Genomic DNA, 114,112 nt, shown 5'->3' on the forward strand with positions numbered 1-114,112 from the left:
TTTGGTGGAAAGTGAAAATCGCGGTATCCGCCGGCGGCGCCGGCGGATACCGCGTCGGGTGAAATACCTACGAGCATCTTTTCGACCCCGGCAGCGCAAAACCATCACCTTCAGGTGGGAAAATGCTCCACCCAGGGTTAGAGGTGGATTTAGCGGGGGTTTGAGGACTACCTCGACGAGGTAGCGGGTCAGTCCGACAGGGTGCAGATCAGTTCCCAGAGTGTGCGAGCGGTCTGCCGCAGATCGTCAAGGTCGGCGGACCAATCCATTTGCGGGAATCCGAGCCCCGCTCTCGCTGGCCGTCCAGGCCCGCAGGAAGTCGCCATCCCCGGCGACCTCCGGGGAAGCGCCGAGGTAGGAGCCGGGCATCCCACATCAACGACCCGGCCACGACTGTGGAGTAGCACTCGAGTCCTTCGGTCTCATCGCCGGACACTTGGTAGAAGCCGCACCGCGTGCTCGGTCAGCGCTTCCCGTTGCTCCTCGAACGCCCCGGTTCGTGGGGTGCCGGGGCGTTCGAGGAGCAACGTACGACGCCCGGTCCGACATCCGCCGCGGGACGTGAGACGGTCGGTGGGTCGGGGTGTACCGTCGCCCTGGGTCGCGCACGGTTCCCCCGACCGTACGGGCCCCGTGCCCCGGCGCTTCACCCCCGACGCCGGGGCACCGGCCTTTCGGGGATGCGGCGATCGCAGTCAGGATGTCGACGGCCAGGGACGGTGGTACGCGGCCGTGGCCAGCACCCTGGCGGGTCCGCGTAGTTCGGCTGCCCGGGCCGCTGCGCAGGCCCGATCCCGGTTGCCGTGGACATATCCGAAGACGTGTCGCGGGGCGGTGGGGGAGAAGCCTCCAGCTATCCTGAGAGGGTCCTGGCGAAGAGTCAGGAAAGTGAGGCCGGGAGCCCGCACGTTTTGCGTGGTCGCCCGGCCTTTGCGCTTCTCTTCGGCACCCGGTGCACGATGACCAGCGAGTCGATCGCGCACCGCAGCTGCCCGCCCGCGGTATAGGCGTACGCGATCAGATCCGCGGCCCGCAGCAACTCGTGTGCGTGCGGACGGTCCACCATCGCCCGGACCGTCTCGAGCGCCCCGACCGGGGCGAGGTCGCCGGTGAGCGCCGCGAGATCCTGTGGGGTTGAACCCCGTCCAGCGGACACAGGGGCAAGCGGCTTCTGCCGCCTGGGTGAACTGCTCCTCGAACTCGACCGGGCTGATCATCCCGATCGCGGAGTGACGCCGTGCCAGGCAGATCAACGCGGCGCCCAAGCTTCTTACCCTCGGCATGTTTGCGGTCGTAGTAGGCACGGCTGGTCGGGTCGTGCAACGCCGCGACCGCAGACAGGGACAGCGCCCGTTTGAGTTTGCGGTTACCCGATCGCGCGGGGTGCTCGCCACGGATCGACGAGCCGGACCGATGGGTCACCGGTGCAATGCCGGCGTAGGTGGCCAGGTATGCCGAGGACGCGAACGCGGAGCCGTCGCCGACCTCGAGCAGGATGCGAGCTGCTGTCCTGACGCCGATGCCGGGCATCGACATCTCCGGCCTGGGAAAGAGGGTGATCGTCGAGCATCCTCTCCACGTCTTCAGCAATGCTCTTACGTTGTTGCAAGACCTCTTTCAACGAATAATCGGCCAGTTTCGGCAGGATGATCTCGGCGGCGTTGCTACCCGGCACCGTCACCCTCTGGACATCGAGGGCGGTGAGGATCTCCTCGGCGAGACGGGCGCCCATCCGCGGGGCGTGCTTGGTCGCGAGTGTGCTGAGCCGGCGCTTGCCAGCCTTACAGAGGTGAGTCACCCGTCGGAGACCGAGCGGGGATTTCGTTTTCTCCTCATCGATGAGTGATTAGCGGTCGAAACAGTCCGTGACATCGAAGTGTGAAGCGCGGACGATGGAAGTGGAACCAACCGGTCCCGACTATTCGACAGGGTCCGGCTTGGCTGCAGCGGGGAATACGAGTCCACACCCGGACTCGAATGACGACGGCAATATTCGGTGTTGAGGAACGAAATAGAATGACTACCGGCGGCCGGCAAGACTTCGCATGGGTGGATCAACACAATGCACCGCTCGGCGAGGTGTTCCTGCCGAACCCGACCTGGAGGGCGCACTGGAGGGATCGGTCACCCCACTCACCCACCATCGGGGTCCTCCGTGAAGACACCGGACGGTATCAAGTCACGGTGGGCGGGCACAATCCCTTCCGTGCCCGCCAAGCGCAGGTCGTCGCGTATGGCACCGACAACGCACGGTGCAAGTTCTACCAGAGACCGGAGCCGGAAGCGATCGAACGGCTGCCGGACGGGCGCCTCGGCTGGGTTTCGCGGATGTTCGTCTCCTGCGTCAACGCGGCAGGCGCGGCCGTCAACTCGAAGTTCGTGCTCTCGTTCAGTGGCGAGGCATTGGAGGGGACTCCGCCGCTGGCGGGCCCCGCCGCGTTCTTCGAGACCACAGCAGAGGGTACGGCGATCGCGAGAAACTACAAGGAGACATCGGACGGCCGGTTCACCGCGGGAAACGGTTGGATGTCCTTCAACTCCGCTTCCAGCGCATTGCCGACGATTCGGCATCAAAGTACCGGAATCTACCGGGTGAGTATTCCGCGGCTCGGAACCCCGACCCCGGGTCTCGCGCAGGTCACCGCACTCGGACCGGGGATAACGCATTGCCAGGCCGGCCCGCCGATCGCTTCCCCGACGGATCCGACATCACTGCTGGTGGATGTCTCCGGCTGGGCCGGGGTCACTCTCGCGAACACCGATTTCGTCCTCAACTACGACCACGCCGTGACCCGGATCAGTCCCACCCATCAGGGCGCTCGCGCCCACGCCAACAGATCCAGTACCACCTCCTACACGCCCGCGCGTTCCTACAACAGCGGCGCCATCATCGAGAACCCCGGCACGAACACGGCCTACCGCAGGGGCGTCGGGCTCTACCGGATCCATCACAGCGAGATACGGTCGACACCGAATTCGGTGTGGATCGGAGCTGCCCCCTCCTTCGGGCCGGGCTATTACTGCAAGGTCGAGTCCTGGAATCCCTCCAGCAGCGCAACAGGTCGACGCCCGGGAACGGATGTGTACGTCCGGTGTTACAACGCCGACGGCGAGCTCGCGGACTCTCCGTACTACGAAACGTTTCAAGGTATCGGGATCGGGCCGACATGATCTCGTTGGCGGGCGGCGGTCGTTCACGAGGGCAGAGCATCGGTTCGTTCGAGCGGTACTGGCGGTGATCCGGTGCAGGCCTGCGTTAACACGTGAGCATTCACGGGTGCGGGACGGTCAGTAGGTCTGCCTGCGCGTACCGAACCGGGTGGTGGCGCGGTTGAACGCCAGCCAGTTGGCCTGTGACGTCGTGAGGGCACCGCTTCTGCCGATCCGCTCGAGCGCCGCACGCGAGTCCGTGTCCGTTTCCGGCCCCCAGATCCCGTCCATGCCGGTGTCGTATCCCCACACGTACCGGCAGCACGACTGGACATGCCACACCTGATTTCTGCGGCCGGTGCTGAAGCGGGAGTTCCCGCTGCCCGAACGCCCGTTGTCGACGTGGATGTGGTTCTCGTGCGCCTGGTCGTGGTGGTAGGTCAGGACGTCGGAAAAGTGATAGTGCAGGCTGGCGCTGGTGGCCCAGTACTTCCTGCGCATTTCCCAGCGCTGTCCCGGGGTGAGGCCGCCCCACTGGTCGGTGCGACCGTTGAACCGCTCCGCGAGCGTGCCGTCCTTGATGACGAAGATGCGGCTGATATCGACGGCCCGCCCCGATCCGTGGTAGCCCGGCTTGTTCACATATGCGCCGTAGCCCCACAGTTGTCGCGGCGACGACCAGCTCGTGGGGGTGTTGGCGTCCCAGAACTCCAGCCAGGTCTCGAGTCGGCTGTAGAAGCCGGGATCGTACTCCCAGCTGCGTGGCGCCTTCTCGCGCTCGGAGTGGGTCACGGCGCCGCCGATTTCGCTGTGTCGGTCCAATGGCATCGTATTGTCTCCCTATTGGCGGGAACACCGACAGCACGGCAGCTGTGGCGACGTCGCCCTCAGAGACTGATTCTCGGTGGAGGGACACGTGGGCACCACCACCCCAAGGGCTGGACCGACGACACCCTGCAATGCGTGCGCGGCAACCGCCAGGAAGGTTGTGATGGCGCTCATTGAAAATGGATCTGGCGCACTTTCCGTGAAGCCTCTGCCACGCTTCACTATTCGAGGTGGACGACGCGCTTCCGCAACAGGTCGAGGTTGGCTCGCCCGTACATCTGCCGCTTGAGCATTTTGATTCTGTTCACGTGCCCTTCGACCGGCCCGGAGTTGTGTTCGAGGGTCAACCCGGCGGTGACGGCATCGAGGTCACGGCGCAGGCCGGCGGCGAAGGACCGCAGAGCCGGTGATCCGGTGGCGTCGACGCTGGTCATCCAGCTGATGAGTTCGAGTCCGCGCCGCTCGACCATGATCTCGGCGAAGCCGCGAACGTGCTCGCGCAGGGCGGTCAGTGCGGGACTGCGTTCGAGGATGTCGGTAAGGTGGCGGCTGTCTGCGTCGGTGAGCCGGTCGGGTCGAGAGGTCAACCACCCGGTGACCTGCCGGGCGGATGGCGCCGGCGGTGGCGCCGGCCGCGTCCGGTGCGCAGCGCGCAGTGGTGCCAGGAACCGGCGGACGGTCTTGGCGCTGCCTCGGTAGCCGCGTTCGGTGATCTCCGCGGTCAGGCGGGCGGCATCGGTGCACCCCGCGGCGAAGCGGTCACGCAGGTAGGTTTCGTGTTCGCTGAGCAAGGTGGGTCCTGCTATCCGGGTGGTGGTCAGCAGTTCGTCGACGTCATGGGCGCGGGCGAAGCGGCGAACGGTCTTGCGGTCGAGGCTCAGTTTCCTGCTGATCGCCGAGATCGTCATCCCGTTCGAGACGAGTTGTTGCACGGCGGCATGCCGTTCCCTGGTGCGGGTGATCAACCGGCCGTCCGGCCACTCGGCATTTGTAGTGCTGGTACCACAGTCGATCTCGTTGGCAGTGGTGTCGGTGACGACCTCGCCGGGGTCGACGGGTTCGGTCGGTGGGCGAAGATCAGCGCGGTGCCGAACCACGGTGTCCTCGACCGCGCCGACGAGGTTGTGCCACAGGTGCCACCGGTCGGCGACCTGCACCGCATCCGGCGCGCCGACGCGAATGGCTTCGGCGTAGGCCCCCGCCCGGTCACGACACACCACCTCGGCACCGGGATGCTCCCGCAGCCATGCGGCGACGGTCTCGCTGGTGCGGTCCGGAAGCAGGTCGATCGGCCGGCTCGTGGTCAGATCCACGATCACGGTGCCGTAGACGTGTCCGCGGCGGACGGCGAAGTCATCGATGCCGAGTACGGGCGTGGCGCCGATCGGCCGGTCGGGGATCGCGCGCACCGTTCGCAGCAGGGTGTCGCGGCCGACCGTGATCCCGAGCCTGGCTGCCAGGCGGGCGCCGGCGCGACCGGCCATCGCCAGACCGATCGCCTCGAGCACTGCGTCGAGCACCGTAGTGCGGCGGGCGCACCGCTTCGTCAAACCGGCTATCTGTTCGGCGAATGTAATTGCCTTGCAGTCGGTGTTGAGACAGAAGAATCGGCGCACAGTCAGTACGAGTACGACCGGGCGGGCACCGATTGTCGTGTCGGCCAGTCTGCGTCGGTATCGGGAATGGACCCGGCTCGACGGCGTGTGGCATTTCGGGCACCGTGCTTCGCTGCGGTGAGGGTGGGCGTGGATCCGGATCGTGGACTCGACGAGGCGGACAGCGTCGACAACGACGTCGGTCAGATGCGGCAGCAAGGCCGCCAGGAGCGCAAGGTCACACCATGATGATCTTGGTCTATGCCGAGTCGTCCCTGATCAGGGGCACGTCAGGACCTTCACGGAAAGTGCGCCAGATCCACTTTCGATGAGCCTCATCAGTTGGACGAGCTCGTCGCATGGACCGGTTGAAACCACCTTGCCGTTGACAATGGAATGCGGGAATCTACATGTCGAGACGCAGCCAGGAGTGGCCGGACACGCCCCCTGCAGGCATGTCAACCGCCGTGTGGCGTCTGCCAGATCTCGGGCTGCTCGCTCTCCGACCGCGATATGCAGGCCCCTCCATTCCGGCGGCCATACCCCCTCACTCCTGCTCATCTCGCCAGCTGCGATCAGCGTGGTGTCCACGAAGCGATGGAATGAATCGATATGTGGACGTCACAACTTTCGGATGAGGCCGGTGTAACCGGCGATTGCGAGTGTCGCGAAGAGCCAAGCCAACGCTTGAAGAATCCAGCTGAACACCGTAAACGTCTGACCACATCCCGATTCTGTGTCCAACCGACAGCGATCACCTGCTGGTGTCTTGATCAGAGGAAGCCCGATCTGCAGTCCCAGTCCGATCTGCTCGCTGAGTGAACACGGTTCGCCCTCCAGTCCGGTGAGCCGAGTCAACTGGGCGACGTAGCGTTCCGTCGGAGGTGCGGTGGGGATGTGCACGCGACCCGCGCCGAGGGTCAATCCTATCGACATGACAACGACTGCCAGCAGAAGGAGGAAGGCCCTGTGACTGCGATACCCGTATCCCGTTGATGTTTCGAGGATCCGGGACCAGAGGAGACGCAACCGAAGTGTCGCACCTCTGTCTCGGAGCTCGCGTCGCCCCCGGACGGAGGTATGCAGCTGATTCCGAAGCTTCGGTCGCAGTATTCTGTTGCGATAATCCACTCGTTGGGAGATGAGTATCCGGATTGCGTCCTGGTCATGTCCAATTTCCTTGTGCGCCATCCCCAGCTGCTGCCACGGCTGCGCCGAATAACTCGGCGTCCGGTTCGCCAGCGCGTCGACCCACCCGTCGACGTTCATGTCGTTCGAGGGTATTCCCTCGTAGGTCAGTCCATCCAGAATCAACCACTTGGATCCCGGCCAGCCGTACCCGGCATTGAGCCGAAGTGTGCCGACCTCGGCGTATCTGAGGTTCAGCTCCGATACGCACGCACCTACATCGAAGGCACGGCAATCGAGTTTGCCACGGATATGTGCGCCCACAAACCGTACGACTGGGTACCGAAATCCGGGACCGGGACGGAGGTCATCGAGGATCACATCAGCGTGAACAGTGAGGCTGTCCGCGGCGAGGGTTGTGCCACGGGCATCGGTCAGTCGCGCCCCGGTGAAGTCGAGTTGACCGCCGATCCTCGCCCCACCCAACGCGACGACAGGACGCTGCTCACTGTTCGAGCTGGCACGAAGACCATTGGCGAAGGTCGCCTGGCCATCGACCCGAATACCCTCTGCAGCCAGCGCTTCCATCGATCCGGCGGTAAGACTGGCGCGGTCGAAGATCACGTGCGCACGGAACTGCGCACCGCCCAGTTGAATCGCGCACAGACCGGCGGACGAACGGACGCCTGTGAATTCAGCCGTACCGGCTACGGAGACGTGTGAGGCATACAGTCCGATACCGTGCTTGGCGTCAAGACACGCGCTCTCGAAGGACAATTTGCCGCCGATCTTGGCCCCGACAAGCCTGACGGCGCATTTCTGTACTCCGCGGGTCCGGGCCTGCAGCCCGGCCGCGAACGATGCGTTTCCACCGATATCTATACGATCGGCGTTCAGCGCGTTTCCCCAAGATCCCGTCAGGTGCGCGCCGGCGAAGGATAGATCGCCTCCAACCTTCGCGCCCGTCAGACTAACGGCATCAGCGAACCCGGTTGCCGTCGCCGTGAAGGATTCCACGAAGTACGCGCCGGCTGCGACAGTGATGCCGTCGGCACCCAGCGCTGTGCCGCGGCGGCTCTCCGCGTGCGTGCCTGTAACCGACAATTGCCCTTCGAACCTTGAACCGTCAAGCTGGACCGCGTCGTTCTCGTCGCGGGCGACAAACCGGCAATCCTCGAAGTGTGCGTCGCCTCCGACGAGGAGGGATTCCGCTACAAGGGCACGGCCACCGCGGCTGGTAAGCCGCGCGCCGACGAAGTTCAGCCGGCCGTGAAATCGGGCCTCGCTGAGCCGAACGGCATCCCCGGCTCCCTTGTGTGATTCCTGGGATTCCGCGGTCAGCGAAATGAATGACGCAAGCCGCTTCACCGAGATTCGCGCGGCACTCAGCGCGGTACCCGTCGTGTTCGTCAGCCGCACATTCCTGACGAGCAGCCCGCCGTCGATCGACGATCCGGACATCCTGATCTTGTCCTCGGCGCTGCCGGCCACGGCGATGAACCCGTCGAGCACCAGATCGCCGGTGACCGTCATGCCCTCCGCGACAATCACGGTCTTGTCGGTCAGGGACTCGCAGTCGGTGATCTCCAAGCTTATGAGCCTCGCGTTGTCGACGAATACGGAGTGCCGAAACACGCAGTCGACGAACCGGAGCGGGATGGATGTCGAGAGGTTGGACAAATCCAGGGCGCCGTGTATCTCGGCGCCCATCAATACCAGGCCGCGGGGGTCCGGTCGCGAAGCAGATTTCGCGCACGTCAGCAGAGCAGTTCGAATTGCTCCGGCCGGGATGGCACCGCGGACACCGTCTGGACCTTGGGCGTTCGTCGCTGCACCATCCAGGATATTTTTGATCAGTGTGTGGTCGGGGCCCTTCTTCAAGGCTGACACGTAACCGAAGCTACTCCGCTGACAGTATGGGTAACTCCGGAACGATTGGGTCCACCCGGCTGGGACGATCGCAACTCGGCCAGTCGACGGTCGATGGTCACCGCCGACATCAACACCAACAATTCTGCCGGTGACGTCGTCGATGCTCAGCTCGCCGAACCGACGCAGCGTCGGCACCAGGTCCGGCAGCATCGCTGCGAGACGTTTACCCGCCGGCGCACCGAACACCGCCCAGCAGAACCGCAGCGCCGCAATCACCTCGGAGCCGTACTTCAGGGATCTCGGGGTGCGTCGCCTGACCGCGGTGGGCCGCAACGCCTGCGTCAACGCCTTACGGGCGTGATTGCGGTGCCAGCCGGTCGTGGCACACAACTCGTCGAGGATGATGCCCTTGTCGGCCTTGTCGGCCCAGGCGTACCGCGTCGCGATCGTCTTGGTCACGGCCTTGCGCCCACTCATCGACAGCCCCATCGTCCGGGCCTACCGCCCGGCCCAGGCCGGACACGGCAGGCACACCGTACGCGCGCATTCTCATTTGAGGCAACGACTACCTCTACGCGCGCATTTTGGATGAGTCAACGCGGAGGGTTGCGTTGTTCCGCTCTCGACATTCAGACTGAAAAAGGGGCGACCACCGAGGAGGCCTCATCATGTTCGTGCGTGACGACCCTGCCAACCGCAAGGCCCAACGGTCGAGCAGCGCGATCGCTTCAGCGACTGCGAGTAGCGCCGAGCGGCAGCGCATGCCGCGGGTTTCGCGGCCCAGGGTGGCGGCCCTGCATGGTTCTTCATCCACCAGTGCGGCAGGTGAAATCGCCGTGTTCATCGCGCCCAAGGGATCGCAACTACTGGACAGAATTTTTGACGTCTGCGCCCGACCAGAGCCGGTGACTGCCGCGGACCTGCAATCCGAAGTCCTGGCTGGCAATGGTGTGTCCAAGCACAATAACCCTGGCACGTCCGCGCCGACGTCGTTGCAGCTTCGATACCGCTCCCACGTCCTCTGCGAGAGTTCCGGGCCGGCCGAGGGGGCAAGGCTGGACGTCCGGCGGCTTGCGCATTCCGGCGCCGAGATCGACCCCAATCTGTTCGCTCTCGTCGAATGCCCCGCGGACGCGGACACGCCCGGCTACGACGCCGTGGTGGTCGTGTGGCCGGCGCGGTTGACCGATCTCGAGACCGCCTTGGTGCGTAGTGATCCCGATTTTGCCGACCTGCCACCCCTTGAGGACGCGACCACCTGGGTTCTGGTTGGTGTGGCGACCTTCGTGCTGTCGCAGGTCCCCAGTGGTGCGCTGGACCGGGAGGTCGAGGCGATCAACAACTTCGCCTCGACGGAGAAGTTCGATCGGATGATCGACCACCACGCTGCCGTGAGCGATTTCGTGGACGCCCGACGCCGAATTTTAACCGGAGCGACTACCTAATCGGCGCAGAAGGGGGCGCCTGATGAGCACCGGCGGGTGGATGGTCTTCGCGGCGGTACTGGTGGTGTTTTCCACGTGGTTCGCGGTCATTGTCCTCGCCACGCTGCGGGTGTTGACGACCCATCCGCGCATGGGTCGTCTACGGGCATTCGACCAGCCGATGTTCCTTCGTTTCGTGCCGATTTGGACATTCTTCGCGCCGAAACCCGGGGTCCAAGATCTGCATCTCGTGTGGCGCGACGCCGGAGCCGGCGGCGCCGGCCCCTGGCGTGAGATCACCGATATGAAACCTGAGAGAGGGATCGCTAGTTTCCTCTGGAATCCCGACAAGCGCTTCGCCAAAACAATCTACGACTTGACCAATGATCTGATCGCCGAATCCAACTCGCGAGGTGCGAATTCGGAAACCCTGACGTTAACCATTCCATACCTGCTGCTGGGCTCTATAGCGAGCCGAGCAGCGAAAGAATACGCCCTGGTCGAGTTCCTTCAATTTGCGATCGTAGCGGACTCCGGCGCCTCGCCCACCGTGCAGCCTGTCTTCGCATCACGGATACACGCGGTGTGACCAGATGGGGGCGGAATGGGCGGTGAGAATCACGGTCGCGATAGCGTGCACCGGGCTGACCATCGAACTCCTCGAACTGCTGGCCCGCCCCAGATTCCTCAGTGATGCAGGACCTGTCCCCTGGAACATCATCCGACTGCAACACCGCTGGACCGCTACCGGACTGTCGAGCCGGATCCTCGACGGCATCTTCCGGGAATCGGCACGAGGCCTGCTGATTCCCGGCGCCTCGCTGACCGCGGCCCTGGCCGTGACCGCCTTGGCGCCATCAGGTTTCCCTCTCGTGCAGGCAGGTACAGCGGCAGTGGCGCTGACGTTGGTCATCCTGGCGCTACGCACCGTCTATGGATTGGACGGCGCCTACCACATGTGGCTCGTCATCTTCGTGACAGTTGCCCTGACCGCCGCCGTGCCCGGCCCCATCGACGCGCGTCTCGCGGCGTGCCTCATCGGCGGGCAAGCAGCATTAGCATATTTCATCGCCGGCGCCAGCAAGTGCGTCTCGGCCGAATGGCGGAAAGGAACCGCACTTCCCGGCATTCTGAGTACCCGATCCTACGGCCACCGCTCCGCATATCGATTGATCCGCGATCGGCGCGCCGCGAGCACAATCCTGTGCTGGTCGGTCATCCTTTTCGAGATGGGATTTCCCGTCGCTGTCTTCATCGGCGGGAACGTGCTCATTGCTTTCCTCGTGCTGGTCGGCTCTTTCCATTTGTCCACGGCCCTCATCATGGGCCTCAACGGTTTTCTCTTCGCTTTTCTCGCAACGTTTCCGTGCGTATGGATTCTGTCGACCTCGCTGAAGGCAGGGCTGGGTTGATGACACGCGCGCTGAGGGGCGGGCTACCGGCCTGACTCACCGGAACACAAAGGGGTCGCTCGTGAGAGATGGACGAGAGCGCGAGCAGTGGCGGCAGCTCGCCGAGGCTGCGGACCGATACACCCGCATGCACGGCGGCCGGTACCGATGGTCCTCCAGCTACCGAGCCCAGCGCGCTGTAGAACGCGAACGTAGAGCCCAAGGCAAGTTCGTTCCGAAGTGGCGGACCCGCATTGTGTTGGGGGTACTCGCGCTCCGCCTTGTCGATGTACTGCGAGCAAGATATGCGCTGGCGTGGGTTGGGGTCGGACTGGCGATCCTCAGGGTGGGCATAGTGGCGTTCATTACTCCCTACTCGTACCGCTACTTGCTTCGCGCCGTCTACGTCTCCGACCACGCTGGCGGCCAACTGTGCCTGGTACCGCTACCGGGATGTGTACAGCTGACCGGCTGGTCCTACTGGCCACGCGGGACCGGTGAACGCGCGCAGGCGGCGCAGATGTCGGCCTACGAGCTGGCATATCAGGTTCTGGTGTGGGCCGAGCAGTACCAGATCGTGTTACTCGCCGCCGCCTCTGACGAGTCCCTCGCCGAGTTTTACACCCTGGGCGGATTCATTCATCCGCAAATGCCATGCTGCCGACAATTTCGCAGCGATCGCGTGTTTCAACACCTCACCGGCGGGGGCCCCGCCGGCAAACTTCGACTGCCGGGCACTCCCCTACCTGATCGCGACGCCGTCCGGCACTACCTCGAGGAACACGGCCGACTCGCGCCGAGCGAGTAAGCACTCAATGGTCAGTGAGGTCTTGGAAGTCGATGCGATGAGATGTCGACCCACCGGGGGTGTCCCTATGGTCCCCGTCAAGCCGCTGAGGGGAGCGGTGCTTGGTAGAGTTCCTTGTTTTTCAGTATGGCGTAGAGGACGTCGCAGCGGCGCCGGGCCAGGCAGATCAGGGCCGCGGTGTGCTTCTTCTGCTCGCCCCCGTTTCTTGTCGTAGTAGGCGCGACTGGCGGGGTAGTGGAGGGCGGAGAACGCGGACTCCGAACAGGGCGCGTTTGAGCTTTTTGTTCCCGGAGCGGGCGGGGTGCTCCCCACGGATCGATGAGCCCGATTTACGAGTGACCGGTGCGATGCCGGCGTGGGCGGCCAGGTGACCGGTGCGATGCCGGCGTGGGCGGCCCAGGTGAGCGGCAGAGGCGAAGGCGGAGCCGTCGCCGACCTCGATCAAGATCCGGGCTGCTGCCGAAGAAACCGATGCCGGGCATCGAAGTCAGGACCCGGGAAAGAGGGTGGTCATCGAGGGTCCTCTCCACGTCCTCGGCGACTGCTTTCCGTTGCTGAGAGGTCTCCTTCAGGTTATCGGCGAGTTTGGGGCCGATGGTCTCGGCGGCCTGGGTGCCGGGGACCACCACGGTCTGCTCGTCGAGGGCGGTGAGGATCTCGCCGACGAGCCGGATGCCCATGCGGGGCGCGTGCTTGACCGCGATCGCGGTGAGTGTGCGCTTGCCCGCCTTGTTCGATTCCGGTCGGTCCTCCGCAGCGGGAGAGGATCCGGGAACCGCCGGGTGTGTCACCCGGGGGCCGAGGACCCGCTCGAGGGCAGGGTGGACGGAGGTGAGTAGACCGCGGATCCGGTTGCTGACCCGGGTGGCCTCGCCGGCGAGATCGTCGTCGAATCCGACGAGGACCACGGGGTTCGCGAGCGCCTCGTCGACGGCAGAAGACCCGGCGCAGGGTGTGCGGCATGGTACGGGGGTATCGGCAACGATGAACGCGTCGCGGGCGTCTGTTTTTTGCTTGTCCGGGGTACAGGTCGGCGATGCGGCGCATCGCCAGTCCGGGCAGGTAGCCGACGTCGTGGCCGTATACGTGGGCCACGGTGACCGGCAGGGCGCCGATGGTGTTCGGTTGGTCGACGAAGATCTCCACGGTTGGCATTGCACCTTCTTCCTCCGGTTTCCGGCCCACGGCATTGTCACCGATCACCGCGACGGGTCCCGCCCCGCATTCGCCGGTGCTCTACGGCCGTGCGGCGTGGGCCGTACTGTCGGTGTGCCTCACGCACGGCCCCCACCGGGTGGATGTCTGCTCGGCGCGCCTGCCGGAGAATCCGTGCCGCCTCGGTTACGGTCGCGGCAGCTCACGAGCTAAGGGGCGCGATCGCCCCCGGTCATCGAGGGGGCGCCCGGCATGGAGACCGACGAACAGCTGCACCAGTGGGCGTGGCAGCTGCGCCACGACGGCCACGACTGGAGCGAGGTCGCCACCGAACTCGGCTGCACCGAAGCCCTCGCCCGCGCCATGGCCGACCGGCACCGCCGCGACACCGAGACCAAGGCCCAGGCCGCCCAGTTCTCCCTGTTCGACCTGTAACCCGACCGGATCGACGCCCCCGGCACCCCGCCCGCGCCGATCTGAGAACGGCACGACTACCGCCACCGGCCGCGGCGCAGCGCACGTTCACCCGCCGCGGGCGCGACGGCTATTTCCTCGAAAGGTGGATCTCCAGCCCGGATCGCCGCGATGCCGCCAGCCGCTGCTCGGTCGGTTCGTAGGACGCAGCTCCGGCATGTTCTTCCGAGGTCGGAGCCGGACCGATGCCGCCTCCCGGCACCGATTCGGGCGTTGTAGCGCTATAACGCGGGAGTGCGGATGCCTCCCGGCCTCGCGCGCCACCACCGGATACCGGGATCCCCAGCCCCGCTGCGCATTTCCTCAGATGGTGCCAGGCCGTGCGGTCCGGCCTCGGTCGGCTGCGGCCGCCCCGCCCCGGGTGAACGAGACCTGCCGCCGGGCCGTCACCGATCGGCACACCCCAGCGGCACCGGCACAGCGCGGGGGAGAGGGTCGTGCCGGCTGCGCCGCCGGCACGACCACTGCCCCGCCCCACACCAGAGGGAATGCGGGCCGGCCTGGCGGGTGCGCACGAGCAGCTGCGACCGCGATCTCGCTGCGCGAACCGGCGGTGTCCACGGACGGAGTGCCTCGGGGGGCTCCGTGGTGCGCCTGCGGCGCACGCCGAATCGAGCTCCGCTGCGCTCCGCCCAGCACAAGAGCCTGATTTGCCCTTCTGGCCTCCGATGATGACCGGCGGTCCGCTGCGCGCAACCCCTGGGCGCTGCGCGGCCTGACGGCCCGGAAAATTCTCTCCTCCGCTGCGCTCCGGCGAGATTTTTCCGTCCCAGAAGTTGCACTCCGCGGCCCTCATGCCGGTCGTCATTTCCTTGCCAGCAGGGCAAAAGAACGGGCGGACCCGCGCCGGTTCTCACCTCGAGCAGGAAGGTCGCAATGACTGCGCCGCAGACCCCGAGCTTTCCGAGCTTGACCACCCGCACCACCGTCCTGATTGCCGGGCAGGATCAACAGGTGCGGCTGGATGTGACCAGCGCGCTGACCGCGAGCGCGGCGGTGTTCGCCACGATCGGCGCGGTGCGGATGGTCTTCACCGATCTTGCCGTGGTCCGGGGTCTGGTGGCGGTGCTGCGTCGCCCGGTCGCCGACGGGGTGACGACGGTGCTGCCCGAGCAGTTCCTGCTGCGCCCGGAGCGCTTCGCCGCCGGGGAGCATGTGGTGACGGTGCACTGGTCTCAGGTACCGCAGTCCAAGATCACCCCCGGCGGGGCGTTCGACCCGCAGCGTCGCCGTCACATCCACTGGGTCGACGTCGAGGCCGGACCGCTGGTCTTCCGGTTCTTCGACCGGGCCGGTCACCGCGCCTTCACCGCCGAACTCGCCCGCACCCTCCAGGTGGCCCGATCGGTGCTGCTCCCGGCCGACGACAAGGCACTCGCCCTCGAAGGTGGCTGCTGACCGTATGTGAGTTGTCCACAGCGGGCCCGGTTCTCCACAGGACCGGGCCCGCTGCCCCTGCCCGCCCCGGCCGTGGCAGAGGTGGCCGGACACACTGGCGTCCACCGAAGACAGAACCGACCCGAAGGAGGACCCGCTCGTGCACACCTGGACCGTCACCTGCGATCCGGCCGTCGCGCAGGAATCCGGCACCGCCGCCACCGAAGTCGACGCCGTGCTCGCCGGCGCCGCCGCGTTGCGCCACATCACGGCCGCCACCCACCGGACCGGCCACCCGTCGCCGTACCTGTGTCTGCACATCGACACCCGCTTCCGGATCGGCCTCACCGCCGCCCCCGACAGCCCCGCCGGGGTCCTCGAGTGGATCGACGACTACGAACACCAGGCCACCATCGCGGCCGCCGTCGACGACTGCGTGCCCGACCTGGGCGGCCTCGACCCGGCGTGCTGACCCACCCCGCGCGCCGAGGGGCGGCGACCACCGCCGCGGTCCCGCGAGAGGGGAAACGGATGGCGTCACCCGCCGGCGTATCGGGTCGTTCGACCCGATCATTCGTATGCATTATGTTACGTACGAAACGTTACGATTGAGATAGCATCATGCGGACGGCTCAGGAGACGAGCGGAGGGCGGGCGATGACCGACGGCGGTAGGGGAGGGCGGCGCCGCGAGTACGCCTCGGACGCGGACCGGGTCCGGGCCTGGCGGCAACGACAGAAGGAGGCGGCCCGCGCCGAGCGGCTCGAGGCGGCCACCCCCACCGATCCGGCCCAGGCCGTGACCACCCTCGCCCAGGCGGTCCCGCTGCTGCGGCAGGAAACCCAGGCCGCCCTCGCACGCCTGAGCGAGGTGGCCGCGTCGATCACCGCGGCCACCGCGCTGCTGGCCGACCCGGCGGCGCTCGACGCGCACCTGCGCCGGGTCCAGGCCGACGCCGACAAGGTCCGCGCCGACGCCGGCGCCGAGATCGCCCGGCTGCGTGAGCAACTCGACGCCGCCCTGGACGAGCGCGCCGACGCCGACGCGGCCGCGGCCGCCGCGCTCGCGCAGGCCGACGACGCCACCGCACAACTCGCCGCGGCCCGCCGCGAACACCAGGAGGAGCTCGACCGCCTGCGCGCCGAACACGCCGCGGCCCTGGACGCGTGGACGACCCGGTTCGAGGACTCGGAGGCGGCGCACCGTCGGCGAACCGCCGACCTCGAGGCCCTCGTCGAACAGCAACGCGACCAGCTCGCCCGGCTCCGCGCCACCGCCGACCAGGCCGCCGCCACCGTCGGCCGACTCGACGCGGACCTGGCCGCCGCCCGCGCCGACACCGCCGCCGAGCGGGACCGCACCGAGGCCGTGCGCGCCGACCTCGCGGCCGCCCGCGCCGAGACCGCCGCGGCCCGCGCCCAGATCGACGCCGCCCGCGAACGCGCCGACGAGCTACACACCGAACTGCGCGAGGTGCGCGCCGCGTCCGCAGCATCGGAATCGACCGAGGCGAGCTGACCCCTTCGGAATGGGGCCTCGCCCCGGCAGCTGCGCTGTGGGAGGGGGCGAATCGGTGCAGGCCGGTGCCGACGCGGGCGGCCCGACCGGTGCCGACGCGGGCGGCCCGACCGGGCCGCAGGGATTACCTGGCTGCCGGCCGCACGGTCGGCGAGGGAGGGGGACATAGCGGGAGGGCAGAACCCCTCAGGGCAGCATATAGATTCTGCACGATACGGAGATAAAAAATTACCCGAATCTACGGCCTCACCACCGGTCACCCCAGAACGCCCAGCGAATTCCGATCGATGCCCCGATAGCCGAACGACTCGCCGGATAGGTGAAGTTGTTCCCAGCGGATACTGGATGTCGAGGCGGATGTTTGTCTCATTTGTTTTGGGACGGCGCTTTCGGATCCGGTCGGTGTGACGCCTCGACGAGCGCCTCCAGGGCGATCATCGGACCGGCGGTCAGCACTCAGGGGAGTAGGTCGAAGTACTGCGGGCGGGCCTTCATCGCGTGGATGAGAAGTTCGTTCCCGTTGTCGAAGCGCAGAACGACCAATTCCAGGAGGCGACCTTTCGGGTCGAAACCGAGCCGGAACTCTCGCCCGGGGTTGTTGTCATCAAGGTCGGCTGCATAGACGTAGTGCTGGGCCGCGTAGAGGCTGTCGGTTTCGTCGATTCCGTGCTTGAGGGCGGATTTGTGCGTTTTCACGCGACCCGGGTCCAGGCACGGATGGCTTCCCGAATCGCTTCTGACCTGGATACATGTTCTCGTTCTGCACGAGCGTTCAACGCCGTCAGCAAGGCTTCGTCCATGCGGACCGGGATCACGGTTGCAGGGCCCTCTCCGATCGTGGGACGACCGCGCTTACGCAGGGCAGCGACGTCGTAGCCGGCCTCCGCTTCGTCCGCCCATCCCTCGATCATCTCGTCGGTGACGGGGATTCCGTTGATCGTCTCGTCAGCCATACGAATTAGTGTAATACGAAAATGGGGTGCTGGTCAGGACCCGATGCGGGAAGCGGGCACCGACCGCTTTCGCCATCACGTTCGAGGACCGCTCCTCCTGGGCGAGTACTGCGCCAGGGCCGGATCCTCCGGAAGACCGACACCCGACCGGCTCGGGCGGCCATCGGCTCCCCAGCCTCGCAGGAGCGTCGCGTGCAGGCATCCTGACGTCGACTGGTCAGCGGGTTGACGATCAAGGACAACAGCCCCCGGTCCATTGCGGACCGGGGTGCCGCGGGGGAACTTCTGCAGCCAATCGGCTTTCGCAGTCCGGCCCGGAGAGGTCGCATGGCACGGACCGCGTTGCAATATGCGGGACGCGCCGGGGATCGGGAGCGCACACTCGACAGCAGGTGCGTCAAGGGATGTCCGATTTCGGAGGGGGCCCGATGTCCACCTGGTGGTCCGAATGCCGGAACGAGTTAGCAGTTTGGTCGCTCGATACCGCGCGGAGGAAGGCCCAGCAGGCCGGGGTGGCAGTCGAGGCAATCGACCGGTTCGTGTCACGGCCGCAGAAGCCGCAGACAAGGACCGAACTGCAGGAGGCGCTCGAACGGGTGTGGCAGGACCCGACGGCGTGGCCGCGCCGCGCCGAACTGCAGGCCTACTACCTCTACATGCGCTGCCTGAAGTCGTGGGAGATCAGCCTCGATCACCGCTCGATCGAGGCGTTGATCGAAGTCGTGCAGAAAGCGTGGCGCCCCGGCCACCAGCTGAGCCGGCTATCGGTTGATGTTCTGGTACGGCACACCGCGACGGTGACGGTATGCATGGCGGTCGAAAAAAGCCTGTTGTGCTCGTGCCCGTCCGACCTCGCCGAGCAGGCCCGTAAAGTCGTGTCCCAGTCTCGGGTGCAGCTGGTTCGACTCCGACAGCTTGCTTGTCCCACCCCCTTCAGCCATCCGACCCGCTTCGGTGCGCTGGTCACCTACGTGCTGCAGGTTGACATCTGCTATTTCGACTGCCTGGCAGCGATGGCGGATTCCGTCATCCGCGCGCAGAGCAAGGGCCCGACAGCAGCGGCGGAACTGACCCGAACCATCGCACGCCTTTCGCATGCCGAGCACTCCCGTCTTCTCAGAGACAGCGTGTACGCCTCCCAGCTACGGGCCCACCGCCGGCTGCTCACGATCCTTCGTGACCGGCTGACGAATCCGCGCTCACCCATCCTCCAGATTCGAGAAGCACGCGTGACCTACGTCTATCCTTTCACCCTCGACGGGTTCGAACTCCCCAAGACGGATCCGAACGGCACCGCAGCCACCGAGGGAAACAACGCCGGACATCACGCGCTCGAACTGTGGGGCGAAGATAACGGCACCAGGCCAAATCTCGCCGGCGAAACGCCTCGCAGTGCGGTGGAGATGGGCCTCGAGCTCACGGACATCTGGTCCCCACCCGCACTCGATTCCGATTCCAGCCACGGCACCGTGGTGAAGATGCCGGGGCTGTCGGTGACGACCACTGCCCCGGATCCGGAGCGGCCCGGGCACTTCATCGAGTTGCCCGAACTCGACGTCGAAATCTGGCTGGGCAGATTCGGCAACCATCACGTGCGGGTGCAGACCCCGGTCATGACGCTCTCGCTCCACGAACTGAACCAAGCGCTGCGCCGCGGCTCGACCTGGATGGGCCCGGAAGCGATCCGCGGCGGCAGTGCCCGAAAATGGTCCCGAGTAGCCGACTACGTGGATGACGTAGTTGAGAGCCTCGCTGTCCGTCTCAACGATGTGAGCGGAGCCAACGGCGAGCCGCCGACGAGATCACAGGTTCGTGCGCACATCGATGTCGATGCCGACTACCACGCGGTCGTCGAGATCCGGGCGGCCTCGGTACGGGTGTGCGGCGGCGAGCGGCCCGCGACCATCGACGACCTCCGGAACCTGGCCGGGTCCTTGCTGTTCCAGCCGATCGAGCGGGTACCGATCACCCTCGAGGAGTGGATCTGCACCCGTACCCCGCAGGAGGTGCCGAACCTGCTCGGCGAGAGCCGCTTCGACTGCGACTTCGCCGGCAGGTCCGCGAACACGACGGTGTTGTTCCTGCCGGCAGCACCGAACTGGGGCTACCTCAGCTTTATGGAGATGGCCGAGTACATCGCCACGCTGCCCGCGCTGCTGCGGATGTGGCGCCGACAGCTCGACCTGATGCACAGACACGCACTGGTCCAGCTCGCGAAGTGGCGAGAGCCTGAGCGTCGCCGGCACGAATCTGAAATCGACGAGACCCGGCTGAATCTGAGCGAGTTCATCGCGCACGTCCGTGCGCAGCGCACCCCGCTCAGCTCGGTCGACCTGGTCCGTTCCGATGCGCACCGGATGTTCCTCGACAATCTCATGCACACCGCGGACATTCCCCGGCTGATGGCCGAGCTCGACCGGAAGATTGAGCAGACCGATCACCTGTACGCATACATGGTGGAGTACGAGCGAACCCTCGAGGACGAACGCAGGCGCCGCTACGAGAACGCCATCCAGTCGGTGCTCGCTTTCGTCGCCTTGCTCTCACTGGCCGGTCTCTTCTCGTACGTCCACAGTCTGATAATCGGCGGCGATTCCAACATCGAGATCATGTCCGGAGAGCAGTTCGAGTTGGCGGTGTTCTTCGTGGTCTTCCTCCCGCTCAGCGTCGTCCTGGTCATCTTCTACCGGCGAAGGAGATAGGTCTTGGACATCCGGGTGCGCGACGAACACGAAGTCGACGACGCCCAGCTCGCCGCGCTGTACGACGACGTGCTCACCCTGTCGTTTCCCCGCTCCGAACTGGTCGACCGCGCGGAGTTCCTCGACGCCGTCGCCGGTCCCGACGGCGACACGTGTGCGGTCGTCGCCCTCGATGCGGCCGGGGAGGTGGTCGGCGGCATCGTCGGTGAGTGGTTCGCCCAGTGCCGGGTGCTGCTCGTCTCCTATGTCGCGGTGGCCCCGGGGCTGCGCGGCGGCGGGGTCGGCCGCCGCCTGATCAGCGAATCGCTGATCCGGTGGGGGAGCCGATTCTCGCCGCTGCTGATCGTCGGTGAGGTCGAAGATCCCCGCGTCCATCCCGCCACGGAGTACGGCGATCCGGTTGCTCGACTGCGGCTCTACGAGGCGCTCGGTGCCCTGATCCTGCCGGTGCCGTACTTCCAACCCGCACTCCACGAAGACGCCGACCGCGTCCGCGACCTGCTCCTGATGGTGTTCGCGGCCAGCCCGGCGTACCGGCTGGACGGCCACGTCGACACCTCCGTCGTTCGCGGCTTCCTCGAACAGAACCTTCTCGCGTGCGAGGGGCACATCGATCCCGGCGACGAGGAGATCCGTGCACTGTGGGCCGCCGTGGACCGGACCGACCGGATACCGATGCTCGCTCCTCAGCGGTATCTGACGTGACCCTCGGTCCGCTCCGGGCGCCGGCGACGCGCTTGAGGTCGCTCCTGCACTGTATCGCCGACACTTCCGACACGTCCCGTGCGAGATCCGTGCCGCAGTCGACGGCCCGGTGCAGGTAGGGAGTGGTGACCGCAGCCGTCGGCGACCGATACCGGTGACGGGCCCGGCGCCGCATCCGCGCAGGAGGCGCACTTCGACCGACCGGTACGCCTGCCCATGCGGTGCCGGCCGGTGGATCCTCGCAGGGCGTGTCCTGTGCATCCGCCCGACCCCCGGCGTGACGGCAGGTGCGGTGAGGCGGCCGACCAGGTGAGGGGTGCAGTTCGAACCCTGCTGCCCGCCTCGGCGCAACCGGCAGTGGTGAGACCGCCGACAGGTGAGCAACGCGATCGGACGGAATGGGTGTCGACGACGCTCGTCACCCAACAGGTGCGTCACTGGAGAAGCGGACACTAACCACGCTAGGAGAGTGACCACTTGGGAGGACTGGGGTGGTGATCAGAGGGCCCTCTACCGAGTGCGTGCTCACGAGGCCCGGATCGCTGCGCGGTCACCCTGGCAGCGGGTGCAGGGGTCAGGGGTGAACGGCCGCCGTTTTCGGTCCGCAAGTCACGGCCGAGCGATACTCTCGAGGCGGCTAACCCGATAGGAGAACCGTGAGTACCGGATTCGCGCTCCATATCGGCCTCGACAACGTCGACCCGCAGGCATACGCGGGTTGGGACGGCGCGCTCGACGGCGCGGAGAACGATGCGACTGCGATGGCCGCTCTCACCGGTGCCGTCGGTTTCAAACGCTGTGTCCTGCTCTCGAGTCGGGCCACGTCGACCGCGGTTTTTGCGGCACTGCGCAGCGCGGCGACACAGTTGGTGGCCGGTGACATCTGCGTCGTCACGTACGCCGGGCACGGGGGCCAGATGCCCACGTCGGATTCCGAAGAAGCCGATCGTTTGGATGAGACGTGGCTGTTGTTCGATCGGGAAGTGCTCGACGATGAGATCCACCAAGCGCTGACCGCGTTCGCAGCGGGTGTGCGTGTGGTCGTCGTTTCCGACAGCTGCCACAGCGGCACCGTGATCCGGGAGTTCTATCGTCAGGTCCTCGAGAATTCTGCGAAGGCTCGCGCGTCCTATTCGGATGTGGCCGCACGACATCGCGCACCTGCGGCACGATCGTCGGCACGAACCTTCGCCGTGCGGGCGGTACCGGCGCAGGAGCAAGCACGCGCGGTTGCCGCGCAGCGCGATCGGTATCTCCGGATTCGTCAACGCACGCCGCGGCCCGCCGACGGAGACGTGTCGGCGGCCGTGCTGCTGATGGCGGCGTGCCAGGACAATCAGGCGGCCATGGAGACCGACGGGCACGGGACGTTCACGGCGGCGCTGCTGGACGTCTGGAACGACGGCGGCTTCACCGGCGACTATCGAAAGTTCCACGAGAGGATCCGGGCATCGATGCCACCGACGCAGACCCCGAATCTTCTGACCCTCGGGCGTGACCTTGCCGGGTTCCTCGCGCAGGTCCCACTCACCATCGCGTCGCCGGCCGGTCCGCTCGGCACCTCGTCCTCACCCCAGGCATCGCCGCTCGCCGCGCCTGACCGGGTGCGGACGTTCCGGGTCGAGGTGGCGATCGAGGGCGACGCGGCGGCGGCACCGGAGGCGCTGCGCACGTTCATCGCTCAGGCGCTGCGACCCGCCGACGGGTGACCGGTCTGCAGGTGTTGTACGCGCTCGGCGAGGGGTTCGTAGAGCGCACGTCCGAGGGCGGTGAGCGCGGGATTACCGCGCAGTGGTGCATCGAGTTCGCGGACCTTCCGCAGGACGGTGCCGATATTGCGGTCGACGTATCCGTCGTCGGCAACAGCGGCCTCTCGCATCGCATCGAACAGGACCACGACGTTGGCCATCGCGTGGTAGGCGACCAGGATTCGATGCACCGGCCGCATGGCCCGCGCGGCGGGCGACCAATAGTGCGCGGTGTCGGAGCCGTCGTCGAAGGCGCCGTAGCGGCTCAACAAGTGGAAGTACTGGTGCGCGCACTCGTGGACGAGTGTTTCGACAATGTCGAACAGGCTGGCGGGATGGGATATCGCGACGACGCCGGGTAGAGCGACGGTGCTCCCACTCGCAATCCGTGTGGTGTCTTCCTTCTCCGCGATCACCAGGGCGCGCAGCACCGTTTCGATCCACGGTCGGTACCCGAGCCGTTCGGCGAGGTCGAGGGCGTGTCGAAAGTCCTCGGCTGCCTGCGGCGTCACCACGGCGAGGGGCGTGACCGCATCGAACTGCGGTGCGGTCGCCGCATCGAGTAGCCAGATGCGGCTGTCCCATCCCACCGACGTGAGCCGGGGTCGTCGGTCGGCCGCCGTCCATCCTCCGTCCTGGAATCGGAATTGGACGCCGTCGGCGACGATCGCTGTGGGACTTGCCTCGATGCGCTCGACGGTGCCGAGGGGCATCCCGGCGACCCGCAGGTGGGTGTGCGGAAGCCGTGCGTGCCAGTGCCCGTCGTAGCCGAGTTCGTTGAGGCGCAGGGCAATTGCGACAGCGGCGGCGACGGGATCGGACTCTCCGGCGATCGCGAGTTCGGCCTGCCCGAAAGCTTCGTGCCAGGTGGTCCGAAACGAGGGGGGCTGCCGGCTCCATGCGTCGATCACTTCGACGACGCCGCTGGTGGCGGCGGTGATCTCGGCGTGGCAGTGCTCGAGCAATGCGGCCGCGACCGCCGCGCCGTAGGTGCCCGCGACCACGTCCAGGATCGCAGGGTCCATGTCGGCAGTCGGCAAGCTGAACGGCCGGGCCCACGCCACCTCGCTCATCCGGACATCTCGATCGGCTGGCTGTCCGCCCAGACGACGGACGGCAGGTCGTCGTGCAGTGCCCGGTGCATGCGTTCGGCGAGGGCGAACAGGGCGGTGCAGTACAAGGACGGGTTGTCGAAGGACGCCCCGTCGAACCGATGCGGCAGATAGCCCCCGCCGCAGGCGTCGAACCAGGGGCAGCTGGTGCAGGTTGCGCTGGGCTGTTGGATGGCGTCGATCCGGTACGCCTCGGCGTGGTCGTCGAAGGAGTTCTCGAACACCGTCAAAGTGTCCTGGGAGAAGACGCCGCCACACATGCGCATGACATCGTGGGCACCGATGGAGCCGTCCGACTCGACGACGCAGAGCCCGCGCAGGTCGCCGCCGAGACCGTCGAGAACGGGCCGTTCACCCATCAGCCCGAGCAGCATCAACTCGAACAACCGAACACGGGGCGGCGCCGAGAGCGTGTACCAGTGGTCGAACGCCTCGAGCAGGAAGCGTGTGTACGGTTCGACACCGGTCCAGCCGTCGGGCAGGTTCGCCTGGTTGCCGTCCGGGAGCAGGAAGTCGAATGCGGTAAAGCCCTGTTCGACGAACCAATCCACCAGTTCCGCGCCGTTCTGGGTGGGGTCCACGACGCACAGGCAGCCGCCGAAGACCTGGTCGAACAGGTGACCGTGGGCACGTAGGGCTGCGACGTTGTCCAGCACCCGCTGGGTCGAGCCGTCCCCGCTGCGGGTCACGCGCTGCCGGTCGGCGATCTCCGGTGGCCCATCGAGACTCAGGCCGAACGAAATCCGGTTCCGTGCAAAGAACTCCAGCCAGTCCACGTCCAGTAGCGTGCCATTGGTCTGCAGGGTGAAATGGATGTTGACCGGCGCGGCTCCGGTACGGACCACGTCGACGAGGCGTTGCATGCGGGCGCGCCCCAACAGCAGCGGTTCGCCGCCGTGCAGTTCGACCGTGAACGACGTGTCGCCGTGGCGGGCGCAGTGCTCCTTGATGCGCTGCGCCAGCGTGTGCGCGACCCGTGGCGAGAGATAGGTCGGTCGCGTGCGCCAGGAGTCGTCGCCCCGGTTGTAGACGTAGCAGTAGCTGCAATTCAGATTGCAGCGCTGGGCAACTTTCAGCACGACCTGGGAGATGTGTTCGGGCAGCCGCGGACGAGTGCTCACTCGATGCACCATCCTTGTCTCGGTGATCTTGACCGGAGTGCCGACGCACACCAGGTGCCGCCGGATCGGTGTCTCGCTTGCCGTGCGCATCTCCACCTGCATCGGCCGCGCGTCATCTGCCGACGCCGGCAGCACGGCACCCCATATGCTCCCGTGCCTAAGCCCGCCAAGCGGCGCTCGTGCAGATGCACGCGGCGGTGGGACGCGACGGTACTCATTCGAAGAACGGCGCGGACTCTTCCTCAGCAACGATCGTATTGCGCAGGTGGTTGCTGGTGTGTTTGTCGTACGGGCCGATGGGATCGGCGCGGGGGCCGCTCCGGAGGCGTTTGGCCAGTGTGCGGAGGACTTGGTTGCCGATAGCCTCGAGTTGTTCGTTCGAGAGCTTCGAGAGATCAGGTACGTCTGCCATGCCCGCTCCTCGGCCGAGTGTAAACCTGTAACACTCACGATAGGTCATCGCGCCAATACGGACGGCCGGTTTCGGTGGGCCGGGTCGAGCAAATGGACCGCCGTTTTCTCGGCCGGATCCTGGCCATTCCCTATGGAGTACTGCAGTCGCGACTTCGAACATGGACGGCACCCGACCGTGATGCCGGAGCCCGTCCGAACTATTCGCTGGCGAAGGCCTTTGTTTGCACGGCAGCATCGAGCCAGTGTGAGCGGTGGGGGAGAAGTATCGTCCGTGAACTCCGGTCGAACGTGATGGGTAATCATAATCACTCCCACTCATATTGTGCAGCAGTAATTTCAAACGATGAGCGCACGAGGGAGATGTCCCGCTCCGTCGGCGCAGTCCGCGAACACCGTCGGGATCGATATGATCCTCCTACCAATCTCCAACCTTAAGGTGATCGACGATCCGGCGAACCCCGACAGGTCTGACGTCGTGTTCTGGCTGGCCGGAACACGGGTTACCGCCCGCTGCAGCTACCTCTGGCGTAACCCCCACGGACCGCTGCCACCGCTGGGTAGTCCGTCGCTCTGCGGCGGTGCTGCCGGCGCGGGTGGCGGAGTTCCTCGCGGCCGTGGACCGCCCCCTGGCTTCCGTGCCTTCCGTGCCTTCCCGCTGGGAAGCGAGCATGCCGTAGACACGGTTGGCGCTCGTGCGTCACCTTGCTCAGCTCAGTCCCGTGAGCCGGGACGCGGACTCCCGCTCCGGGATTACTCGAAGCCCGATCGCTCCCGTTCGAAGGCCTCTGCCCAGTCCGCAATGCTTCTCTTCGTGGACCCCTCCGCCCAGTGAGGGCTGCCGTCCCTCGCGGACTGCTCGACCCACTCGGACGCGGTGTTTTCACTCATTCCGGCTCTCCCCTGCTCGGCGTCGGCCCATTGTCCCGGGCCGGGCCCCCGCGCCTCCTCCTTTCGGCTCCAGCGGTATCACACCGTGTCGTGAACAAACGGCCATGCGGCCACCGTTCGCAGGCGGGGTACAGCCAGGCGCACCCGCTCTCGGCGACTGTCCTGGGACAACCCCCACGGGACTTGACCTCTGCCGGGCCCTGTCAGTCGGCGGAGTCGTACACTCCGAGTGGCTCCCAGACAGCGCAGCGGTCAAACCGAAGGCGGTGTTGCCGATGGGTGGTGCGGAACTCGAGCCGGGGGACGTGTTCGCCGGCTACACCATCGAACGGGTGTTGGGTGTCGGCGGGATGGGCGCGGTCTACCTCGCTCGCGATCCTCACCTGCCCCGCTACACCGCCCTCAAGTTGCTGGACCGGAGCCTGACCACCGACGACAGTTTCCGCGCCCGCTTCGAGCTCGAGGCCGACCACGCGGCACGCCTCGAACACCCGAACATCGTGTCCGTATTCGACCGAGGCCAGGAAGCCGGTCAACACTGGATTGCGATGCAATACATCGCCGGAACCGATGCCGCGGTGGCCCTGCGTGACGGTCCGATGGACCCACCGCGCGCCGTACACATCATCGCCGAAACCGCCAAAGCCCTGGACTATGCGCACGAGAAGGGCGTGCTGCACCGCGACGTCAAACCGGCGAACATTCTGTTGGGCCCGTCGGGCGCCAGGCAACCCGAGCGGGTGCTGCTCACCGACTTCGGTATCGCCAAGGCGCTCGATGCGACACAGCACCTGACCAAGACCGGGTCGCTGGTGGCCACCCTGCAGTATTCGGCGCCCGAGGTTTTCCAGGGCATCCCACTCGACCCCCGCGCGGACGTGTATTCGCTGGGGTGCACCGTATTTTGCCTGCTCACCGGTCGCCCACCGTTCACCGGAAGCACCCAGGAAGTCATGCGCGGCCATCTCGATGCACCCGTACCGCGGATCACCGCTGTGCGTGGTGATCTTCCGCAGAGCATCGACGAGATCGTCTCCGCGGCTCTGGCCAAGCGCCGCGAAGATCGGCTGCCGAGCTGCCACGCACTGTCCGCAGGCGTTCAGCTCTCCCTGTCGACCATGCCGTCTACTCAGACGGCCCAGCAAGTTCTCAGACAGAGGCAGAGGCAGAGACAGACACAGACGCAGACGGCGGCGGACGTGCACCGCGCACCCGATACCCTGACGAGTCGGCACCGGACCTCCCACCGGCGTCGGCAACCGCTTCCCCCTCCGCCACCGCAACCGCCGCCGGCGGTCGGTGTTCCCCCACAGCGCAAACGGGCGCGGGTGCTGCTGCCGCTGGCCCTACTCGCACTGCTGGTCGTCGGTGCCGCAGCGGTATTCGTCGCCTGGCCGAACCGGTCGTCACCGCAAACCACCCTGCCGTTCGACGGCCTCGACTATCCGGTCGGCGTGGCGGTCAACGCCGCCGGAGATCTCTTCGTCGCCGACAGCAACAACAACCGGGTACTGCGACTGGCCGCAGGCTCCGACACCCAGGAGGTCCTCCCGTTCACCGATCTCGACCACCCCTCGGGAGTCGCGACCAATGCCGCCGGCGACGTCTTCGTCACCGACACCCGCAACAACCGGGTACTCGAACTCACCGCGGGAACCACGACCCAGACGGTGCTCCCGTTCCCCGATCTTGGTGGGCCCGCCGGCGTGGCGGTCAGCGACGCGGGTCATCTTTTCGTCGCCGACAACAACAACAACCGAATCGTGGCTCTGCCGGCGGACGCTGCGAACCCGCAGGTGCTGCCGTTCGCCGACCTGCACGGGCCGGTCGGGGTGGCGGTCAACGCTGCCGGAGATCTCTTCGTCACCGATACCGACAACAACCGTGTGGTCTTCCTGTCCGCCGGCGCCACCGAGCAGACCGTGCTGCCGTTCACGGGCCTGGCATCCCCCACCGGTGTGGCGGCCGATTCCACCGGGGTGTTCGTCGCCGATTACCTGAACGGCCGGATCGTCGAGCTTCGGGCCGGTGCCGATACCCCGACCGTCGTCCCGTTCGTCGGCCTTCACCGCCCGATCTGGGTCGCGGTCACTGCCACCGACGATCTCGTCGTCACCGACGGCAACACAGTGCTGCAACTACCGGACCACGGTGGATCCGGCCGATGACGCTCAGCCTCCGCCCACAACCTGGAACGAGCCGGACCAGTTGCCCCAGTCCTGGGACGTGACCCCGTTGGCCGTCGACCCTTGGTAGGAACTGAGACCGGGAGAGATCACGATGACCACCACGCCGCCTGTCTGCTGGGAAATCACTCCCGCATGCACACCGGCCGTGCACACGCTGGAGTCGTCGGTATAGGTGCCACTGCCCCACACGGAGCCGAAGGTTCCTCCGGCCGGACAGTCGAACGACACTTGACCTCCGTCCTGACCGCGGAAAGCTTCTGCGGTCATACTCCAGTCGGCGGGCGGCAGCGCCTGGGTCGTCGGCGGCTGTGTGGGCGGGGGTGGCGCCACCGTCGTCCGCGGCGGTGGTGGCAGTGGCGCGACCGTGGTCCGCGGTGGCGGCGGCGCGACCGTGGTCCGCGGTGGCGGCGGCGCAAGCGTCGTCCGCGGTGGTGGTGGCGTGGTCCGTGTCGGCGTCGTCGTCGGTTGCCGCGGTGTCCCGCTGCCGACGTTGATCACCACCGGTGCCCCGGTGACCACGTTGATGACCGTCAGCTGGATGACCGGCGCCGCCGCGGGCTGCACGACGATGATCTTGTCCGGTTCGAAGCCCGGCCACCGCTGCCCGCTGTACTTCGGGGCTGCTGCGGTGGGCTGCGGCGGCAACAACGGGTTCCCGCACTGGCACCGCACCCGCGGCACACCGCGGTCGTCGACGAGCACTGCGGTCCCGGCCTGCAGTACGGACTGCACCGGGGTCGGGCGGCCATTCTCGTACCCGTGGTTCGTCACCCGGGTATCGGAACCGAGAATCACCGGCGTGAGCGACTCGACATAGGCGCGGACGTCGGTGATACCCAACACCTCCTCGAACGCGGCCCGCTGCCCCGGATTCTGCTCGAGAAAGCCGATCAGTCTCGGCTTGTCACAGACCGACAACTCGAGGGAGCCACCGTAGATTCCGGTTCGGTCGCCCGGCACGGCAATCAATCCGGGCCGGCCCGGATCCGGCGCACTGGCAGCCACCGTCGGCATCGACTCCGGCAGCGTGGTCGGCGCATCGGGAGGCACCACCGGCGGCGTCCAGGGAAACGGTCCCTCGGATGCCGCCGCCTCGAGCAACACCTCACCCTCATCCGCGTCGCCCCTCACGAACAACAGATAGCCGCCGACGAGCACACCGATCAACACGGTGGCGAGCAACCCGAACCACAGAGGCCAACGGCCACCACCCCGCGAAAGCGGAGGTGGAGGACCCGGCGGACCCGGAGGCCGCCCACCGGCGGGCGGCCATTGCTGGGCATGCGGTTGCCACTGTTGCCCCCGAGATTGCCACTCGGGCTCGTGGGATTGCCAGTGCGGACTGCCTGACGAACCCGGATCATCGCTCATGGTGCACCGCCGTCGACCATGCTGCCGGATTTTCGCTCACGATACCGGAAATCGGCTCCAGGAGATTTGCCGTCGCTGGGCCTAGCTAGCAAGACACGCCTACCTGCCCACACGCACCAGGACCGGTCGGTCCTGCGTCGCCTCCGGCGCCGAGAGTGGAGCTGTAGGGTCTCTCGGCCGCTGGCATTTTGATTAGCTGAGACCTGGGCGCTTGTCGAGTGTCTCGCGGTGAGGCCACCGTGTTCTGTCTCAATTTCCTGGCACTTCTTCAGTCTGGCGCTACCGTTTCATGGGCCGAGCCGGTGCTGGGAACGGCGATGCCGGGCCGCACCCTTCGGCAGCGGCCCGACACGACGTAGCCCGTCGAAATTGTTCCGAGACCGCGGGAGGTCGTGGTGTACGACCATCTATCACCGAATCCGGCCAGACTCCGGTGACTGCGTGGTGTCAGCCGCCGCCACTGCGGTCACCACCTGGCGCGTTCAGAACGGGTCGGCTGCGGCGGAGCCCGACCCGTGTGCGGCGGCATTGGAATTGGCGCGCCTGACCATCAACCTCGGCCCGTGACCCCGGTTCTCTATGGCGGTGGGATACAACGGATGGTTCAGTTGGGGGTACCGATCAGTTGGTGGTGCGCGAGTTCGCGGTAGAGCTCACTGGTACCGAGCAGTTCGTTGTGGGTACCCACCGCCCGGACCTTCCCCTGGTCGAGGACGATGATCTGGTCGGCGTTCTTCACCGTCGCGAGCCGGTGCGCGACGATGACGACGGTCTGGTCGGGGGCGATGGCTTCGAGTGCGGTCTGGAAGATCTCCTCGTTGCGGCTGTCGAGACTGGAAGTCGGCTCGTCCAAGAGCAGCAGCGGTGGTCGGGCGAGCAGTGCGCGTGCGATCGCCAACCGTTGCCGTTCACCCCCGGACAGGCGGATGCCGTGCTCGCCGATCTGCGTGTTCAACCCTTCGGCCTCGGTGGCGACCCGGTCGCGCAGGTTGACTGTGGCCAGGGCTGTCCAGCACTGCTCGTCCGTCACCGCCGGTGCGGCGAGGGTGAGGTTGTCGCGGACGGTGCCCGAGACCGCGGGGGCGTTCTGTTCCACATACCCGAGATGCGAGCGCAGCACGGACCGCGGGAGGTCGGTGATGTCTGCCCCGGCAACGTCGATGCGTCCGTGATCGACCTCGTAGAACCGCTCGACCAGGGCGAGAATGGTGGATTTGCCGGCACCGGACAGCCCGACGATCGCGGTCCGGGAGCCGCGGACGACGGCGAAGCTGACCGAGTCGAGGACCAGCTGGTCCGGACGGTACCCGAACCGAACACCATCGAACCGCAGCATCGGTGCTTCCGACGGTGCCGGGAGTTGCCGGTGCCGGATGGTGTCGGTGGCGTCCTCGGCGGAGATCTGCTGAATGTCGGTAATGCGCTGCAGGGCGCCGAGGGCGGCGGCGACGGACTGCACCGCGGTGAAGGCGGTATTCACCGGGCCCATGAACAACAACATGAACAGGATGAACGTGACCAGTTCGGCGACAGTCAGATGACCGGTGGCCACACGGTAACCACCGACGCCGAGGACGACGAGCAATGATGCGTGCCCGGTGATCTGCCGGAGTGGTTGGATCGCTGAGCCGGATCGAGCTGCGCGGACGCCTGCATCGAACGCGGATCGGACCCGGTCGCCGAGCCGGGCCTGGGCGCGGTCGGTGGCACCCGTGGCGCGGACGACGCTGATCGCCGAGAGGGTTTGGTTCAGGTCGCCGGTCAGGTCCCCGAGCCGGGACTGGGTCTCGAACGTCAACGCTCTCAGCCGCCGGGTGACCTGAAGTGACGCGGCGACCACGATCGCCACGACGAGGACGGTGACCACGGCCAGGACCGGGTCGAGCAGCATCATCGCGATCAGGGATCCGACCAGGACGAGGATCCCGCCGAGGGGTTCGACCAGGCCATCGGTGAGTGCGGCGCGCAGCAGAGTGGTGTCCGAGGCAACCCGGGAGACCAAGTCGCCGACATGGCGGCTGCGGTACTCGCTCATCGGCAACCGCAGCAGGTGGCTGATCAGCTCGGTGCGGGCAGTGAGCACCACGCTTTCCGCGGTCCGTTGCAGCAGGTAGTACTCGACGGTGCCGAGGACAGCGCCGACGGCGAGCAGTCCGACCAGTGCCCACACCAGACCATCGAGAGGGGCGCCGTCACCCACCGCGGTGATGATCCGGCCCACCAGCACCGGTTGCACCAGACTCAGTCCGCCGGCGGCCATGGACAACACCACCGCCGCTCCGAGCAACCGGCGATGCTCACGCACATACGGCCACAACACACGCACCCCGCCCCGCCCATCGGCTCCGCGTCTTCCGCGCTGCAGATCCATACGTCCCCCCAATCCCGGAAACCGGTCTCGCCATCATATTTCGGCGCGGGCGGGGAAACGCCGCAAAGGAAAAGGCCACCCCCAGGCTGTCCTCGCCCCGGCCGGACGCAGAGCGAACGTGTTGGGGGGCGATGCTGCGCGGTCACCCGGTTTGCCGACCACCGTCATCGGCCGTTGCCGCCGCGTGACGTCGGCGCCCGGCGGGACCGAGGCCGTTCCGGGCGTGGCATATATCGTGGCGATCGGCCGATACTGGAGATCATGAAGGGCGGACAACGCGGGCTGCTGCCGTTCGCGGCGGCCGCCTGTTTCCTCCTGGCTGCAGGCTGTCAGTCCACCGACGAACCGGGCGGCAGCCCCGACACCGCCTCGATCCCCTGGGACCGGGTCCCGTCGGCCCAGTCCGGCGCCGGTGCCCTGTCTCCGCAGGTCCCACGCTCACCTCTGGCGCCTACTGCCGACTCCACCATCCCCGTGCCCACCGTCCCGACCACCACCCCGGGGCCGTCCGAGGTTCCTACCAGTGCGAACGGACCGACGACGGTGACGCCGACACTCGCCGGGGTGACGGCCAGCGGTGTGCACATCGAACGGCACGACGGCTTCGACCGCATCGTCTACGTCTTCGGCGGCACTTACGCACCGCTGTGGCGGGCCGAGTACGTGGCCGAGGCAACCGAACGGGGCAAACAAACCTCGCGGCGCATCAACGGACGATCGATTCTGCAAGTTTCCTTCCTGGACACGGTCTCCTCGGCTGAGAGCGGGATCGCCGCGTACAGCGGACCGAATCCGTTGGCCGAGCCCACCGCCCACAGCGTGGTCGAGGTGTACCTGACACCGAGCTACGAGCGAGCCACCCAATCCTTCGTCGGGCTGCGCACCGAGTACCCGCGGTTCCGCGTCACGCCCCTTCCGGACCCGGCAAGAATCGCCGTCGACATTTTCGACTAGCGGGCCAGATGTCGTCGGATCACATGCATTCGGCGCGGTTGGCCACCTCGACGAACTGCGACCAGTACGGCACCCGCTGCCTGAACGTCCACTCCTGCCGTGGCATCGCCCCAACCTTCAGCTCGTTTCGCAGGTACTCGACAAGATCCGGGCCGTAGTAGATGACATCGGTCTGATACACCGAGAAGACCGGACACCCCGGTGGTGCCGGCGCCGCCGGTAGATATCGATGTCCGTAGATCGGCACCAGCGCCGGCCACTGGGCGAGATTCGTGCGAGCCGTCCGCTCGACCTCGACCGCATCTGTCGGACGTGGGCCCCACGACGCCGGCCAGAAGAGTACGGACTGATGGAGCACGTCCCACACGAAGCCGTCGACCGGCCAGTCCAGCATGCGCTTGAGCTCGGCGTCGTCGCCATCACGCCAATTCGGCCACCTTTTTCCGACGGGCATCGCCGTTGTCAGCAGATCCAGATGATCAGGGGCGAAACCCACCCCGAAACGAGCATGAACAGAATCGATCTCGGAATCGGTGAGCCCCGCCGTCAGTGTCACGCCCGCCGCTTGGAGCACCGATACTGCGACATCGCCGACCGCGCCCATGAGGTCAGTGTGTCACCGAGCCACAGCAGGGGCGAGCACGATTTCGCTGGCCTTGGGCGGTGCCGGGAGGACGCCCGCTGTCGTCGGTGACCGATCTCGCTGCGGGACAGCGGGACAGTCATGTCCGCCATACCGATACGAATTCGTACCAGGGCCCGCCGAGATGGGTCGCGGTGAAATCGTCGAAACCGGGAGGGACACCATGGGGGGAATACGCCCACCCGCTGCTCACGGTCAGTCCCAATCCGCCGTCCTCGATGAAGTAGACGACGCCGTCGTCGCCCGACATGGCGGTGCGGATGTCGAACCGGCCGATCTCGAGGTAGCTGTGGAGCGGCTCGGGATCGGCCAACAACTCGCGCGCCACCTGCTCGAACTCTGCACGTGTGTCGTCGAACGACGGTCGCGGCGCCAGCATCACCGCGGCGGCGGTGGCGAGTACGACCGCCGGTGCCGGCACGATCCACCACGACCACCGCCGGTCCGCGCCGATGACATACAAGGTCCGCACCGCCCACACCACCCCTACGACGGCGAGGATCAGCAATGCCGCGGCGCCGAACAACAACGGGTCGGCCCACCTCGAGCTTCCGTAGCGCGAGGGCCACCAGTCGTAGTAGATGCATACCAGGATCAGGACTGGAGCAACAGTAAAGGCCAGGTGGATCGGTCCGGGAGGCTTGTTCTCCTTGTCGTGGCTGATCAGCGCCCGAACGAGCCGTCCCCCGGTCCTGCCCATCCATTCACGTTAGTCGCGGTGCGACCGGGGCGCGCGCCTGCACGACCTCCTCATGTGGCGACGACGCGGCAGTCTCGCCGGGGGGTGGTTTGCTCAGCAGGGTGACTTACTCGGTCGGGCGCGCACGGCCGGCCTCGGCCGGCGGGCGAATGGGGATGCTGTACTTTTTCGCGATCCGGCCCATTTGCGGCACATCGCGCCCCACGTCACGTCCCAATTCCCGCAGTGTTCGCCGTTGGTTGACGTACTGCTTGCGGAACCATTCCGGGTCGACCGGAGGCCGACCGGTCTGCGTGGTGATGCCGTGGTGTCGTGCCAGCTGTCCCGCCACCTCCCTGCTGACTCCGATCAGCGCCCCGATCTCGGCGAGGGTGCGACGTTGAACGCAGTAGAGGTCGACGAACTGCGAACGGCTCGACGCTTCCTCGGCCGTTCTGCGGGCCGCGTATCGTCCGGTCCGCTGTGCGGCGGTGGGTGATGGGGGAGCAGGGTGTTTTTCGAGGAGGTGGCGGATCACATCGAGGGTGGTGTCGAGTTGCCGCCCGATTTCCGACAGTGCGGTGTGGTCGCGGCGGGTCAAGTCGTGGAGGGTGGCGAGGTCGACGGTGGTGGGATCGGGTCCGGGTGGATGGAGCCCGTCGAGCAGATGCGGTGGTGGGTGCCAGGAGACCGGTTCTGCGCCCAGTCCGTGGTTCTCGAGGAACCGTCGGGCCGCCTCGTCTAGACGCGGGGCCAAGGTGGGGGTGAGTGCGCGCGGAAACTCGGACAGTTTCGCACGGACGTCGTGGCCTGCAGCGAGGAACGGGGACCGGGACGCGGGGAGCCCGCTGAGTCGTTCGAACAGCACGCAGCGGGCGAAGTCCGCCTTCTGGCCGGCACCGGGCGGTGTTCCGGTTCGGCGGCAGATCTCGTCCCACAGTTCGTCGGGCAGCAGTGTGCGGTAGTCCAGGCGGCGGCGCCGGTCGTAGTCGATCGGGGGCGGCTCGGCGCTGAGGTGGTCCGCCAGCCGGGTGAGGGCGGTGAGGGTGTCGTCCCACCGAGGGGAGTTCCGCAGGCAGGCCAGCGTGCGGGTGATCCCGGCGGCGCGGACCGCCGAGGCCAGGCGGTCGGCGGCCTGGCCGACCGTGAGGGCGGTGCCCACCAGCAGCAGTGCCGCCGACAGGGCCGGTCGGACCTGCGCCGGGCTGCACGGTGGCACGGTGAACCGCAGCGACCATTCCGGCCAGAGCAGGGTGGGTATGCGGCGGGCGGCCTCATCTATGGCGGTGTCGCCTCCTGCGGGGTAGCTCGGGACGGCGGCCGCGGTGCGGTATCGCAGCTGATCGACGGCGCGGGCGAACAGCGGCCGCAGCGCGGCGAGCTGGGTGGCAGCCAGCCTCGTGCTGGTGGCGCTGCCCCAGTCGCACACGGTGCCGGCATCGACCTGCCGGCCCAGACGCCGCCCGCCGTGCACCAGCCACCGCAACGCCTCGCCGGCGTCGGTGATGTCGGGCCGATCCAGTACGGCCGCGGCCGTGGTCACCGCGACCGCCGTTGCGATTGCCCCACCGGCCGCGGCCAGCTCCGAGCCCCGGGTCGACGTCGGTGCTGGCGAAGCGGACGACAATCGGCTCCGGGTGAAGGCGTGGGCCAGGTCGGTGGGAACCCGGTCGGCGATCTCTCCGGCGGTGCCGTAGGCGAGGACGCGAGAGCCGAGGGCGTACAGATCGGCCAGCACCGCGCGGGCGGGGTGGGGGTCGTCGGCGTACACCCCGAACGTGCCCTGCCCGGCGATAAGGACATCGAGCACCAGGTGTTGGGCGCGCAGCGCCGGATGATCCGGGCGCAGTCGCAGTACCGGCGCCGACGCCAGGTCTGCTCCGCACCGGGCGAGCCCACTTCGGTGAGCGGTGTCCACATTCGGGTGTGCGCAGCGGCCCGGACTCGGCACGGCCGTACCACGGGGCCGACGATCCCGTTGAAGGTGTCCGCAGTGCGGGCAAGCGTCCACCAGTACGCAGCTGTGTTCGATGCAGGCGAACACGCACCCCAGCCGCCACAGCAGTTGCCACCGCCCGCCGGACTCGGCCAAGCAGTCCGGGCAGTATCGGGATCGGCGCCCGCGGCCCCAGGGAAATCCCACGGTGGCGCGCCCCTTGCGGCCCTCGAGCGACAGCGCGACACCGTCGTAGCGGGCCAACGTCATCGCCTCGACCGCCACGGCGGGCAGTTCCGCCGCCGCGGCGATGGCGTCCACGTCCCGTGGCGGCAGATGCACCGGCCACAGATTCGGGCGTCGAACCCGCCCGGCAGCGTTGTCGGGGTGCAGGGCGGCCTCCAGGTCACCGAACGCCGTGCCGGTGCGGTGTGCGATCGCCTCGAGCCAGGAGTCGATCGCCTCACCGGGCAGCGGGGACACCCGGATCGGCAAGGACCGCACCCCGCTCATCGTCGGCGGGTCGGCCGGGTGGTGATCCGGCGCGCCTCGAGGGCGGACGCGAGTTCTCGCCGTGCGGTCTCGGCGTCCTCGTCGTTGCTGACGGTGTCGAGCACCTCGACATCGAGGCGCTCGCGGCCGGTGACGACCGCCCGGTGGCAGCCGCGGTTGATCAACACCATCAGCGACCCGATGTGGCCGGTGCTGCGGGCGAACAGATAGTCCGACAGGTCGTCGGCGAGCATGCCGGGGTATTTGTCGGTCAGCACCAGTCCCTGCTCGATCGCCAACAGCATCGTCCGCCACTCGTGGCGGCCGGCGTCGGTGTCGACGACGAACGGCCGCATCCCCACCAGCGTGGTGCGGCGCGCCATCTGCGCCTCGGCGAACAAGCCGCGTTCGGCCAGTTTCACCCCGACGAACACCATGGTGACCGGGAACTCGTTGGAGATGTACTTGAAGTGGTTGCTGATCTCCACGCCGCTGGCGGCGTGCATGCGCAGGAAATGCAGATCATCGATCACCAACAGTCTTGTCTCGCAGGAGGTCACACAGTCCAGGGTGCGGCGGGACAGGTCGGCGCTGGTGCCGCGGGTGATCCCGGGGTGGGCGTAGAACTCAAGCATCGCCCGGTTGAACTCTTTGAGTCCGGTGTTGCCGGTCAACCCGACCCGGCACACCGGCCACCGTTGGTGGCCGTCGCGGGTGTCGGGGCCCTTGATCCGGAGCTCGCGGCGGTGAAACTGCTTGGCGAACGCCAGCACCGATGTCGTCTTGCCCAGACCGGGGTAGGCGTCGATCGCGACTGCGCCCTTGGCCTTGTCGCCGAACTGGAGGTTACTGTCGACCACGGTCGACAGCTGCTCGTGCAGGGCGGTCAGTTGCGGGGTCCGGATCGGCCCCAGATTCGCGTGCCACAGCTGCCGGAAATGGTTGTAGACCTCGCCGTCGTCCGCGCTCAGCGCCCGCAGCTGCCGGCGGGTCAACACCTGCGGCGGGACCAGGGTGGGAGCCTCGGCGAAACTGCGCCACCCCTCCTTGCGGGAGAGCGCCACGTTGCCCAGCGGCGCGTAGTCCTGCAGGCGCTGCCGGATCAGTGCGATGGTCACAGGTACTCCAGCGCATCGGCGTAGAAGTCGCCGTCGCCGGGCAGGTCTGCCTCGTCCTCGGCGTCGTCGTCCCCGATGTCGATGCCGTCCTGTGCGGCGTCGACCGCCGCCGCCGTGCCCGGACGCGTCACCGAGGTCGGCCCGGTCGCATCGTGCGGCCTGGGCGGGGGCTCGAGGTCGAGCGCCGCGTCCTCGCGCGCCAGGCGCAACGCCATCCGCCGCTCGGTCATGCTCGACCCGAGGCCGAGATTCCAGCGCTCAAGCAGGTCGGCGACCGCGATCCGGTCGTCGGGGTAGGTGTACTTCGCTCGCGCCAACCGGCGGGCGAACACCAACGCGTCCTCGCTCAGCGGCATCTGCATCGACCGGGCGTGCTCCCACTCGAGCGGGTACCACCTCCGCGAGGTCGGATCCCGCAGGTAGATCCGGGTGATGTCGTCCGGGTCGACGTGCAGCGGCCACCACCGGCCCTTGCTCTTGCCCCGGTCCGGGTACGGGCTACCGCCGTCGCGGCATCCCGGCGGCAGCTCGCCGTGGTAGCGGCGGCCGTGCACCTCGAACCCGTAGTGCTGGAGGGTGCGCCACTCCACCTCGAGGAACTCGTACCCGAGATCCGGATCGCGGGGAACCTCGATGTAGCCGGCACGGGCGATGCCGTGCTCGAACATCACCGCCGGCGACATCTTCACCGACGGCAGATGCGGATCGAGCAGGCCTTCGTGCGGCCGGTGGTGGTACACCACCGCCACCCACTCACGGATGATCGCCTCCAACTCGTCGAGGTAGAAGAACGCCTCCGACTCCGGCGCCACCCCACGCGAGTGCACGTCCGGTCCCTTGTACCCGGGCAGCGCCTGCAACAGGTCCTCCCGGAGGGTGCGGAAGAACCGCTCCACCGGCCCCTTGTCGCGGCCGGTCCGCAACCGGGCCGGCTGGATCGAGATCCCCATCCGCTGACACACACTGGTCAGATGCTCGGAGACGTAGATCTTGCCGTGGTCGATCACGATGGTCTCCGGCGCCAGCGCCGGACTCGCCGCCCCGGCCATCGGCCCGTCGACTGCTTCGACGTCGACCAGCAGTGACCGCGGGATGCCGTGTTCGGGCCACACTGCGTGCGCGGGCCAGTCCTTGCCCGCCGGACGCGGCCGGAACGCCTGATACAACGTGGCCGCGGCGTCCACCGCCTTCGTCGACACCGGCGTGAGCCGGATACCGACGACGCAGCGGGTGTACCAGTCCATCCCGACCGTCAGCTCGGCCTGCACCCACCGCAGAGTCACCGGATCCAGCGCGAACACATCTAACCGGGTGGTGTCCATCAACAGGTACTCACCCGGCCGGGTCGGGCGCAGCTTCCCGTACGGCCCGTCCGGGCGGGCTGCGATGTCCCGGTTGCGCTTGGTGCTCAACCGGAACGTCGGATGCCGCCGTTCCAACTCCTCAAGCACCCGAAACGCCGTCGCCCGCGACGGCAGCCGCACCACGCCCGCCCCGAACCGGGCCACCACCCGGGCGTTCGCGCGCTCGATCACCATCGTCCGCGACGGCCGCGACTGATCGGTGTGCTCGACCATCACCTCCAGGGCCGTCTCCACCCATCTGTCATCGGTCCTCGATGAACCTGTGCCGGAAGCAACCTCGCGGTGCACCGCCAAACCGGCCTCGCCGAACTTCTGGAACTTGCCGACCCACCGCTCGATCGTGCGAACACCGACCCCCAACTCGGCCGCTTTCGCTGCATACCGGTCCGACAACGCAACATCCACTGCATAGTGCGGGCGCGGCTCGCCGGCGCCAGCCATCAGCGGACTCCCGGACCGATACCCGGTGAGCACCTCACGCACATGGGCCGCTCGCACCGCAAGCTGCTCCCGCTCGGCCGCAGTCAGCTGGGTCAGCACCACGCTGGCGACTTCCTGATCGTCGTCGCTCGACGGGCCGGGGCCGCCCGGGATCACCCGAACACGCTCACACGCCATGAGCTCCTTCAAGGCGACACGTCGATACCGCCCGCCCGCCGTCTCCTTGACGACGACTTCGTTGCCCGCCGCGGTCGACACCATCTCCACCACCTCGACGGTCTCGCCGTCGTAGATGAACCGAGTCCCGACACCGACCCGCACACCCGCGCCGCTCACGAACCTATTCCCAGCACGCTGCGCGAACTCAGGGGTTTGCTCAAGTCGATCATGAAATGTTGCCGCCACAACAAGTGCAGGACAGCTGAGCGGACGACAGCTTCCGGCTGGTCGGGCAGGCATCGGACGGCCTCACCGAGCGTCGTACCGTGCAGGTCGAGTGATCGTAGGTCTGCCAGCACTCCCTCGTCGAACAGCCAGTCACGGCGATAGCCGGCCAGGAATCGGATACTGCTCAACTCAGGCTCCGCCGGTTCGCTGGCAATCTGGTAACGCCATCCACGTGACTCCACCACCAGTCGAGTCCACGCGAAGGTGAATGCAACCTCCGGCTTCGTCAGCAGCCGAGCGGGTTTCACGTCAACAACAATCGGACCATCATCGCGCAGCAGCAGGTAGTCCGGCACGTGCCGTCGTCTCGCGCCCGCGACGTCGGCTTCGAGCAGGAACGGCTGAGCGAGGATGCGGTGCACCGAGCGATCGAAGTCGGCCAACAGCAGTCGAGCCAACTCCAGACGCGACTCATAGATCACCAGCGCACGCTCTGTGCTGGACCAGTACGCGCCGGAATAGTGCCTCTGACCGTGATACCAACGGAACCGTCGCCACGGTATGGCGGCGTCGATCAACTCCGCCGGGGCGATCTCGTCCCAAACAGCCGTTGCCTCAACCCCATCGGCCCTACGACGGACGCGCGTCACGACAGATGTCGGACGTGGATCAAGATCAACGGCCATCAGACAACCTCGATACCGAAGCGGGCCGCACCACCACGGCCCCTCATTATCGATGATCAACCCTGCCGACCCGGCAACCGGGCATTCGGATGGGCGTGTCTCACAACGGTGGCGGATCCGCCACCGGCCCGCCACTCGCCGTGAGATTCCGCCACGGATTTCGAGACCCTACACGAGCTCCGCTGCGCTCCGCCCTGTCGAAGAGCTTTCTTTTTCCCTTCCGGCCATCCGATTGTGACCGGCGGTCCGCTGCGCGCAACCCCTGGGCGCTGCGCGGCCTGACGGCCCGGAAAATTCTCTCCTCCGCTGCGCTGCGGCGAGATTTTCCGTCCCAGAAGTTGCACTCCGCGGCCCTCATGCCGGTCGTCATCTCCTTGCCAGAAGGGCAAAAGAACGGGCGGACCCGCGCCGGTTCTCACCTCGAGCAGGAAGGTCGCCATGACCGCGCCGCAGACCCCGAGCTTTCCGTCCTTGACCACCCGCACCACCGTCCTGATCGCCGGGCAGGATCAACAGGTGCGGCTGGATGTGACCAGCGCGCTGACCGCGTCCGCGGCGGTGTTCGCCACGATCGGCGCGGTGCGGATGGTCTTCACCGACCCGGCGGTGGTCCGTGGCCTGGTGGCGGTGCTGCGTCGCCCGGCCGCCGACGGGGTGACGACGGTGCTGCCCGAGCAGTTCCTGCTGCGCCCGGACCGCTTCGCCACCGACGAGCATGTGGTGACGGTGAACTGGTCGACGGTGCCGCCGTCGAAGATCACCCCTGGTGGGGCGTTCGACCCGCAGCGTCGCCGTCACATCCATTGGGTCGACGTCGAGGCCGGGCCGCTGGTCTTCCGGTTCTTCGACCGGGCCGGTCACCGCGCCTTCGTCGCCGAACTCGCCCGCACGGTGCAGGTGGCCCGGTCGATGCTGCTGCCCGCCGACGACAAGGCCCTCGCCCTCGACGGTGGCCGCTGACCGTATGTGGGTTGTCCACAGCGGGCCCGGTTCTCCACAGGACCGGGCCCGCTGCCCGTCTCCGGCCCGGTCGTGGCCGGAGCGGCCGGGCACAGTGGCGTCCACCGAAAGGCAGCATCGACCCGAAGAAGGGACCCGCTCGTGCACACCTGGACCGTCACCTGTGATCCGGCCGTCGCGCAGGAATCCGGCACCGCCGCCACCGAAGTCGACGCCGTGATCGCCGGCGCCGCCGCGTTGCGCCGCATCACGGCCGCCACCCACCGGACCAGGCGCCCGTCGCCGTACGTGTGTCTGCGCATCGACACTCGCTTCCGGATCGGCCTGAGCGCCGGCCCCGACAGCCCGGACGGGGTGCTCGAGTGGATCGACGACTACGAACACCAGGCCACCATCGCGGCCGCGGTCGACGACTGCGTGCCCGGCCTGGGCGGCCTCGACCCGGCGTGCTGACCCACCCCGCGCGCCACCGAGGGGGCGACCATCGCCGCGGCCTCCGGCGAGGGAACGGGCGGTGTCACCCACCCCCGTACCGAAATTTGTTCGACCCATCGTTTCGTACGTAGCACATTACGTACGAAACGATACGTACGGTATAGCATCGATCGGGACTCAGGAGGCGAGCGGGAGGGCGGGGCGATGGCGGAGGGCACCAGGGGAGGGCGGCGCCGGGAGTACGCCTCGGACGCGGAGCGGGTCCGGGCCTGGCGGCAACGGCAGAAGGAGGCGGCCCGCGCCGAGCGGATCGAGGCGGCCACCCCGACCGATCCGGTCGCGGCCGTGTCCACCCTGGCCGAGGCGGTTCCGTTGCTGCGGCAGGAAGCCCAGGCCGCGCTCGCCCGGCTGAGCGAGGTGGCCGCGTCGATCACCGCGGCCACCGCGCTGTTGGCCGACCCGGCGGCGCTCGAGGCGCACCTGCGCCGGGTGCAGGCCGACGCCGACAAGGTCCGCGCCGACGCCGGCGCCGAGATCGCCGGTCTGCGTGAGCAACTCGACGCCGCCCTGGACGAGCGCGTCGACGCCGATGCGGCCGCGGCGGCCGCCGTCGCGCAGGCCGACGACGCCACCGCACAACTCGCCGCGGCCCGTCGCGAGCACCAGAGTGAACTCGACCGCCTGCGCGCCGACCACGCCGCGGCCCTGGACGCGTGGACGACCCGGTTCGAGGACTCGGAGGCGGCGCACCGTCGGCGAACCGCCGACCTCGAGGCCCTCGCCGAACAGCAACGCGACCAGCTCGCCCGGCTCCGCGCCACCGCCGACCAGGCCGCCGCCACCGCGGGCCGACTCGACGCCGACCTGGCCGCCGCCCGCGCCGAGGTCGCCGCCGAACGGGACCGCACCGAGGCCGTGCGCGCCGACCTCGCGGCCGCCCGCGCCGAGACCGCCGCGGCCCGCGCCCAGGTCGACGCCGCCCGCGACCGCGCCGACGAACTGCGCACCGAACTGCGCGAGCTCCGCGCCGCCGCCACGACCTCGAACCCCACCGGGCCGCGCTGAACCCGGGTGTGCTCCCCGTCCCGGCGCGGGTGCCAGGTGCTCGGGTCGAAACACTTGGGGGAGAACGGCTCCTGACGCCGAGCGTCTGCCCCCGGATTCCGATGTTTGACTCGCGCAATCGGTGCCGCCGGCCCGCGCCGGTCGGCTAGGGTTCCGAGCGTGCTGTTGCTCCGGCGGGAGTGGAAACTCATGTGGCGACGCGCGAGCGGATTCCTCGTGGCGGTTCTCGGTGTAGTGCTGCTCGGCACGGCGATTGCGCTGCCGGCGTCTGCGCAGCCCGCCTACCCCGTACCCGACCCCGACCCGTTCTATCTCGCCCCGGCCGACCTGGGCGCTCTCCGCCCGGGCGATATCGTGCGCACCCGCCGCATCGACACCTGGATGTACGCCGATACCGACGGGTGGCAGCTGGCCTTCCGGTCGACGAACTCGACGGGGAACCGCGATCCTCGCGGTCACGACCGTGTTGCTGCCGCGCGGGGTGGCCCACCCACCGCTCGTGTCGTACCAGGCGATCGTCACTTCCCTCGGAACCAAGTGCGCGCCCTCGCGCTCGCTGTTCAACCTGGAGCTGCAGGAGTCGCCGGGACTGTATCTCGCGCTCGAACGCGGCTGGGCCGTCTCGGTGCCGGACCACCTCGGGCCGACCGGCGCCTACGGTGCGGCCAGGCTCGGCGGGATGATCACCCTCGATGGTGTGCGTGCGGTGCAGCGCGTCGCCGAGCTGGGGCTGGCGGACAGCCCGGTGGCGCTGGCCGGGTACTCCGGGGGTGGGATGGCCAGCGCGTGGGCGGCCGCGCTGGCGCCGAGTTATGCGCCCGAACTCGACCTCGCCGCGGTGGTGGCCGGCGGTGTTCCCGCCGACCTCGAGCAGATGGCCGGGGGGCTGGGTTTCGATCCGCACCCCGGGTTCGGGCTCGCGTTCGCCGCGGCGATCGGTCTCGAACGTGAGTACCCGCACCGGTTCCCGGTCTCCTCGCAGCTGAACGAGACCGGCCTGTGGTTGCGGGACTGGGTGGCGAACGAGTGCCGCCGTTTTCTGCTGTTCCACGGGGCGTTCCGCAGTGCCGGACAGCTCGCTGCGAGCACCACCCTGTGGACGAGTGCGACCGCGCGTCAGGTGTTGCGGGAGAACAGTCTGCGCTACTTCCGGGACACCCCGACCGCGCCGCTGTATCTGTGGCACGGCACGCTCGACGGGCTGACGCCGTACGACTCGGTGGCGGAGGTGGCGCACCGGTACTGCGCTGCCGGTGCCCGTCTGACGTTCGTCCCGTACGAGATCTCCGAGCACATGACCACCGCCGTCGTCGGGTTCCCCGAGGCGTACGAGTACGTGGCGGCGCGGTTGCGGGGCGAGCCGGCCCCCATCCGCTGCTGACCCACCCGTTCCCGCGACGGCGCCGGCGTGCTGCGGCATCGAACAGCCGCGCCGGCCGGGACCGAGCGGTATCGGCAGGGGGTCGTGGACCGAGGGGCCGGGCACGCGGGAGGCCAGCCGTCCACGCAATCGCGAGCACGCGCGGGAGTCTCTCGCATCTCCGGAACACGGGCCCGCTCCCACCACAGGGGCGCCGCGGCGGGTCACCGGGGGTGATACCGAAACGGAGGTGATCGTGGGGGACGGGGTCGGAGAAAAGGCTCCGGGGTAGCCCGTCGGGGTCGACAGGTTCGCCGACCTCGGTCGCCCCCGCCGCGGCGGCTCGCCGCACTCGGTCGAAGCGGTCGATCGCCCCCGCCTAGAGCGTGAGGCACCGGGCGCTCGGGCTCCTCGGGCCGGTGTCGAGGCCCCGAATCCGGGCCACCGGTCGATGCAGGGGCTCAGCCCGGGCCGGGCTCCGCCTCACACCATGTAGAATCGGAATCGTACGGAGGTCACTAATTTTCCGAAATATGGCTTCGTCCGGACGGCGGAACGCGTGCTCGGCACCACCGAAGCATGGGAAGGGGATGGACGAGGGTCACCTCGGGAACGAACGCGGTGCGCCGGTGGCCGACCGAGCACCCGGCCCGGGCCTGCCGGCGGTACGGTCCGCACGCCGCCGGGGGGCGTGGTCGAGGTTCGGCGGCGGCGCCCATGCGGTGATGACGGCGGCCTCGACCTGCCGCGGGGCCGGGTGTGCGGGTCGGGACGGCTGCAGGTGGGGGTGCATCCGGGCGGTCGGGCGCGCCTCGTCCCGGGGAGCGGCAGCACCTTATCGGTGCGGTATGTCCGGTAGCTCTCGGGGGCATGAGCAGCCCGGCGAGGGCGCCCCGGCGGGCAGGTCGCCGGTCCCGACGTCGTAGCATGCGCCGCGACGGCCGGATCGGGACCGACCGCATGCCAGGGCAGTTCCCTGCGCTCGTTCTCGGTGCGTCCTTCACGGGTCGGGGTGTCCGACCGGATCAGCCAAGGAGCCGCCGCCATCCTGTCCCCGACCTCGCGCCCGATCGTCGCAGCGACCTTGCCGGTGCTCGGCGCGCACCTGCCCGAGATCTCCGAGAGGTTCTACCGCCGATTGTTCGCCGCGGTCCCGGCGCTGCGCACCGATCTGTTCAATCGCGCCAATCAGCACAGCCGCACCCAGTAACAGGCCCTGGCCAGTGCGGTCGCCGCCTTCGCCACGCTCCTCGCCACCGACGAGCACCCCGACCTCGATGCGATCATGGCCCGCATCGCCGCCAAGCACGCCTCGCTCGGGGTGCAGGCCGCCCACTACGAGATCGTGCGCACCCATCTGTTCGCGGCCGTCGCCGAGGTCCTCGGCGACGCGGTGACCCCCGCCGTCGCCGCCGCGTGGGACGAGGTCTACACCCTCATGGCCAACTCGCTCGTCGAGCAGGAATCCCGTCTGTACGACAGGGCCGGGGTGTCCGCCGGTCAGGTGTGGCGCACGGTCGTCGTCGCCGCCCGCGAGTACGACGGCGCGCATGCCACGACGCTGTTCCTGCAGCCCCTCGACGGCCAGCGGTTGCCGGCCTATCTGCCCGGCCAGTACATCTCCGTGCGGGTGCCGCTCGGCGACGGCACCGAACAGATCCGGCAGTACACCCTCACCCGCGGCCGCAGGCCGCACGAGTGGGCGCTGTCGGTCAAACGGGTGCCGAACGGGTATGTCTCACCCATCCTCGCCGACCGGGTCGGCGCCGGTGAGCATCTCGTGGTCTCCCACCCCTTCGGCAGCCTGGTGATCGGAGCCGGCCACGCCCCGCTGCTGCTCATCGCCGCCGGGATCGGGATCACCAATACGATCGCGGCGCTGCAGTACCTGCTCGCCCACGATCCCGATCGGCAGGTGACCGTCCTGCAGGTGGACCATTCGCCCTACGAACACGTGCGCCGCGTCGAGTTCAGCGACCTGGTCGACAGGTTGCCCGGCGCCCGACTGCACCTGCGGTACACCGAGTTCGACGGTGTCCACGACGACGGCCGCAACAAGTCCGGGATCTTCCAGGCACGTGTACGACTCGGCGCACAGCCAGTGGCCGCCCTGTTCGAGCGAGTCGCCAAGCCCGTCGGAGGCGAGCAGACACCCGGCGTGTGGCTGGCGGGCCGTCGGCTGGTCGCCCTCGATGGAATGTGCCTCGATGTCGCCGACACGCCCGTGAACCACGAGCACTTCGGCCGCCCGGGTGTGATCAAGGGCGAGCAGGCAGCCTTTCCCCAGGCTCGGGTCGTCGCATTGGCCGAGTGCGGCACCCACGTTGTGTTCGCCGCCGAGGTCGGCACCTACACCCAGTCCGAAACGGCACTCGCCGACAGGCTCCTGGACAGGCTCGAGCCGGGAATGCTGCTCACCGCCGACCGCGGGTTCTTCTCCTACGCCCTGTGGCGCAGCGCCACCGCCACCGGCGCGGACTTGTTGTGGCGCATCCGCACCGACAGGTCCGCGCCGAAGCCGGTCCATGTCGAGGATCTTCCCGACGGGTCCTGGCTGGCCGACCTGCGTCAGACCCACTCGGCCGCGGCTCGACGTGCCGAACCGATGCGCGTGCGCGTCATCGATTACACCGTCGACGACGGCCGCGAGAACCCCACGAGCTACCGTCTGTTCACGACCCTGCTCGATCCCGCCGCGGTGTCCGCCACCGACCTGGCCGCGGCCTACTCCCAGCGCTGGGAGATCGAGTTGGTCTTCGACGAACTCAAAACCCACCAGCGCGGGCCACGCACCGTGCTCCGATCGAAGTCCCCCGACCTGGTGCTCCAGGAGATCTGGGGCCACCTGTGCTGCCACTACGCCATCCGATCCTTGATGGCCGAGGCCGCTGCCCACTCCGGACACGACCCCGATCGGATCAGCTTCGTCGCCGCGCTCCGGATCACCCGCCGGACCCTCGCCCACCCGGGGTCTTTTCCCCCTGACCGACACGGTAGCGACAGCCCCGGCTGGCTCCAGTTCCTCCGCCGACTCCTCGACCGGCTCAACCCCGCCCGTCGTCGTCGATCAGCACCCCGGGTGATCAAGCGCAAGTACCTCGAGTGGCGGCTGGGGCGGGTTTCTGCTGTCCGGGCCTGAGGGCGAGGTGGGTGTTCACCGGGACAACTGCGACAGTTCTTGGCCCTCGCGCGCGGGAGGTGCGCTGGCAAGCGCGGAGGCCCACGGTGCCCGGTGTCGGCTCACCGTCGACGACACCGGCCCCGGTTCGCACTGCCGCCGGTCCCTGCCGGGCAGCGGTGCGGCAGGTGCCGCTGGCTCCAGACCGACCCCCCGCTCGGCCACCCCCGGCGGCCGGCCCGGGAGGCAGGTCAGGGGCTCATTGCAGGGCGTGGCGGGCCGCGGAGAACACCGGACTGCTCACCGAGGTGACGAGCGCGACGTGCGCCCGGGTCAACTCGCCGATCCAGCCGGGTCCGCCGAGGGTGCCGACCCGCTCCTCCAGTGCGAGCAGGGTGCGCAGGGTGTTCTCGTAGGTGTCGAGGGTCAGAGTGCCGGTCAGCTTGGCGGTCGCCAGAAGATTGTCGTTGACGGCGCGGAACTGCCCGGCCGCGTCCGCGACGGTCGCGGCGAGACCGGTCTCGGGTCCGGGTTCGGGTTCGGTGCCGGCCTCGGTCTCGGTGCCGGATACGACGAGCGCGGCCGCGATTTCGGTGGCCTCGCTCGCGGCGTCGGCGGCGCGCTCGAGTTCGCCGACCTCGTCGGGGGCGGTCGGGGGCGCGCTGACCGGCGGCGTGGTCGCGGCCGTCCGGGGTGCGGCCGACGACCGCGAAGCCTTGGGGTTCTCGGGTGTCGCCGGCGACGACTGGGGAGTCTTGGGGTTCTCGGGTGTGGCGGGGGACGTCATCGGTCTCCTCCGGTGGGTCGCGTGGGGGTCACGGACACCGTCGACGGTAGCAAGCCCCCCTCCCGGGGCACAGGGTTACCTAAGGACACAGGAAACAGCTCGAGGTGCCGGGGAGGGCGGTAGTGCCCGAGCGTCGGCGCAGCACAGGGGTCTGCTCGGGGCTTGCGGGGTGCCGCCGGTGGGGTTGTGGCCCGGGCTCGGACCGGCAGCGGGCGCACGCGGAGCCCCCACGTCCCTGCGCGGCTTCTGCACCCCTGATCGGCGGCGCCTCGGCCGTTGCGCGGCAGGCCACCGGGCTGCGTCGGGAACTCCGGTGACCGGCTCGGTCGGCAACGGATCGATGCCGGGCACCGCGGCACGAGCGTGCCTGCCGTCCGGGAGGCCGTGCTGCCAACACCGTCGAGTACGCCTGTGCGTAGCAGGGCGGCGATGCCGCCGGTGCGGAGTCCGCGCCGTACCGCGCCGAGCCGGGCGCGCCGACCGTCGTCGTCGCCGACCCGGTGGCGCCCGCCGCCCCCACGGTCCGTATCCGCTTCTCGGCGGCGGACATCGAGGGAGACCGTGACCGGGCGGACGCCGGGGGCCCTGCCCGAGGTGGGCACGACACCGTCGCTCCACCGGGACGGGCGCAGGCCCGGCCGCCGCTGCGCCGACGGTGCCGCCCGTGGTCGGGACACCACCGGTACCTGTTCCGACACGGCAGAGGCGACCTGCGGTCAGGACGGCTCACCCGAGCACGCTCGCACCGGCGGCTGCGACGTCAGGTGCGCGCCCGCGGGCCGCGCCGCCGGGCCGCCGGGCCGCTTCGGTGGCGGATAGCTCCACCGCACGCACGGCGGTAGGAAGCGAGTGTGCCCCACGCGCATGGCGCCGCCCGTAGCATCGGCCGGGTGGGACTGCTCACACTTCCCGGAGTGATGGCACGGTTCGGGTACGGGCTGATCCGGCTTCCGCTCCAACTGGTCGACGACCTCGTGTTGTCCCGCGCCCTCGGCGCCGACGACCCGATCCGGCTCGCGTTCGACCGGGCGCTGATCGGCAGCGACCGGCTCGCCGCCCGCCTGCTGCACGACCCCACCTGTGCGCTGCGCGCCGCCAACCTGGGCGAGCGCCGCACCGCGATCCAGTTGTCCATCGTGCGACACCAGCGGTGCCTCCAGCACGAAACCGACGCGCTCCTGGCGCGGCACCGGGCACTGTTCCGGGAGAAACAACTACGCGACTACCGGTCCCGGATGAGCGATCCCGCACCCGAGAACGAGCCGTGACCCGAATCGTCGACGAAACACCTGTCCTGGCGTGGACCACCGAACCGGCCCCCTCGTCGACCCCCCCGTACGCAGCACTATCCGGCACTGCGGGCGAGGAACCGGGACCCCGGGGCTCGAGCGAGGATGCTCAGCTCACCCCGATACCGCGACCGAACGTCACGCTCGCCCACCCGAGGAACGCGTCGAACGCGATGTCCCGATCGATTCCGGCAGACATCGGGCTCTCCCTCACGTCGAAGTTCCCGACCCGACCTCAGGGTATTGTTCCGAAACACCGTGCCGTCAGGGTAATTCGGATGAATGTCGCGGACGGGAGGTCTCGGGTGGTGGCGCCGGCCACGGTTGCGAACCCGCACCGCCTCGGCCGCGGCGCGTCTTCGGCCACGCCCCCTGCTCGGCTCGGAGTTCCCCTCCGGCGAGGGGATACCGGGCCGGACACCCCTGGGTGCGGGTGGCGCGGTGCCGCCGCGCGGTACAGACCATCGCTCCGCCATCCCGGCGGGCGATGGCCGACGGCCCCGCGAGCACGACCGTCCTTCGGGCGGCCGGATTCGGCGGGAAGAGAAGGTGTCGGCACCCGTCGACGGCGGGTCGCTGCGGACGAGGGCCCGGCAGGGGGACCGCACCCGCACGGGTATGCTGGGGCTGCACCGGTGGGGACACTGGGTGCAGAAACTGCCACAGCCCGCCTCATCTCCCCCCGCAGGTGGGGCTGTGGACTCGGGTGAAGTGCCCGAGGCGGATGCCCTGCCCGACCCCCCGGGGCAGGGCATCCGTGTCTGTTCGTGCCGGTCTGCGGTGGACGCTCGGCTGCGGTGATCCCCGGGGCTTCACGGCGGCCGGCGCTACCCCTCGCTGCTGTCAGTTCCGGCCGCCGCGAAGACCCGGGATCGCCGCGTCCGCCCGTTCCTCGGACCGAACGGTTCGTACTCGGGCGCGCTCGGGCGCGGCGGACCCGGCCTGCAGTCTACCGGATAACGGGCCGATTGGTATTTTTTGTCCTTCCGGGTCGGTCACCGGCTTTCCGTATCCCTGCGTGCCTGCGCCGTGCCCGCCGGTGCCGGCGCGAGGAGCGCTGTGCGCAGCGGGGACCGGGCCCCGTGTGTGCCCGGGGTCGGCAAAGATACGACGGACCGCACCGCTGCTGGGGTGGCCCGTCGAATCGTGTGCGTCACCGGCTGCACGGGCACCGTTGTCCGGCCGTGAAGCAGCAGGCGGGTGGCGGCGCAGGGAAGCGTTCCTCAGCCGCGAACGCAGGTTTCCCGCTGTCGTCTGCCGCCTCAGGATCGCGGACCACTGCTCACCGGTCACCCGACGGCGGCGGGGCAGCGGAGCCGGGGGCGACGCCATCTGGGCGAGTGCCGGTGGTGCTGACCCGCCCGACCGGGGGAGGCGGTCGAGCGGCGGCGGGTGATCGTCGGTGCTGGCCGTCCCCGGCGGGGGTGGGTGCGGCCGGGTCAGGCGGCGGCGTCGGAGGAGTCGGTGTGGGTGTCGGGCAGGGCATCGAGGATGTCGCCGGTGTGCTCGTCGATCGTGCCGTAGGTGATCGCGGCGATCACGAAGTCGTCCCCGAACGAGGTGGAGGCCACCACGGTGGGGCCGTAGTCCGACCATCCCCATTTGGTGCCCACCGTGCCCGGCACGAGAAAGGTGCCCCAGTCCTGGACGGTGCCGTCAGCGGCGACCGGTGCGGCGGTGCTCATCCAGTCCAGGATCGGACTTGCCGGATCGATGGTCTTCTTCGCTTCGAGGAATGCGGCCGTGTCCGCGGTGCTCGTCGTCGAGATGCCCCACCTGTGGTCTCCGTGGGTGCTGGACAGCTCGAATTCTGCGGCGGTCGCGTCGATGGACTGCGGGTACTTCGCGTAGGCGAGGGAGGCGGCGTGGTCGTCGCTGTCCTGGATCATCTGCCGGGCCAATTGCCGGTCCCGGGTCGATCCGTCGCCGTGTCGGAGCATGTAGTCGGCGATGTACAGCTTCACCGTGGACAGGCCGGGACGTGCCTCGGTGTGGTTGTCGGTACCCGTCGACTGGTGGCGGTCGAGGTCGATGTAGGTCACGGCGGTGCGCGCAGGAACGTGGGCAAGATCGTCCGGAGTCGGTGAGGCGGCCGCTGCCGGGCCGGCCAGGCAGAGCGCGCCACAGGTCAACAGTGCGCACACCAGCTGCCGAACCCCTCGAATCCCTGGGCAGGTGAGGGGACGGGCTGGGGCACCGGCCCGGATCTCGGGGATGCGGGCCCGGTCCTGCACCGGCCTCATCCGGTGGGTATACCCGTTTTCGGGCGCATCGAGTCGTCCGGGGCGCCGGCCGGTGCGCGAGGGTGCGGGCGAGCAGCATGCCCCGGGGCCCGCCCCGGCCGGGTCCGTACCGGCGCGAAGACGCCCGGACCGGGACGCGGACAGGGTCCGCGGCCGAGGGTGCGCACCGGCGGCAACGGTGTGTTTCTGGGCTCCGGCCTCAGGGACAGGCGGGGGTGACCAGGTCGTAGAGGCGTTCGGCCTGTTCGGGGGTCGGTTCGGTGCCCTCGTGGGCGGCCAGCGACTGGATCCGCACGGTGACGGTCTGCTCGTCGACGCCGTTGGCCAGGTCGGTGCAGGAGGCGATGACGATCTGCTCGATGTCCTCGTCGCTGCGGTTCTGTGCCAGGTCCGAGTATCCGGTGCGGAATGCCGCGACGAAGGCGGCCAGTTTGGTCTTGTCGAAGGCGCTGTCCACTCCGGAGATGGCGGTGGTGGCCATCGCGCCCGGGCTGCCGGGCGGGCTGCCGGTGTCGGGGGAGTCGGTCGAGTCGTTGTCGCCGCAGGCCGGCACGACGCACAGCGCACCGGCGAGCAGCGCAGTCAGGAAGGGGGTCCGGTTTCTCATACGGTGCGGGTGCCACCATCGTGATCCGGCAAAACACCCGCACGAGACAAAGGTCGTGGCGGGCACCGCCGACCACGCACCCTGCCCCGGGGGTGTCACCGGAGGCGGTCTCGGTCGGACTCGAGCGGCCGGCTGCCCGCGCAGCGCGGCTCCCTCGGGCGGGAGAGATTCTCTGGCGGATCGACCCGGCGGACGGGGCGGCGGCGCGGGAGAAACGCACGGGCACACCACGGGACGCGGGATGCTGCGGGACGTCCACGGCCGGTGTGCGGTGGCCGGACTCGGCCGCGACGGGATCCGGGGCAGAGACGAGGGCCGACCGGTCCCGTGCCGACCTCGAGGTCGACGCTCGGGTAGCCCGGTTCGCCGGTGCGGCGCGCCGACCGGCCGCATCCGGCGCCGGCCGGGAGCGCAGATCGATTCTGCGGGCACGGTGGAACAGTGAGGTGCTGGCGGCGCAGACGAGGGTGCGTCCCCCTCTGCCCTGATGGTCAGTGGTGGGCGCGGCGACGGGCGAGGACGGCCTTGACAACCAACAGCAAGATGATCGCACCGAACAGGCAGGTCAGGAAGCTGAAGATCAGTCCGCCGCCTTCGACGTCCACCTCGAACAGGCTCAACAGGAATCCGCCGATGAGTCCGCCGACGACGCCGACGACGATGTTGAGAACGAGACCTTGCTGTTCGTCGGTACCCATGATCTTGCTGCCGATCCAGCCGGCCAGGCCGCCGATGACGATCCAACCGATGATGCCTAATCCGAGCATCGGACTGTCCTTTCCTTGCCACGTATCCGCGAGTGAGGTTCAGGGGCAACGGTGTTCATTCGTCGAGTCGGAGATCGTGCACGCACCCCGGGAGCCGGAGCGAGCACGGCCGCAGGCCAGGACCCCGGCGGGCAATTGCTGCTCGTCGAGGCAGGCGGGGCGAATCGGGTAATTCTCCTGCGCCCGGGGCGCGCGGCCGCGCACCGCCGGCACGCTGCCGGGCCAGGGGGACGGTGAGGGCCATGTCCTCGGTTGCGAGGGTGGGGCGGTGGGCGGTTCATGGTGGATCTCCTGGGCAGCGTTGCAGCGTTTCTCGCCGACCAGCCTTCCCGGCACACCTTATGTGTCAGCGTATCGCGCTGCGCCCCGAGAAGGTGGGGGTCTTGCCTGCGCTGCTGTGTGTTCCGGGCGGGTGGGGCGTCGGAGCCGGGGTGGGCCGACGGGGGTCGGACCGGCCCGGGAGCGGTACCCGGAGGCGCCCTGCGGCCCTCTCGATCCGGAAGGACTCGATCCGGGAGGAGGAGGCGGACACAGGTCGGGGTGAGCTGCGCCGCCTGGCTCGCCGATCCGGGCGCGCACGGGCTGCTGCGCGGATCGCTGGTACCACCATCACCGGTCCGCCGCCTGCCTGCTCTGACCCGCACCCGCACCGCGCTGACCCGCGACCGCACAGGGTGGTGCAGCGGATCGAGAAAGTCCTCGAGGACGCTGGTATCAATCTGTCCGTGGTCGCCACCGGCATCATGGGAGTGTCGGGACGGTCGATGCTCGAAGCCCTGAGCGACGAGCACCGCGATCCCGAGCCGCTCGCGGAGTCGGCCAAGGGGCGGATGCGCGTGAAGATCCCGGCGTTGATCGAGGCGACGATCGGGCAGTTCACCGACCATCACGGGTTCTTGATCGGAATGCACGTGGAGCCGATCGACCGGTACGGGCTCGCCCTCGCCGAGCTCGACGCCCGCATCGACGCCGAGATCGAGCCGTTGCGGGCAGCGCGGGAGCTGCTGTGCAGCATCCCGGGGTACTCGACCACTCTCGCCGAGATCTTTCTCGCCGCGACCGGTGGTGCGATGAGCGTGTTTCCCACCGCCGGGCATCTGGCGTCGTGGGCCGGAACCGCTCCGGGTGTCCACGAGTCCGCTGGTCGGGTGAATCGACCAAGACCCGACCCGGCATCCGATACCTCGAGGGTGCGCTGGGCACCGCCGCCCTGACGCCCGCCCGTTGGAAGGGCACGTACTTCTCGGCGAAGTACGAGCGGATCGCCGCGCACCGCGGTCCGGCCAAGGCCCTGGTCGCCGTCGAGCATGCGCCGCTCGTCGCGGCGTGGCACATGCTCCCCGGCGGGGAGTGCTACCGCGATCCCCCGGCGCCGACTACATCCGCCCGCCACACCCCCGGCCTAGACCATAGCCGGGCGATCGGTCAACTCGAATCCCTCGGCTACCGCGTCGCTCTCGAACCACGCGCAGGCGGCGCACAGTCCTGCTCGGGTCCCGCCCCCCATCGGCACACCCGGTAGGCATCACCCGATTCGCCGGTCATCACCCCTGGTCACCTCATTGTCGTAAGAGGGAGCGGTGGTGCGACTTGCCCGGGTGAGCGAGATTCCGAGCGCGATCATGCCGACACCGAGGGTGAAGTGGAGCCAGTCGTCGGCGGTGTTGAGGGGAATGAAGTTGGAGGGCCCGGTTTTGTCGATCAGCAGCCCGAAAATCCACAGCGCCAGATAGATCAGGCCCCCGAGGAGCAGGTAGATCGCGGCCGCTGACGCTGCACGGGCCGCGGCGATACCGGCGAGACCGAACACCACGTGGACGAGGTTGTGCAGCACCGACACCTGGAACACGCCGAACAGCATCGCGCCGGAGTCGTGGCCGGTGCCGGCGAGCTGGTCGTGGTCGGAGGTGATCCCCGGGATGAAACCGAGGAGGCCGACGAGTAGGAACGCCACCCCCACGATCAGAGACGCGATCTTCACAGGGGTGTGGATCCGGGGTGGACGAGAATGTGGAGTTGCCATCGTGCGTCCCTTCGCGCGATCGGTGCAGGATGTGCCCCTCCGAACGAGGGTTTCCTGCGTGTGCCGACGGCAAACCTCCGTGCCTGTCGCCCCGCGTTCACCGATCCCCCCGGCACGAGACAGGTACCGGCGAGAAGAGAGCCCCTCATGTTGCCGCGTTCGTGATGCGGGCCGTCCCGCGTCCTTCTCGGACAGGCCCGGGGCATGGTGGGGGAGAGCGGTACCCGGTCGAGTTCGACCACGCCTTCATTCTGCTGCCTACGTTGTCGCAGGACCGATGTACCGGTCGTCGAGATCGCACGGCAGTGGGTCGAGACCACCCCCGGTACCGGGCACGGAGGCACGCGCTCCTGCGAAGGGGCGCAGGAGCGACCGAACTGGAAGACCTCAGGCATCGGGGAGGTGATGCGCGCCGTGCATACCGTTGCGGGGTCCTCGGCCCCGTCGCAAGGGGGTGCCCCGGATGGACGGGCCGAATGCCGAGGCGCTGCCCTCTCCTGGCGGGGTTTCGGCTGTGCCGACCGGGGTAGGCCACCGGGCGAGGACCCGGCCGCCCTCCGGGCGGGAGTCGGAAGCCGCGACGAGTGCGAGAGGAGGTGGCGCCGGTGCCGTCGGACACCGAGAACGACAAGAAGCTGTCGCTGATCGGATCGGTCGCGCTGGGGACCGGGGTGATGATCGGTGCGGGCATCTTCGCCCTGGTCGGGCAGGTGGCCGAACTGGCCGGATCCTGGGCGCCGTGGGCGTTCGTCGCTGGAGCGGTGGTCGTGGCGTTCAGCGCCTACTCGTACGTGCGGTACTCGAGCACCAATCCGTCCTCCGGGGGGATCGCGATGATCCTCAAAGCCGCCTACGGCCCCGGCGTGCTGGCCGGGTCGTTCTCGCTGTTCATGTACGTGTCGATGATCCTGGCGGAAAGCTTGCTGGCCCGGACCTTCGGCACCTATCTGTTGCGTCCGTTCGGGATGCAGGGCTCGGCGGTGTGGGTGCCGGTCCTGGCGGTCGCGGCGATCGTGGCCGCGACACTGGTCAATCTGGTCGGCAACCGGTGGGTGGAGGGTTCGGCGACGGTGACCGCGGCGATCAAGATCGTCGGGATCGCGACGCTGGCGGTGGCCGGGATCGCCGCCACCGGGGTGTCGGCCTTCTCGCGGCTGGTCACCGGGGGTGCGGACGCGACGCCGCCGGAGGGCGGACTGCTCGGGTTCCTGGCCGGGGTCGCTCTGTGCATCCTGGCGTACAAGGGCTTCACCACGATCACCAATCAGGGTGACGATCTGCGTGATCCCCAGCGCAACATCGCGCGCTCGATCGTGATCGCGATCGCGGTGTGCACGGTGCTGTATCTGCTGCTGACCGTCGCGGTCACCGGGAGCCTGTCGGTGCCGCAGATCGTCGCCGCCCGGGACTACGCCCTGGCCGAGGCCGCCGAGCCGCTGTTCGGGTCCTGGGGGGTGTGGCTGACGGTGGCGGTGGCGGTGGTCGCGACACTGTCCGGTCTGGTGGCGAGCCTGTTCTCCGTCTCACGGCTGTACGACATGCTGCGCCAGATGGGACAGGTGCCAGGGTTGCCGGGGTCGGTGAACCGGCAGTCGTTGCTGATCACGGCCGCGCTGGCGTTGGTGACGGCGACGGTGTTCGACCTGAGTCAGATCGCCTCGCTCGGGGCGATGCTGTACCTGTCGATGGACATCGCCATCCACTGGGGCATGGTCCGTCGCCTGCGCGACGAGGTCGAGTTCGCGACCTGGGTCCCGGCGGTGGCGATCGTGCTCGACGTGCTCGTGCTCGTGCCGTTCGTGATCATGAAGATGCGCACGGATCTGTTCACGGTGGTCGTCACCGCGGTGGTGGCCGCCGCCGTCTTCATGGGGCAGTGGCTGATCGTACGGCGCCGCGGCGACGCCGAGGCCGATCCCCGGTCGTCGGACGGGCGCCGGTCGCAGAAGCGGTGAGCCCGCCCGCGGGCGGGTGATGTCAGTTGACGGTGGGGCGGGTCGGCGGTGGCGGTTCGCCAGGGGTCCAGACGTCGAAGGGCACGTCGAAGGTCACCGAGCCGGCGCGCTCGAAGACGAAGGTGAACGGCACGGCGGTGCCCGGGTCTACGGCGGCGTCGGCCATCTGCACCCGCACGGTGATCGGATTGTCGGGGGCGAGGGGTTTGTCGAGTTGTTCGATCGGTTGGCCGGCGGCCAGGGCGGTGTCCGGGCGCAACTCCAGGGCGGCGGGGTCGGCGTCGATGGTCACCGAGGTGGCCTCCTCTGATTCGATGCGCACCAGCCGGTCGCCGATGTCGACGCTGGTGTTGACGGCGATGAACGCCAAGGTGGGGTCGCCGTACCCGGAGGGGCCCTGCGGTTCCGGTTCGGCGTCGAGGTAGACGTTGCGCAGCAGGATGTGTCCGACTTCGGCGCTGCTGCCGTTGCCGCCGCCGCGCACGTCGGCGGTCTGGGCCTGTTGCCCGGCCCCGCACGCGGCGGTCAGCACCAGCAGCAACGGCCCCAGGACGGCGGGGATCCGGTGGCGTGTCCGAGGGCGTGGGGGACGCGGCGAGAAGACGACGGTCATGAACTTCGGTGCCTTTCCGATCATGGGTGCCCCGAGGCGTGCTCGGGGACAGGGGACGACGCCTATTCGACGACGGCGCAGGCGACGCGGGGTCCGGCGTCGCCGGTGGTGAGGGTTTGCCGGTCGGGGACGGCGGCGCCGTCGGGCAGGGTGTAGCGGGTGGGGATGTTGCCGAAGTTGTCGGGACCGGCGTGCACCACCACGGCCCGCCCACGGCCGTTGTTGTTCAGATCGGCCAGGGTGAATGCGTCGGTGGAGGTCACCAGCAGTCCGCGGCCGTCGTCGCGAACGTAGAGGGAGGTCAGGTCCCCACTGGCCGGGAACCCGGTGCGGTCGCCGAGCTGCAGGTGCCCACCGGCGGAGAGGAAATCACCGCTCTGGTCGCCGTCGGGGGCGGTCGAGTCCGCCTCGCACGTGCCGTTCTCGTGGACGTGGAAACCGTGAAAACCCGGTTCCAGCCCGGACACGCGGGCCTGGATCTCGAGGAAGCCGGCGCGTTCGACGAAGGTGACCGTGCCGGCCGGATCGCCCTCGGGGTCGGCGAAGCCGGCGGTGACGAAGTTGCCGCCGGGTGAGTGTCCGGGCTCGCCCGGGGTCTCGCCGGTGGTCAGCGGCGCCGGCGAGCCGGTGAACACCGACGGGACGTCGGTGGTGGACTCGGGTGGGTCGTTGTCGGTGGTGCAGCCGGCCACGGCCAGGACTGCCGCCCCGGCGAGCAGAACGGCCCCACGCCGTCGCGAGCTCACGGGCCGTCGCGAGCTCACGGCGGGCGGTGTCGGCTCCCGGGTGCAGGGACGAGTGGGGGCGGGGTGCGGCACGGTCATGGTTGTTCTCCTGTCCCTCGAGGGGCGCGTCGCTGTGCAGGGAATGCGACGAACCGGGCCCAGGGACAGTCGGGATGAGCAGTGAGCTGTCGCGCCGATCGTGTCGTGCGCCCGGCTCGGGCAACGCGCATGTCCTGCATCCGCCGTACCCGCACCCCCACGGTCACAAACGAGGTGGGCGCACGTGAGGGGGCGCCGGGACGTGCCGGGACGGCAGGCGGGGGTCGGCGCGCGTGGGGCCCTCCGGTCGCCCCCACCGTCCGTGGGCGGCCCGGAGCAGGGCTGTGGACTGCGGAAACGCCAGGGGTGGTGGGGTGATCGAACAGCGTCTCGGCGGTGCCGCACTCCGCGGCCGGGACCACATGGGCAATGCTCGACCCGAGCATTGCAATCGCATAACCATAGGGCGCTGCACTGCACTCGGTCTTGACGCGGCGCCGGGCGTTACTAGCGTGGAGCGCAGATCGACAGATCCGACCTGCATCCTCGATCTCCGGCCGACCGGGCCGCGTCTGCTCCGATGTCTGCGCGTGGGCACGGTGGTCCCTCGGCCGGGGCTGCACGAACGACATACCGTGATGAACACCGACCCGTCCTTCGCACCTGCCCCGCCGCCACCCCCGGCGCCGGGAACCGCCCTCGCGCCGAGTCCGGCACTGGAGGTCGACCTCGACGCCCGCCTCGACGGTCCTGCCGTGCTCACCGTGCGCGGGGACATCGACATCGCCACCGCCCCCGTGCTCGAACCCCATCTGAGCCGGGCGAGCGCCGACGGCACCGATCTGGTGCTGGATCTGACGGGGGTGCCGTTCCTCGGATGCGCCGGCATGGCGATGTTCGACGCCGCGGCGAACCGGGTGCGTCGGCGGCACGCCACGCTCACCACGGCCGTGCAACCGCACGTGCGGCACATCCTGCACGTGGTCGGCCTCGACACCACACTGATGTGCTGCGACACCGTCGCCGAGGCGGTGGCCGCAGTCCACGACCGCGCCCGAACCTGATCTCCCGGGAGAGGAGAAGACGATGCGCACCCGAAACCGCCTGCCCGGCGTGCTCGGTGTGCTGATGCTGGTGTGGCTGGTCATCGGCGCCGTCGCGGCAGGGCAACGTGGCTACTTCGACGACGCGTCGACCAACTGCGCCAGCGTCGGCACCATCGCCGTCACCATCGTGGCCGGACCGTTGAACTACGCCGGGGTGAACCCGACCGTCGACTGTGAATATCCCCAACCCAGCTCGTAGGGGACGACTTGGAAAGAGAGCTCATGGCAGCGCAGAACCCGCCCGTCCAACCCACTCTGATCGATCTCGACGACACCGACCTGACCCTGGTCGATCCCGCTGACGACATCCGCGGTCGCGCCGTGTACGACCGCGACGGCGACAAGATCGGCACCGTCGACGGTCTGCTCGTCGACGAGCAGCGCAACACCGTGCGGCTGCTGAGAATCGGATCCGGCGGCTTCCTCGGTCTCGGCAAGACCGACCGACTCGTCCCCGTCGATGCCGTCGCGCGCATCGACCCCGATGCGGTCCATCTCGACCGCACCCGCGGCCATGTCGCCGGAAGCTCGCCCTACGATCCGGAACTGGCCCACGCCTCGCAGTACTACGCCGACCTGTACGGCTACTACGGATACCGGCCCTTCTGGGGACCCGGAGACATCCCCCCGCCCGTCTCCCCGCACATCCGGTGACCCGCTACCCGCGCCGACCACCGTCCCTCCCTACCGGCGTCCGGTACGCACGCCCCGACACCTCGCCGTGCGGGCCCGTCCGCACCCGACCGACACCCAGGTGCCTTCTATGACCGACACGAACCGGTATGTGTCCGCACCCGCCGCGACCAGCACCGAGTGGATCAAACTGCATCTGGCCCGGATGGACTCCGAGCCACCACGTTCCGTATCCGACTCCGACCCGCGAACACCTGCCTTCGACATTGCAATACACGGCGGAGCCCCCGCCCCTCCCCACACCGACTCGACCTGAGCGCCTGCACCCCTTCCGGACCGACCCGGTAGGGGCATCGCTGCCCTGTCCGGCCCCGTCGGAGCGGCACCGAGGTTTGTCACCTCGGTGTTCGGGTAGTGCCCAGGCCATGGCCGCTCCGCCTGCTGATTGCCGGCTCGAGCCCCACCGCTGCCCGTATCCATCTGCACCCGATCGGCACGCCGCTGCCGCTGGGCTTCCTGCGATTGGTCGGTGGCCACCGTCTGCTTCGCCGGTCTGCAACTGGCGTGGATACCGCCCGAGCAGGACACGAGGATCGCGGGGGCGGTGCTCGGATCGACCGTGCCGGTGCAGCTGATCGCCTGCGTGTTCGGGTTCCTGGCGCGCGACCCGGTCGCCGGCACCGGGCCTGGGGGTGCCGGCCGGGACGTGGGCGACGGTGGCACTGGTGACGGCAGTCCCGGGCGCGGACAGCGCCGGGCTCGGGCTGGTGCTGCTCGCTGCGGCGGCGGCCATGCTGGTTCCGGCCGCGGCCGCAAGGGGCCGACAAGTGTGCCACGCCACCACGGCCGCGGCGACGGTGATGGTCTGCCACGGCGCGGTGGCGCTGAGCCGGAGCCACCCGGCGACGAGAACCAGATCGGGGTATCACCGCGAGCGTCGTCGAAACCCCCCCCGCACCCCGGGGTGCGCTGCAGGCACGCAGCGGGTTCGGCAATTAGGCTTCGAGGCACACATGGTGAATCGTTTGTCTCTGGCGCCGTGCCCGGTGACCGATTGGAGCGATGAGCGCCGCAGAGCGCGCCTGCGCACCACCCGGTGGGGTCATCACTGGGGGCGGTTCGGGCGACTGCGCCGGGCCCTGGTCTCGCTGGTGCTCGCGCTCGCGGCGATCTCGGCCCTGTACGGGCAGTACTGGCTCCACGACGTGGCCCCGGAGCGGGCCCGGTTGGCCCACACCCGCCCGTACCTGCATTCGATCTTCGACGCGGCCGATCCGGCGGACCACGCCACCGCAGTCGTGGATCTGGTCGGACTGGGCAACCTCGATGCCACCGACACCGCCCGTGCTCTGCCGGCGCTGGCCGAACTCGGGCAGGTGTGGGCGGTGCAGTACGACAACGCCGGCATCGACACCGCCGTGATCAGCCGGATGATCATCGACCACGCCGAACAGGCGGGGGTGGAGCGAATCGTGCTGGCCGGACACAGCATGGGCGGCATTCTCGCCCTGGAGGTGGCCGAGCACGTCGTCACCGACTCGGATCTGAACCTTCTTGCGGTGTTCCTCGACTGCACCCCGATCGATCTGCACGCGGTACGGGCGGACGAACGCGATACCGGTGAGGACCTGTTGCGCTGGATGGGCTGGGTGCCCGGGGCCCGGGAAAGCCGCACCCTGCGGTTGGTGGTCGAGACCGCCGCCCGCAACGACCGCTATCTCGTTGCGCACCGGAACGGGCTGTCCACCGTCGACCCCGGCGCGCTGGCCGAGGCGGTGACCGAAGTACTGCGGGACAAGATCTTCTCCACCGACGCCGCGAGCAACGGGCTGATCGAAGCGCAGTTCCAGGCCATCGTCGCCTCGGGCGCGCTCGATGATCTGCGGGCGCTGGCGGTGCGGCGCGGGGCCCGGCCACGGCCGGCAGTGGTCTTTCTGCGGCCGCGGTACGGCACCGACGACGAGGTCGTCGACGTCGACTACACCCAGAAGGTGCTGTTCGACCGGGTCGGCGGCCCACAGGGCTCGTTGCGGGTGGTGCGGCTGGACGGCACCGGCCACGCCAACCCGATCCAGCAGCCGCAGGCCTACAACGCCGCGGTGCAGGCGAAGGTCGTACCTTTCGTCGATCGCCTCACCGCCCAGGATCTGCGGCCGGTGAGCGCGGGCGGGCGGTGAGCGCGGGCGGTGGGCGCCGGCGCTCAGCCCAGGGTGCCCATCAACTCCCGGCAGGCCTGCTCGCACCGGCGGCACGCGTCGGCACAGGTGCGGCAGTGCGCATGGTGCGAGGCATGCCGGCACATTCGTCGCCGCAGGACTTGCATGCCATCGCGCAGGCTTCGAGCACCGCGCGCGTCAGGTTGGCGTCGTAACCGGTATGCCGCGAAAGGACCCGCCCGGTCGTCTCGCAGATGTCGGCGCAGTCGAGGTCGGTGCGGATGCACGTGACCAGATCCGCCACCGAGTCTTCGCTCAGGCAGGCGTCGGCGCAGTCGATACACGCCTCGATGCAGGCGGCGAGCTTGCCGATGTCGATGCCGCCGAGGTCCTTCGGGTAGCTGTCGAGCATGGTGGAGGCAGTGCTCATGAACGTTCTTCCTTCCGTCCGGGACTGTTCTTCGGTCGAGCCGGATCGCGTTACCGAAGGATCCGGTACCGCCTCGCGTACCCGCCGTGTCCGAGGATTAACACGGAAGACCGGTTCGTTTTCCGGTCGGTGGCGGCGCGTCCTGCTACGAGGCACGCAGCGGCGGGTGGTGGTGATCGGCGGCGAAGTGTGCGCAGATCTGCTCGACGGTTGCGCCGGTGTGCAGGTAGCCGTCGTCCAACCGCCCGGTGAGGCGGCGCGTCTGTTCGTCGAGCATCGCCGCGGCCCGGGCGGACCTCGATCGCGCCCGACTCGGTTCCCGCGGCGAGCAGGCGGGGCAGGTACGACAGCGCGGCGGCGAGCGAGAGATCGGCGTCGGCGTCGCGGAAGAAGTACGTTTCCCCGTATTGCACCAGGTCCAGCTCGATCGCGATCAGCGCATCGGTGACGGAGTCGAGCCACTGCACGGCAACGCTCGTCTCCCCGGCGCCGAGGATCTGCTCGATGCCGGTGGTCGCCATGAGCGTGAGCCGGCGCGCGGTGGCGCGGCGGCGGCTCGGCGCGGGATAGATCTGCAGCACCCAGGAGATCGCCGCGGTGAACAGTATGAACCCGATCAGCACCTGCAACGGAATCAGCAGTCGCAGCGCCGGATAGGCCGGGGTGATGTCGCCGAAGCCGAGGGTGCCGACGGTCACCAGGGACAGATGCAGCGCCATCACCGGGTCCGAGCGGCCGACGGGCGCCGCGCACTGTCAAGATAGAACCCGTCGGGCATGTGCAGCAGGTAGATCAGCGCCCAGCCGAGCACGATCATCGTCGCCCACGTCAGGGCGGTGACCGCCAAGCCGACCGGCCCGACCCGGTCCAGAAACCGGCCCCGCCGGTCGAGCCGGTGGGCGGCGTGCCACAGTCCTCGGAACAGGGCCCGGCACAGCGTGCCCAGGCCGCGGGGATGCCACAACGTGGCGAAGATGTCCCGCAACGCCACCGCGATCAACACCGCCCCTGCTGCGCTCGAGATCCAGGTCACTCCGGGTTCCAGCGCCGTTCGAGGGCCTCGCCCACCTGCCGGGCGAGGTGGTCGAGGCGGCGGCGGGTTGCGGTGTCGTGGTCGGTGACATGCTCGCGCAGGCGATCGAGCTGGTCGGTGATCGCCGTGCGCTGCTCGCCGGTGGCGGCTTTCCATGCCAGCTCCCGCAGCATCGACAGCAGCGCGTCCAGCACCATCGGATCGTCGGCGCCGTAGAGCCGCGGCTGGGTGCACACCAGATCCAGCAGCTCGGCGAAGGTCGGCCGCGCCAGCACCACCCGTACCCGATCGTGCTCGTCGCACTGGGTGTACGGGCCGAGCCGACGGTCGAGAAGGTCGGCGAGGACCGCGGTGCACGAGATCAGTCCGTGCACGGCGGTGGTGGGATCGTTGATCCCGGGCGAGAGGGCCCGCACCACCACATCGGTCAACTGCCGCAGTCCGTAGCCGATGTCCTGGACGGCGGTGCGTTCGCCGCCGGTGCGCAGCGCCGCGCGTACCCGTTCGCTCAGCCGCTGCGCCGCGTCCTCGGTCAACGGCTCCTGCGGGCGGACGGACCAGGAGAACGCGACCGGTGTGCCCGCCAGGACCGGGCTGCCCACCGGGCGGTTTACCCACACCACCGCCTCGGCCTGCTCCGCCGCGGTGAGCAGGGCGTGTTCGTCGATCTCGACGAGGAATCCGGACGAGACCGCTTCGACGAGGTGCGGGTGCGGCGGTGGCACGGGCACCGGCACGGCAGGTGTGTCCCGGCGTGCGGGAGGCAGGAGACGGGTGGCGGTGGCGCAGGTGTCGGCCCGCACCTGCTCGAGCACGGCCTCGACGCGGATCTGCCGGACCAGATGTCCGAGGAACAGCACCAGCGCGACGACGCTGGCCACCGCGAGCAGGTATGCCGTCGTCACCGCCATCTGCGGGACGAACGCGGTGCCGTCGGTGCCGTCGGTGGCGCTGCGGACGGTGCGCAACACGGTCAGCGCGTAGATGAACGTCGCCAGGAACAGCGCCAGGGTGCGTTGGACGACACGGTCGGCGGCGAAGGTGCGCAGTAACCGCGGGGAGTACTGGCTGCTGGCCAGTTGCAGGGTCACCAGTGTCAGCGAGAACGTCAGCGCCGTGACGGTGATCAACGAACCGGCGATCACGCTCAGTACCTCGCGGGCGGCGTCGGCACCGCCCCCGAACAGGTATCCCGCCACCGTCGGTGGCAGCCGGTCATCGAGGGCGGCGTCGAGCTCGGGCAGGCCGATGCCGGCCAGCACGGCCAGCAGCACCGCGGCCGCCGGGACGGGCCACAGCCGGGAGCGCACCGCTTCGACGAACACCTGTCGACGCTTCAGCACAGCCCCGATCGGTCCCCGTCGCCTCCGGGTCCCGGTGTCGTCGGTCATCGCGAGCTCACTCGGTGCCGCCGGCGATCGTCGAGCCCCGGGGACCAGCGTGCTGGCCGGGGCGGGCCACATCCTGCAGTGCCGACCCGTCGCCGAACTGCTCGCGACCGATGACGCTGAGGCTGCCGTCGGTCTCGAGCACCACGGCCGCGACCCGGCTGAGGTCACCGGCGCCGGAGGCGCGGATCGCCTGACGGACCTCGGCGGGACTGACTCGCTGCTGACGCAGCGCCGCCTCGAGCACAGTGCCGCGGTCGACGAGGACGGTGGGCCGGGCGGTGAGGACGGTGCGGCCTCGGGGCCAGCGGGACGACACCATCGCGGCCAGGTACTGCAGGGCGGCCAGCAGAATCAACGCCACGGTCCCCTCGGCCCAGGACACGTCCGCGCTGAGCAGGATCGTCGCCAGGGTCGAGCCCAGCGCGACGGTGACCACCAGATCGAAGGCGTTGAGCTTGGCCAAGGTTCGTTTGCCGGACACCCGCAGCACGACCACCAGGGCGACGTACGCGGCCGAGCCCACCAACAGCACCCGCACCAGCTCCGACCACGCCCCGAACCACATCTCCCGCGTATACCCCGTCGAGGGCCGGGGTATGCGGACACTTGTGACAGGTAACCGCACCGACTCCGAGCCGTCGCCGCACCCGCCAGTGGGACGCGAGCAGGTCGTTCGCTGGATTTGCTGGCTCGCCCGGTGCTCCGGCTCAGCCGTCGAACCCACCTCCCGCGACTCGGCGCCCGGTCGGGATCCGGCGGCCGGTCGGGATCCGGCGGCCGCGACGACGACTTCTGACCGCGCCCCGGCAGAGACCCGGATCCGTCTGCTCACCGGTGCCCGCCGGAGGGCGGAGGCGCCGGGGGCGGCGTGGCGGCACGGCGGTACAGCACCCGGCCGGCCACCGCGGTGACGCCGAAGACCACCGTGCTCGCCGCCAGCACCAGCGACCCCGCCGCCAGCACCGTCTCGTTTGCGCCCATCCGTTCGGCTTCGAGGGTCAGGTAGAACAGCGCCGACACCCCGATCGGACCGAACCAGCCCAGATACAGCCCGTCCGGCATCGACAAGCGCAGCGGCCGGCGCAACAACAGCAGAACCGGCACCCGGCGCAATGTCAGCACCGCCACGACCAGCGCCACCCCGGCCCATCCGAGCTCGGCCCACAGCCGCCAGGGCAGCGCCGCTCCCAGCAGGACGAACAGCGGCAACACCGCAAAACGATTGATCGCCTCGTCGATCGGCACCTCCGCTGCCCGCTCGCTGCCGGTGCCGGTGCCGTTGAATGCCAATCCGCCGACGAACACCGCCAATACCCCGTCGACGCGGATCAACCCGGCGACGCCCAGAATGCCCAACGCGAGTACCACGGTGAAGAACAGGGCGGGCGCCGGATCCGTGGCCCCGTACTTCTCCCCCCAGCGCAGGGCCCGGCCGCCCGCCCATCCGCTCCCCGCCCCCATCAGCACGGCGCCGGCCACTTGCCACAGCGACTCGAGTACCGCCGTGCCCGTCCCCATGCCTCCGGCCACGGCGACCGCGGCCAGCACCAGCGGCAACGCCAAACCGTCGTTCGCCCCGGACTCGAGCGAAAGGATCTGCCGGTTCCGGGCGGGCAGATCCTTCTCGGCGGCCTCCCCGGTCACGACGTTGGAGGCAAGGACCGGATCGGTCGGGCACAACGCCGCACCCAGCAACACCGCCGCGGCCACCGGCACGGACAGCAGCACCCATCCGAGCCCGGCGGTGACCACCGTCATCACCGGCATCGCCACGACCAGCAGCACCACCACCGGCCACCATTGCCGCCGCACGTCCGCTGTCGGATAGCGCAGCGCCACCGCCATCACCGATACCGCCAGTAGGATCCGGCTCGTCTCGTGCAGCAGCGCATGCTCGACCGTCAACGGCGGCACGGTGAGCACATCGAGCACGTACGGCCCGAGCAGCACACCCGTTCCCAGCCCGAGGAGTGGCTCGGATACCGGAAGACGGCGCATCTTCGCCGACAACGCCGTCACTCCCACACCCAGCACGCCGACCGCGGCGAGAACGATGTCGATGACCATGGGGGCAGAGTTTCCCGGGGCCGGCACCGTCAACCTCTCCCGCCAACACACGTGGTCGCACGGGCGGGCTGCGCACGAGGGAAGAATCCGCTCCCGTGTCCTACTCGGTTCGCCGTCTGATCTTCTTCTCCGCGTCGGCGAATTCCCCGCCGGTGATGCGGTCGGCCATCCGGCGGCAGAAGGCTTCGTTTTCGTAGCCCTGATTACCGTCGGTGGTGACGATGTTGCCGTTGACGACGAGCTGCCGACCCCACTTCCCGTCGGCCCGCTCGACAATGATCCGCTGCGCCATCAGCTCCTCCGTTGCACGATCGGACCCGCCCGCACACCCGAGCCTGTGCCGGCGAAACAAGCCCGGCGCAGGCCTTGAGGAGAGGAACCCTGCTTCTCCGGCGCCGGCGGTGCTGCTTGTCCCGTCAGTGTGGGGGCCGCCGTACCGGGGCGGTCACCGCACAGGCCGGTACGACGGCTTCTTCCAGTGCTGCGGTGCGCCATGCGTGATGCGCCGGTCCTGCGGGTCTCGGCCCCATCTGAGACACGGCACGCCGCGGCAGGTAGCGCGCCGGCAGCACAGCGTCCCCACCCGGTTCGGTAACCAGGAAGTGCTCGCGCGTCGTCGGCGGAGGGGACTTCGCCACCGGATCAGGGCAGGATCGTGGCATGCAGGGCGGCAGGGTAGCGGTCGCAGAGTTCACCGCCGCCCTCGGTGAACCCCGAATTCGGTATCCCGCCGAGCCACCGAGGTCTCGGCGAGGGTGCGTTGGAGATCGGCACCGCAGGGTCGGCAGCGGTGCCCGGAGTCCGGCACCCGCCCCGAAAGGTGCCCCCGGACGTTCTGATGGTCCTCGCGCCGACGTCCGGTCCGAGCCCGCGGTGACTGTGGAGAGGGTCGCGCGCCGCGGAGCGGACCGGCCTGGTGGGCGACGGAAGGGCCACCCCGGACGGGGCGGGACAGGGGCCGGGTGGGCGGGGTGGGGGCGCACCGTCGGTGCTGTCCGGTGACGACGGGGGCGTACCGTCGGACAGGCTTCGATGAGCACACCGCATCTGTTCGGGAGGAAGACGGATGACCGATCCCGCCGCGCCCATCGTCGTCCTCCTCGTCGAAGACGACGCCGAGGACGAATTGATGACCCGGGAGGCGTTCGACGACCACAAACTCACCAATACCTTGCACGTGGTACGCGACGGCGAGCAGGCGCTGCACTTCCTGTACCGGCGCGGCCGCTACGCGGAGGCGCCCCGCCCGGATCTGATCCTGCTCGATCTGAACCTGCCCCGATACGACGGGCGCGAAGTGCTCGAGCAGATCAAAGCCGATCCGGATCTGTCCGCCATCCCTGTCGTGGTGCTGACCTCTTCCACGGGGGAGGAAGACCTGCTGCGCAGCTATCGGTTGCACGCCAACGCCTACATCACCAAGCCGGTCGACTTCGCGCAGTTCGCCGACGTGATCCGCCGCATCGACAACTTCTTCCTTCACGTCGTGCGCCTGCCCCACCCCGGCTGACCACCACCGTATCCGCCTCGGGCGCACCGGTTCCGGCATGTGCCGTCGTGCCTACCGTCCTCGGCGTGTGCGGTCGAGGTTGGAGCGTGCCGTTGTCCGGACGGGGTGCGCAGATCCGGTCGGCCGTTGTGCGGGGATGCAGGTGGCCCGGCGTCCGGGCGCCGGGGAGTCAGCGCAGACTGCGGCTCGGCGTCGAGCCGGACTCTCGAGGTCGCTGTCGTCCTTACTCGCTCTGTCCGTGTTCGGGCGTTGTGACGAAGACGAGGGCGTCGCCGTCGTCGAGGCGGGTGTCCACGATCCGGTCGATCGTGTCTTTCCACTGACTGCGCACGTGTTCGGCGTCTGCGCCGGCATCCAGGCGCAAGAGGATGTCGCGTTGGGCAAGGTGGTAGGCCAGGGGGGTGTCGATTTTGAACGGGGGCTGTGCCATAGAACTGCACAATACGGACCGATCGCCGCATGTCCAGGGTCCTGTCCCAGACCTTGACCCGGTGCGGAGGGCACTCGGGACACCTCGTCCCTGCTCAGCGCGGGCCAATAGCCTTTTCCCCGGCGACGCACTCGGCGTCGGTGACGGCAGGCCGCCGAGGACCCCGCGCACCGTCGACGCATCGGGGTGTTTCGCCCTGGGCGGTGCGCGACGCCGTGTGGGACGTGTCCGTCCCACCACCGTCGCCACGGTAGAGCCCGCCCTACCCACCCGGACCTGACGACCCGCCTCAGTGGAAACCAAGAAGCCCTCCCGGATCCTTTTTCGTATATTTTGAGGATACCGGGGTGGTGTCGACCAGTAGCCCGCGCTGATCTTCGCGGGACTGTGAACGGGTGGCTGCGTAGTGGGGAAGGGGTGAGAGGTGGTGGACGTGCTGACCGGAACGTTCGACGAGACCGCTCGGATGGAGACCCACGAGGTGGTGAAGTATCTGTTGGACCGGTTGGGGCGGACGCTGACGGCGTACATCGCCGGCTCGCGCAGCAGAGCGATGCCGTACCGGTGGGCGACGCCGCCGGGACAGGCCCACCATGCCCGACCTGCGGACGAGAAGGTGCGGCGCCTCAAGGCGGCGCACACCGTGTTCACCGCGCTCGAGAAGGCCGAGAACGACCAGGTGGCGCGGTCGTGGTTGATCACCGCCAATCCGCGTCTGGGCGGCCATTCCCCGGCCGAGTGGATCCGGGAGGACCGGATCCCGGAGGTGTTCACTGCGGTGACGGCGTTCCTGGAGGGGACGTACTACGCGTAACCGGTGCACTCGGCGCCCCGCCCTATACTGAGCGATCCCGTGCCGGCGCAGGCCCCGATGACCGAGGGCCGTCCGGTGCGGATTCCGTAATCCGGGCCCGCCGATGGATACCTGTTCGACGACGTCGAGGCCACCGACGCGTTGACCCTCGACGGGCAGATCGCCACCGAACTCCCCACCGAGTGCGGCGCGATGCCGTACAAGTCGATCTCCAAGGGGTGGCGCGAGGTGCGCACCCTCTACGAACTCCCGGCGTTCCTGCGCGGTCACGGCATCGAGCAGCTCACGCTCAGCGAACTCACCGATTCCCGCCACCAGCGGAAGGCCGTCACCACCGGCATCGCCGAATGCTCCGCCACGAAGTCGTCCCGGACGATGGCTCGGTGCCCCACGGCATCTACTACCTGTCGAAATGGGGCGCGGACATGGCCGCGTGGGCGATATGGCTGCGTCGCCGCGACGACGGACTCGGTGCCACGGACCCGATCTCGGTGGTGGAGGAACTGCCGATCGGTGTGCACACCCGCCCCTGGTCGAGGCCGCGCAGCCGCGCGGAACGACCATCTACTGACACCCCTGGGGCGAACGCGCAGCAGGGTGCGACAGCCCGTCCGGGCCGAGGGAGGCAGGCGAGGTCGGTGGCGGTCGCCGGCGGCAGCGACCTCCACATGTCGCCCAGCCGGGCATGCAGCCCGGCCCCGTCGGGGAGCACGGTCGAGAGCAGCAGGGGTGCCGGTGAACGCGGACATCGAACCGACCCCACACCGGAATCTCGGTGCCGAGGGCGGGCGTCACCGCCGGGGCCGACCCGATCGAGCAGGCTCCGGCACGCCTCGATCGGTCCTCGCCGATCGAGGGGGCACCGATCCTCGCCAGGTCGAACACCCCGCCCGCCCCCGGAACCACCCGGTGTCCTTGCCACGAGTCGACGGGCAGGGGGAATGAGAAGGTCCCCGTCTCGTCGTAGTCGGGCCGGACACCGTGCGGCCCCCTCACGGACCCGGCGGCACCCGCCCCTACCTGTGGAGAGTGGAACAATGGCGCGATGAGCGTGGGCAGCTATCTGGCCCTGATGGGCGTCTGGCTGGCCGGGGTCGCCTCCCCCGGACCGGATGCTGTTCTGGTGGTGCGGCAATCGGCCCTGGGCTCCCGCCGACTCGGGATCGCCGCGGCGCTCGGGATCGCCGCGGGCATCGGAGTCTGGGTCACCGTGGCGATGCTCGGTCTCGCGGTCGGCCCCCCGACGGTGCTGGCGGCCGTCCAGATCCTCGGGGGTCTGCTTCTGCTGTACCTGGCCGTGGCAACCGTCCGGGCGCAGTCCCCCACCGAGGCCGAAGAGGGTGAGCAGCCGCAGTCCTCGTCGACATCGTTCGTGCTCGGTGTCGCCACCAACATCACCAACCCGAAAGCGGTGGTGTTCTTCGTCGCCGTGTTCGCCACGCTGATACCACAGGATGCCTCCGGATGGGACAAACTTGCGGTGGCACTGTTGCTGATCGCAGCGGAAGCTGCGTGGTTCGGTGCACTCGCCTGGTTCGCGTCCACCGGGGTGGTCGAGCACTGGTTGCGGTCACATGCGCGCGCCTTCGCCCGCACCACCTCCGTGGTCTTTGCGATCCTCGCGGGGCTCGTGCTGTGGGCGGGTCTCAGAGAACTGCTCACCTGAGTCCACAGTGACCGCGTGCCCGGCGCCCACGACGAGACGCCGATCGAGCGGAGTCGGGGGTGCGGGCGGGCGAGACGGTCAGCGTGCGGATGGATGCGCATGGGGAGATTCGTCCCCGCGCCGGCGACCGGAACCGAGCACGCCGCCCCGCGGTGCGCACCGCGATCGTGGCCTGGTCGGCGGGCGCCATCGGGGCGCCATGCTGCTCTGCGGTGTGCATGCGGCACTCACACGACGCCGGAGGGCGCAATGGGACGCCGAGGGGAACGAACTCGGCACAACTGCCGGGCCGGGCGGTGAGTGGAGCGCCCGTGCCGGTGGTCACCTCGGGTGTGCGCGAACGTCCGCCGCCGCCCCGGCGCCTACGGTGTGAGGGACAAGTTCCCGGCGCACAGCCCGGGAGCGTCGTGCGCGGGCCGTCGCGGCGACCGGCGAGGTTTGTCACCGCCGTGCTCGGGTACGCCCGTGTCATAGGTGTACCCAGACTCGACACGTCCCCGGCCTTCTCGCCGGGACGGCGGGTGGGAGGTGACATTGCATGCTGCGGCGAATGGGTTTGCTGGTGGTGCTGTCCGTGGCTGTGTCGTTCCTCGGAGCCTGCAGCACCGACGAACGCGCCTGTTGCCTGCCCTACGGGGCGATCGGCGCCCGCTACATCGCGATCGGTGGTGAGAACGGTCCGCTGGGCCGCTGCACCGGTCAGGAAGCCGAGCGTGACGGGGGCCGGTCCCAGGACTTCGCCCACGGCGCGATGTTCTGGACCGAGCAGACCGGCGCCTGGGAGGTCTACGGTCAGATCGGAACCAAGTACACCGACCTCGGCGGGCCCACCTCCGCAGTCGGGTGGCCGGTCAGCGGGGAGCTGACCACCCCCAACGGGATCGGCCGCTTCAACCGATTCCAGCAGGGCAACATCTACTTCGCTCCCACCGGCACCCACCCGGTGTACGGGGCGATCTTCGCCGAATGGGGCCGCCACGGTTTCGAGAACGGCCGGTTCGGGTTCCCCACCTCCGACGAGTTCGATGTCCCGGACGGGCGGCAAACCAACTTCGAGGGAGGCTGGATCCGGTGGATCCCTGACGGTGACCAGGTCCTCACCTCCTGACCGGCCGGGGCGCGTGCCGATCCGCTACCGACCACGACATCCACGCCGGTGCATGCACAGCCCGGGGTCGGCGATCGCGGTGGGCCGGGGACCACAGAGCTGTGGCTGTGCAGTGTCGGCTCCCGCCGTGGTGTTTCGGGTCGGGCGGCGGAGCCATGCCGGTGGCGCCGACCGCGATGCCGCCGAGGAGGGCGGCGTCGACCGATCCGGTGCCGTGGCAGCCGAGCACGGTGATCCGGTCGCGCAGATCGCGGGCGGCACGGTCGCCGAGGCGCCCCGGACCCCGACCGTGACGCCGCGATCACTCCGATGAGGATCCACGGACTTCTCCCTGCCGGTTGCGGATCGCTGCACACCCCGGACGCCCGTGCTGGGGGCGCCGTCGCGAACCGCCGGAAGCCCCTGCCCGGCGCCCGGCGACTCGCTGCCCCACCTGCGGGCAGGGGGCCTTTCGGGCAGGCTCGACCCCGCACCGGTCTCCCAACCGCGAAGAATTCCCGGGGTGCCCGGGCACCGCGGGCCGGCTCCTCCGGCGCATGCGGGGGTGCCCGACCTGCAGGAATCCGGACCGGTCGGGAGTCGGAACGGGGTGGGGCCACCTGCGGGGGAGAGTAGACTCGAAAAAACCTGGTACATCGGGCTCTCGGATCGGGAGTAGTCGAAGGGGTGGCCCTGATGCAGTGGTGGGGTTGGCTGATTCTGATCGCGGCGGTGGTCGCGGTGGGTGTCGGCGTGCTCCTGGTGGTGCAGGCCCGCCGCCGGACCGGCGGGGTCATCATCGCCGACCCCGACCATCCCGCCGACGACCCCGACGGTGAGGGCCGGCGATGAGCATGCTGATGCGGTGCAGCGAAATCACCACCCGCCCGGTGGTGACGATGGCGGGTGAGGCCGTCGCCCAGGTCAAGGACATCGTCTACGCCGCCGACGGCGGCGAGGTCGTCGGGTTCACCCTCGCCGGGCGGGGGCCGTTCTCCGGCCCCCTCGATCGCGGACTGGCCTGGGGACGTGTCGCCGCGCTCGGCGCCGATGCGGTCATGATCGTCGACGAGGAGGCGTTGGCCCCGCTGACGGGGATTCTCGAGCGCGCCTCGTCCCGCCGCGGATCGGGCAGCGACGTCCTCGGCGCCGAGGTGCTCACCGACACCGGTACCGCCCTCGGGGCCGTAGTCGATGTGATCGTCGAGGTCGGCGACGCCACGAGCGGCCGGTGCGATGTCGTGGGCTACGAGATCGAATCGTCGGAGGCGTTGGGGCACAAGGGAACCAAGATGCTGCTTCCGTTGCCGGATACGCTGGCCGCGTCCGGGGAACATCTGATCGTGCCGGCGAGCGCGACCGGTTTCGTGCGTGATGACCTGGCGGGGTTCGGTGCCGCCGTCGATGCGTTCCGGACGCAACTGAGAGGTGCACGCTGATGCGTTTTTCCGCCGCGGTGGGTCGGCAGGTGGTCGGTTCCGACGCCGCCGAGACGGTCGGGCAGGTCGCCGGTTTCGTCGTGGACCCGGCGGTGCGTCGGGTGGTCGCGGTGCAGGTGAAAGGGCCTGGGGCGGGCACCATCGTGCCGTGGGCGAACATCGGCGCGTTCGGGGACGACGCGGTCGTCGTCGGCGGGCCGGACGCGGTCGGCGAGCCCGATGCGGCGATCGCGGCGCTGACCGGCAAGGACCACACCCTGGTCGGCAAGCGCGTGCTGACCACCGCCGGAAACGAGTGGGGCACAGTGGCCGACGTCGATTTCGATCCCGGCTCCGGGGCGGTCACCGCTCTGCTCGGCAAGGGTGGGGAGGTGGCGGGGGTCCGTCTGGTCGGAGTCGGCTCCTACGCCGTCGTCGTCGACACCCACTGAGACGTCCCGCCACGCCCCGGTCCGCACACGCCCGAACCGGAGCGAGGGGAAACCCACTGAGGAACCCGACCTGATGAGCAGCCAGCACCTACCGACCGGACCCCGGCCCTCATCGCCGCCCGTGGTCACGGCGGGGTCGTCGAGCACCTGATGACCGGACCGGCCGAACGCCGCGCTCGGAACACCCGTCGGCACCAGCGGCTCCCCGGCCCCCAGACCCCCGGTATGGTCAGCACCATCACCCTGCTGTTCGGGGTCTGGGTCGCGATGTCGCCGTTCCTGTGGCACGAGCCCGGCACCGAGTTCTGGTCCGCCGCCCGCTGGAACGAGATCCTGATCGGGTCCGCGGTCACCGTCCTCGGTCTCGCCCGGCTGACCCGGCCGCTGCGGGTGCTCACCGCCACCGTCGCCGGCGTGCTGGCCGGGGGATGGCTGATCCTCTCGCCGCTGCTGTTCGACTACGGCTTCGGTCCCGAGGCCACTCCCGCCACCATCAACGACGTCCTCGTCGGACTGACCGTCCTCGCCGTCACCGCACTCGGCCACGTCGACGCTCGCGCCGCCCTCACCGCCACCGACGACGCCGAGTGACCCTGCTCGGATCCGACCGTCGCCCGGCGTTCCCGAGCCCGGCACCGAAGTTTCGGGTCCGCCGCCCGTTGGAACGGAATCGCGATCGGTCCACGGTCGCCGTCCTCGGCGTCGACCGGCATGCTCGTTCGGACCGATCCGATCCGGCAGCACGAAGTGCGGGGACGGCCCGCAGGTCGGACCGGGCACCCTCCACCCAACCGGCCTCGACGTGCACATACCGCTCTGCGGGCCGGAGCTGTCGGATTGGGGCCGCATCAGCGGAACGACGTCGATGCCGACGGAGGCCGCAACGCGCAGGCGTCGACGATCCCTCGGCGAGGAGTTCCGCGGCAACGCCGCCACGCGGTGGTGCCGCCCAGCGCGCCATGACCGGTCCCGGCCCGGCCGGGACCGACGAGGATGTCTGAGCCGAGCCCACCCCCTCGGCTCACGCCGCCGGTCGTTCCTTCGGCACCAGCAGGGCGAGCAGCGCGAGCATCAGGCCGCCGCCGGCGAGGTACAGCCCCCAGCGGCCGCTGAGCAAGCTGGCGTAATTGTCGCGGACGAAATCGCCGAAACGGTCGTCGAGCCGCCACAGGAACACCGCAGCGGTGCCGATCCCCACAAGCACCCCCAGCCACCCGGCCACGCGCGAACCCACCAGCGCGGCGACCAGCAGCAGGAACGCAGCCAACAGCAGCAACGCCGTCATCGACCGGTAGAACCTGACGGCCTGAGTCTCGAGCTGCTCGATGGTGAACCCGGTGGGGAAGCCGTCGCGCAGATCGACCAGCGCGACGTCGCTCGGCTGTATGCCGCCGAGGACCGGAAGGAAAGCACCGACCGCAACCGCGACAGCGCACGCGAACAGCACCAGATGGACGAAGGTGCGCATGGGCGTTCTCCTCTGACGGCTGACGAGGTGCTCGAAGCGTCGGTCTCTCGCAACCGTACCGAACGCGTATCGCCGAGACCTCTTGTGGCGGTTCCGAGATCGGGGGCAATACTCAGCTGTGCGCAACCGGGCAGCCCCATCACGATTCGATACGGGTGTCCGTCGGGTAGGAACGCAGAGGAAAGAGCACTCCGTTGATCCCGGCCACCGGATGCGAGCCACGATGTCGGGGCCGCACCGAAACGGCTCCGCTCCACACGGCTTGCCCGCAGAATTGGCTCCAGGACGTGCGGGTGGCCTCGCCGGGGATCGGACGTCGGTATCGACTGCAAGCCGGGATCCCGACCCCCGGCGACATCGCCTCCCGTACCGGATCCGTCGCCGAGGACTGGTGTTTGGAACCGAGGTCAGGTCGGTGAGGTGCCACCGGACGCGCGGTCGGCACCGCTGGTGCGCCGCCGATACCAGGCGAGGGCACCGACCACCGGCACCGTCCACACCACCAGCACCCACAGTGCCGCCCGGGGCATGCCGAGCCGGGAGCCGACGACGTCGACGGTGGCCGCCGATGCCGTGGCCAGCCACACCAGCACGAACACTCCCGTCGCCGCCCCTGCGGCCACCAGCAGGCCGAAGCCCGGCAGACACTGCGTGTCGGTGTGCACGCACTCGCTCAATCCGGCTTCGGCGACCACGCTCCCGGTCACCATCACGACTGCCGAGACTACCGCCGCGAACCCGGCATACATCCGGACTGCGCGGAGCGGCGACGCGTCAGGGCGGCGACGTCGATTCGGCGACGTGTTCAGGTCAATCGGCGACCAGTCGCGCCGACTCGTGCCACCCTGCGTCGTGCCGGCGTTGTCGACGGATCACGTAACAGCCCGGAGCGTTCCGTGTCGCCCGTGCTCGGGATGAAGAAGATTCGCGGTCCCGATGCTCTCGACGATGCGCAGAGCGAGACCCGTGGTGTCCCGGACGGACGTCGTCCACGTGCAGGTGCCCTCGTCGGCGACGAGGGGTGCGGGTTGCCGTCGGCAGCGCTCCGCAACACCGAGACGAACCTACCAACTCGGTGGGCTGTGGTGGTTCCGGTCTGCGGCGCCTCCCGGGTCTGCCGTCGGTTGCTTCTTTTCCTGCAGGACGGTGAATCCGGCGGGCAGACTGCGCCGACCGGTGAGTGCAAGCAGTGCAGTTTCACCGTCGCCGCGTCGCAACGTCAACTCCGCCGCCAGGTGCAGCGCTGCACGAGTGACCTCGGCCGGAAGGGTTTCGGACTGTCCGGTTGCGCGCGCCAGATCCAGGCCGTGGACTGCCAGTTCGAAGGTGCGGGTGGGTAGGTAATCCGACAGGAGCATGCCGCCGGCCGCGGTGTCGATGAGCGGATCGTCGACTGCGATGACCGCGTCGACCGCGCGGTCCCGCAGCGCGCGGATGGTGGTGAGCGGACGGTCGCCGAGGGCGGCTCCGGCGTGTTCACCGCGGATTCGGATGGCCTGCGGATCGGTGTGCTCGGCGACGGCGAGGTAGTAGTCCACCGTGGTGGGAACCTCACGATGTGCGGCGGGTCGGGCGAGGTACTCGACGACGGTGCTGAGCGCACGGCCGGTATGGCCGACCAGTGCGCGCACGGTCCACGCCCCCAGGGCAGGCTGGTCCCAGCCGGTGTCCGGGATATCTGCCACCAGGGCGACGAGGTGGTCGGCGGCGGTGCGGAACAGTTCGGCCGGCGACGACGTGGGACTCATGCGCCGTTCCGGGCGGTGATACGGATGACGGTCTGCTGCCCGATCGCGACCACGGTGCGTGTGCCGGCGGCGGCGGCGGTGACCTCGAGGCGGCACACCGTCAAGGTCCGGCCGGCGCGGACCACGGTACCGACGGCCTCGAGCCGTTCGCCGCGGGCGGGGGCGATGAGATTCATCGTGAAGTCCACGGTCAGGACCGACGCGTCCGGTTCGAAGACCGACAGCGCGGCATAGCCGCCGGCACTGTCGGCGATCGCCGAGGTGGCCCCGGCGTGGAAATAGCCGTGCTGTTGGCTCAGCTGCGGCCCGTAGCCCAGCTCGATCCGGGCCACCCCGTCACGGGCGCGGACCAGCTGCGCCCCGAGGTGCCCCATCAGCCCCTGCCGGTCGAAGTTGACGCGGACGTGGTCGGCGACGTCGGTGGTGTCATTCATGGTCATGCCTCGAGACAATCCGAATCCCTCGGGCCGAGACAGGGCCAATCCGATCGGAATGCGCCGAAACACCGCGAAATGGACCTGTCCTGCAGGTAGGGCAGATTCGTACAGTGCTGCTCGCGGTGCCACTCGGCACCGCGAGAACACCTCGAAAGGCGACCGACATGACAGACGACGAGGCGTGGGAGTTCGCCACCGGCTGGGCGAAAGCGTGGAACAGTCACGACATCGAAGCGGTCCTGGGGCACTTCCGTGAGGACGTGGAGTTCCGCTCACCGCTGGCGGCAGACCTGGTCCCCGGTTCGGCAGGCACGATCCTCGGCAAGGATGCCTTGCGGGCGTACTGGCGTACCGGCCTCGAGCGGCTGCCGGACCTGCACTTCGAACTGCTCGGTGTCTATCCGGGCGTGGACGCGGTGATCATCCACTACCGCAACCAGGCCGGTCGATCCGTCTGCGAGTTCCTCGAGTTCGACGGAGAACGGGTGATCCGCGGCCATGGATGCTATGCCGCTCCAGCGGCCACACCGCCGACTGCCGCACCGTAGGAGGCAGTCACGGCGATCTCGCCGAAATCCACCGCAATGAAAGCAGAAGTCACGTGCTCCCTCCCGGCCGATACCTCGAGATGCTGCGCACCGAGGTCGACGCGTTCGCCGACGTGGTGCGCTGGGGCGATCTCGGCTCACCCGTGCCCTCGTGCCCCGGATGGGACCTGACAGCGCTGATCGCCCACCTGGGTTCGATCCACCGCTGGGCCAGGCACTGCGTCAGCGACGTCCCACAGCCCGTGTCGGTCCCTGGTCCGGGATCGGCTCGCGCCGTGTGGGTCTCGTGGTTCACCTCCGGCGCCGACACGCTGATCGACACGTTGGCCGCCGCCGACCCCGACACCTCGTGCCGAACCTTCGGGCCACCCGGCACCGTCCGGTTCTGGTTGCGTCGTCAAGCGCTCGAGACAACGGTCCACCGCTGGGACGCCCAGGCCACCGGTGGGCAGCCTGCCCCGATCGAGCCCGATGTGGCCGCTGACGGCCTGCACGAAGTCCAGGAGGTGTTCGTGCCGCGCCAGCTCGCTCTCGGCCGACTGAGAGCCCAACCGGGCGTACTGCGCCTCGCGGCCACGGATGTGCCCGGCTCGGTGGTCGACATCGTCGCATCCGGCGCCCCGGCGGGGCAGGGACAATCACCGACAGCCACAGCGTCCGGCCCGGCGGCAATCTTGTTTCTCGTGCTGTGGAAGCGGACCCCACCGGATACCCCCTTGCTGCACCTGAGCGGTGACCGCACCGAAGCGCACCGGATACTCACCGCCCCGCTGACCCCCTGACCACCGCGGCCGTTGCCTCGAGCGCTGCCCCGATGAGGGGAACACAGCCGAGGACGAAGCTCCTGCTCCGCGCTACCACCCGCCGGGAGAGACCGATGACGATGTATGTACTGGCCCAACTGACGATCACCGATCGGACACGCTACAACCGCTATCAGGCCGCCTTCCTCGATGTCCTGCACCGGTACGGGGGCACCCTCCTCGCGGCCGACGAGCACCCCGAAGTGATCGAAGGCTCCTGGCCCCACCACAAGGTCGTCCTGCTCGCCTTCGACGACCGTCAGCAGTTCGCCAGGTGGTCACGGTCCCCCGAGTACACCCGGATCGCCCTCGACCGCAAGGCCGGAAGCGACGCCGTCGTGCTCTTGACCGAAGGGGCGCAATGACCGGCACCACTTCTGTCGACCACTACACCGCGCCGCACTACGCGACGTCAGCATTACTGCTGATCGACGTGCAGAACGACTTTCTCGATGACGGACCGGCGCCGATCCCGGGCACCCGCGATATCGTTCCGGACTTGGCCGTCCTCGCCGAATCTTTCCGATACCACGGTCGACCGGTCGTGCACGTGGTCCGCCGGTACGTGGCGCCGGACATCGACAGCGTCCGGCGAGCAGCCGTCGAGGCCGGAGCGAGGATCGTGGCGCCGGGCACCGAAGGAGCGGCAATCCCCAATGAAGTCCTACCCGCAGCAGGCGCCGGCCGAATCGACGAGGACGCGCTGCTCGCCGGAGACATGGTTCGGGTCGGACCTGTCGAGTACGTGATGTGGAAGCCGAGATGGAGTGCCTTCCACCGAACCCCGCTCGAAGCCGAACTCGCCCGCCTCGGCGTCGATACCGTCGTCATCGCGGGATGCAACATGCCCAACTGTCCCCGGGCCACCGCGTTCGATGCCACCGCGCGTGATCTGCGCACCGTGGTCGTCGCCGATGCCGTGTCCCGGTTCGCCCCGCACCACCACGACGAATTGGCCTCGATCGGTGTCGTTCTCATCCACCTTCCGAAACTGCTCGACATGCTTGACGCAGACCCGTTCCCGACGTGACACAGGCGGCAGATCCCCCGCACCACCGGTCGAGTCCGGTTCCGGCACACCAGGCCATGACCTCGAGGCGCCGCCACCGGGGTGACAGGCAAGGACGAGCCGGGCAGAACTCCGTATGATGCTGGGCATACGTCATCGCGAATGCCTCCTCGGCGATGGTCCGGCCCGGACGGCGTCGCGATAGTCAGCGCCGTACGTTCCCCTTCCGGAAGGGACCGCACGTCTGCGCGGGTGCGCCTGTGGTCCGATACGCGGCGGCGCGTGCCGGTATCGGACGCGGCCACCTGTCGTCGTCTCACACGCTCGCCGCCAGGCGAAGGGTGTACGCCGACCACGCCGCACCCAGTCGATCCACGGCCAGCTCCAGCACGTCGGTCTCGGCTGCGGCGGACATCCACAGGTACTCGCGGAAGCTGCCGTCGATGCTGCACTCGCGGCCGGCGCACACCCGCACACCGAGGCGGGCGGCAACGTGGACGAACGTCGACGAGTCGACGACGGGTAGGCGCACCCACACACCGTCGCCGCTCGTGGACGGTTCCACCGTCCAACTCGGCAGCACCTGCGCGATGTACTCCCGCAGGTGTGACACCCGACGAGCCAGGTGGTCCCGACGAGCGACGAACCACTGTGCATCGAGTGATTCGAGGATTCGCGCGGCCTGAATCTGCGCGGTCACCCCGGGGCGTCCGCTCTCTGCGAGTGCAATCAGCAGCGGCTGAACCGGATCCGCGGCACGTATCCAACCGATCCCCAGCCCGGCCCAGAACAGACGCCCCAGATCACCGATGGCAGTGACCCGGTTCGATACAGCGGCCGTCGGCTCGCGGTTCGGATCGGATGCGGCCTCGAGCGCAAGAGCTGACAGATCCTCCACGGCGACGACGGCGCGGTCTTCGACCGCTGCGGCCAGACGTGGCAGTCTCGACGCCGCGGTGCGTCGGCCGCTCGGCCCGGATTCGGTCGCGTCGAGCACCACCACCGGTGCGGTGGTCCGGCGCAGGATCCGTCTGAGCACCATGGGGTCGATCCCCGCGGCGTCGGCGGGCACGCCGACGCGCGCGGTGCTGCGTTCGGTGACGACCGCACACAGCTCCGGCCACATCGGGGCGCCCACGACCACAGGCCGCCGGCCGGCCGAGAAGACCCGCAGGAGCGAGTCGAGCGATGCGGCCACACCGGTGGTCACGATCACCTGATCGGGGCGGGTGGGCAGATTCAGGTAACACGTGAGGTGGTGCGCCAGCGCCGATCGCAACCGGGTAAGACCGTGCCGATGGACTCCGGAGCCGTACTCGGTCGGATCCACGTGCCAGTCGATCCTCGGCAGGTGCGAAGCATCGGCCGGGACCGGCCGGGATACGTCGATCAAGTCGCTCACCTCGGGCTCCCCGGTCTCCACCGCCGACGCCCCGCACGAGGCGAGCGTCGGGCGAGGACGGACGAAGGTGCCCGAACCGTGGATCCGCTCGACCACGCCTCGCTCGACAAGCTCCTCGAATGCCCGCACCACCGTGCCGCGGCTGACACACAGCGCCGCTGCGAGCGTGCGCTCGGCGGGCAGACGCCGGCCGGGCGCAACGGTCCGAGTGTCGACGGCCCGTTCGATATCGGCCGCGATCCGCCGATACCGGGGGCCCTCGGTCTCACCGGTGTGACCGAAGACGACCGTCGTCCACCACAGCACTTCCTGGTCCACTCGACAAAAATGGCACTGTCCGGGTGGGTGGGCAAGCACGACGCTGTCCAGCAGAGGCCGACGATCGGAGGGGAAGACAGATGGCCGAACCGGCAGCGACCCTGGCTCGGCGCCTGTGGGAGGCGCTCGAGCCCCTGCATGCGGTGGCGTACTTCTCCCCACACCACCGTCGCCTCTCGCTCGACCTCGGGATGAGCGGGTACTGGATGGGCTACTTCGCCGGTCGCGCTGCTCCTCTGGGAGCGATGACCGCCGCGCCCGTGGAGGCGATGTTCTTCAGCTTCCCGGCGCGGCGCGTCGCCCGGGCCCTGCCCGAGGCCTGGGCGTACGCCGACCCGGCAACCATGGTGAGCGCCCGCATCGCCACCGCCCGCCTCGCCCTGGCCGAGCACCTGCGCGACGTCCCCCACCGGGACCTCGAGCACCTGGCGAGCTGCCTCGAGGTGGCCGTCGACGGCTGCCACTTCGCCGGCCGCCCCCTGGCCGCGGGATGGTCGCGTGTTCCCCGCCCCGACGACACCGTCGCCCAACTCTGGCTGGCCAGCACCGTGCTGCGCGAGCACCGCGGCGACGGACACGTCCTGTCCTGCGTCCACGCCGGACTGCGCGGGATCGATGCGGTGGTCGCTCACACGGCAACAGGCACGGTCACCCGCGAACTCATGCAGCGCAACCGCGGATGGACCGACGACGAATGGGACGCGTCCGAACGACGGTTGCGGGCGCGTGGACTGCTCGACGTCACGGGTCGGCTCACCAAGACCGGCGGCGCCCTGCGGCGCAGCATCGAAGACCGCACCGATCTTCTCGCCGGCGACCCGGTGACCGCCCTCGGCCAAACCGGCGTCGAGGACGTCATCGCTCTCGCCACACCGATCAGCCGCCGCCTGTTCGACCGCGGTGCGATACCGCTGCCGAACCCGATCGGCGTTCCCCGCCCCTGACCCTCACCTCTCACGAAAAAGGTGACCGATGACCGCACCGTACGACTTCCTCGACGTGGACACCGCCGACCTGGCCGATTTCGGCGTCACGGTCCTGACCCTGAATCGCCCGGACAGGAAGAACGCGCTGTCCCATCGACTCCGGACGGAACTCGCGCACGCGCTCGAATCGTCCGCCGACGATCCGCACTGCCGGGCGGTGATCCTGACCGGTCGCGGCACCGTGTTCAGCGCCGGATTCGATCTTTCGGAGTTTCGGACCGTCGACGAGAAAACCCTATGGGCCTCATCCGACCGGATGAATGTGGCCGTCGCGACCCACCCGGTCCCGGTGATCGTCGCATTGAACGGACCTGCCTACGCCGGCGGCGCCGACCTGGCGGTACTGGCCGACATCCGCCTCGGCGATCGGTACACGACCTTCTCCCACCCGGAAAGGACCGCCTTTCCGGTCGTGTACGGACCGCTGGCGGAATGCGTCGGCTGTACCCGGGCGCGGGAACTGGTATTGACCGGACGCGTCGTCGAGGCCACCGAAGCCCTGGGCATCGGACTGTTGACCGAGGTCGTCCACGACCGCCCCGTACTCGATCGCGCCCGCGAACTGGCGCGCGACGTCGCCCGCACACCCCGCGACGTACTCGAGCAGATGCGACGGAAGTTCGACGCAGCCCGGCGGTACGACCCCCGAGTGCACACCCTCGCCCTGTGACCTCTCGGCCCCGCCGCGCAGACCGCCACGGCGGCACCGCCCGCGCGGGTGCCTCGGGGCATCGCATGCACCCCTCACGACGCAAGGAACAAACACCATGACCATTCAGGTTCGACAGGTCTCGACGACCGCGGTGATCACCCTCGACCGCGAGCACACACTCAATGCCCTGGACTATCCCACCATCGACGCACTGACCGCATGGCTCGACCACGCACAGACGGACGACTCGATCCGGTCGGTCGTGCTGACCGGAGCCGGCGAGCGAGCGTTCAGCGCGGGTGCGGACATCCCCAGTCTGGCGCGCAGCATCGAAGCAGGCACCAGCCGAGCACTGCGCGACATCGTCTCCCGCGGACAGGGACTGACCCGTCGTATCGAGCAGTTCCCCAAACCCGTCATCGCCGCGGTCAACGGCCTCGCCTACGGCGGAGGATGCGAAATCGTCGAAGCAACCCATCTCGCGGTCGCCGCCGACCATGCCACCTTCGCCAAACCCGAGATCACCCTGGGCTTCCCACCACCGTTCGGTGGATCCCAGCGACTGCCCCGCCACGTCGGCCGCAAACGGGCACTCGAGATGATCCTCACCGGCGAGCCAGTCGATGCACACCGCGCCCACACAATCGGGCTCGTCAACCATGTTGTCCCTGGCCCCGAGTTGATCTCGCGTGCTCTCGACCTGGCCGTCCGCATCGAACGTCACTCACCGAGTGCCGTTCAGGCCTCCCTGGCCGCAGTCACCCGAGGCATCAACGTCCCCATCGACGAAGGCCTCGCCATCGAAGCGGCATGGTTCGCCACCACCGTCCCCACCGACGGTGTCCGGACCGGGCTCGACCGATTTCTCACCCGGGACCGCGCCACGACACGGGAAGCCACCATCGAGTGCACATACCCGCCCCAACACCCCGAACCCCACCGGGAGTAATGGTTCTACGGCAAAATCGGACGAGCCACCGACACAACACGGAAAGCGAGAACTACAAGAACTGAAAGTTCTCGCCGAATTTGTCGCTAGCGCACCGTAGTGAACTGGCGTAAACGCCGAGGCGATGACCGTCCGCGGACATGATTTTGAGAAGATGAAAGGTTCGATGAGAACCAACCAAACTGTAGGTTCCACTGCTCGGTGTCACTTATCGGTGCTTCCGAGCTGCGGGTTCTCAGCATCGTGTCAGTGCCTGATTCTCACGACCCTGTCGGAATCCTCAGCCCGGCCGCTATCGCGTAGGCCGATCCCCGAGCCGTGAGGAACTGGTCTCCGCGGTGCCGTTCTGCTGGGGTCGGGAAGACACCTACCTACGTAGGACGCCCGAATCCGGGAATCTCGAGGCTGTCGGAGAGCCACTGGCAGACTGCCTGCGCGTAGAGGTCGGGCGCCTCGACGGGAAGCAGGTGGCCGACGTCCTCGAAGGGTCGGGGTGTCCAGCCCGGCCGTCGGGCGTGCTGCATGAGCGACGTGGGGTCGACAAGGTGATCGTCGCTTCCCCACAGCACGAGTACGGGCATCTGCACGGAATCGAGAGCCTCGTTCGTCGACTTCTGCGTGATGAACATGGCTTTGACGATCGACGTGAACGCCGTGGCCGTGCCCGCGAGCCGTTCCGGGTGCTCGCGGGCCGCCTCGAGGTCATCGAGCCACAGGTCGACCTGTGCTCGTGAGACACGGCCCGGGTTTCCACCGAGGAGGTCGGTCCGGCCACCGGAGATGGAGCCCGCGTCTTCGATCGCGGTTCGCTTGGCGTCCAGTATGCGCCGGCCCGCCAGTCGCAGCACCAGGCGTGTCGTGGGCGGGCCGGCTGCGACGACGAGACGTCCCAGCGTCTGCCACCCGAATGCCTCGGCTGGTGACGCCGGCGCCACGGCAGCGCCGGGGCCACCAAGACGACTCCCCGAGTCTTCTCGGGCATCGTCGTGGCGGCCAGCGCCGCCACCGGGCCACCCGTCGACCAGCCTGCGGCAGCACCTGGCTCTCGAGGCGGAGCTGCCGGGCGAAGGCCGCCACGAAGCGAGCGTCCAGGTCCGCGCGTGGCCCATGCCGATACGGATCACCGGTGTGGCCGACAATCGTCTCCGCCGCGACACCCGGACGCCGGCGGACACCGCTGAGCTGCCCACAGTGCCCGGCAGCGACGCCGCCGCCTTCCTCAACGAGGCGGCCGCCGCACTCTCACACGCCGACTACACCCGCGTCGCCGCGGTCTATCACCAGGCCGTCGAGACGACCGATTACCGGTTGACCCGTTGCGGCACGGCTCTCGACCTGCCGCAGCGGATGCTCGCCTACCTGCCCGCGCCGCGCTCCCACCTGCGCACGTTCTACGGCACGATCCCCCACGGCCGGGCCCTCCACAGGCACGCCGCCGTCGGCCTCTATCGGTTCCTCGGTGACCTCGTCGCCGACAGTCCCGGCCGCAACCACACCCTCACCCGGCTCCGTGGCGCCCAGGCCGCGTTCGAGCAGCACGGTCTGCCGCTGACGCTGCCACCGAACCTGGCGTACATGGTCGGTCCGGGCCTGACCACCATCGCGATCACCGATCGAGTCGTCACTCGTCTCCGGGCTAACGCCGCCAACCCTGCGCATGCCGTCGCGCTGGCCACCCTGCTGTTCACCGGCGCCACCTTCGACGAACTCCGTTCGTTTCCCAGGCTCGCGCTGATCGAGGACACCTTGATCGCCGTCGGCGCATCCGCTGTTCCCCGCCCTACCGAACTGTGTCTCTGGGTGATCCCGCCACCGGCCCGGCCCCTGCTGCACGCCGCCGTCTTCCAACGAACGCGCACCAACTCCACTGGCGCGCTGTTCGCCGAGGCGGTCGGGAGGACCGGCAGGTTGCGGCGCACCGCAGCCACGTGCGGGTTGACGATCCCGGCCCTGCACCGGTGGCGCGATGGCTGGCTCCGCCGGACCGGCATCCTCAACCTCGTCCTGGACGCTCCTTGACTCCGGTGTCGGCGCCCGCATTCGTCCAGTCAATCGGCGGAAACCGGGCGCACCTGGGAAGCTACGAAGACCAACCCCTCCACGAGGCCACTCGACCGCTGCCACTCGAAGTCGACCTGCTGTCCCGGATCGAGTGCGCGGAAGCCCGGGACCTCGACCTCGCTGAAGTGCACCCAGCAGCCGCCCGGAGTCTCCGCGCACTCGAGGACACCCCATCCGTCCTCGCGGTGCCACAGACGCACAACACCTCGTGAAGTCATCTGCCGAGCATGCCCCTACTCCCTGATTCGCCGCATGAAGTCAGCAACACCGATCAGACTCCCCGTGGGGAGACGAAGCCGATCACCGGAACCGTTGCTCCCTCGGACCGGGAACAAGACACCGCTCGGTCGCAAGGCCCAGGTCGGCGCGAATTCCGGATCATCCTCGCCCGGACTTCGCTGACATCAAGCGGGAAAACCCACTGACACCCTGCGGGAAAAGCCCAGTTTGCCGCACTGACATCCCGGTGGGAAGTCTCAGCGGGCGGGCGTGTCAATCTTCACGGCCTCTCGATACCGCAGGAAAGCGACAAATGGGGCGTATGAGTGACCTAGATCTATGTCACTCATGGTTTGTGTGGTGTCCGTGACGAAAATTGCCATTTCGCACCGTTTCGCCGGAAACAGCAGGTAGGCGCATTGTCGGTCGCAGGACCGATGCGGGAATCGCCCGGTAACCTGCGGAGGAAGGGCACGCTGGTGTCGGCTCGGGGAAGCTCGGGCACCGCCTCGGTACGCTGAATGAGGTTAGGGGGTGGCTCGATGGCAATTCGTCGACCGTTGGACGAGCGTACGCGTCGGGAGCGGGCGATTCGTGCGGCCCGCACGACCAGCGAGTTGGAGGGGGCGCGCAGCACCGAGGCCACCCGCGCCGACCAGGACGCGTATGTGCGCGGGGAGATCGACATCGCCCAGCTCGGCGCCCGGGTCCGCGCGCGCTACAACCTTGCCTGAGAAACCGACCGCCGCTCGTGCGGGGCGTGGGTGAGCGCCTCGCGCCCCTGGGACACCGGCGACGTCGAGGCCAACTGCACGGGGCATTTCTTTCCCGGGACCGAGGTCCTGCGCAATCGGGTCGGTGCCACCACCCGCGACGAATAACACCTCACACCTCCTCGAATGTCGAGCCTCGGTGGTGGCCTGCAGGAAGTCGTTCGCGGGCTAGCTAATGGACGAGTGCTCACGACGGGCACGACATCCATCAGCGATCACGGACCTCCTGGCTCGCCAGCGGAGGCGCGGTCCGAGCCCAGGACTAGAGAAGTCCAGCCGACCGGAGTGCTCACCCACCGACTGCTACCAGGTGCCACGTCTGCCGAACCAGGGGACTTGGCACCTCCCATTAGCCGAATCAGCCTGCGACATCGTGCAGATGGTGCTCGACGTCGTGCAGCAGATACTGGCACAACTGTGCGATGGTGAACCTGCGGCCGTCACTGCGCAGGCCGTCGCGCCGCCAGTCCTCGGCGCCCTCGACGATCTTGACGGTCTCGTCGGTGCGTGACGCGATCTGCCGGGCCACGTCGGCGGGATCTGCCGCCCAGAACCGCCGGCGGATCGCCTCGGCCTCGCCGTCGTAGTCGGCGAACGTCGCGGTGTCCTCGGTGCTCATCGCCCCCACGCGTTGTCCGAGGACGGCGATGAGGTCACGCGCGTGGGAGGCGTACTCGAGTGTCGACCGCACCCTCGGAGCGGGACGCTCGGCGACGTCCGGCCGCCGCAGCACGGCCTGCCAGCGGGGCACGCCGGCGCGCAAGCGTTCACCGGTCGTGGCCGGATCGTGCAGCGTGTACCCGCACTCGGGGCACCCTCGATCGAGCACGAAGGTCCAGTCGCGAGTGTCGGGCTCGGCGGGTTCCGGTGCGGTGTCCATGGCCCCATGGTGCCGCGATACGGGACGCGTACGGGACTGCTGCAGACGGGCATTGTTCACGTGGTCGCGCTACCGCTGCGGCCAGGGCGACGGAGTGACACACGTCGGTAATGCGCGCGCGTCAGCCGATCTGCTCGAACAGGGACACGATGATCCCTTCGGGCCCCCGCGCATACGCCATCCGCACGCTGTGGTCGTACTCGCCGATGCCGCCGATGAGTCCGTATCCGTCCGCAGCCACGGCGTCGACGGCCGCCTGGAGGTCGCCGACCTGAAAGGACACGTTGCGCAGCCCGAGCTCGTTGGCCATCGCCGTGGGTGATCCGGGCACGTGGTCGGGCGTGCGGAAGGTTGCGAGCTCGAGCCGGGTCCCGCCGTCGGGCGGCCGCAGCATGGCGATCTGACAGTGCGCGCAGGGGATGCCGCAGACGGTTTCGACGAACTCGCCTTCCACGGATCCGGCGCCCTCGACCTCGAGACCCAGAGCGACGAAGAACGCCGTTGCCGAGTCGAGGTCCGCGACGGTGATGCCGACGTGGTCGAAACGTTGTACGTGTGCCATGGGATCCATCCTCCGATGGGTGTCGTGCCGCTTCGAGGCCGGGACGGAGCCGGGGCTGGGATCTCGACCTGTTCCTCCCGCGAAGCTGTGGTCAATCCCGGGTTGCGCAAGGTCGTGCGGGACGACAGGTTGCCGTCAGCTGCCGGTACCCGTGCGTGTCGCCGACCACGGTGCCGGGGCGGGGGTGGGTCCCCGATGATGGAGCCCGTCCCAGCCGAGCCGCACTTCCACATCGGTTGCGCCGCCATCCGGATCGCCTCCGCAGCGAAGTCGGCCGACCACACCCGATCGGGCTCCCAACGACTCTCGTAGAGCACGTGGCCACGATGGGTGGCTGGCCAGAACGTCCCCGCGTCATGGGGGCGACGACGATGAGTCCGGACTCGGCGAACTTGCACACCATGAACAACGTGATGCGGATCCACGGCAGCGACCGTTGTCGCGACAGGACCGCTGCTGTCCTGCACGTACCCGACCTCGACCTCGCTGGTCCTGGGCACGCATCCAGTGTTGTACCGAGTGACACGAAACCGGACAAGTGATACGCGAGGTGGCCTCAGAGGTGAAACGGGCCTGGTCAGGGAGGTTGAGGGCAGGTCGGGGAATCGTCGGCGGAGAGCTTCGGCGTCGAAGGTCATGTCCAGGGTGTCCATGGCGTATGCGGCGTAGAGCATGCGGGAGGCTTGCGGTGAGAGCTGGGCCAGGGCCGCGGCCATCGGACGCAGTGCTGCGCGCGGAATATGCCTGGCCGATGCGGCGGGACGGATGCGGCGGGCGAAGTCGTCGAGAGTGAGGGTATCCGGCCCTGAGAGCTCCGGAGTGTCTCCGACGCAGTCATTTCTGCTGTGGACACGCTCGACCAGCGCGGCGACGTCACGGACCGAGACGAAGGTGATCGGGTTGCGCCCCGACCCGGGGATCACCGGCCGACGGCCACGTTCGAGCACGGCGCTCCAGGTTTCCAGGTACGGCGAGATTGCCGCCCTGCAAGAGGGCATCGACACCGAACGGCTGACCCGCATGCGCCACAATGCCGCCACACGTGCCGACCAGGGGTGGCCGCGCCCCGGTGTCGATGCCGACCGTGCCGCCGACGTGCTGTGGACCTGCACCGTCCCGGATCTGTACGAGGCGCTCGTCCTGCGCCGGGGCTGGAGTCCCGAGCAGTACGGCACCTTCATCGCCGACACTCTCCCGCCGTAATTTGTTTGCTTCGCGGGGAGTTCTCGGACACCGAGCATTCCTGCGGACATCTTGTGGCCGCAGCCGGTCGGTGTCGCGGCCCGGCATGCCATCCTCGGGGGATGGCACGAACGTGGTTGTCGGTGACGGTGGAACTGCTCGGCGGGCGCGGCGAGGAACTGTGGCCCTGGCCCGGCCGCGTCTTCACGGTCGGACCGTCGCACACCTTCGAGGACCTGGCCAATGCCGTCAACGACGCCTTCGCCCGATGGGACCGCTCTCACCTGTCGATGTTCACCCTGGCCGACGGCCGAGTGGTCACCGACGTGCAGACCGGGGCCGAGATGGCCGAGTCGATCGGCGGCCCCATCACGGAGACGGTGGACATCGCCTCGGCCAAGGTCGCCCGGCTCCTGGAGCCGGGAGCGGAGTTCCAGTTCACCTTCGACCTCGGTGACAACTGGACGCACCGGTGCGTGGTCGGGGAGCAGAAGATCGATCCCGTTCAGGTGCTGGGTATCCGCCCCGAGGTCCCGCTGCCGTACTGGGGATGGGGCAACATCCCGGACCAGTACGGGCGCCGGTGGGCCGACGACGACGGGCAGAGCCGCCCGCCGCGCAGACCGAGCCGCCCGCACCCGATGCTGCTGCACGCGTGGCCCGCACGCGAGCAAGTGCCGACACTCGACTTGTCCGAGCTGCGCGCCGCCATCGCTGCCGCCGATGCGGCCCGTTTCCTCGCCGCGGTGCGCGGACACGACGTCGACGACGTGCTTCACCAGGTGGGGGCCGGCATCCCGATGGCCCTGGCGCAACGACGCCAGGAGGCCGAGCCGGTGGCTCTGTCGGTGATCAACCGGCTGACCTGGCGCGCCGGTCCCGGTGACGCGGTGCTGGCCGAGGACCTGCTCGCGTGTCTGCGCGGCAAGCCGCTGCCAGGGCGAGTAGTGCCGGTCGACCTTGAGATGCTCGGTGCCACATTGGAAGGCGATCCGGGCCTGTCGACCGGGGGCTACGTCGACCTGCGCACCGGGGAGGTGTACGACGAGAACAGCACCGACCCGACGACGGTCGGGCAGGACGCCGCCGTCGACATCGACGCCGAGCCCGACCGCTGGCTGCGGTTCGACCGCACCGATTCGAGGGACGGCTGGCGCGACATGGCGGCCTTCGCCGAACGGCAGCATGACGCGACGCTGCGGGAGCGACTGGAGCGGGCGATCGAAGGCAGGGGCGCGTTCGGCCGGTTCCGCGACCTCGTCCACCAGGAGGGCCTCGCCGACCAGTGGGACGCCTTCTCCACCGACCGCCGCCTCGGTCGTGCCCGACAGTTCCTCGCCGACGAGGGCATCCGCGTGGGGTGACAGCCCACGCCGTGTGTGCCACGGGTGTCTCTGCCCCCTCGGCTCTCGACCGACGGAACACGATTTCCACGTTCCGCGATGAGTCCGGCCACCTCCGCCGGTCGGTACAGGTGTATCCGGTTCATCCGATCTTTGAAGGAGTCGCCCATGCCCCGTACCCGGATCCACAACATGAACATCTCCCTCGACGGGTACGCCGCCGGCGAGCAGGTGACGTTCGATGCCCCGATCGGCGGTGCCCAACGGCTGTTCGACTGGTTCGACGGACGCGTCATCCACGGGGTCGACCGGGTAGACGCCCCGGTCACGTTGGACCGCGCCCTGACCAGCCTGTGGAGCCAGGGCATCGGCGCGGAGATCATGGGCCGTCGCAAGTTCGGCCCCCAAACCGGCGAATGGCCCGACGACGGGTGGCGGGGCTGGTGGGGCGACGAACCGCCATTTCACACCCCGGTGTTCGTCATGAGCCACTACCCACACCCCAGCATCGACTTTCCCAACGGAACCAGCTTCCATTTCGTGGACGCGCCACCCCACGAGGTGCTGCGCATGGCCCAGGACGCGGCCAACGGTCACGACGTCCGGATCGGGGGAGGACCCTCGACCGTCCGGCAGTTTCTGCAAGCCGACCTGATCGACTTCATGCACCTGGTGATCGTCCCCATCACCCTCGGGCGCGGCGTGTCCCTCTGGGAGGGCTTGAGTGGCATCGAAGACCGCTTCACGGTGGAGACCGTCACCTCACCCAGCGGCCTTACCCACCAGCTCTGGAACAGGAACGGCCACAACTGAGCCCAATTCTTCGGGCCCCGGCAACCCGAGACGGCCACATGCCGATGACGTGACCTGCAGAACTGGCCGTGGCGGACCCGGGGACGCATGGGATCGACACCGGTCACCGAGATGGTCGTACTTGAAACTATGGCAACGGTGATGTCCCTTGTCGCGGTGAAAGCGCACCTGTCGGGCGGGTCCACACCCAGCACGAGCGCATCACGATCACCGTGCATGGCTCGCCCTCGGCTGTGCTCATCGCCACCGAGGACCTCGGGTGTCGACCCTGTGCGCCGGGGCCGAGCCGGTGGCCGGCCGAGGATGGGGCCGTGGCGCAGGGGTTCGCCGACATGGCCGCCGGCTACCCCGGCAACGGCAATGCCTAGCGCCAGCAGCAGCTCACCGACTCCCTACGGGCCGCCCTCGAGTCTCGGGTGGTGCTCGAGCAGTCCAGGGCATCATCGCCGAGGCCCGTCACCTCACCCCGGCAGCGTCATTCCCGAAACGTCGCAGGCTCGCTCGTCGGCGAGGCGACGTACCCGACGGTCGGTGGTGCCGACCGGCAGGGTCACCGTCATTGACCCCAGCCGCATGCTCGGGGTGCGGCGGGAGCGCACCTGCATGTCCAGCCGGCGGTGCCAGCTCTGCAGCGGGCCAGTCGGTCAGTGCGATACCCACTGCAGCACAAGGCAACGCGGTCTCGGTCTCGTCGGTGAGGCGTTCGACCAAACGGTCGGACGTTCGGTGCTCCACCGGCGCGGATCCGTAACTGCGGGGTCGACGGTCACGGAAGGGGTATCCCTCCCCCCGCGGCGCCGCACGAGCGGAGCACGGCGACGGCATCGGCTCCGCCACAGGGCACCGCGTCGACTTTGTCCTGTGCGGTGCCGTGTGGGGCGCACTGGTTCGGGATTCAACCCCTGGATGCATCCAGCGCAGTGAGGGCATACCGGACGCTGTTCTGGAACACTGCGAGATGTCACTGCGGCTGGCGGATTGGCCCACCGAACCCGTCGGTGATCTACCCATCGTGGACGACCTCGGGCGACGGCCTCGACCTGTGTCCCCGCCGTCTCCGGTACACCACCGACGCTGTTGACTACGTTTGCGAGTTGAAAAGTAAGCTAAGCTCGCTGTTGTCTGCGTTTCACCCCCGAACGAGGAGAGGCCCTGTGTTCTGGCCGCCGCACCGCACCGAGACCCGGGACTGGAACCCGCGTCATCGGCAGGGCTCGCGCGCCGACCGCACCCTCAAGACCGTCGACGTCTCGATCCCACCGAGGATCGGCTCCCTCGATTGCGACCTGGTCGGCACCGTCGCCCGCGCGCACGAGGAGGCGGTCATCGCCGTCGCCCGCCTCGAAGCGCGCTTCGGTGAGCACCTGGCACCGCTCTCGGACTTCCTGCTGCGCAGCGAGTCGGTGGCATCGTCGAAGATCGAGCACATCGACGCGGGCTGGCGCGAGTTCGGCAAGGCCCTGGCCGGGGGCAAGGCAAGCGACGAGGCCAAGTCCCAGCTCGCCGCCGTCAAGGCGCTGATCGCGATGGTCGATGCCGCTGGTGACGGCCCGATCACGCTGGATACCCTGCTCGGTGCGCACCGGCTGCTGATGGCACCGGACTTCTACACCGCCCGCGACTCCGGCACCGTCCGCGACGTGCAGAACTGGATCGGCGGCAGCGACTACACCCCGATCGACGCGCTGTTCGTGCCCCCGCCCCCGGAACTCGTCGCCGAGCTGATGGCGGAGCTGCTGGAGTTCGCCAACCGCACCGACCTGCCGATCCTCGCCCAAGCCGCGATCGCGCACGCCCAGTTCGAGTCCATCCACCCGTTCACCGACGGCAACGGACGCATCGGCCGCGCCCTGATCAGCACGATCCTGCGGCGCCGCGGCCTGACCCACCGGGTCACCGTCCCGTTGGCGTCGGTGATGCTCGCCGACACGCGCCGCTACTTCGACGAGCTGACCAACTACCGCCGTGGTGGTGCCGACAGGTTCGTCGAGTACGTAGCCCGCGCCGCGATCGTCTCCAGCGAGGCCGCGCAGGACTCCGCCCGCGCGCTGGCCGAACTCCCCGACCACTGGCGGGACCTCGGTCGGCCGCGCAGCAACTCCGCCGACGAGAAGATCATCGACGCGCTGCTCGACACCCCGATCTTCAGCGCGGACACCGCGCAGCAGATCACCGGCACCACGGACGCGAGCACGTACCGCGCTCTCGGTCGGCTCACCGCGGCTGGGGTGCTCGAGGTGCTCTCGGAGAGCAAGCGCAACCAGATCTGGGCAGCCGTCGACGTGCTCGCCGAACTCGACGCCCTGAGCACCACCATCGGCAAGCGCACCACTGAGCACTTGTAATCGTTGCCCCGGCACCGCACCCTGCGTGCCGTCGCCGAGGCGGCCGTCGGAGCCTCATAGAACCTCTCGGATCCCGAGTGAGGGTAATGAAATTAGCTCGTATGAAACAAGTCTCGGGCAGATCGGCATGAGCGCCCTGGAATGCCCCCACCGGCATCTCGCCAGCCAACCCCGCGCTCACGTGCGGTCTCGCGCTGGATCTCGACGAGACCCGGCAGCTCACCCGCAGCCACCGGCCGCCCGGAGAAATCACCCAGGTTCACCCCCGGCCGTGCTCGGCAAGGAGAGCTGGTTCTGACGGCCGGATGAGGCTGATGCGCCGGAGGGGCTCGATCGACGTCGGCCGAGCATGGAGATCGCCATTCGCCTACTCGCCTCGAACGCGCGAGACTGGGGAGAGAACATCGAGGTAGGCCGAAGCGGACGGCAATGACCGAGCGTGACGAGATCACCAGGCGAGAGATCGATGCTGAGTACGAGCGCGCCCGGGTCACCTTCCACGGGTTGCTCGACAGTGCCGATCCGGACGATTTCGACCGGCTCTCCAACGGCACCCGCTGGACGAATGAGCAACTGTTGTTTCACATGGTGTTCGGCTACATGATCGTGCAACGGCTACTCGTCGTGGTGCGATTGTTCAGTCGTCTCCCCAACGGCGTCGGCAGAGGCTTCGCGAGGCTGCTCGACGCCGCCACTGTCCCCTTCGATGAGATCAACTACCAGGGATCGCGCGCGGCCGCGCGGTATTTCAATCGGTACCGTATGGGCCGCAAGTTCGACCGGGTGATTGTGTCGCTGCGCCGAAGTCTGGCTACGGAGTCGGGGGCGGATTTGCGTCGCGGAATGCACTTTCCGGCGCGGTGGGATCCGTTCTTTACCTCCTTCATGACGCTCGAGGACGTTTATCGCTATCCGGCAAAGCACTTCGAGTTCCATCGGCGGCAATTGACGATCCATCCGGATCGCTGACTATGCGCCGATCCCTTGCGAGCTTCGGTGGTCAATACAGCAGCTCGTGGAACGGGCTGCTGAGGATCGGGTTATGAAGCGATGAGCCGGGCGTGCGCGGGGTGTGTAGGTGGCGAACGGTTCTGCCGCGCTCAGCCCGCCGCTTGTCTCAGCGGAAGCGGCGGTCGCCGCCGGCAAGGATGACCACGCTCATCCGGTGAGTTCTACGACGGTCAGCCAGACCTTGACCGCGGACAGCAGCAACAGCAGTACCAGGATCGGGAGCAGCGCGACGTTGCGAACGCCACTGAACAGGAACGCCCGGGCGTCGTCGCCGTACTCGATACTCCTCGTCGGATTGTGGATCCGACCGCCCAGCATCGCTGTGGCGACCCGGGCGGAGACGATGCCGAGGCGGCAGACGTTGCGGCCGATCCTCATCGATCGTGGGCCTCATCGTTCCGCATACCCGGTGCGGCGGGCGGGTTCCGGTCCGAGGCGGCGGAGCCAGCTGCGCCGGCGTTGCTGCCGCGACCCACCTCGGGGGGGCGGTGAGGATGGGTGCTGATTCTGTCCTCCGGGCATCTCCCGCCCGGTCAGGTGGGGTCCGTCCCGGGTGCGGTGCCGAGGGTGTGTTCGAGCGCGGCCAGGGATTTCTCGAGCAGGTGGGGTAGTTGCTCGACGTGGGGGACGGCGTGGCGGTCGGCGACGATCCCGAGGTCGAGGTGGCCGTTGCCGGTGGTGACGGTGATGCTCAACCCCTGGCCGGGCAGCAGTACCGGGACCGGATACAGATTGGTCAGGCGTGCGCCGTTGTAGTACCGCGGCCGGGGCGGGCCGGGCAGGTAGGAGATCAGCACGTTGGACGGCGGCGGCACCCGGTCGGTGAACCGCCGGGCCGGTTCGAGCAGCCACGGGCTCAGGCGCACCGCGCTCAGCAGCAGGAACTGGGTGTGGTTCAGGGCGGCGACGACCCGATCGGTGCCGGTCAGCGCCGCGGTGATGCGGGCCAGCCGGGCGGCCGGGTCCGCCTCGTCGGTGGCCAGCTCGATCACCGTCGCTCCGGTGCCCGGTTCGTGGCCGCGGGGTCCGACCGCGGCCCGGCCCAGATCCAACGGCACCGGCAGCAGCGCTGTCACCGGGGCCTCGGGCAGCGCGTAGCGGTCGAGCAGGTATTCGCGCAGCGCGCCGGCGCACATCGTGAGCACGACGGCATCGAGGGGGGTGTGGGCCGCCGCGGCGAGCCGGTGCAGGCGTTCGGTGGGCCAGGAGCGGGCCGCGACGGTGCGGGCGCGGCCGGAGTCGAGGTTGAACAGGGTCGGCGGGCTCTGCAGCGGCAGCGTCAACTGCCGCTCGCGTAGCCCGTCGGCGACGAACTCGGCCAGCGCCGGCACCATGGTGAGCAGATCGGTGCCGGCACGCAGCCCGGCGCGCAGCAGGGCGGTCGGGGTGCGCCGGTGGGCCGGGGGCGCGGCGACGGCCGGGCTCCACGGGGCCGGGCAGTTCCGGGTCTCGGGGTCGGTGGCCATGGCCCGGTGCAGCAGCCGCAGGCCGGCCGGCCCGTCCGCCAGGGACAGGTGGATCTTGGTGAACAGGGCGGTGCGACCGTCGTCGAGCCCTTCGATGACGTGCACCTCCCACATCGGGCGCGTGGGATCGAGCGGGATGCTGTGGATCTGGGAGACCAGCGACAGCAGATCCGTCCGCGAGCCGGATCCGGGCACGGCGGCATGGCGCACGTGATAGGCCAGATCCACCTTCCGCACCCGGGACCACGAGGGGTAGCCCAGGCCGTGGGCCGGTCGGCTGGGACGCCGGCGCAGCACCTCGGCCACCTCGCCGTGGGTGAGCAGCGCCTCGACCATGCGGCGGGCGTGCGCGTCGGTCGCGTCCGGGGGTGGCTCGAACAACGCCAACGCACCCAGGTGCAGCGGCCGCGACGGCGTCTCGAGCAGCATGAACAGTGCCTCGGACACGCTCATCGCGGGCATGGCACCTCTCCTGGGCCTCGTGATATCTCGGGTACTCGGCCGAGCACCCCGGGTCCGCTCGCTACCGTGCTTACCGTCACCGGGACCTCTCCGGCATCGGAACCGCAGTATCCGAAGGGGTTTCCGCCTCCGCCGCCGACGGGTCCCGGCCGGCGGGGGAGGGCCCCGACGGGGGGGGGTCGTACCCGGGTGGGTATGCTGGGTGTCACCAGTGGTGCCACTGGGTGCATGAACTGCCACAGCCCGCCTCTCCTCCCCCTGCAGGTGGGGCTGTGGACTCGGGCGAAGTGCCCGAGCCGGATGCCCTGCCCGACCCCCCGGGGCAGGGCATCCGTGCGTCTGCGGGCGAGAGAGCGCCGGAGGGCGCACGGCCGGCCGTGTTCCGCCGCGGTGCATCCGGCCGGGCCCCCACCTTCTCGGCGCCGGTCCCTGCGAGGAAGCGGCATGATGGAAGGGTGACGTCTGCGTCGCCCGAGGCCGGTGACTCCGGCGCCCCGGACCCGCCCTCGAGGGTGCGAGACGTTGCCCGACAACATCGTTCACGCAGAAAGTACAGACCACCCGATACGGTGGCAGGATCTGCGCCCGGTCGCAGCCGCTACCGGAGTATGTCGCCCGCCACCGGAGCACACCGGACCGTCGGCCGCCTCGCGGGACGAGCGTCGATCGAAGGAGAGCGCTCATGCGCGCCGACACCCGGATCGCCGCCGGCTATGTCCTCGGTCGCCGGCACACGCTGCGCACGGCGGTCATGCCGGCCGGGGCCGGGTGGACCGGACGGTTCCCGGGACCGGCGGGTCGCTGTCGGGCCGGGCCGGCGACCCGTCCGGCGGTGACCCGACGGCCGGCGCGGCACCGAGGAGACGCGCCGCCGACCGCACCCAGTCCCCCCACACGATCACAGGGTGAGGAGCACCAGGTGTTCCTGGTGACCCGGATGCGGGAGGAGTACGTACGCGGCAAGCCACCCCGGGAGGCGATGGTGGCCGGCTACCACCACGGCGCCCGGGTGGTGACCTCGGTGGCGATCATCATGATCTCGGTGTTCAGCGCGTTCATGCTGGAAGAGGACATCGCGGCGAAATTCATGGGCTTCGCCTTGGCGGCCGGCGTCTTCCTCGACGCCTTCATCGTCCGGATGGTGGTCATACCCGCGCTGCTGGCGCTGCTCGGCGAATCGTCCTGGTGGTTGCCGAACTGGCTGGACAGGATCCTGCCCAATGTCGACATCGAGGGCGGGCGGTTGTGTGCTCTGGCGGCGGCCGAGCACGGAAACGAGCGCGAGGTGCTGGCTGCGGCTCGGTAGCGGGATATGCGATGCCCCGCACACGTCGGCGTCGTAGATTCGCCCGTGCAGGTCGCGACCCGGTCACCCCGAGATCAACGCCGGGAAGCACGGCCTTCGCCGACGCTCGCAGGTCTCGGGCGGGGCGCCGATTCCGGGCCCGAAGCAAGCACCTGACCACTGCCGGCGCGACCGAGTCGGAGGAGGATCCGCGCGCCGCGCACAGCAACGGTCAGGCTGCAGTGGGACGCCACCTCGCCCTCGCCCTCGACGACGAACACGTCCGCGGAGACCGGGCTCGTGCCGCCGACTCCGAGCCACCGGCAGCGCACCGCTCGTATGCCGAGCCGGATACGGGACCGCCCTCGCCTCGGCCCAGCACCGGTTACCCACAATTATCTGCCCCGCACGCCCACGTCCTCACGCCTCCGAAAGGAGAGCGGCGTCGGTGACGTGCCCGGGGTCGCAGACCGCCGCCGTGCCGACCGCGAGGGAGAACCGGAGGCGCGACGGTACGACGGGGAAAGAGTGCTGCAGCGGGTTCTGTTGTCCGGGCCTGGGGCGGCGACGTGAGGTGTTCACCGGGACAACTGCGACAGTTCCCGATCCTCGTGCGCGCGGAAGGTGAGCCGGCCAAGCACGGAGACGAACAGCGCCGGCGTCGGCTCACCGACGACGGCACCGGCCCCCGCTTCGCACTGCCGCCGGCACCCCCGGGTAGCGGTACGGGAGGTGTCGGCGGCTCCAGACCGACCCTGCTCGGCCACCCCTCGGTGGCCGGGCGGGGTCCAGAGGCAGGCCAGGAGGTCATCGCAGGGCGTGGCGGGCAGCGGCGAACACCGGACTGCTCACCGAGGTGACGAGCGCGACGTGCGCCCGGGTCAACTCGCCGATCCAGCCGGGTCCGCTGAGGGTGCCGACCCGCTCCTCCAACGCAAGGAGGGTGTGCAGGGTGTTTTCGTAGGTGTCGAGCGTGAGAGTGCCGGTCAGCTTCGCGGTCGCGAGGAGATTGGCGTTGACGGCGCGGAACTGCCCGGCGGAGTCCGCGACGGTCGCAGCGAGACCAGTGCCGGCCTCAGATTCGGGCTCGGGTTCGGGCTCGGTGGCCTCCACCGCGAGAGCGGCGGCGATTTCGGTGGCCTCGCTGGCGGCGTCCGCGGCGATCTCGAGTTCGCTGGCGTCGTCGACGGTGCTCACGGGCCCGCCGACGGAAGGGGAGGTCGCGACCGTCTTCGGTGTCGCAGGGGCATTCTTGGAGGTGGCGGGGGCGGTCTTGGGGTTCTTGGGGTTGTTGGGTGTTGCGGGGGACGTCATAGGTCTCCTCCGGTGGGGGTCGCGTGTGGTCACGGACACCTCGACGGTAGTCGAGATCCCTGCCAGCGCAAGGGGTTACCTTAGGGCACAGGTAACAGCGCGGGTGCGGGCGACGCGGTGGTACCCGATCGGCGGGTGGGCGGAGGCCTGCGCGGAGGTGGCCCGGTGCGGCCGGTTCTGTGCTGCGCAGCGAGAGGACGCCAGTGAGCGCGCTGTTCACCGGGTGCGCGTGTGGATCGTCCGGCCGCGGTGTTCGTTGCGTTCGGCGCCATGGTGCTGCTGGTCACGGCGGTTTCCAGGGCCGGGGCTGCGCCTAGGGGCGTGTGGTCTGCTGACGTGGATCTTTCAAGTAGGACACGGCGCCGGACTCATCGGCGGGGCCCCTTAAATCCTCTCGGCGGACATTGCTCATGGTCGTCGTGTTCGCCTGTCCACCGAGGACGAGTTCTTTACGGTTCCGCGGGCCGGCCGGGCGCCGCGAGGAGCAACGGGACCACGTGCTGCCGCGGACAGACCCCTGAGCGTCGGGCAGCTCTGCGCTGGGCCAGTTCGTGGGTACCAGGATCGACGGGGGAGGGACGGGGTTTGCTCGGTGCTCGAGACGGCAGGACAGCAGCCCACATGAGGCGGGGCATTGTGCGGCGCCGGACGCGACGCGCACAGGTCGCGAGCTCAGCCGGCGCCCGGGAAGTACCGGGCTGACCAGTACCGTGGTGCGCCGGTTCGCGCGCACCACGGCGAATGACCATAACGGGGTGGTGCCGGCTCTCAGTGGTGGGCGTGGCGGCGTCCGGTGACGGCCTTGAGCACGAACAGCAGGATCAGTGCTCCGAGCAGGTACGTCAGGAAGCTGAAGATCAACCCTCCGCCTTTGACATCGACACCCAACAGGCTCAGCAGGAAGCCGCCGATGAGTCCGCCGACGACGCCGCCGACGATGTTGAGCAGGATCCCTTGTTGGTCGTCGGTGTGCATGATCTTGCTGCCTATCCAGCCGGCCAGTCCGCCGATGATGATCCAGCCGATGATTCCCAGTCCGAGCATCACGGCTGTCCTTTCTGACACACCGTCGAGATCCTCGGCCGGTGCTGGTGGCCCGTCGAACTCCATGCCGACGACCCTGTGTTGCGACGGGTACCCCGACGACGGCCACCCACACCTGCACCCAGATCCCGAACAGCACATTCGTCCTGTCCCCAGGTTCTGGTCCTCGAACATCCGGCCGCCGCGGGCGGGGACCGCATCCTGGGCGCCGTGGTCGGACACGAGAAGGTCGCGGCCGTGCACCTGTCCCGCGAACAGCCCTACCGTCTGGTCATCCGCCCCCGCCACGGCCGAGCCTGGCCACTCTCGCTGCGCTGCGCTGCGCGACAGCGTCGACGTCGGAGTCGACAGCCTCCTCGAGGTTGCTGGTATCGACGAACCGGTCCGCCAGAAAGCGCCACCCACCCCACCTCCCCTGCGAGGGTTCTGCCCGCTGCGTCCTTGCGCAATTCCGCCCGTCTGATCTGGTACCCATCCCCCGGATCCAGGAGTCACCATGACCAACCCCAACGAGTTCGAAAACCCGGTAACGGATCGGACGGACGCAGCAGCGCACGCTGCGGCGCCTACGTGTTGCAGCACCGAACGACAAACCACCTGCTGCGATCACAGCGAGAAGTCGACGTGCTGCGGTCCGGCGGCCATGGCGAGCGGCGGGTGCGGCTGCGGGTAATCTTCATCGTCGGGCAACACGGCGGTGCGGTGCGAGCGATAGGGGCTCGCACCGCACCGCTGTCCGTGCGTGGGGGGCGTGCAGACGACCGGACGCTGACATCGGAGCCGGTGTGCCGGTCTACTGGTCCGCCGGTGGGGTGGCTCCGCAGTCGCAGGATCCGCCGCGGGGCTGGTAGTCGTGCACGTGGCCGGTGCGGTCCTGGCTGATCCGACAGCACGCGTGCAATTGGGTTTGGAGAGCGGCACGGCCGCGCTGGACGCGGGATTTCATCCCGGATACCGAAATTCCTGCTTCGCCGGCGGCCGCGGCGTGGGTGCGGGCGTCGAGGTCGACCATCTTCACCGCCGCGGCCTGCTCGGCGGGTAGCCGGGAGAGCATCGGCACCAGGCAGGAGGCGAGTTCCTTCTCCGCCGCCTCGTCGGCCTCGATTTCGCCGTCGGGAGAATGGTCGGGGACGGTGTCGACGGCCAGTTCACGCCGATGCGCCGCCGACCTGTAGTAGTCGGTGATCGCGTTGCGCGTGATGGCATACATCCACCCCAGGAGCCGGTCCTGCTCCCGCAGATCGTCCAAGCTCTTGGCCATCCGCAGAAACACGATCGACAAGATGTCATCGGCGTCCTCCGGGCGTGAGACCCGGCGGGCGATGAACGCCCGTAGATCGGCGGAGAAGCGGCGCCAGAGCTGATCGAGATCGGCTGGTGCCGACTGGGATGTCGTCGCGGTGGTGGCCGTGTCCTCGCTCATGCTCTGTGGTTCCTCTCCCTCTCCAGCATCCCTGTCCGGCGGCGCGGTGGCGACCCCCCTCGGGGAGTCATCGCTTACAGGTACCGACGGCGGTCACCACGAAGGGACGCACCGTGCGTCCGACTCCGGGGTGCCTCGTCGGTAGGGGTGACGACGTCGATTTCCGGTGTTCCGGTTCGACGCACCGGTAAAAGCGCGGTGAGGAGGTGAGAGCAATGCTGACCACACACCTGTTGTCGGGTCTGACCGACGAAGAGATCGATCTGATCCTGGCGGACGAGCTGCAGCTGCTCGACGCCACCGCATGAGCGCAATCGACGCCCGCACCGGGCGCGCCCGCTGACCGCAGCGCTCTTCTGGCCCCGGCCCCTTCTCCACCGGGTAGGGGCCGGGGGAGTGCCCGGCGCCGGGCGAGCAGGCGCACACAAGAAAACTCGCCTCGTCCTTTCCCTGTGGAGAGGAAGGAGAAGGCGGGTGTGTCTCGCGTTCCGCAGGGTGTCTTGCGTTCGGCGAGCGCGTGCCGACCGAACCAGGGTGGGGGAGGGCCGGGACGGCGGTCACCAGCGCCCACAACCCGATCGCTGCGGCCAGCGCGGTGACGGTGTCGGCGGCGGTGCCGAGCACATGTCCACGTAGGGCGTCGGTGGCGTGCGCGACCGGATTCGCCGTCGCCAAGGCCTGCATCCAGCCGGGCATGGTCTCGATCGACGCGAACGCACTCGAGACGAACATCCGCGGCATCATCACCATCATCCCGGCGAACTCGACCACGTCCGGACGGCGCAGCCGGTCCCCGATCAGCCCGAACAACGCACTCATCGCCCCGGCCAGCACCACCAGCACGACGACCGCGGCGACCGCATCGACGGCCGTGCCGTGGAAGTCGAAACCCAACGCGACGGCGGTGATTCCGAGCAGCGCGGCCCGGGCGAGGGTGAACACGGCCTCGTTGAGCGTGCGGGCCACCCCGGCAACGCCGTCCGCATCGGCAGGGCCGCGAAGCGGTCGTGCAGGCCGTTGGTGTGATCGATCGCGGCCGAGACGCCGGCGTTGGTGCCGGCCATCACAGGGGAGACGGCGAGCATGGCCGGGGTGAAGAAGTCGATGTAGCTGACCCGACCGGGAAACCGGGTCCGGCGGCCACGCTGCGGAAGACCTGGCTGAACAGCACCAGCATCGCCATCGGCATGGTCAGCGAGAACATCAGCAGCTGCGGGACGCGGGTGCTGGTGCGCAGGCTCCGGACGGTCAGGGCGGCGAGCTGGTTCCCGATCGGGGACCGCCCGATCGAGGGCGTGGTGGTGGTCATCGGTGGGCTCCGGGGGTGGGCGAGATGAGTGAAGACGTCGTCGAGGCTCGGGGAGGTCACGTCCAGGTCCGGTGACCTCGATGCCGCCGCGGTGCAGGTCGGCGACCAGCGTGGTCGCGGTGGGGGCGTCGTCGACGGTGACCGACACCCGCACCCGGTCGCCGTCGACCCGCTCGGTGTCCGGGATGAACGGCAGGACGGCGAGCTGACCGGTGGGGATGGTCGCGGTGAGGACCTTGCCGCCGACGATGCGTTTGAGTTCGGCAGGGGTGCGGCGGGCGGCGACCCGGCCGCGGCGCAGGACCACGATATGGTCGGCGAGCCGGTCGGCTTCCGCGAGGTACTGGGTAGTGAGCACGACCGTGGTGCCCGCGTCGGTGAGCTCGTCGACGACATCCCACAGGCTGGCGCGGACGAGGGGGTCCAGGCCGGTGGTCGGCTCGTCCAGGAAGAGCACCGACGGGGACCCGACGAGGCTGGCGGCCAGATCGATCCGGCGGCGCGAGCCCCCGGACAGCTCCCCGACCCGGCGGGTCGCGTACTCGTGCAGCCCGAGCCGGTCGATCAGCGCGTCGGCCCGGGGGCGGGCGGTGCGGCGCAGCCCGGTCAGGCGGCCGATCAGCTCCAGGTTCTCGCGGGCGGTGAGGAAGTCGTCGAGTCCGGCGTATTGGCCGGTCATCCCGATCCGGCGGCGGACGTCGGTGGCGTCGGCGATCACGCCGAGGCCCTGGATCTGCACGCGGCCGGTAGTGGGGCGCACCAGGGTGGTGAGGGTGCGGATCAGGGTGATCTTGCGGCACCGTTGTGGCGGAGCACCCCGAGCGTGGTTCCGGCGGCGGCTTCCAGGTCGACACCGTCGAGGGCCCAGGTTCTGCCGACGTGCAGGTCCTCGACCACGACGGCCGGGGCGCTCATCGCCCACCCCAGCCAGGTCAGCGGCAAATCGGGTGAAGGGGTGGGTGGTCATCGCCGGGTCCTCTCGAAGAACGGTGCGCCCCATCCCGTTGTGGATGGGGGTCCGCTTCCTCAGATCAACCAGCCGCGAAGTGGACACACCGGCCGCCGACCCAAATCGGTCGAAGCCCGGCCCCGCTAGGCGGCTCGGGCCGAGGATGCGGTGACGGTAGTCCCACCCGGCACACCGGATCATCGAATCGTTCAACCTGGGGATGGTCGGCAGCGCGCGGAGGAGTCGGCCCGTGCGGCGAGCGCGACGATCACACCAAACGCAGTGATTTGAAGGGAATTTCGCGAATCCGGTAGGGAGGAGCACATCCGCCGACCGGACTATCCACAGCTGGGTTTGAGTCCGACGGCCGTGGACGGTCACGGTGGGGCGTGCACCCGTGGGTGTGCCGACTCGCGCTCGAGTCACGAGAGAGCAGGCGCACGATCGGGTGCTTGCCGTCCCCTACGGGTAGATCGAGGTGCACATGCCAGTCCCACGTTCCCGGCGCCGCCGCGTGGTGGCTCTGGTCGCCAGCGCCACCGTGGCCGGCGGCTGCATCGCGGTCAGCACCCCGGCACTCGCGCACGCCGCCCCCGCCGAGTGTGCTGCCACGTTCAATCTGTTCATCCCCGGCACGTGGGAAACCGACGAACATGCCGACCCCGGTCGGCCGGTCGGGATGCTCGCCCCCGTCACCGAGGCACTCGAGCGCGCCCATGGCAGCGCCGCCGAGGTCTACACCCTGCCGTACATGGCGCGCGCCTTCGACAACGGCCACACCTACGCCGACAGCAAAGCCGACGCACTGCGCCGCGCCGAGCATGTTCTCTCCACCACCGCTCAGCGGTGCCCCAACACCAAATTCACGATCACCGGCTACTCCCAGGGCGCCGATGCCGCCGGAGATCTGGCCGCGGCGATCGGCCACCACCGAGGCTCGATCCCCGCAGAGCGGGTGCTGGCCGTCGGACTGCTCGCCGACCCGCGTGCCGGCACCGACGGCGCCGCCGTCGTCGGCCCACCCAGCTCCGGAAACGGCATCGCCGACCCCCGCCCGCAGGGCATGGGCACGCTCGCCGGCCGGGTCGCATCGATCTGCGACCCGGGCGATCTGTACTGCTCGATCAATAAAGGCTCGAACCCCCTGCTCGGCTCGCTCGGTTCGATCCTGAGCACCACCCCCGGCGCCACCAGCACCGACGGTCCCGCGGCGGTGGCTACCGCTCTCACCTCCGATTTTTCGAAGGCGGATCTACCTGACCTCGGTGCGGACGTCGGCGCCCTCGGTCAGCAACTGACGTCTCCGACGGTCGATCTGCAGCAGGTGGCGCGCCTCGCCGCGACGATCCGGGACACCCTCACCCCGCTGGCCGAGCTGCTCGACTCCGGCGCCGCCAACCCCGCCGCCACCGGCCGCCTCACCGCCGCCGCGCCCGACTCGGCCGAGCACAGTGCCGCCCAGGTCCTCGACCGCGCTCACCGGGCGGATGTGACCGGTGCCCTGGCCGCCGTCACCACGATCGTGGACACCGCCACCACACTCCTCGGCAGCGGGGCGCCGACCGTGCCGGCGAATTCACCGCAGATCCAGACCCTGGCGTCGATCGCCGGTCCCCTCGACGGGCAGCTCGCACCCCTCGCGTCCACCCCAACCGAGACGCTGTCCGCGGCCCCGCGCGTGCTGTCGGTACTCAAACCCACCGTCGTGCTCGATCAGGTCCTCACCGTCGCCACCGGCCTCACCTCACTCGATGTGCCCGCCATCCTGCACAACCTCACCGTGCTGCCGCAGAAGGTGGCCGCGCTCGATGCACGCGGCGCCCACCAGATAGCGGGGGAGCTCAACAACCAGTTCTCCCCCCTGGTGAAAATGGCCGCCGGCGTCGACCTGGCCTGGATCTCCCAGGTGCTCGCGGTCATCCCGGACCCGTCCGGGGTCACCCAGGTCGCCGCGCTGGCCGCCTCGATCCTGGCGAACGTCGACATCATCCGGCTCGCCACCCTGATCGGACAGATCCAAGAGATCGCCTGGACCGCTATCGAGAAGCTGCTGCCGCCACCGGGGCAGGCGCCGGATCCGGTCGGTGCCGGTGCCGTGATGACCGGCCTCGTCCCCGTCGGCCTGGACCTGGCGTCGGTGGCGGTGAACATGCTCTCCGGCAAAGCCACCAAGACCCCACCCGCCCTCCTGGGAAAACAGCACCCCATCGGCGGCACCACCACGACGCCTCCGACGCAGAACCCCGACCTGCCGGCACTGACCGGATCACTGACCACCATCGCCGAATCCCACAGCGCCGAAGACCTTCTCACCCTCGTCGGTGACGGACTCGAGGCCGCGAGCTTCTTCACCTCCGGCGCCCACACCAACTACAAGTCCCTCGTCGTCGACAACGCCGGCCGCACCGCCCTCACCTGGCTGACCGACTGGCTCAACCTCCAGATCAGACGCGCCGCATGACCCGGCGCCTGCGAGACCACACCTCCACTCGCGGCAGTGGCGCGATTCCCGCCACCGCCCCGATGACTGCTGCCACCGCGATCCGAACGCCGCTCGCACACGCCACCACGGCGACCTCCGACTACACCGTCCCACCGACCATCGCATTCACCAGTAAGGCCTGCGTATGAACAATTTCTCGATCCTGCCCGGTCACCCGTCGTCACCGGTGATCCTCCACGTCCCTCATGCCTCCCGCGCCATCCCATCGGCGATCCGTGCATCGTTGCTCCTCGACGACGCTGCCCTGGGCGCCGAGCTCGACGAGGCCACCGACACCGGCACCGACCTCATCGCCGCCCTCGGCGCCGACCATGCCCACATGCGGCCCTGGATCGTGTGCAATGCCTACTCCCGGCTGGTCGTCGATCCCGAACGGTTCCCCGACGACTCCGAACCCGCCGCCGCATACGGCCGCGGCGCCGTCTACACCCGCACCTGCACCGGCACACTCCTGCGTCAGGAACCCCTGACCAACGCCGACCCTCTGCTCGACACGTACTTCCGGCCCTACGCCACCGCCGTCTCCGAACTCGTCACCGGCCGCATCGCAGCCTGGGGACGTGCGGTGATCATCGGCGTGCACTCCTACCCGCCGCGTCCCTCCGGATTCGAAGACCCCACCCTGGCCCGACCGGTCGTGCGCGGGGTCTGTCAGGAATTCGGTGGATCTGACTCTGACGCATGGGATTAGTCGCGACTCGGGGTGATACGTCCTTCGAAGGTAATGGCGAAGGCGTTCAAGGCTCCTTTCCACCGTGTGGTCCATCGTGCGCGCCCCTTGCCCGTCGGGTCCAGAGCCCGGGTGGCCAGATACAGGCACTTGAGCGCGGCCTGCTCGTTGGGGAAATGCCCACGGGCCCGGATCGCCCGCCGATACCGGGCGTTGAGCGACTCGATCGCGTTCGTCGAACAGATCACCCGGCGGATCTCGGCGTCGTAGAGGCTGTCGCAGAATCAAACGGCGGAGCGGTCGCAGCGAATCTTTCCGTTGGTGCGTTCTTCGGGAAGATCGGCGCCGGCCGCCCCTGCGCGCTATCGAATCGTAGCCCGGTGGATCTTCATCAGGTTGAACGCGCTGGCCGCCAGGTTGAGTTCACTGTGGGCGCTGCGTAATCCACGACAGGAGAACCGGTCGAGGATCTTCTTCAGGTTGCCGATGCCGGGTTCGACGGTCGCTGCTCGGCGTTTGTAGAGTTGGGATCCTTCCGGCGTGCGTAGTCGGTGAGACATCGCCTGTCTCGGGCTCGCTCCATCCGGAGGTGGCCCTGTCACGGGCTGTTCCATCACCGATTTCGCGTGGTCGCGTGTCTTGTTCAGGGCGATCAATCGTTCCGGTCCGGGCGCAGCAAGATTGCTGTCGCTGCAGTATCCGGCATCGGCGAGGACGACACCGATGAGGTGGTCCGTGCTCCCGCTTTCGGTGTGCAGCATCGCGGCAGCTCGTTGACATGCATCCATCATCGGTACGAGCGATGCAATGTCGTTGGGACTCTGCCCGATCTGCACGGCGGCGATGATCTGATCACTGGTGACTGCGAGTTGCGCGTTGTAGCCCTGGAGGAATCCCCGCCTGGTGGGCATCAACCGTGACTGCGGATCGGTCGTGTTGGCGACCGTCTTGGGCAACGACTGTGTGTCGGGATTCGTGCTCGCTTGTGCGGCTGCCCGGGCGGCTTCGACCGCCCGTCGCGTGCGGATGATTCGTGAGTGCTGCTCGAGCGGAACCGGTGGGGCGCCCATCGGTTTCTTTCCTGCAGCGATGGTCGCAGCCCGCCGAGCGAGTTTCGCCTGGTGAGTGGCAATCTCGCGCGCCAGATGAGCCTCGGCTTCCGCCAGACGATGAGGACCGTTCGGGATCCGGCCGATCACCGACTCACCGGCTCGGATTCTGTCGAGGCGCTCCCGCGCCGCGGTCGAGCGCTCTTCCTCGTCCTGACGTTGCCGTGTGAGCTGTTGCGCTACTTCATCGGCAGCTTCCCGGATTCGCCGTGCCCTGTCGGTCCTGTCGCCCCAGCCGGAAGGAACCCGATCACCGCTGTGCTCGATGTCCTGCCCGGCGAGGAGGGCATCCTCCGCGGCATCGGTCCGGTCGGCTTCTGCCACCATGCGCGCCACCTGCTCGGTCAACCACTGATGACCACGATTGGCGTCGATCGACGCGTTCGCAGCGATCTTGGTGCCGTCGATCGCGACGGTTCCGAACTTGGCCAGGCCGGCGCGACCGGCGACCATCAAGACCTGGGTGAACAGGTCGCTGAATGCGTGCTGGCATTCGGCACGGAACCGCGCGACGGTGCAATGATCGGGGGCGTCCTGGGCACACAGAATCCGGAATGCAACGTCGGTCGAACACAGGCGTTCGATCTGCCGTGAGGACCGCACCCCTCGGCAGTACCCGTAGACCAGCAACCCCAGCAGCATCCGCGGGTCGTATCCGGCCGCACCCGCCCCGCCGACCCGCCGACACCGATCGAACGCACTGGTATCGAGCACCTCGATTGTCTCCAACAGGAACCAGACGAGGTGATCCGAAGGAAGCCACTCCCGCATGTCCGGAGGAAGAAGGAACACCTGATCACGCTGCACCGGACGATATCCCTTGGCCATGAACAATTCTCGCAGACAACCGCCATCGACGACTCCGGCGACACGCCTGCATTCTGCAACAGCCTCCGTAGTCGAGGAACGGCACGAATTCCGGCCAGGCGTTCTCCCACAGCCGGACGATCGCCGGGTACTTCGGCCCCCACTTGGTGGAGAACTCGACGAACCGTTCCTTGGCGCGGCCTCCGTCGGGGCCGTGTACACCGGTTTGAGATCCCGGACATCTCGTCCCAATGCTGGCGTGGTGCGAATCGAAAAGTGTTGCGAATCAAATGGATAACACAGGTCTGCACCACTGCCGGTTCCCACACGGTGTTGATTGCCTCCGGCAGACCCTTCAACCCGTCACACACGACGATGCACACATCGGCCACGCCCCGGTTCTTGATCTCGGTCAGCGCCGCCAGCCAGGACTTCGCGCCCTCGCCGCCGTCGCCGGCCCACAAGCCCAAGATGTCGCGTTCGCCGGTGGTGGTGACCCCGACCGCGACGTAGACGGGCCGGTTGGCGACCTGCCCGTCCCGGATCTTGACGTGGATGGCGTCGATGAACAGCACCGGATACACCGGGTCGAGTGGGCGGGCGAACCATTCGGCCATCTCGGCGAGGACCTTGTCGGTGATCTTGCTGATCGTCTCCTTCGACACCGTCGCGCCGTAGACGTCGTCGAAGTGGGCGGCGATCTCGCCGGTGGTCAGGCCCTTCGCCGACAGCGACAGGATGATCTCGTCGACCCCGGTCAGGCGCCGCTGACGTTTCTTGACAATCTGCGGATCGAAGGAGGCATCGGTATCCCGGGGGACCTGGATCTGCACCGGGCCGATCTCGGTCAGGACGGTCTTGCTGCGCCGGCCGTTGCGGGAGTTCCCGCTGTTTCTCCCTTCGAACTGGTGTTTCTCGTAGCCGAGGTGCTCGTCCATTTCCGCTTCGAGCGCGGTTTCGAGCACGGTGGCGGTGAGCTGATTGAGCAGGCCGTTCGGGCCGACCAGTTCGACGCCGTCGGCTTTGGCCTGGGCGAGCAGTTGCTGCGCCAGCTGTTGGGGATCGATCTTCTGTTGACCCATGGGATCGAGTGTTTCGGTCATGATCGTGCCTTCTCGCCAAGCGGACTCGGCGTGTCGGCCAAAGCCAGATCAACCGTTATCCCGACAGTCCCCGTGCGCGCAGTGTGCCATTCAGTGGTGTGCTTGTGGGGAAGTGCGGACCGAACGGGAGGGGCCGTCGGTTCGCGACGCGCGACAGTCAATCGGGTGGCTCTGCCGTCGAATGTCGGTGCCGCGGGCTAGCGTCGAGTGGGTATCGACCAGGCGGAGGAGTAGCGATGAGCGCGGTCACGACGAATCAACCTCTCGGCACCCCCACTTGGATCGACCTGGGCATCCCGGATCTCGACCGGGCGATGGCCTTCTACGGGTCGGTCTTGGGTTGGGAGTTCGACGTCGGTCCCGAGGAGTACGGCAGGTACACGATGTGTCTGCTCGGCGGCAAGATGGTCGCCGCGCTGATGCCGAATCTCGACGAGAGTGCGACCGAGTTCTGGTGGAACGTCTATCTGGCGACCGACGATCTCGATGCCACGGTCGCTCGGTCAGTAGAGGCGGGCGGCACGCTGCTGACGGGGCCGATGGACATCGCCGACCAGGGTCGGATGGCGATGGTGCGGGATCCGTCCGGTGCGCAGTTCGGCCTGTGGCAGGGACGGGCACACGTCGGTTGCGAGCTGGTGAACGAGCCGAACACGTTGTTACGCAACGATTTGGTGACCCCGAATCCCGGTCCGGCGCGGGAGTTCTATGCGGCGGTGTTCGACTTCACCCTGGACGGGAACGACGACCTGCCCGGCGTGGACTTCACGTTTCTGCGCAGACCGGATGGGCACGAGATCGGCGGCATCGTGGGCGATGCGTCCGCGTCGGCGTCCTTTTGGGGCACGCTCTTCCAGGTCGTCGATGCCGACGCGGTCGTCGCCGCGGCTCGGGCCGGTGGGGGTACCGCGGACGATCCGACGGACATGCCGTACGGGCGGACCGCGGAGGTCACCGATCCGTTCGGTGCGAAGTTCACGGTGGGTTCCCCGCTGCCGGGTGTACAGGGATAGACGCTCCTGTCGGGCTACCCGCCGGCAGCTGGTGCGTGCTCGGTGGCGCCGAGGGTGATCGCCACCGCCGGCCGGGGTGCTCGGACGAGGCGGCAGCGCGGCTGCACGACGGCCCGATCAGCTCGGTCGTGCGATGACGCCCAGATCGAGCTGCGCGCGCTGCCCCTGTCGCGACCGACCACTCGCGTCCTGTCGAGGTGGTGACGGTCCCCGAGGAGGGGCCTGCCGGCACGCGTGCGCCAGCGGCAGGTCGGCCCTTGATGAGAAATTCTTGCTCGTGGCGCGTTTGTCCGGGCGTGGATTCGGCGTCGTTACGGTGAGTTTTCGCTGCACGAGGACTGGTTCGCCATCCTCGGAGCATCTGCGCATCGTGGGCCGACTGAGATGCCGGCGGTGGGTTCCCGCTTTTCCTGCTTGTTCATACTGGAGTATGATTACAGTATGACGACGAGGTTCACCATCAGTTTGCCCGACGAGGACGCTCGCGTCCTCGACGAGTATGTTCGCGACCACGGTTTGGGTGGCCGGTCGGCAGGGATTCGCGCCGCGCTTCGGATGCTCGGGGAGGTAGGTCTCGAGCGCGATTATGCGGCGGCTTTCGTCGAGGGTGGTGTCGAGGACGACTGGGACGTCACTTCGGCAGACGGCGAATGATCCGCCGGGGTCATGTGCACTGGGTTGATCTTGATCCGGCGCAGGGAAGTGAAGCGGCCAAGCGTCGACCCGCCGTTGTGGTGAGTAATGATCGCGCCAATGCGACGGCGGAGCGACTCGGTCGGGGGGTGGTCACCGTGGTGCCGTTGACGAGTAACACGGCACATGTGTTCGCGTTTCAGGTTCTCGTCGAACCTGACGAATCGGGTATGCCGCGTGAGTCGAAGGCTCAAGCGGAGCAGGTTCGTTCGGTTTCGGTGCGTCGTCTCGACGGTGACCCGGTCGGGAAGCTCTCGACGAGAACGCTTGCCGCGCTCGA

At 68.7% G+C, this 114,112-nt stretch carries 97 protein-coding genes and 16 pseudogenes (1 of these 113 cut by a window edge); 57 read left to right on the plus strand and 56 right to left on the minus strand.

Translation table 11 applies throughout. The annotated features are described in order from the left end of the window. Positions 1–880 precede the first annotated feature (880 nt). Entirely contained in the window at positions 881–1,156 is a 276-nt protein-coding gene (locus tag HFP48_RS30590; protein ID WP_168580680.1) for a hypothetical protein, read from the minus strand. Positions 1,157–1,232: 76 nt separating this feature from the next. Next, positions 1,233–1,783 (minus strand): annotated as a pseudogene (locus HFP48_RS30595) (transposase); the annotation flags it as partial. A 233-nt stretch (positions 1,784–2,016) separates the two neighbouring features. On the opposite strand from HFP48_RS30595, the gene HFP48_RS30600 reads away from it, so the two are divergent. Next, positions 2,017–3,171, plus strand: coding sequence for a hypothetical protein (locus HFP48_RS30600; protein ID WP_168581033.1), 1,155 nt, complete (start codon positions 2,017–2,019; stop codon positions 3,169–3,171). Between the two features lie 117 nt (positions 3,172–3,288). Here HFP48_RS30600 and HFP48_RS30605 read toward each other — a convergent pair whose 3' ends face one another. The 4 genes and pseudogenes from HFP48_RS30605 to HFP48_RS30620 form a co-directional block, all read right to left on the minus strand. Next, positions 3,289–3,978, minus strand: coding sequence for an extensin family protein (locus tag HFP48_RS30605; protein ID WP_168581034.1), 690 nt, complete (start codon positions 3,976–3,978; stop codon positions 3,289–3,291). Between the two features lie 221 nt (positions 3,979–4,199). Beyond that, positions 4,200–5,792: an ISL3 family transposase gene (locus tag HFP48_RS30610; RefSeq protein WP_348983374.1), complete on the minus strand. Its 1,593-nt coding sequence runs from the start codon at positions 5,790–5,792 to the stop codon at positions 4,200–4,202. A 402-nt stretch (positions 5,793–6,194) separates the two neighbouring features. Next, positions 6,195–8,591, minus strand: a complete 2,397-nt coding sequence (locus HFP48_RS30615) for a hypothetical protein (RefSeq protein ID WP_168581035.1) — start codon at positions 8,589–8,591, stop codon at positions 6,195–6,197. A 65-nt stretch (positions 8,592–8,656) separates the two neighbouring features. Next, positions 8,657–9,062: pseudogene (locus HFP48_RS30620) on the minus strand (integrase); the annotation flags it as partial. Positions 9,063–9,241: 179 nt separating this feature from the next. Between HFP48_RS30620 and HFP48_RS30625 the strand changes: the two are divergent. The 4 genes from HFP48_RS30625 to HFP48_RS30640 all read left to right on the plus strand — a co-directional run bounded on the left by HFP48_RS30625 (position 9,242) and on the right by HFP48_RS30640 (position 12,196). Then, positions 9,242–10,018: a hypothetical protein gene (locus HFP48_RS30625; protein ID WP_168581036.1), complete on the plus strand. Its 777-nt coding sequence runs from the start codon at positions 9,242–9,244 to the stop codon at positions 10,016–10,018. Positions 10,019–10,040: 22 nt separating this feature from the next. Next, positions 10,041–10,586 (plus strand): hypothetical protein, encoded by a 546-nt coding sequence (locus HFP48_RS30630; RefSeq protein WP_168581037.1) that lies wholly within the window; start codon positions 10,041–10,043, stop codon positions 10,584–10,586. Positions 10,587–10,608: 22 nt separating this feature from the next. Next, positions 10,609–11,409, plus strand: coding sequence for a hypothetical protein (locus HFP48_RS30635; protein WP_168581038.1), 801 nt, complete (start codon positions 10,609–10,611; stop codon positions 11,407–11,409). A gap of 334 nt (positions 11,410–11,743) precedes the next feature. Then, the gene (locus HFP48_RS30640) at positions 11,744–12,196 is read left to right on the plus strand and encodes a hypothetical protein (protein ID WP_168581039.1); all 453 of its coding nucleotides are present in this window, start codon (positions 11,744–11,746) and stop codon (positions 12,194–12,196) included. A gap of 77 nt (positions 12,197–12,273) precedes the next feature. Here HFP48_RS30640 and HFP48_RS30645 read toward each other — a convergent pair. Then, positions 12,274–13,330: pseudogene (locus tag HFP48_RS30645) on the minus strand (transposase); the annotation flags it as partial. 273 nt (positions 13,331–13,603) lie between these two features. Between HFP48_RS30645 and HFP48_RS30650 the strand changes: the two are divergent. The 4 genes from HFP48_RS30650 (at position 13,604) to HFP48_RS30665 (ending at position 16,720) form a co-directional block, all read left to right on the plus strand. Then, the gene (locus HFP48_RS30650; protein ID WP_168581040.1) at positions 13,604–13,786 is read left to right on the plus strand and encodes a hypothetical protein; all 183 of its coding nucleotides are present in this window, start codon (positions 13,604–13,606) and stop codon (positions 13,784–13,786) included. Positions 13,787–14,701: 915 nt separating this feature from the next. Continuing rightward, positions 14,702–15,223, plus strand: coding sequence for a hypothetical protein (locus HFP48_RS30655; RefSeq protein WP_168581041.1), 522 nt, complete (start codon positions 14,702–14,704; stop codon positions 15,221–15,223). Positions 15,224–15,362: 139 nt separating this feature from the next. Next, entirely contained in the window at positions 15,363–15,674 is a 312-nt protein-coding gene (locus HFP48_RS30660) for a hypothetical protein (protein ID WP_168581042.1), read from the plus strand. Between the two features lie 185 nt (positions 15,675–15,859). After that, positions 15,860–16,720 (plus strand): hypothetical protein, encoded by an 861-nt coding sequence (locus HFP48_RS30665; RefSeq protein ID WP_168581043.1) that lies wholly within the window; start codon positions 15,860–15,862, stop codon positions 16,718–16,720. A gap of 456 nt (positions 16,721–17,176) precedes the next feature. On the opposite strand, the gene HFP48_RS30670 is transcribed toward HFP48_RS30665, so the two are convergent. Continuing rightward, positions 17,177–17,416, minus strand: coding sequence for a toxin (locus HFP48_RS30670; protein WP_168581044.1), 240 nt, complete (start codon positions 17,414–17,416; stop codon positions 17,177–17,179). Further along, positions 17,413–17,673 (minus strand): ribbon-helix-helix domain-containing protein, encoded by a 261-nt coding sequence (locus HFP48_RS30675; RefSeq protein ID WP_168581045.1) that lies wholly within the window; start codon positions 17,671–17,673, stop codon positions 17,413–17,415. Before HFP48_RS30675 ends, HFP48_RS30670 begins: the two co-directional genes overlap by 4 nt. Positions 17,674–18,101: 428 nt before the next feature. On the opposite strand from HFP48_RS30675, the gene HFP48_RS30680 reads away from it, so the two are divergent. The 3 genes from HFP48_RS30680 (at position 18,102) to HFP48_RS30690 (ending at position 22,789) form a co-directional block, all read left to right on the plus strand. Next, a complete protein-coding gene (locus HFP48_RS30680; protein WP_168581046.1) occupies positions 18,102–20,375 on the plus strand; it encodes a hypothetical protein in 2,274 nt (757 codons plus the stop codon). Between the two features lie 3 nt (positions 20,376–20,378). Continuing rightward, on the plus strand, positions 20,379–21,080 hold the full coding sequence (locus tag HFP48_RS31950; RefSeq protein WP_246872672.1) for a GNAT family N-acetyltransferase: 702 nt from the start codon (positions 20,379–20,381) through the stop codon (positions 21,078–21,080). A gap of 656 nt (positions 21,081–21,736) precedes the next feature. Then, the gene (locus tag HFP48_RS30690) at positions 21,737–22,789 is read left to right on the plus strand and encodes a caspase family protein (protein ID WP_168581047.1); all 1,053 of its coding nucleotides are present in this window, start codon (positions 21,737–21,739) and stop codon (positions 22,787–22,789) included. Here the strand turns inward: HFP48_RS30690 and HFP48_RS30695 are convergent. From HFP48_RS30695 to HFP48_RS30705, 3 genes are all read right to left on the minus strand, one after another. Further along, positions 22,762–23,853, minus strand: a complete 1,092-nt coding sequence (locus HFP48_RS30695; protein WP_168581048.1) for an HEXXH motif-containing putative peptide modification protein — start codon at positions 23,851–23,853, stop codon at positions 22,762–22,764. The two genes, HFP48_RS30690 and HFP48_RS30695, sit on opposite strands and share 28 nt — an antisense overlap. Before the next feature lie 44 nt (positions 23,854–23,897). Then, positions 23,898–25,061, minus strand: a complete 1,164-nt coding sequence (locus tag HFP48_RS30700; RefSeq protein ID WP_246872673.1) for a radical SAM protein — start codon at positions 25,059–25,061, stop codon at positions 23,898–23,900. 214 nt (positions 25,062–25,275) lie between these two features. Continuing rightward, positions 25,276–25,473, minus strand: coding sequence for a hypothetical protein (locus tag HFP48_RS30705; RefSeq protein WP_003934664.1), 198 nt, complete (start codon positions 25,471–25,473; stop codon positions 25,276–25,278). Between the two features lie 1,165 nt (positions 25,474–26,638). Between HFP48_RS30705 and HFP48_RS30710 the strand changes: the two genes are divergently transcribed. Then, positions 26,639–28,531 (plus strand): serine/threonine-protein kinase PknD, encoded by a 1,893-nt coding sequence (locus HFP48_RS30710; RefSeq protein ID WP_168581049.1) that lies wholly within the window; start codon positions 26,639–26,641, stop codon positions 28,529–28,531. Positions 28,532–28,534: 3 nt separating this feature from the next. Here the strand turns inward: HFP48_RS30710 and HFP48_RS30715 are convergent, their stop codons facing one another. Beyond that, on the minus strand, positions 28,535–29,923 hold the full coding sequence (locus HFP48_RS30715) for a DUF6777 domain-containing protein (RefSeq protein ID WP_246872676.1): 1,389 nt from the start codon (positions 29,921–29,923) through the stop codon (positions 28,535–28,537). Positions 29,924–30,527: 604 nt separating this feature from the next. Next, complete coding sequence (locus tag HFP48_RS30720) at positions 30,528–32,228, minus strand: ABC transporter ATP-binding protein (RefSeq protein ID WP_246872678.1); 1,701 nt, start codon at positions 32,226–32,228, stop codon at positions 30,528–30,530. 645 nt (positions 32,229–32,873) lie between these two features. On the opposite strand from HFP48_RS30720, the gene HFP48_RS30725 reads away from it, so the two are divergent. Continuing rightward, entirely contained in the window at positions 32,874–33,248 is a 375-nt protein-coding gene (locus HFP48_RS30725; protein WP_168581179.1) for a hypothetical protein, read from the plus strand. A 19-nt stretch (positions 33,249–33,267) separates the two neighbouring features. On the opposite strand, the gene HFP48_RS30730 is transcribed toward HFP48_RS30725, so the two are convergent. From HFP48_RS30730 to HFP48_RS30755, 6 genes are all read right to left on the minus strand, one after another. Beyond that, positions 33,268–33,852, minus strand: coding sequence for a hypothetical protein (locus HFP48_RS30730; protein WP_140189225.1), 585 nt, complete (start codon positions 33,850–33,852; stop codon positions 33,268–33,270). Between the two features lie 118 nt (positions 33,853–33,970). Further along, positions 33,971–34,591: a DUF1109 domain-containing protein gene (locus tag HFP48_RS30735; protein ID WP_168581051.1), complete on the minus strand. Its 621-nt coding sequence runs from the start codon at positions 34,589–34,591 to the stop codon at positions 33,971–33,973. A 106-nt stretch (positions 34,592–34,697) separates the two neighbouring features. After that, positions 34,698–37,019 carry a TniQ family protein gene (locus tag HFP48_RS30740; RefSeq protein WP_168581052.1) on the minus strand — a complete coding sequence of 774 codons (2,322 nt, stop codon included), beginning with the start codon at positions 37,017–37,019 and terminating at the stop codon, positions 34,698–34,700. Next, a complete protein-coding gene (locus HFP48_RS30745; RefSeq protein WP_168581053.1) occupies positions 37,016–38,116 on the minus strand; it encodes a TniB family NTP-binding protein in 1,101 nt (366 codons plus the stop codon). The genes HFP48_RS30740 and HFP48_RS30745 overlap by 4 nt, the downstream gene beginning before the upstream one ends. Continuing rightward, the gene (locus HFP48_RS30750; protein ID WP_168581054.1) at positions 38,113–40,257 is read right to left on the minus strand and encodes a DDE-type integrase/transposase/recombinase; all 2,145 of its coding nucleotides are present in this window, start codon (positions 40,255–40,257) and stop codon (positions 38,113–38,115) included. The genes HFP48_RS30745 and HFP48_RS30750 overlap by 4 nt, the downstream gene beginning before the upstream one ends. Next, complete coding sequence (locus tag HFP48_RS30755) at positions 40,254–40,994, minus strand: TnsA-like heteromeric transposase endonuclease subunit (RefSeq protein ID WP_084648752.1); 741 nt, start codon at positions 40,992–40,994, stop codon at positions 40,254–40,256. Before HFP48_RS30755 ends, HFP48_RS30750 begins: the two co-directional genes overlap by 4 nt. Positions 40,995–41,432: 438 nt before the next feature. Between HFP48_RS30755 and HFP48_RS30760 the strand changes: the two genes are divergently transcribed. From HFP48_RS30760 to HFP48_RS30785, 7 genes and pseudogenes are all read left to right on the plus strand, one after another. Continuing rightward, entirely contained in the window at positions 41,433–41,954 is a 522-nt protein-coding gene (locus tag HFP48_RS30760) for a hypothetical protein (protein ID WP_168581055.1), read from the plus strand. Positions 41,955–42,095: 141 nt separating this feature from the next. Next, positions 42,096–42,407, plus strand: coding sequence for a hypothetical protein (locus HFP48_RS30765; protein ID WP_168581056.1), 312 nt, complete (start codon positions 42,096–42,098; stop codon positions 42,405–42,407). Between the two features lie 186 nt (positions 42,408–42,593). Beyond that, the gene (locus HFP48_RS30770) at positions 42,594–43,454 is read left to right on the plus strand and encodes a hypothetical protein (protein WP_168581057.1); all 861 of its coding nucleotides are present in this window, start codon (positions 42,594–42,596) and stop codon (positions 43,452–43,454) included. Positions 43,455–43,643: 189 nt separating this feature from the next. Continuing rightward, positions 43,644–44,835 (plus strand): annotated as a pseudogene (locus HFP48_RS30775) (lipase family protein). 970 nt (positions 44,836–45,805) lie between these two features. Continuing rightward, the gene (locus HFP48_RS31955) at positions 45,806–46,024 is read left to right on the plus strand and encodes a hypothetical protein (RefSeq protein ID WP_168580681.1); all 219 of its coding nucleotides are present in this window, start codon (positions 45,806–45,808) and stop codon (positions 46,022–46,024) included. Positions 46,025–46,030: 6 nt separating this feature from the next. Beyond that, positions 46,031–46,609, plus strand: a pseudogene (locus HFP48_RS32240) (globin domain-containing protein); the annotation flags it as partial. Between the two features lie 261 nt (positions 46,610–46,870). Beyond that, a pseudogene (locus HFP48_RS30785) lies at positions 46,871–47,797 on the plus strand (IS4 family transposase); the annotation flags it as partial. A gap of 394 nt (positions 47,798–48,191) precedes the next feature. On the opposite strand, the gene HFP48_RS30790 reads toward HFP48_RS30785, so the two are convergent. Continuing rightward, positions 48,192–48,719, minus strand: coding sequence for a hypothetical protein (locus HFP48_RS30790; RefSeq protein ID WP_168581058.1), 528 nt, complete (start codon positions 48,717–48,719; stop codon positions 48,192–48,194). Positions 48,720–49,609: 890 nt separating this feature from the next. Here HFP48_RS30790 and HFP48_RS30795 point away from each other — a divergent pair. After that, positions 49,610–49,987 carry a hypothetical protein gene (locus HFP48_RS30795; RefSeq protein WP_168581059.1) on the plus strand — a complete coding sequence of 126 codons (378 nt, stop codon included), beginning with the start codon at positions 49,610–49,612 and terminating at the stop codon, positions 49,985–49,987. 1,460 nt (positions 49,988–51,447) lie between these two features. Here HFP48_RS30795 and HFP48_RS30800 read toward each other — a convergent pair. From HFP48_RS30800 to HFP48_RS30810, 3 genes are all read right to left on the minus strand, one after another. Next, positions 51,448–52,050 (minus strand): hypothetical protein, encoded by a 603-nt coding sequence (locus HFP48_RS30800; protein WP_168581060.1) that lies wholly within the window; start codon positions 52,048–52,050, stop codon positions 51,448–51,450. A gap of 400 nt (positions 52,051–52,450) precedes the next feature. Further along, a complete protein-coding gene (locus tag HFP48_RS30805; RefSeq protein WP_168581061.1) occupies positions 52,451–52,858 on the minus strand; it encodes a hypothetical protein in 408 nt (135 codons plus the stop codon). 491 nt (positions 52,859–53,349) lie between these two features. Further along, the gene (locus HFP48_RS30810; RefSeq protein ID WP_168581062.1) at positions 53,350–53,625 is read right to left on the minus strand and encodes a GlsB/YeaQ/YmgE family stress response membrane protein; all 276 of its coding nucleotides are present in this window, start codon (positions 53,623–53,625) and stop codon (positions 53,350–53,352) included. Between the two features lie 522 nt (positions 53,626–54,147). Between HFP48_RS30810 and HFP48_RS31965 the strand changes: the two are divergent. Continuing rightward, positions 54,148–55,147, plus strand: a pseudogene (locus tag HFP48_RS31965) (transposase); the annotation flags it as partial. A gap of 3 nt (positions 55,148–55,150) precedes the next feature. On the opposite strand, the gene HFP48_RS30820 reads toward HFP48_RS31965, so the two are convergent. Further along, a complete protein-coding gene (locus HFP48_RS30820; RefSeq protein ID WP_210432862.1) occupies positions 55,151–55,648 on the minus strand; it encodes a DUF4383 domain-containing protein in 498 nt (165 codons plus the stop codon). A gap of 596 nt (positions 55,649–56,244) precedes the next feature. On the opposite strand from HFP48_RS30820, the gene HFP48_RS30825 reads away from it, so the two are divergent. Further along, a complete protein-coding gene (locus tag HFP48_RS30825) occupies positions 56,245–57,603 on the plus strand; it encodes an APC family permease (protein WP_168581180.1) in 1,359 nt (452 codons plus the stop codon). Between the two features lie 22 nt (positions 57,604–57,625). On the opposite strand, the gene HFP48_RS30830 is transcribed toward HFP48_RS30825, so the two are convergent. Together HFP48_RS30830 and HFP48_RS30835 are read right to left on the minus strand one after the other, a co-directional pair. Continuing rightward, entirely contained in the window at positions 57,626–58,240 is a 615-nt protein-coding gene (locus tag HFP48_RS30830) for a hypothetical protein (protein ID WP_168581065.1), read from the minus strand. 38 nt (positions 58,241–58,278) lie between these two features. Beyond that, a complete protein-coding gene (locus HFP48_RS30835) occupies positions 58,279–59,040 on the minus strand; it encodes a superoxide dismutase family protein (protein WP_246872680.1) in 762 nt (253 codons plus the stop codon). A gap of 578 nt (positions 59,041–59,618) precedes the next feature. Between HFP48_RS30835 and HFP48_RS30840 the strand changes: the two genes are divergently transcribed. The 4 genes from HFP48_RS30840 to HFP48_RS30855 all read left to right on the plus strand — a co-directional run bounded on the left by HFP48_RS30840 (position 59,619) and on the right by HFP48_RS30855 (position 62,896). Continuing rightward, a complete protein-coding gene (locus HFP48_RS30840) occupies positions 59,619–60,044 on the plus strand; it encodes an STAS domain-containing protein (RefSeq protein WP_246872730.1) in 426 nt (141 codons plus the stop codon). Between the two features lie 22 nt (positions 60,045–60,066). Beyond that, a complete protein-coding gene (locus HFP48_RS30845; protein ID WP_168581067.1) occupies positions 60,067–60,285 on the plus strand; it encodes a hypothetical protein in 219 nt (72 codons plus the stop codon). A gap of 23 nt (positions 60,286–60,308) precedes the next feature. Continuing rightward, a complete protein-coding gene (locus tag HFP48_RS30850; RefSeq protein ID WP_168581068.1) occupies positions 60,309–60,740 on the plus strand; it encodes a PRC-barrel domain-containing protein in 432 nt (143 codons plus the stop codon). A 992-nt stretch (positions 60,741–61,732) separates the two neighbouring features. Continuing rightward, positions 61,733–62,896 (plus strand): alpha/beta hydrolase, encoded by a 1,164-nt coding sequence (locus HFP48_RS30855; protein ID WP_168581182.1) that lies wholly within the window; start codon positions 61,733–61,735, stop codon positions 62,894–62,896. A gap of 23 nt (positions 62,897–62,919) precedes the next feature. On the opposite strand, the pseudogene HFP48_RS30860 reads toward HFP48_RS30855, so the two are convergent. The 7 genes and pseudogenes from HFP48_RS30860 to HFP48_RS30885 all read right to left on the minus strand — a co-directional run bounded on the left by HFP48_RS30860 (position 62,920) and on the right by HFP48_RS30885 (position 68,088). Further along, positions 62,920–63,305: pseudogene (locus tag HFP48_RS30860) on the minus strand (four-helix bundle copper-binding protein). Positions 63,306–63,355: 50 nt separating this feature from the next. Then, on the minus strand, positions 63,356–64,024 hold the full coding sequence (locus HFP48_RS31970; protein ID WP_246872682.1) for a potassium channel family protein: 669 nt from the start codon (positions 64,022–64,024) through the stop codon (positions 63,356–63,358). Continuing rightward, the gene (locus HFP48_RS31975) at positions 64,024–64,338 is read right to left on the minus strand and encodes a hypothetical protein (RefSeq protein WP_246872684.1); all 315 of its coding nucleotides are present in this window, start codon (positions 64,336–64,338) and stop codon (positions 64,024–64,026) included. The genes HFP48_RS31970 and HFP48_RS31975 overlap by 1 nt, the downstream gene beginning before the upstream one ends. After that, positions 64,335–65,729 (minus strand): DUF2254 domain-containing protein, encoded by a 1,395-nt coding sequence (locus tag HFP48_RS30870; protein WP_168581069.1) that lies wholly within the window; start codon positions 65,727–65,729, stop codon positions 64,335–64,337. The genes HFP48_RS31975 and HFP48_RS30870 overlap by 4 nt, the downstream gene beginning before the upstream one ends. A gap of 7 nt (positions 65,730–65,736) precedes the next feature. Next, positions 65,737–66,294 (minus strand): YetF domain-containing protein, encoded by a 558-nt coding sequence (locus HFP48_RS30875; RefSeq protein WP_168581070.1) that lies wholly within the window; start codon positions 66,292–66,294, stop codon positions 65,737–65,739. Positions 66,295–66,557: 263 nt separating this feature from the next. Further along, positions 66,558–67,796: a cation:proton antiporter gene (locus tag HFP48_RS30880; RefSeq protein ID WP_168581071.1), complete on the minus strand. Its 1,239-nt coding sequence runs from the start codon at positions 67,794–67,796 to the stop codon at positions 66,558–66,560. Between the two features lie 100 nt (positions 67,797–67,896). After that, the gene (locus HFP48_RS30885; RefSeq protein WP_168581072.1) at positions 67,897–68,088 is read right to left on the minus strand and encodes a hypothetical protein; all 192 of its coding nucleotides are present in this window, start codon (positions 68,086–68,088) and stop codon (positions 67,897–67,899) included. Positions 68,089–68,862: 774 nt separating this feature from the next. On the opposite strand from HFP48_RS30885, the gene HFP48_RS30890 reads away from it, so the two are divergent. Further along, positions 68,863–69,306 carry a response regulator gene (locus HFP48_RS30890; protein WP_168581073.1) on the plus strand — a complete coding sequence of 148 codons (444 nt, stop codon included), beginning with the start codon at positions 68,863–68,865 and terminating at the stop codon, positions 69,304–69,306. Between the two features lie 223 nt (positions 69,307–69,529). On the opposite strand, the gene HFP48_RS30895 is transcribed toward HFP48_RS30890, so the two are convergent. Then, positions 69,530–69,736 carry a hypothetical protein gene (locus HFP48_RS30895; RefSeq protein ID WP_168581074.1) on the minus strand — a complete coding sequence of 69 codons (207 nt, stop codon included), beginning with the start codon at positions 69,734–69,736 and terminating at the stop codon, positions 69,530–69,532. A 433-nt stretch (positions 69,737–70,169) separates the two neighbouring features. Here HFP48_RS30895 and HFP48_RS30900 point away from each other — a divergent pair, with 433 nt between their 5' ends. The 7 genes from HFP48_RS30900 to HFP48_RS30930 all read left to right on the plus strand — a co-directional run bounded on the left by HFP48_RS30900 (position 70,170) and on the right by HFP48_RS30930 (position 75,764). Then, positions 70,170–70,550: an antitoxin Xre/MbcA/ParS toxin-binding domain-containing protein gene (locus HFP48_RS30900; RefSeq protein WP_246872685.1), complete on the plus strand. Its 381-nt coding sequence runs from the start codon at positions 70,170–70,172 to the stop codon at positions 70,548–70,550. Positions 70,551–71,595: 1,045 nt separating this feature from the next. Continuing rightward, positions 71,596–72,216: a LysE family transporter gene (locus HFP48_RS30905; RefSeq protein WP_168581075.1), complete on the plus strand. Its 621-nt coding sequence runs from the start codon at positions 71,596–71,598 to the stop codon at positions 72,214–72,216. Between the two features lie 550 nt (positions 72,217–72,766). Continuing rightward, on the plus strand, positions 72,767–73,324 hold the full coding sequence (locus tag HFP48_RS30910) for a trehalose corynomycolyl transferase (protein ID WP_246872688.1): 558 nt from the start codon (positions 72,767–72,769) through the stop codon (positions 73,322–73,324). 666 nt (positions 73,325–73,990) lie between these two features. Then, a complete protein-coding gene (locus HFP48_RS30915; protein ID WP_168580682.1) occupies positions 73,991–74,155 on the plus strand; it encodes a hypothetical protein in 165 nt (54 codons plus the stop codon). Beyond that, positions 74,152–74,742 carry a PRC-barrel domain-containing protein gene (locus HFP48_RS30920; protein ID WP_168581077.1) on the plus strand — a complete coding sequence of 197 codons (591 nt, stop codon included), beginning with the start codon at positions 74,152–74,154 and terminating at the stop codon, positions 74,740–74,742. Before HFP48_RS30915 ends, HFP48_RS30920 begins: the two co-directional genes overlap by 4 nt. Next, positions 74,742–75,173 (plus strand): PRC-barrel domain-containing protein, encoded by a 432-nt coding sequence (locus HFP48_RS30925; RefSeq protein WP_168581078.1) that lies wholly within the window; start codon positions 74,742–74,744, stop codon positions 75,171–75,173. The genes HFP48_RS30920 and HFP48_RS30925 overlap by 1 nt, the downstream gene beginning before the upstream one ends. Positions 75,174–75,398: 225 nt before the next feature. Next, entirely contained in the window at positions 75,399–75,764 is a 366-nt protein-coding gene (locus HFP48_RS30930; RefSeq protein WP_246872689.1) for an SPW repeat protein, read from the plus strand. A 430-nt stretch (positions 75,765–76,194) separates the two neighbouring features. Here the strand turns inward: HFP48_RS30930 and HFP48_RS30935 are convergent, their stop codons facing one another. From HFP48_RS30935 to HFP48_RS30955, 5 genes and pseudogenes are all read right to left on the minus strand, one after another. After that, entirely contained in the window at positions 76,195–76,641 is a 447-nt protein-coding gene (locus HFP48_RS30935; protein ID WP_168581080.1) for a hypothetical protein, read from the minus strand. Positions 76,642–77,048: 407 nt separating this feature from the next. Further along, positions 77,049–77,354: a hypothetical protein gene (locus tag HFP48_RS31980; RefSeq protein ID WP_246872690.1), complete on the minus strand. Its 306-nt coding sequence runs from the start codon at positions 77,352–77,354 to the stop codon at positions 77,049–77,051. 97 nt (positions 77,355–77,451) lie between these two features. Next, positions 77,452–77,701, minus strand: a pseudogene (locus HFP48_RS31985) (hypothetical protein); the annotation flags it as partial. A 4-nt stretch (positions 77,702–77,705) separates the two neighbouring features. Then, complete coding sequence (locus HFP48_RS30950; protein ID WP_168581081.1) at positions 77,706–78,389, minus strand: maleylpyruvate isomerase N-terminal domain-containing protein; 684 nt, start codon at positions 78,387–78,389, stop codon at positions 77,706–77,708. Next, entirely contained in the window at positions 78,386–78,829 is a 444-nt protein-coding gene (locus tag HFP48_RS30955; protein WP_168581082.1) for a PaaI family thioesterase, read from the minus strand. The genes HFP48_RS30950 and HFP48_RS30955 overlap by 4 nt, the downstream gene beginning before the upstream one ends. A 161-nt stretch (positions 78,830–78,990) precedes the next feature. On the opposite strand from HFP48_RS30955, the gene HFP48_RS30960 reads away from it, so the two are divergent. The 4 genes from HFP48_RS30960 (at position 78,991) to HFP48_RS30975 (ending at position 81,207) form a co-directional block, all read left to right on the plus strand. After that, positions 78,991–79,374: a nuclear transport factor 2 family protein gene (locus HFP48_RS30960; RefSeq protein WP_168581083.1), complete on the plus strand. Its 384-nt coding sequence runs from the start codon at positions 78,991–78,993 to the stop codon at positions 79,372–79,374. Positions 79,375–79,427: 53 nt separating this feature from the next. After that, the gene (locus HFP48_RS30965; protein WP_168581084.1) at positions 79,428–80,156 is read left to right on the plus strand and encodes a maleylpyruvate isomerase family mycothiol-dependent enzyme; all 729 of its coding nucleotides are present in this window, start codon (positions 79,428–79,430) and stop codon (positions 80,154–80,156) included. 95 nt (positions 80,157–80,251) lie between these two features. Next, complete coding sequence (locus tag HFP48_RS30970; RefSeq protein ID WP_003938596.1) at positions 80,252–80,542, plus strand: DUF1330 domain-containing protein; 291 nt, start codon at positions 80,252–80,254, stop codon at positions 80,540–80,542. Further along, positions 80,539–81,207 carry an isochorismatase family cysteine hydrolase gene (locus tag HFP48_RS30975; protein WP_168581085.1) on the plus strand — a complete coding sequence of 223 codons (669 nt, stop codon included), beginning with the start codon at positions 80,539–80,541 and terminating at the stop codon, positions 81,205–81,207. The genes HFP48_RS30970 and HFP48_RS30975 overlap by 4 nt, the downstream gene beginning before the upstream one ends. Positions 81,208–81,502: 295 nt before the next feature. On the opposite strand, the gene HFP48_RS30980 is transcribed toward HFP48_RS30975, so the two are convergent. Next, a complete protein-coding gene (locus HFP48_RS30980) occupies positions 81,503–82,906 on the minus strand; it encodes a PLP-dependent aminotransferase family protein (RefSeq protein WP_246872691.1) in 1,404 nt (467 codons plus the stop codon). Between the two features lie 80 nt (positions 82,907–82,986). Between HFP48_RS30980 and HFP48_RS30985 the strand changes: the two genes are divergently transcribed. From HFP48_RS30985 to HFP48_RS30995, 3 genes are all read left to right on the plus strand, one after another. Further along, entirely contained in the window at positions 82,987–83,850 is an 864-nt protein-coding gene (locus HFP48_RS30985) for a hypothetical protein (RefSeq protein WP_168581086.1), read from the plus strand. Between the two features lie 28 nt (positions 83,851–83,878). Then, positions 83,879–84,562 carry an enoyl-CoA hydratase/isomerase family protein gene (locus HFP48_RS30990; protein WP_168581087.1) on the plus strand — a complete coding sequence of 228 codons (684 nt, stop codon included), beginning with the start codon at positions 83,879–83,881 and terminating at the stop codon, positions 84,560–84,562. A 97-nt stretch (positions 84,563–84,659) separates the two neighbouring features. After that, positions 84,660–85,493 (plus strand): enoyl-CoA hydratase-related protein, encoded by an 834-nt coding sequence (locus HFP48_RS30995; protein WP_168581088.1) that lies wholly within the window; start codon positions 84,660–84,662, stop codon positions 85,491–85,493. Positions 85,494–85,864: 371 nt separating this feature from the next. On the opposite strand, the gene HFP48_RS31000 is transcribed toward HFP48_RS30995, so the two are convergent. Beyond that, positions 85,865–86,428, minus strand: coding sequence for a hypothetical protein (locus tag HFP48_RS31000; protein ID WP_168581089.1), 564 nt, complete (start codon positions 86,426–86,428; stop codon positions 85,865–85,867). Positions 86,429–86,621: 193 nt separating this feature from the next. On the opposite strand from HFP48_RS31000, the gene HFP48_RS31005 reads away from it, so the two are divergent. Then, positions 86,622–87,512 (plus strand): hypothetical protein, encoded by an 891-nt coding sequence (locus tag HFP48_RS31005; protein WP_168581090.1) that lies wholly within the window; start codon positions 86,622–86,624, stop codon positions 87,510–87,512. Positions 87,513–87,541: 29 nt separating this feature from the next. Here HFP48_RS31005 and HFP48_RS31010 read toward each other — a convergent pair whose 3' ends face one another. Continuing rightward, complete coding sequence (locus HFP48_RS31010) at positions 87,542–87,772, minus strand: cold shock domain-containing protein (RefSeq protein WP_168581091.1); 231 nt, start codon at positions 87,770–87,772, stop codon at positions 87,542–87,544. A gap of 543 nt (positions 87,773–88,315) precedes the next feature. Between HFP48_RS31010 and HFP48_RS31015 the strand changes: the two genes are divergently transcribed. Both HFP48_RS31015 and HFP48_RS31990 read left to right on the plus strand, forming a co-directional pair. Further along, complete coding sequence (locus tag HFP48_RS31015) at positions 88,316–88,507, plus strand: antitoxin VbhA family protein (RefSeq protein WP_168581092.1); 192 nt, start codon at positions 88,316–88,318, stop codon at positions 88,505–88,507. A 30-nt stretch (positions 88,508–88,537) separates the two neighbouring features. Then, positions 88,538–88,642 (plus strand): annotated as a pseudogene (locus HFP48_RS31990) (cell filamentation protein Fic); the annotation flags it as partial. A gap of 262 nt (positions 88,643–88,904) precedes the next feature. Here the strand turns inward: HFP48_RS31990 and HFP48_RS31020 are convergent. Together HFP48_RS31020 and HFP48_RS31025 are read right to left on the minus strand one after the other, a co-directional pair. Next, positions 88,905–89,426, minus strand: coding sequence for a DinB family protein (locus HFP48_RS31020; protein WP_168581093.1), 522 nt, complete (start codon positions 89,424–89,426; stop codon positions 88,905–88,907). Between the two features lie 121 nt (positions 89,427–89,547). Continuing rightward, positions 89,548–89,988 carry a VOC family protein gene (locus HFP48_RS31025; protein WP_168581094.1) on the minus strand — a complete coding sequence of 147 codons (441 nt, stop codon included), beginning with the start codon at positions 89,986–89,988 and terminating at the stop codon, positions 89,548–89,550. Between the two features lie 891 nt (positions 89,989–90,879). Between HFP48_RS31025 and HFP48_RS31030 the strand changes: the two genes are divergently transcribed. The 5 genes from HFP48_RS31030 to HFP48_RS31050 all read left to right on the plus strand — a co-directional run bounded on the left by HFP48_RS31030 (position 90,880) and on the right by HFP48_RS31050 (position 96,640). Then, positions 90,880–91,191: a hypothetical protein gene (locus HFP48_RS31030; RefSeq protein ID WP_168581095.1), complete on the plus strand. Its 312-nt coding sequence runs from the start codon at positions 90,880–90,882 to the stop codon at positions 91,189–91,191. Positions 91,192–91,292: 101 nt separating this feature from the next. Then, on the plus strand, positions 91,293–92,534 hold the full coding sequence (locus tag HFP48_RS31035; RefSeq protein WP_168581096.1) for a UPF0158 family protein: 1,242 nt from the start codon (positions 91,293–91,295) through the stop codon (positions 92,532–92,534). 147 nt (positions 92,535–92,681) lie between these two features. After that, complete coding sequence (locus HFP48_RS31040; protein ID WP_168581097.1) at positions 92,682–93,326, plus strand: dihydrofolate reductase family protein; 645 nt, start codon at positions 92,682–92,684, stop codon at positions 93,324–93,326. A 1,154-nt stretch (positions 93,327–94,480) separates the two neighbouring features. Beyond that, the gene (locus HFP48_RS31045) at positions 94,481–95,671 is read left to right on the plus strand and encodes a Fic family protein (protein WP_168581098.1); all 1,191 of its coding nucleotides are present in this window, start codon (positions 94,481–94,483) and stop codon (positions 95,669–95,671) included. A 429-nt stretch (positions 95,672–96,100) separates the two neighbouring features. After that, positions 96,101–96,640 carry a DinB family protein gene (locus HFP48_RS31050; RefSeq protein ID WP_168581099.1) on the plus strand — a complete coding sequence of 180 codons (540 nt, stop codon included), beginning with the start codon at positions 96,101–96,103 and terminating at the stop codon, positions 96,638–96,640. A gap of 189 nt (positions 96,641–96,829) precedes the next feature. Here HFP48_RS31050 and HFP48_RS31055 read toward each other — a convergent pair whose 3' ends face one another. After that, on the minus strand, positions 96,830–97,060 hold the full coding sequence (locus HFP48_RS31055) for a hypothetical protein (protein WP_168581100.1): 231 nt from the start codon (positions 97,058–97,060) through the stop codon (positions 96,830–96,832). A 155-nt stretch (positions 97,061–97,215) separates the two neighbouring features. Beyond that, positions 97,216–98,610 carry a wax ester/triacylglycerol synthase family O-acyltransferase gene (locus tag HFP48_RS31060; protein WP_168581101.1) on the minus strand — a complete coding sequence of 465 codons (1,395 nt, stop codon included), beginning with the start codon at positions 98,608–98,610 and terminating at the stop codon, positions 97,216–97,218. Positions 98,611–99,520: 910 nt separating this feature from the next. Between HFP48_RS31060 and HFP48_RS31995 the strand changes: the two are divergent. Beyond that, positions 99,521–99,916: pseudogene (locus HFP48_RS31995) on the plus strand (MMPL family transporter); the annotation flags it as partial. A gap of 786 nt (positions 99,917–100,702) precedes the next feature. Here HFP48_RS31995 and HFP48_RS31070 read toward each other — a convergent pair. The 5 genes and pseudogenes from HFP48_RS31070 to HFP48_RS31090 all read right to left on the minus strand — a co-directional run. Next, complete coding sequence (locus tag HFP48_RS31070; protein ID WP_168581103.1) at positions 100,703–101,209, minus strand: hypothetical protein; 507 nt, start codon at positions 101,207–101,209, stop codon at positions 100,703–100,705. Positions 101,210–101,977: 768 nt separating this feature from the next. Then, positions 101,978–102,253: a GlsB/YeaQ/YmgE family stress response membrane protein gene (locus HFP48_RS31075; protein WP_168581185.1), complete on the minus strand. Its 276-nt coding sequence runs from the start codon at positions 102,251–102,253 to the stop codon at positions 101,978–101,980. Between the two features lie 793 nt (positions 102,254–103,046). Next, entirely contained in the window at positions 103,047–103,676 is a 630-nt protein-coding gene (locus tag HFP48_RS31080; protein ID WP_168581104.1) for a sigma-70 family RNA polymerase sigma factor, read from the minus strand. 509 nt (positions 103,677–104,185) lie between these two features. Continuing rightward, positions 104,186–104,985: pseudogene (locus HFP48_RS32245) on the minus strand (ABC transporter permease); the annotation flags it as partial. A gap of 15 nt (positions 104,986–105,000) precedes the next feature. After that, positions 105,001–105,900, minus strand: a pseudogene (locus HFP48_RS31090) (ATP-binding cassette domain-containing protein); the annotation flags it as partial. A 518-nt stretch (positions 105,901–106,418) separates the two neighbouring features. Between HFP48_RS31090 and HFP48_RS31095 the strand changes: the two are divergent. Together HFP48_RS31095 and HFP48_RS31100 are read left to right on the plus strand one after the other, a co-directional pair. Continuing rightward, positions 106,419–108,395 (plus strand): cutinase family protein, encoded by a 1,977-nt coding sequence (locus HFP48_RS31095; protein WP_168581105.1) that lies wholly within the window; start codon positions 106,419–106,421, stop codon positions 108,393–108,395. Between the two features lie 166 nt (positions 108,396–108,561). Further along, positions 108,562–109,128: an N-formylglutamate amidohydrolase gene (locus HFP48_RS31100; RefSeq protein WP_246872692.1), complete on the plus strand. Its 567-nt coding sequence runs from the start codon at positions 108,562–108,564 to the stop codon at positions 109,126–109,128. Here HFP48_RS31100 and HFP48_RS31105 read toward each other — a convergent pair. From HFP48_RS31105 to HFP48_RS31115, 4 genes and pseudogenes are all read right to left on the minus strand, one after another. Next, a pseudogene (locus HFP48_RS31105) lies at positions 109,125–109,376 on the minus strand (transposase); the annotation flags it as partial. The gene HFP48_RS31100 and the pseudogene HFP48_RS31105 overlap by 4 nt on opposite strands. Before the next feature lie 93 nt (positions 109,377–109,469). Next, positions 109,470–110,669 (minus strand): transposase, encoded by a 1,200-nt coding sequence (locus HFP48_RS31110; protein WP_246872731.1) that lies wholly within the window; start codon positions 110,667–110,669, stop codon positions 109,470–109,472. 63 nt (positions 110,670–110,732) lie between these two features. Then, positions 110,733–111,044 (minus strand): annotated as a pseudogene (locus HFP48_RS32250) (transposase); the annotation flags it as partial. Positions 111,045–111,111: 67 nt separating this feature from the next. After that, positions 111,112–112,105 (minus strand): annotated as a pseudogene (locus HFP48_RS31115) (IS256 family transposase); the annotation flags it as partial. Between the two features lie 257 nt (positions 112,106–112,362). Between HFP48_RS31115 and HFP48_RS31120 the strand changes: the two are divergent. The 3 genes from HFP48_RS31120 to HFP48_RS31130 form a co-directional block, all read left to right on the plus strand. After that, positions 112,363–113,139: a VOC family protein gene (locus HFP48_RS31120; RefSeq protein WP_168581106.1), complete on the plus strand. Its 777-nt coding sequence runs from the start codon at positions 112,363–112,365 to the stop codon at positions 113,137–113,139. A gap of 441 nt (positions 113,140–113,580) precedes the next feature. Beyond that, on the plus strand, positions 113,581–113,793 hold the full coding sequence (locus HFP48_RS31125; RefSeq protein WP_044476021.1) for a ribbon-helix-helix domain-containing protein: 213 nt from the start codon (positions 113,581–113,583) through the stop codon (positions 113,791–113,793). Next, positions 113,790–114,112: the 5' portion of a type II toxin-antitoxin system PemK/MazF family toxin gene (locus HFP48_RS31130; RefSeq protein ID WP_168581107.1), read on the plus strand. It continues 34 nt past the right edge of the window; 323 of the gene's 357 nt are visible here — the first part of the coding sequence; its start codon is at positions 113,790–113,792; its stop codon lies beyond the right edge, outside the window. Before HFP48_RS31125 ends, HFP48_RS31130 begins: the two co-directional genes overlap by 4 nt.

Source organism: Rhodococcus sp. DMU1 (assembly GCF_012272955.1).
GTDB classification, from domain to species: domain Bacteria; phylum Actinomycetota; class Actinomycetes; order Mycobacteriales; family Mycobacteriaceae; genus Rhodococcus; species Rhodococcus aetherivorans.

What these genes read in the sequence shown, in the direction of transcription:
- HFP48_RS30600 (WP_168581033.1), top strand. Translation starts at nt 2,017, where the DNA reads ATGACTACCGGCGGCCGGCAAGACTTCGCATGGGTGGATCAACACAAT.
- HFP48_RS30605 (WP_168581034.1), bottom strand. Translation starts at nt 3,978, where the DNA reads ATGCCATTGGACCGACACAGCGAAATCGGCGGCGCCGTGACCCACTCC.
- HFP48_RS30625 (WP_168581036.1), top strand. Translation starts at nt 9,242, where the DNA reads ATGTTCGTGCGTGACGACCCTGCCAACCGCAAGGCCCAACGGTCGAGC.
- HFP48_RS30630 (WP_168581037.1), top strand. Translation starts at nt 10,041, where the DNA reads ATGAGCACCGGCGGGTGGATGGTCTTCGCGGCGGTACTGGTGGTGTTT.
- HFP48_RS30650 (WP_168581040.1), top strand. Translation starts at nt 13,604, where the DNA reads ATGGAGACCGACGAACAGCTGCACCAGTGGGCGTGGCAGCTGCGCCAC.
- HFP48_RS30655 (WP_168581041.1), top strand. Translation starts at nt 14,702, where the DNA reads ATGACTGCGCCGCAGACCCCGAGCTTTCCGAGCTTGACCACCCGCACC.
- HFP48_RS30665 (WP_168581043.1), top strand. Translation starts at nt 15,860, where the DNA reads ATGACCGACGGCGGTAGGGGAGGGCGGCGCCGCGAGTACGCCTCGGAC.
- HFP48_RS30675 (WP_168581045.1), bottom strand. Translation starts at nt 17,673, where the DNA reads ATGGCTGACGAGACGATCAACGGAATCCCCGTCACCGACGAGATGATC.
- HFP48_RS30680 (WP_168581046.1), top strand. Translation starts at nt 18,102, where the DNA reads ATGTCCACCTGGTGGTCCGAATGCCGGAACGAGTTAGCAGTTTGGTCG.
- HFP48_RS30695 (WP_168581048.1), bottom strand. Translation starts at nt 23,853, where the DNA reads ATGGACCCTGCGATCCTGGACGTGGTCGCGGGCACCTACGGCGCGGCG.
- HFP48_RS30705 (WP_003934664.1), bottom strand. Translation starts at nt 25,473, where the DNA reads ATGGCAGACGTACCTGATCTCTCGAAGCTCTCGAACGAACAACTCGAG.
- HFP48_RS30710 (WP_168581049.1), top strand. Translation starts at nt 26,639, where the DNA reads ATGGGTGGTGCGGAACTCGAGCCGGGGGACGTGTTCGCCGGCTACACC.
- HFP48_RS30715 (WP_246872676.1), bottom strand. Translation starts at nt 29,923, where the DNA reads ATGAGCGATGATCCGGGTTCGTCAGGCAGTCCGCACTGGCAATCCCAC.
- HFP48_RS30730 (WP_140189225.1), bottom strand. Translation starts at nt 33,852, where the DNA reads ATGGGCGCGGTCGGCGATGTCGCAGTATCGGTGCTCCAAGCGGCGGGC.
- HFP48_RS30735 (WP_168581051.1), bottom strand. Translation starts at nt 34,591, where the DNA reads ATGGGCAGGACCGGGGGACGGCTCGTTCGGGCGCTGATCAGCCACGAC.
- HFP48_RS30740 (WP_168581052.1), bottom strand. Translation starts at nt 37,019, where the DNA reads ATGAGCGGGGTGCGGTCCTTGCCGATCCGGGTGTCCCCGCTGCCCGGT.
- HFP48_RS30755 (WP_084648752.1), bottom strand. Translation starts at nt 40,994, where the DNA reads ATGGCCGTTGATCTTGATCCACGTCCGACATCTGTCGTGACGCGCGTC.
- HFP48_RS30760 (WP_168581055.1), top strand. Translation starts at nt 41,433, where the DNA reads ATGACCGCGCCGCAGACCCCGAGCTTTCCGTCCTTGACCACCCGCACC.
- HFP48_RS30770 (WP_168581057.1), top strand. Translation starts at nt 42,594, where the DNA reads ATGGCGGAGGGCACCAGGGGAGGGCGGCGCCGGGAGTACGCCTCGGAC.
- HFP48_RS30790 (WP_168581058.1), bottom strand. Translation starts at nt 48,719, where the DNA reads ATGACGTCCCCCGCCACACCCGAGAACCCCAAGACTCCCCAGTCGTCG.
- HFP48_RS30805 (WP_168581061.1), bottom strand. Translation starts at nt 52,858, where the DNA reads ATGAGAAACCGGACCCCCTTCCTGACTGCGCTGCTCGCCGGTGCGCTG.
- HFP48_RS30810 (WP_168581062.1), bottom strand. Translation starts at nt 53,625, where the DNA reads ATGCTCGGATTAGGCATCATCGGTTGGATCGTCATCGGCGGCCTGGCC.
- HFP48_RS30820 (WP_210432862.1), bottom strand. Translation starts at nt 55,648, where the DNA reads ATGGCAACTCCACATTCTCGTCCACCCCGGATCCACACCCCTGTGAAG.
- HFP48_RS30830 (WP_168581065.1), bottom strand. Translation starts at nt 58,240, where the DNA reads ATGATCGGAAAGGCACCGAAGTTCATGACCGTCGTCTTCTCGCCGCGT.
- HFP48_RS30835 (WP_246872680.1), bottom strand. Translation starts at nt 59,040, where the DNA reads ATGACCGTGCCGCACCCCGCCCCCACTCGTCCCTGCACCCGGGAGCCG.
- HFP48_RS30840 (WP_246872730.1), top strand. Translation starts at nt 59,619, where the DNA reads ATGAACACCGACCCGTCCTTCGCACCTGCCCCGCCGCCACCCCCGGCG.
- HFP48_RS30845 (WP_168581067.1), top strand. Translation starts at nt 60,067, where the DNA reads ATGCGCACCCGAAACCGCCTGCCCGGCGTGCTCGGTGTGCTGATGCTG.
- HFP48_RS30850 (WP_168581068.1), top strand. Translation starts at nt 60,309, where the DNA reads ATGGCAGCGCAGAACCCGCCCGTCCAACCCACTCTGATCGATCTCGAC.
- HFP48_RS30855 (WP_168581182.1), top strand. Translation starts at nt 61,733, where the DNA reads ATGGTGAATCGTTTGTCTCTGGCGCCGTGCCCGGTGACCGATTGGAGC.
- HFP48_RS31970 (WP_246872682.1), bottom strand. Translation starts at nt 64,024, where the DNA reads ATGGCGCTGCATCTGTCCCTGGTGACCGTCGGCACCCTCGGCTTCGGC.
- HFP48_RS30870 (WP_168581069.1), bottom strand. Translation starts at nt 65,729, where the DNA reads ATGACCGACGACACCGGGACCCGGAGGCGACGGGGACCGATCGGGGCT.
- HFP48_RS30875 (WP_168581070.1), bottom strand. Translation starts at nt 66,294, where the DNA reads ATGTGGTTCGGGGCGTGGTCGGAGCTGGTGCGGGTGCTGTTGGTGGGC.
- HFP48_RS30880 (WP_168581071.1), bottom strand. Translation starts at nt 67,796, where the DNA reads ATGGTCATCGACATCGTTCTCGCCGCGGTCGGCGTGCTGGGTGTGGGA.
- HFP48_RS30885 (WP_168581072.1), bottom strand. Translation starts at nt 68,088, where the DNA reads ATGGCGCAGCGGATCATTGTCGAGCGGGCCGACGGGAAGTGGGGTCGG.
- HFP48_RS30890 (WP_168581073.1), top strand. Translation starts at nt 68,863, where the DNA reads ATGACCGATCCCGCCGCGCCCATCGTCGTCCTCCTCGTCGAAGACGAC.
- HFP48_RS30895 (WP_168581074.1), bottom strand. Translation starts at nt 69,736, where the DNA reads ATGGCACAGCCCCCGTTCAAAATCGACACCCCCCTGGCCTACCACCTT.
- HFP48_RS30905 (WP_168581075.1), top strand. Translation starts at nt 71,596, where the DNA reads ATGAGCGTGGGCAGCTATCTGGCCCTGATGGGCGTCTGGCTGGCCGGG.
- HFP48_RS30910 (WP_246872688.1), top strand. Translation starts at nt 72,767, where the DNA reads ATGGGTTTGCTGGTGGTGCTGTCCGTGGCTGTGTCGTTCCTCGGAGCC.
- HFP48_RS30920 (WP_168581077.1), top strand. Translation starts at nt 74,152, where the DNA reads ATGAGCATGCTGATGCGGTGCAGCGAAATCACCACCCGCCCGGTGGTG.
- HFP48_RS30925 (WP_168581078.1), top strand. Translation starts at nt 74,742, where the DNA reads ATGCGTTTTTCCGCCGCGGTGGGTCGGCAGGTGGTCGGTTCCGACGCC.
- HFP48_RS30930 (WP_246872689.1), top strand. Translation starts at nt 75,399, where the DNA reads ATGGTCAGCACCATCACCCTGCTGTTCGGGGTCTGGGTCGCGATGTCG.
- HFP48_RS30935 (WP_168581080.1), bottom strand. Translation starts at nt 76,641, where the DNA reads ATGCGCACCTTCGTCCATCTGGTGCTGTTCGCGTGCGCTGTCGCGGTT.
- HFP48_RS30950 (WP_168581081.1), bottom strand. Translation starts at nt 78,389, where the DNA reads ATGAGTCCCACGTCGTCGCCGGCCGAACTGTTCCGCACCGCCGCCGAC.
- HFP48_RS30955 (WP_168581082.1), bottom strand. Translation starts at nt 78,829, where the DNA reads ATGACCATGAATGACACCACCGACGTCGCCGACCACGTCCGCGTCAAC.
- HFP48_RS30960 (WP_168581083.1), top strand. Translation starts at nt 78,991, where the DNA reads ATGACAGACGACGAGGCGTGGGAGTTCGCCACCGGCTGGGCGAAAGCG.
- HFP48_RS30970 (WP_003938596.1), top strand. Translation starts at nt 80,252, where the DNA reads ATGACGATGTATGTACTGGCCCAACTGACGATCACCGATCGGACACGC.
- HFP48_RS30975 (WP_168581085.1), top strand. Translation starts at nt 80,539, where the DNA reads ATGACCGGCACCACTTCTGTCGACCACTACACCGCGCCGCACTACGCG.
- HFP48_RS30985 (WP_168581086.1), top strand. Translation starts at nt 82,987, where the DNA reads ATGGCCGAACCGGCAGCGACCCTGGCTCGGCGCCTGTGGGAGGCGCTC.
- HFP48_RS30990 (WP_168581087.1), top strand. Translation starts at nt 83,879, where the DNA reads ATGACCGCACCGTACGACTTCCTCGACGTGGACACCGCCGACCTGGCC.
- HFP48_RS30995 (WP_168581088.1), top strand. Translation starts at nt 84,660, where the DNA reads ATGACCATTCAGGTTCGACAGGTCTCGACGACCGCGGTGATCACCCTC.
- HFP48_RS31010 (WP_168581091.1), bottom strand. Translation starts at nt 87,772, where the DNA reads ATGACTTCACGAGGTGTTGTGCGTCTGTGGCACCGCGAGGACGGATGG.
- HFP48_RS31015 (WP_168581092.1), top strand. Translation starts at nt 88,316, where the DNA reads ATGGCAATTCGTCGACCGTTGGACGAGCGTACGCGTCGGGAGCGGGCG.
- HFP48_RS31020 (WP_168581093.1), bottom strand. Translation starts at nt 89,426, where the DNA reads ATGGACACCGCACCGGAACCCGCCGAGCCCGACACTCGCGACTGGACC.
- HFP48_RS31025 (WP_168581094.1), bottom strand. Translation starts at nt 89,988, where the DNA reads ATGGCACACGTACAACGTTTCGACCACGTCGGCATCACCGTCGCGGAC.
- HFP48_RS31035 (WP_168581096.1), top strand. Translation starts at nt 91,293, where the DNA reads ATGGCACGAACGTGGTTGTCGGTGACGGTGGAACTGCTCGGCGGGCGC.
- HFP48_RS31040 (WP_168581097.1), top strand. Translation starts at nt 92,682, where the DNA reads ATGCCCCGTACCCGGATCCACAACATGAACATCTCCCTCGACGGGTAC.
- HFP48_RS31050 (WP_168581099.1), top strand. Translation starts at nt 96,101, where the DNA reads ATGACCGAGCGTGACGAGATCACCAGGCGAGAGATCGATGCTGAGTAC.
- HFP48_RS31055 (WP_168581100.1), bottom strand. Translation starts at nt 97,060, where the DNA reads ATGAGGATCGGCCGCAACGTCTGCCGCCTCGGCATCGTCTCCGCCCGG.
- HFP48_RS31060 (WP_168581101.1), bottom strand. Translation starts at nt 98,610, where the DNA reads ATGCCCGCGATGAGCGTGTCCGAGGCACTGTTCATGCTGCTCGAGACG.
- HFP48_RS31070 (WP_168581103.1), bottom strand. Translation starts at nt 101,209, where the DNA reads ATGACGTCCCCCGCAACACCCAACAACCCCAAGAACCCCAAGACCGCC.
- HFP48_RS31075 (WP_168581185.1), bottom strand. Translation starts at nt 102,253, where the DNA reads ATGCTCGGACTGGGAATCATCGGCTGGATCATCATCGGCGGACTGGCC.
- HFP48_RS31080 (WP_168581104.1), bottom strand. Translation starts at nt 103,676, where the DNA reads ATGAGCGAGGACACGGCCACCACCGCGACGACATCCCAGTCGGCACCA.
- HFP48_RS31095 (WP_168581105.1), top strand. Translation starts at nt 106,419, where the DNA reads ATGCCAGTCCCACGTTCCCGGCGCCGCCGCGTGGTGGCTCTGGTCGCC.
- HFP48_RS31100 (WP_246872692.1), top strand. Translation starts at nt 108,562, where the DNA reads ATGAACAATTTCTCGATCCTGCCCGGTCACCCGTCGTCACCGGTGATC.
- HFP48_RS31110 (WP_246872731.1), bottom strand. Translation starts at nt 110,669, where the DNA reads ATGGTCGCCGGTCGCGCCGGCCTGGCCAAGTTCGGAACCGTCGCGATC.
- HFP48_RS31120 (WP_168581106.1), top strand. Translation starts at nt 112,363, where the DNA reads ATGAGCGCGGTCACGACGAATCAACCTCTCGGCACCCCCACTTGGATC.
- HFP48_RS31125 (WP_044476021.1), top strand. Translation starts at nt 113,581, where the DNA reads ATGACGACGAGGTTCACCATCAGTTTGCCCGACGAGGACGCTCGCGTC.